The 84665-nt window shown below is 70.9% G+C and carries 63 protein-coding genes, 9 tRNA genes and 1 riboswitch; of the genes, 33 read left to right on the top strand and 39 right to left on the bottom strand.

What is annotated here, in order from left to right; genetic code table 11:
* Nucleotides 1–452 precede the first annotated feature (452 nt).
* Nucleotides 453–1001 (bottom strand): MarR family transcriptional regulator, encoded by a 549-nt coding sequence (locus tag ACGF3H_RS10575; protein ID WP_362485879.1) that lies wholly within the window; start codon nt 999–1001, stop codon nt 453–455.
* Nucleotides 1002–1138: 137 nt separating this feature from the next.
* On the opposite strand from ACGF3H_RS10575, the gene ACGF3H_RS10580 reads away from it, so the two are divergent.
* On the top strand, nt 1139–2416 hold the full coding sequence (locus ACGF3H_RS10580; protein WP_362486631.1) for an MFS transporter: 1278 nt from the start codon (nt 1139–1141) through the stop codon (nt 2414–2416).
* A 66-nt stretch (nt 2417–2482) separates the two neighbouring features.
* Here ACGF3H_RS10580 and ACGF3H_RS10585 read toward each other — a convergent pair whose 3' ends face one another.
* Both ACGF3H_RS10585 and ACGF3H_RS10590 read right to left on the bottom strand, forming a co-directional pair.
* On the bottom strand, nt 2483–4129 hold the full coding sequence (locus tag ACGF3H_RS10585; protein WP_362485881.1) for a SpoIIE family protein phosphatase: 1647 nt from the start codon (nt 4127–4129) through the stop codon (nt 2483–2485).
* A gap of 174 nt (nt 4130–4303) precedes the next feature.
* Nucleotides 4304–5677, bottom strand: a complete 1374-nt coding sequence (locus tag ACGF3H_RS10590; protein WP_362485883.1) for an NAD(P)/FAD-dependent oxidoreductase — start codon at nt 5675–5677, stop codon at nt 4304–4306.
* A 373-nt stretch (nt 5678–6050) separates the two neighbouring features.
* Between ACGF3H_RS10590 and ACGF3H_RS10595 the strand changes: the two genes are divergently transcribed.
* Nucleotides 6051–6872, top strand: coding sequence for a TetR family transcriptional regulator (locus tag ACGF3H_RS10595; RefSeq protein ID WP_362485885.1), 822 nt, complete (start codon nt 6051–6053; stop codon nt 6870–6872).
* Nucleotides 6873–7519: 647 nt separating this feature from the next.
* Nucleotides 7520–9439, top strand: coding sequence for a sigma-70 family RNA polymerase sigma factor (locus ACGF3H_RS10600; RefSeq protein ID WP_362485887.1), 1920 nt, complete (start codon nt 7520–7522; stop codon nt 9437–9439).
* Nucleotides 9440–9528: 89 nt separating this feature from the next.
* Here ACGF3H_RS10600 and ACGF3H_RS10605 read toward each other — a convergent pair whose 3' ends face one another.
* Nucleotides 9529–11655: an asparagine synthase-related protein gene (locus ACGF3H_RS10605; RefSeq protein ID WP_362485889.1), complete on the bottom strand. Its 2127-nt coding sequence runs from the start codon at nt 11653–11655 to the stop codon at nt 9529–9531.
* Nucleotides 11656–12366: 711 nt separating this feature from the next.
* Between ACGF3H_RS10605 and ACGF3H_RS10610 the strand changes: the two genes are divergently transcribed.
* The 4 genes from ACGF3H_RS10610 (at nt 12367) to ACGF3H_RS10625 (ending at nt 17448) form a co-directional block, all read left to right on the top strand.
* Nucleotides 12367–13788 (top strand): MFS transporter, encoded by a 1422-nt coding sequence (locus ACGF3H_RS10610; RefSeq protein ID WP_362485891.1) that lies wholly within the window; start codon nt 12367–12369, stop codon nt 13786–13788.
* A 95-nt stretch (nt 13789–13883) separates the two neighbouring features.
* Entirely contained in the window at nt 13884–15095 is a 1212-nt protein-coding gene (gene lhgO, locus ACGF3H_RS10615) for an L-2-hydroxyglutarate oxidase (protein WP_362485893.1), read from the top strand.
* 174 nt (nt 15096–15269) lie between these two features.
* Nucleotides 15270–16067 (top strand): tRNA (guanosine(46)-N7)-methyltransferase TrmB, encoded by a 798-nt coding sequence (gene trmB, locus ACGF3H_RS10620; protein ID WP_393584814.1) that lies wholly within the window; start codon nt 15270–15272, stop codon nt 16065–16067.
* A 10-nt stretch (nt 16068–16077) separates the two neighbouring features.
* Entirely contained in the window at nt 16078–17448 is a 1371-nt protein-coding gene (locus tag ACGF3H_RS10625; RefSeq protein WP_362485898.1) for a PrsW family intramembrane metalloprotease, read from the top strand.
* A gap of 19 nt (nt 17449–17467) precedes the next feature.
* Here ACGF3H_RS10625 and ACGF3H_RS10630 read toward each other — a convergent pair whose 3' ends face one another.
* The 5 genes from ACGF3H_RS10630 to ACGF3H_RS10650 form a co-directional block, all read right to left on the bottom strand.
* On the bottom strand, nt 17468–18412 hold the full coding sequence (locus ACGF3H_RS10630; RefSeq protein ID WP_362485900.1) for an aldo/keto reductase: 945 nt from the start codon (nt 18410–18412) through the stop codon (nt 17468–17470).
* 152 nt (nt 18413–18564) lie between these two features.
* Nucleotides 18565–19596, bottom strand: a complete 1032-nt coding sequence (locus tag ACGF3H_RS10635; RefSeq protein WP_362485902.1) for a M23 family metallopeptidase — start codon at nt 19594–19596, stop codon at nt 18565–18567.
* A gap of 11 nt (nt 19597–19607) precedes the next feature.
* A riboswitch (cyclic di-AMP (ydaO/yuaA leader) is annotated at nt 19608–19763 on the bottom strand.
* A 265-nt stretch (nt 19764–20028) separates the two neighbouring features.
* Complete coding sequence (locus tag ACGF3H_RS10640; protein WP_362485904.1) at nt 20029–21231, bottom strand: PP2C family protein-serine/threonine phosphatase; 1203 nt, start codon at nt 21229–21231, stop codon at nt 20029–20031.
* A 163-nt stretch (nt 21232–21394) separates the two neighbouring features.
* Nucleotides 21395–21468 (bottom strand) — tRNA-Met (locus ACGF3H_RS10645).
* Nucleotides 21469–21520: 52 nt separating this feature from the next.
* Nucleotides 21521–22654, bottom strand: a complete 1134-nt coding sequence (locus ACGF3H_RS10650; RefSeq protein ID WP_362485906.1) for a dihydrofolate reductase family protein — start codon at nt 22652–22654, stop codon at nt 21521–21523.
* Between the two features lie 261 nt (nt 22655–22915).
* Here ACGF3H_RS10650 and ACGF3H_RS10655 point away from each other — a divergent pair, with 261 nt between their 5' ends.
* Nucleotides 22916–25237: an N-acetylmuramoyl-L-alanine amidase gene (locus tag ACGF3H_RS10655; RefSeq protein WP_362485909.1), complete on the top strand. Its 2322-nt coding sequence runs from the start codon at nt 22916–22918 to the stop codon at nt 25235–25237.
* 302 nt (nt 25238–25539) lie between these two features.
* Here the strand turns inward: ACGF3H_RS10655 and ACGF3H_RS10660 are convergent, their stop codons facing one another.
* From ACGF3H_RS10660 to ACGF3H_RS10670, 3 genes are all read right to left on the bottom strand, one after another.
* Complete coding sequence (locus ACGF3H_RS10660) at nt 25540–27114, bottom strand: class I SAM-dependent DNA methyltransferase (protein WP_365979626.1); 1575 nt, start codon at nt 27112–27114, stop codon at nt 25540–25542.
* An 86-nt stretch (nt 27115–27200) separates the two neighbouring features.
* On the bottom strand, nt 27201–28607 hold the full coding sequence (locus tag ACGF3H_RS10665) for a restriction endonuclease subunit S (RefSeq protein WP_365979625.1): 1407 nt from the start codon (nt 28605–28607) through the stop codon (nt 27201–27203).
* A 53-nt stretch (nt 28608–28660) separates the two neighbouring features.
* A complete protein-coding gene (locus ACGF3H_RS10670) occupies nt 28661–32215 on the bottom strand; it encodes a DEAD/DEAH box helicase family protein (RefSeq protein WP_365979624.1) in 3555 nt (1184 codons plus the stop codon).
* A gap of 248 nt (nt 32216–32463) precedes the next feature.
* On the opposite strand from ACGF3H_RS10670, the gene ACGF3H_RS10675 reads away from it, so the two are divergent.
* Complete coding sequence (locus ACGF3H_RS10675; RefSeq protein ID WP_365979623.1) at nt 32464–33027, top strand: HD domain-containing protein; 564 nt, start codon at nt 32464–32466, stop codon at nt 33025–33027.
* Here ACGF3H_RS10675 and ACGF3H_RS10680 read toward each other — a convergent pair.
* Both ACGF3H_RS10680 and ACGF3H_RS10685 read right to left on the bottom strand, forming a co-directional pair.
* Nucleotides 33015–33482 carry an NUDIX domain-containing protein gene (locus ACGF3H_RS10680; RefSeq protein WP_365979622.1) on the bottom strand — a complete coding sequence of 156 codons (468 nt, stop codon included), beginning with the start codon at nt 33480–33482 and terminating at the stop codon, nt 33015–33017. The genes ACGF3H_RS10675 and ACGF3H_RS10680 overlap by 13 nt on opposite strands.
* Nucleotides 33475–34239 (bottom strand): helix-turn-helix transcriptional regulator, encoded by a 765-nt coding sequence (locus tag ACGF3H_RS10685; protein WP_365979621.1) that lies wholly within the window; start codon nt 34237–34239, stop codon nt 33475–33477. Before ACGF3H_RS10685 ends, ACGF3H_RS10680 begins: the two co-directional genes overlap by 8 nt.
* A gap of 97 nt (nt 34240–34336) precedes the next feature.
* Between ACGF3H_RS10685 and ACGF3H_RS10690 the strand changes: the two genes are divergently transcribed.
* The 5 genes from ACGF3H_RS10690 to ACGF3H_RS10710 all read left to right on the top strand — a co-directional run bounded on the left by ACGF3H_RS10690 (nt 34337) and on the right by ACGF3H_RS10710 (nt 37850).
* Complete coding sequence (locus ACGF3H_RS10690; RefSeq protein WP_365979620.1) at nt 34337–35029, top strand: haloacid dehalogenase-like hydrolase; 693 nt, start codon at nt 34337–34339, stop codon at nt 35027–35029.
* A 105-nt stretch (nt 35030–35134) separates the two neighbouring features.
* Nucleotides 35135–36037, top strand: coding sequence for a radical SAM protein (locus tag ACGF3H_RS10695; protein WP_365979619.1), 903 nt, complete (start codon nt 35135–35137; stop codon nt 36035–36037).
* A 61-nt stretch (nt 36038–36098) separates the two neighbouring features.
* Entirely contained in the window at nt 36099–36671 is a 573-nt protein-coding gene (locus tag ACGF3H_RS10700; RefSeq protein WP_365979618.1) for a hypothetical protein, read from the top strand.
* Nucleotides 36589–37251 carry an SAM-dependent methyltransferase gene (locus ACGF3H_RS10705; RefSeq protein WP_365979617.1) on the top strand — a complete coding sequence of 221 codons (663 nt, stop codon included), beginning with the start codon at nt 36589–36591 and terminating at the stop codon, nt 37249–37251. Before ACGF3H_RS10700 ends, ACGF3H_RS10705 begins: the two co-directional genes overlap by 83 nt.
* A gap of 11 nt (nt 37252–37262) precedes the next feature.
* The gene (locus ACGF3H_RS10710; RefSeq protein WP_365979616.1) at nt 37263–37850 is read left to right on the top strand and encodes a class IV adenylate cyclase; all 588 of its coding nucleotides are present in this window, start codon (nt 37263–37265) and stop codon (nt 37848–37850) included.
* Nucleotides 37851–38342: 492 nt separating this feature from the next.
* Here the strand turns inward: ACGF3H_RS10710 and ACGF3H_RS10715 are convergent, their stop codons facing one another.
* The 6 genes from ACGF3H_RS10715 to ACGF3H_RS10740 form a co-directional block, all read right to left on the bottom strand.
* Nucleotides 38343–38864 carry a hypothetical protein gene (locus tag ACGF3H_RS10715; RefSeq protein WP_365979615.1) on the bottom strand — a complete coding sequence of 174 codons (522 nt, stop codon included), beginning with the start codon at nt 38862–38864 and terminating at the stop codon, nt 38343–38345.
* Nucleotides 38865–38994: 130 nt separating this feature from the next.
* Nucleotides 38995–40707 (bottom strand): relaxase/mobilization nuclease domain-containing protein, encoded by a 1713-nt coding sequence (locus tag ACGF3H_RS10720; protein ID WP_365979614.1) that lies wholly within the window; start codon nt 40705–40707, stop codon nt 38995–38997.
* On the bottom strand, nt 40704–41264 hold the full coding sequence (locus ACGF3H_RS10725; RefSeq protein ID WP_365979613.1) for a MobC family plasmid mobilization relaxosome protein: 561 nt from the start codon (nt 41262–41264) through the stop codon (nt 40704–40706). Before ACGF3H_RS10725 ends, ACGF3H_RS10720 begins: the two co-directional genes overlap by 4 nt.
* Before the next feature lie 336 nt (nt 41265–41600).
* Entirely contained in the window at nt 41601–42389 is a 789-nt protein-coding gene (locus ACGF3H_RS10730; RefSeq protein ID WP_365979612.1) for a DUF2637 domain-containing protein, read from the bottom strand.
* A 478-nt stretch (nt 42390–42867) separates the two neighbouring features.
* Nucleotides 42868–44142, bottom strand: coding sequence for a DUF3631 domain-containing protein (locus ACGF3H_RS10735; protein ID WP_365979611.1), 1275 nt, complete (start codon nt 44140–44142; stop codon nt 42868–42870).
* A gap of 287 nt (nt 44143–44429) precedes the next feature.
* Nucleotides 44430–44669: a hypothetical protein gene (locus tag ACGF3H_RS10740; protein WP_360063471.1), complete on the bottom strand. Its 240-nt coding sequence runs from the start codon at nt 44667–44669 to the stop codon at nt 44430–44432.
* A gap of 96 nt (nt 44670–44765) precedes the next feature.
* Between ACGF3H_RS10740 and ACGF3H_RS10745 the strand changes: the two genes are divergently transcribed.
* Both ACGF3H_RS10745 and xerC read left to right on the top strand, forming a co-directional pair.
* Nucleotides 44766–45452 (top strand): helix-turn-helix transcriptional regulator, encoded by a 687-nt coding sequence (locus tag ACGF3H_RS10745; RefSeq protein ID WP_365979610.1) that lies wholly within the window; start codon nt 44766–44768, stop codon nt 45450–45452.
* The gene (gene xerC / locus ACGF3H_RS10750) at nt 45449–47086 is read left to right on the top strand and encodes a site-specific integrase (protein ID WP_365979609.1); all 1638 of its coding nucleotides are present in this window, start codon (nt 45449–45451) and stop codon (nt 47084–47086) included. Before ACGF3H_RS10745 ends, xerC begins: the two co-directional genes overlap by 4 nt.
* Nucleotides 47087–47120: 34 nt before the next feature.
* Here xerC and ACGF3H_RS10755 read toward each other — a convergent pair.
* The 6 genes from ACGF3H_RS10755 to ACGF3H_RS10780 form a co-directional block, all read right to left on the bottom strand.
* A tRNA-Lys gene (locus ACGF3H_RS10755) sits at nt 47121–47193 on the bottom strand.
* 106 nt (nt 47194–47299) lie between these two features.
* Nucleotides 47300–48835, bottom strand: a complete 1536-nt coding sequence (locus ACGF3H_RS10760; RefSeq protein ID WP_362485911.1) for an amino acid permease — start codon at nt 48833–48835, stop codon at nt 47300–47302.
* Between the two features lie 57 nt (nt 48836–48892).
* Nucleotides 48893–51013 (bottom strand): VCBS repeat-containing protein, encoded by a 2121-nt coding sequence (locus tag ACGF3H_RS10765; protein ID WP_362485913.1) that lies wholly within the window; start codon nt 51011–51013, stop codon nt 48893–48895.
* Between the two features lie 200 nt (nt 51014–51213).
* Nucleotides 51214–53400, bottom strand: a complete 2187-nt coding sequence (locus tag ACGF3H_RS10770) for a DEAD/DEAH box helicase (protein WP_362485915.1) — start codon at nt 53398–53400, stop codon at nt 51214–51216.
* 291 nt (nt 53401–53691) lie between these two features.
* Nucleotides 53692–54243, bottom strand: a complete 552-nt coding sequence (locus tag ACGF3H_RS10775; RefSeq protein ID WP_362485917.1) for a hypothetical protein — start codon at nt 54241–54243, stop codon at nt 53692–53694.
* A gap of 109 nt (nt 54244–54352) precedes the next feature.
* A complete protein-coding gene (locus tag ACGF3H_RS10780; RefSeq protein WP_362485919.1) occupies nt 54353–54703 on the bottom strand; it encodes a metallopeptidase family protein in 351 nt (116 codons plus the stop codon).
* A 97-nt stretch (nt 54704–54800) separates the two neighbouring features.
* Between ACGF3H_RS10780 and ACGF3H_RS10785 the strand changes: the two genes are divergently transcribed.
* The 7 genes from ACGF3H_RS10785 (at nt 54801) to ACGF3H_RS10815 (ending at nt 61649) form a co-directional block, all read left to right on the top strand.
* On the top strand, nt 54801–56417 hold the full coding sequence (locus tag ACGF3H_RS10785) for a metallophosphoesterase (protein WP_362485921.1): 1617 nt from the start codon (nt 54801–54803) through the stop codon (nt 56415–56417).
* Nucleotides 56418–56497: 80 nt separating this feature from the next.
* Nucleotides 56498–56570, top strand: a tRNA-Glu gene (locus ACGF3H_RS10790).
* Between the two features lie 34 nt (nt 56571–56604).
* Nucleotides 56605–56679, top strand: a tRNA-Asp gene (locus tag ACGF3H_RS10795).
* A 24-nt stretch (nt 56680–56703) separates the two neighbouring features.
* Nucleotides 56704–56777 (top strand) — tRNA-Phe (locus ACGF3H_RS10800).
* Between the two features lie 131 nt (nt 56778–56908).
* Entirely contained in the window at nt 56909–60877 is a 3969-nt protein-coding gene (gene hrpA / locus ACGF3H_RS10805; RefSeq protein ID WP_362485923.1) for an ATP-dependent RNA helicase HrpA, read from the top strand.
* Nucleotides 60878–60984: 107 nt separating this feature from the next.
* Nucleotides 60985–61059: transfer RNA gene (locus ACGF3H_RS10810), tRNA-Asp, on the top strand.
* A 368-nt stretch (nt 61060–61427) separates the two neighbouring features.
* Nucleotides 61428–61649 carry a DUF6274 family protein gene (locus tag ACGF3H_RS10815; RefSeq protein WP_362485924.1) on the top strand — a complete coding sequence of 74 codons (222 nt, stop codon included), beginning with the start codon at nt 61428–61430 and terminating at the stop codon, nt 61647–61649.
* A gap of 471 nt (nt 61650–62120) precedes the next feature.
* Here ACGF3H_RS10815 and bldC read toward each other — a convergent pair whose 3' ends face one another.
* On the bottom strand, nt 62121–62327 hold the full coding sequence (bldC, locus tag ACGF3H_RS10820) for a developmental transcriptional regulator BldC (protein WP_003949541.1): 207 nt from the start codon (nt 62325–62327) through the stop codon (nt 62121–62123).
* A gap of 532 nt (nt 62328–62859) precedes the next feature.
* Nucleotides 62860–63711: a hypothetical protein gene (locus tag ACGF3H_RS10825; protein ID WP_362485926.1), complete on the bottom strand. Its 852-nt coding sequence runs from the start codon at nt 63709–63711 to the stop codon at nt 62860–62862.
* 219 nt (nt 63712–63930) lie between these two features.
* Here ACGF3H_RS10825 and ACGF3H_RS10830 point away from each other — a divergent pair, with 219 nt between their 5' ends.
* The gene (locus ACGF3H_RS10830) at nt 63931–65025 is read left to right on the top strand and encodes a Glu/Leu/Phe/Val dehydrogenase dimerization domain-containing protein (RefSeq protein WP_362485928.1); all 1095 of its coding nucleotides are present in this window, start codon (nt 63931–63933) and stop codon (nt 65023–65025) included.
* Nucleotides 65026–65349: 324 nt separating this feature from the next.
* Nucleotides 65350–65598 carry a DUF3073 domain-containing protein gene (locus ACGF3H_RS10835; RefSeq protein WP_161165701.1) on the top strand — a complete coding sequence of 83 codons (249 nt, stop codon included), beginning with the start codon at nt 65350–65352 and terminating at the stop codon, nt 65596–65598.
* An 84-nt stretch (nt 65599–65682) separates the two neighbouring features.
* Here ACGF3H_RS10835 and purM read toward each other — a convergent pair whose 3' ends face one another.
* The 7 genes from purM to purS all read right to left on the bottom strand — a co-directional run bounded on the left by purM (nt 65683) and on the right by purS (nt 73348).
* Nucleotides 65683–66750 carry a phosphoribosylformylglycinamidine cyclo-ligase gene (gene purM, locus ACGF3H_RS10840; protein WP_362485930.1) on the bottom strand — a complete coding sequence of 356 codons (1068 nt, stop codon included), beginning with the start codon at nt 66748–66750 and terminating at the stop codon, nt 65683–65685.
* A 47-nt stretch (nt 66751–66797) separates the two neighbouring features.
* Nucleotides 66798–68324, bottom strand: a complete 1527-nt coding sequence (gene purF / locus ACGF3H_RS10845; RefSeq protein WP_362485932.1) for an amidophosphoribosyltransferase — start codon at nt 68322–68324, stop codon at nt 66798–66800.
* A 62-nt stretch (nt 68325–68386) separates the two neighbouring features.
* Nucleotides 68387–69175, bottom strand: coding sequence for an META domain-containing protein (locus tag ACGF3H_RS10850; RefSeq protein WP_362485934.1), 789 nt, complete (start codon nt 69173–69175; stop codon nt 68387–68389).
* Nucleotides 69176–69211: 36 nt separating this feature from the next.
* Nucleotides 69212–70009, bottom strand: a complete 798-nt coding sequence (locus ACGF3H_RS10855; RefSeq protein ID WP_362485936.1) for a sterol carrier family protein — start codon at nt 70007–70009, stop codon at nt 69212–69214.
* Nucleotides 70010–70143: 134 nt separating this feature from the next.
* Nucleotides 70144–72402 (bottom strand): phosphoribosylformylglycinamidine synthase subunit PurL, encoded by a 2259-nt coding sequence (gene purL / locus ACGF3H_RS10860; RefSeq protein ID WP_362485938.1) that lies wholly within the window; start codon nt 72400–72402, stop codon nt 70144–70146.
* Entirely contained in the window at nt 72399–73079 is a 681-nt protein-coding gene (gene purQ, locus ACGF3H_RS10865) for a phosphoribosylformylglycinamidine synthase subunit PurQ (protein ID WP_362485940.1), read from the bottom strand. The genes purL and purQ overlap by 4 nt, the downstream gene beginning before the upstream one ends.
* The gene (gene purS, locus ACGF3H_RS10870; protein WP_362485941.1) at nt 73076–73348 is read right to left on the bottom strand and encodes a phosphoribosylformylglycinamidine synthase subunit PurS; all 273 of its coding nucleotides are present in this window, start codon (nt 73346–73348) and stop codon (nt 73076–73078) included. Before purS ends, purQ begins: the two co-directional genes overlap by 4 nt.
* Nucleotides 73349–73688: 340 nt before the next feature.
* On the opposite strand from purS, the gene ACGF3H_RS10875 reads away from it, so the two are divergent.
* The 8 genes from ACGF3H_RS10875 (at nt 73689) to ACGF3H_RS10910 (ending at nt 78348) form a co-directional block, all read left to right on the top strand.
* Nucleotides 73689–74006, top strand: a complete 318-nt coding sequence (locus ACGF3H_RS10875; protein WP_282087664.1) for an Lsr2 family protein — start codon at nt 73689–73691, stop codon at nt 74004–74006.
* 173 nt (nt 74007–74179) lie between these two features.
* A tRNA-Gly gene (locus tag ACGF3H_RS10880) sits at nt 74180–74251 on the top strand.
* An 80-nt stretch (nt 74252–74331) separates the two neighbouring features.
* A tRNA-Gly gene (locus ACGF3H_RS10885) sits at nt 74332–74404 on the top strand.
* 148 nt (nt 74405–74552) lie between these two features.
* Complete coding sequence (locus ACGF3H_RS10890) at nt 74553–75515, top strand: ABC transporter ATP-binding protein (protein ID WP_362485944.1); 963 nt, start codon at nt 74553–74555, stop codon at nt 75513–75515.
* Nucleotides 75512–76327: an ABC transporter permease gene (locus ACGF3H_RS10895; RefSeq protein WP_362485946.1), complete on the top strand. Its 816-nt coding sequence runs from the start codon at nt 75512–75514 to the stop codon at nt 76325–76327. The genes ACGF3H_RS10890 and ACGF3H_RS10895 overlap by 4 nt, the downstream gene beginning before the upstream one ends.
* A gap of 40 nt (nt 76328–76367) precedes the next feature.
* Nucleotides 76368–77627: a histidine kinase gene (locus ACGF3H_RS10900; protein WP_362486633.1), complete on the top strand. Its 1260-nt coding sequence runs from the start codon at nt 76368–76370 to the stop codon at nt 77625–77627.
* The gene (locus ACGF3H_RS10905) at nt 77624–78238 is read left to right on the top strand and encodes a response regulator transcription factor (RefSeq protein ID WP_362485948.1); all 615 of its coding nucleotides are present in this window, start codon (nt 77624–77626) and stop codon (nt 78236–78238) included. The genes ACGF3H_RS10900 and ACGF3H_RS10905 overlap by 4 nt, the downstream gene beginning before the upstream one ends.
* A 34-nt stretch (nt 78239–78272) precedes the next feature.
* A tRNA-Gly gene (locus ACGF3H_RS10910) sits at nt 78273–78348 on the top strand.
* A gap of 50 nt (nt 78349–78398) precedes the next feature.
* Here the strand turns inward: ACGF3H_RS10910 and ACGF3H_RS10915 are convergent.
* The 4 genes from ACGF3H_RS10915 to purD form a co-directional block, all read right to left on the bottom strand.
* Nucleotides 78399–79295 (bottom strand): phosphoribosylaminoimidazolesuccinocarboxamide synthase, encoded by an 897-nt coding sequence (locus ACGF3H_RS10915; protein ID WP_362485950.1) that lies wholly within the window; start codon nt 79293–79295, stop codon nt 78399–78401.
* A gap of 84 nt (nt 79296–79379) precedes the next feature.
* Entirely contained in the window at nt 79380–80891 is a 1512-nt protein-coding gene (locus ACGF3H_RS10920) for a N,N-dimethylformamidase beta subunit family domain-containing protein (protein ID WP_362485953.1), read from the bottom strand.
* A 165-nt stretch (nt 80892–81056) separates the two neighbouring features.
* Nucleotides 81057–82850 (bottom strand): hypothetical protein, encoded by a 1794-nt coding sequence (locus tag ACGF3H_RS10925; protein WP_362485955.1) that lies wholly within the window; start codon nt 82848–82850, stop codon nt 81057–81059.
* Nucleotides 82851–83140: 290 nt separating this feature from the next.
* Nucleotides 83141–84418, bottom strand: coding sequence for a phosphoribosylamine--glycine ligase (gene purD, locus ACGF3H_RS10930; protein ID WP_362485957.1), 1278 nt, complete (start codon nt 84416–84418; stop codon nt 83141–83143).
* Nucleotides 84419–84665 lie beyond the last annotated feature (247 nt).

The following is an 84665-nucleotide window of genomic DNA, read 5'->3' on the forward strand; positions in this document are numbered from 1 at the left end:
CTTTGTACTCACCCTCTCGGGCTTTCCTCCGGGCGCTTCCCTTCGGTCTTGCGTTTCCGACTCTATCAGATCCTTTTCCGATCCGATTTCCTCGGCGCTTTCCAGGTTCCCGCTTTCGCGTTTCCCTTTCCGGCGGTTCCGACTCTATCAGATCCTTTCGGGCTCTGATTCCCCGTCAGAGGGGGGTGTCTTCCCGGCTGTTGGGCCGTTCCGACGTCTCAAACCTTAGCGGACTTTCCCGGCGTTTCCCAATCGGTGTCGACCGGGGCGTCGAGTCCCATTCGGAATTGAATTCGGGCATGCCGAATCGGTTCCCAGTGGGAGTCGTGCTGGTGGTTTAGTTGCCGCTGTTGCGGCGGGAGGTGCTACCGCAGAACCGTTACGGCCCGGTGGCAACCCGAAGAACCTTACGGATCCCGCAGGGGGCTGTCAACCGCCCCTGTCAAGATCTTTTAGTCGAGATCGCTGAGCCGGCCGCCGGCGTCGGGCTGTGCGTGCTCGACTCTGCGCAGGAGGCGGGTGAGGACCTCCCCGAGGGCCGACCGTTCGTCCGGTGAGAGGTCCTGGAGGAGGTCCTCCTCGAAGACCGTGGCGAGGCGCATGGCCTCCAGCCACTTCTCGCGCCCGTCACCCGTCAGCTCGACGATCACGCGCACCCGGTTCGACTCGTCCCGCTCCCGGGTGACCAGTCCCTCCGCCACCATGCGGTCGATGCGGTGGGTCATGGCGGCCGGCGTCAGACCGAGGCGCTTGGCGAGGTCGCCGGGACCCAGCTGGTACGGAGCGCCGGACAGGACGAGCGCCTTGAGCACTTCCCAGTCTGTGTTGCTGATGCCCAGCTCGGCCGTCTGGCGGCCGTACGCGACGTTCATGCGGCGGTTGAGCCGGGACAGTGCCGAAACGATCTTCTCGACCTGCGGGTCGAGGTCCTGGAACTCGCGCTGGTAGGCGGCGATCTGTTCTTCGAGTGGCGGCTCGCCGGCGCCGGAGGTGTCGCCCATGGCCGCAGTATGGCACGCCACTCCTTTGCCTTGAAGTCCTTCTCTATGTACTCTTTACCTTCGAACTTTAGCTTCTAAGTCTTCAGCTCTAACGGCTGGAGCGGACTACCCAAGAGAGGGTGAACGTGACCAGGGCAATGGGCGCCGCGATGCGCCGGATCCACGTGGGCAACGCACTCAGCGCGTTCGGGCTGGGCTTCACCGTTCCCTACCTGTACGTCTATGTGGCGCAGGTGCGGGGGCTGGGGTCCATGACGGCGGGTCTCGTACTCGCCGTCTTCGCCGTGGCCGCGCTGATCGTGCTGCCGTTCGCCGGGCGGGCCATCGTCCGGCGGGGCCCGCTGCCGGTGCTGCTGGTCGCCCTGGTCACCGCCGCGGTCGGCGCGCTGAGCCTGGGGCTCTCGGCCACCGCGGCCACCGTGCTGCTGTCCGCGGCCGCGCTCGGGGCGGGGCAGGCCGTGATGCAGCCGGCGCTCGCGACGATGATCGTGGACTGCTCCCCCTCGGAGACCCGGTCGCGGGCGTTCGCCATGCAGTTCTTCCTGCAGAACCTCGGTCTGGGCGTCGGCGGTCTCATCGGTGGCCACTTGGTCGACACCACGAGCGCGTCGTCGTTCACGCTGCTGTTCGCGATCGAGGCGGCGATGTTCCTGCTGCTGGTCGCGGTGATGGCGACGGTGCGGATGCCGCGTGCGCCGCGGGTGGAGGAAGCGCCGGGGCAGCCCACCGGCAGCGGCTGGAAGCAGCTGCTGGGCAACCGGGCCATGGTCCAGCTCTGCGTGCTGGGTTTCGTGCTGTTCTTCGCCTGCTACGGCCAGTTCGAATCGGGGCTGAGCGCCTACGGCGTCGAGGCCGCCGGAATCTCGACGTCCGCGCTCGGGACGGCGCTCGCGGCGAACACGCTGATGATCGTGGTCGCGCAGTTCGCGGTGCTGAAGTTCGTGGAGCGGCGGAAGCGGTCGCACGTGATCGCCGCCGTGGGTCTGATCTGGGCCGTGGCGTGGGCGGTGGCCGGGTACGCCGGGCTCGGGCACGGCAGCCGGACGATGGCGACGGCCGCGTTCATCTCGACGTACGCGCTGTTCGGGCTGGGCGAGGCGATGCTGTCGCCGACGCTGGCGCCGCTGGTGGCCGACCTGGCACCGACCGGGATGGCGGGGCAGTACAACTCCGCCTTCGCCCTGGTGAAGCAACTCGCGCTGGCGATCGGGCCGGCCGTGGGCGGGCCGCTCGGGGCTTCGCTGCACGGGCCGTACATCGTGGCCTTCCTGCTGTTCTCGCTGGGCATCTCGGTGCTGGCGGTGCGGCTGGGGCGGCAGCTCACGGACCTGCAGAACCAGCCGTCGCTCGCGCGGAGCCGGGTGGTCACGCAGGGCGGGGCGCCGGCGGGCGCCGTGGCGGCCGCGGAGGCGTGAGCGAGGCCGTGACGGGTGCCGAGCCCGTCACGGCTCGACCGCCGGCGCCGACGGCCCGCCCCGGGGTCACGGCTTCGGCAGGACGAACTCGCACCAGACGGACTTGCCGCCGCCGGGCGTACGCCGGGAACCCCAGTGGGAGGCGATCGTCGCGACGATGGCGATGCCCCGGCCGGACTCGTCCCCCGGCTCCGCGCGGCGGCGCCGGGGGAGATGGTCGTCCCCGTCGGTGACCTCGATGATCAGGCGTCGGTCCGTGCGGCGCAGGCGCAGGCGCATGGGGGGCGTGCCGTGCTGGAGGGAGTTGGCGACCAGCTCGCTGGTGGCCAGGACACCCGAGTCGTGCAGGTCGGCGGGGAAGCGCCAGCTGGCGAGGACACCGGAGGCGAAGGCACGCGCGCGGGGGGCCGCTTCGACGCCGCCGAGCAGTTCGAGCGTGGCGTTGCGGAAGAGCTCGGCCTCGGGGCCCTTGCGGGCGGGGTGCTGCAGGACCAGGACGGCCACGTCGTCGTCGTGGTCCGGGGTGACGCCGGCCGAGCGGACCAGGCGGTCGCACACCACCTGGGGGCTGCCGGTGGCTCCGGACAGGGCGCGTTCCAGGGCGGCGATCCCCTCGTCCAGGTCCTCGTTGCGGCGCTCCACCAGGCCGTCGGTGTAGAGGACGGCGGTGGAGCCGGGCGTGAGGGCGATGGAGCCGGAGGCGTGCATCCAGCCGCCCGTGCCGAGCGGGGGGCCGGTGGGCTCGTCGGCGCGCTGGACGGTGCCCGTCTCGTCGCGGACCAGGATGGGCAGGTGCCCGGCGGAGGCGTACACCAGCCGGCCCTCGTTCGGGTCGTGGATGGCGTAGACGCAGGTGGCGATCTGGTTGGCGTCGATCTCGGTGGCGAGGCCGTCCAGGAGCTGAAGGACCTCGTGCGGGGGCAGGTCGAGGCGGGCGTAGGCCCGCACCGCCGTGCGGAGCTGGCCCATGACCGCGGCCGCGCGGACGCCTCTGCCCATGACGTCGCCGATGACCAGGGCGGTGCGGCCGCCGCCGAGCGTGATCACGTCGTACCAGTCGCCGCCGACCGCGGCCTCGGTGCCGCCGGGGTGGTACGTGGCGGCGACGCGCAGGTCGTCGGGCTCCTCGAGTTCCTGCGGGAGCAGGGAGCGCTGGAGGGTGACGGCGGTCTCGCGCTGGCGGCGTTCGCTCGCGCGCAGGCGTGCGGCGGCTTCGGCGTGGTCGGTGACGTCCGTGGCGAAGACGAGGACGCCGCGGTCGCCGCCGTCGCCCTCGGTGACCGGCGTGCAGGTGAAGGTGTAGGAGCGGCCGTCGGGGGCCTTGCGGGACTTGAGGGTGCGGGGTCTGCCGCTGCGCTGGACCTGGTCGAGGAGCGGGAAGAGTCCCAGTGCGTCGAGCTCGGGGAGGGCCTCGCGGGCCCCTCTGCCGAGGGGGCGTGCGCCGAAGGCCGTGGCGTAGGCGTCGTTGACGTAGGCGATGCGGTGGTCGGGGCCGTGGACGAGGGCGACGAGGGCCGGGACGCGGTCGAGGACGTCGCGCGTCGGCAGGTCGTCGACGGACGGTACGGGCGGGGCCTCGTCGGTCAGCTGTTCGGCGCGGGCGGTGGGCACGGAGCCGTCTGCCCGGCGGTCCGGCGGAAGCGTCGTGTCGGTCCGCGCTGCGGCGCGGCGCTGCGTTCCGGGGAGTCGGGCGCTCCAGCGCGTGAAGTTCACGAATCCTTGCCTCGGGTAGTCGTCGGCGGCCGGCACCGGAACCGGCAGGGCCCGGGAGCCGCGCGGGGTGAGCGGCGGCCCGCCCCCGGTGGTGGACCAGTCTGGCAGGGTGCCGACCGGCCGACATCCGTCAGACGCCGGGCCGGCCCGGGGAGTTCCTGAGTCCGGACAGGACTACCCCTTCGGGTTGCGCGGAGGTTCCTGAGAAGGCTTTCCACCGGCCGCGAGTTCGAACTCCGCGCGGGGATGTTCGAGTGATCCCAGGGAGACGATCTCCCGTTTGAAGAGTCCGGCGAGGGCCCATTCGGCCAGGACGCGCGCCTTGCGGTTGACGGTGGGGACGCGGCTGAGGTGGTAGGCGCGGTGCATGAACCACGCCGGGTAGCCCTTCAGCCTGCGGCCGTAGACGTGCGCGACGCCCTGGTGGAAGCCGAGGGAGGCGACGGAGCCGACGTACTTGTGCGCGTACGTGTCGAGTGGCTCGCCGCGCAGGGCGTGCGCGATGTTGTCGCCGAGGACCCTGGCCTGGCGGACGGCGTGCTGGGCGTTGGGGGCGCACGTCCCGCCGGGTCCGGGGGCCGTGACGTCGGGGACTGCGGCGGCGTCGCCCGCGGCCCACGCGTGCGGGGCGCCGTCGACGGTCAGTTGGGGCGTGCACACGAGCCGTCCGCGGTCGTCGAGAGGCAGGTCGGTGGCGGCGAGGACGGGGTGGGGTTTGACGCCGGCGGTCCAGACGACCGTGCGGGTGGGGAAGCGGGCACCGTCGCTGAGGACGGCGACGCGGTCCGCGCAGGACTCCAGGCGGGTGTCGAGGCGTACGTCGATGTTGCGGCGGCGCAGCTCGGTGACCGTGTAGCGGCCCATGTCCTCGCCGACCTCGGGCAGGATGCGGTCCGACGCCTCGACGAGGATCCACTTCATGTCCTCGGGCGTGACGTTGTGGTAGTAGCGGGCGGCGTAGCGGGCCATGTCCTCCAGCTCGCCGAGCGCCTCGACCCCGGCGAAGCCCCCGCCGACGAAGACGAAGGTGAGGGCGGCGTCCCGGATCGCGGGGTCACGGGTGGATGAGGCGATGTCGAGCTGCTCCAGGACGTGGTTGCGCAGGCCGATGGCCTCCTCGACGGTCTTGAAGCCGATGCCGTGGTCGGCGAGGCCGGGGACGGGGAGGGTGCGCGAGACGGATCCGGGGGCGAGGACGAGTTCGTCGTACGTCAGACGGCGGGCTCCCGTGCCCTCGTCCTCGGTGGCGAGGGTGGTCACGGTGGCGGTGCGGCCGGTGTGGTCGATGCTGTGCGCCTCGCCGACGACCACGTGGCACTGGTCGAGGACACGGCGCAGCGGCACGACGACGTGGCGCGGGGAGATGGAGCCGGCCGCCGCCTCGGGCAGGAACGGCTGGTACGTCATGTAGGGGTCGGGGGTGACGACGGTGATCTCCGCCTCGCCCCGCCGGAGTTCGCCCTTGAGGTTCCGCTGGAGACGCAGGGCCGTGTACATCCCGACGTAGCCGCCGCCGACAACGAGAATGCGCGCACGTTCCTTCACCATCCCATGACGCACCCGTCGCTTGCGTTTGTCCACAGGCCCGGCGATTTGTGTGACCGGACACCACTCGGGCCCCGGGTCGGCCGGATCGCCGTGGTGCGCGGCGCCGACGCAGGTCAGCACGGGTGGAGCGGCGGGCGGGAGGGGCCGTGTTGCGGGCGTATGCGGTCCGTACTCCGATCGGGGGGCGCTCCGTGCGGAACCTGCCCCTTCTGAATTGACTCCCGCTCAACTATGTTCGTCTCCACGGAGTGTGGGGGGACGCGCTCGCGGGTCCGCGACGGGCGGGCCGCCGAGCCGGGTCGCTCACGTGCACTCCGGCTTTCGATGACGGGGAGAGTCTCCGGGGGGAGACGTCATTACCGGGGGATTGTCTATGCATGTACAGGACTCTCATCGGTCGTCCGCGTCCGCTGTCGCGCCCGGTGGCGTGATGGGTGCGGCGACGGGCGGCGGACGCGGCGACGGTGGGCGTACGGCGCCCCTGCGCGTGGACGCCCAGCGCAATCTGGAGCACGTGCTGCGCGCGGCGCGCGAGGTGTTCGGCGAGCTGGGGTACGGCGCGCCGATGGAGGACGTGGCGCGGCGCGCTCGGGTCGGTGTCGGCACGGTGTACCGGCGCTTCCCGAGCAAGGACGTCCTGGTGCGGCGGATAGCCGAGGAGGAGACGGCCCGGCTGACCGATCAGGCCAGGGCGGCGCTCGGGCAGGAGGACGAGCCGTGGTCGGCGCTGTCGCGGTTCCTGCGCACGTCGGTGGCCTCGGGGGCGGGCCGGCTGCTGCCGCCGCAGGTGCTGCGGGTCGGCGTGTCGGACGACGGTGACGGCGCTGCCGGCGGTGGTGTGGCCGGTGAGCCGCGGGTGCCGCAGCAGCGGGTGCAGCCGGGCTCCGGTGAGCTGCGCCTGGTGCCCGAGGACACGGTGCCGCTGGGGCTGGTCCCGGGTTCGCCCGCCGGCTCCGTAGGGGCGCCCCTCGTCCCGGGCGACGATCACGGGGCGGCGGCGCTGCTGGAGGTCGTGGGCCGCCTCGTGGAGCGTGCCCGTGCGGCGGGCGCGCTGCGGCCGGACGTGTCGGTGTCGGACGTGCTGCTGGTGATAGCCACGGCAGCGCCCTCGTTGCCCGACGCGGCACAGCAGGCGGCCGCCTCGGCCCGGCTGCTGGACATCCTGCTGGAAGGGCTGCGTTCGCGTCCCGCGTGAGGCCGGTGGCGGCGTCGAGCGGGGCGGAGGGGCCTGTTTCTCACGTCTCGCCCGGGCCGGCCGGGGACGGGGCGCGTGTCCTGACGGGTGCGGGTTGCCGACGGCGTGTGTGCCCCGACGGGTGCGGGTTGCCGACCGTGTGCCGTGCCCCCCGATAGGTGTCTGCCGCCCTCAAGGTCCGCGTGCCCCGACAGCGTGTGTGCCCCGACGGGCGCGTGCTGCCGACGGTGTGCCGTGCCCCCCGATAGGTGTCTGCCGCCCTCAAGGTCCGCGTGCCCCGACAGCGTGTGTGCCCCGACGGGCGCGTGCTGCCGACGGTTCGCGTACCCCTGACGGCCCGCGTGCTGCCGACGGTGTGCGGGCCCACGACAGGCGCTTGCCCCCGACAGCGCGCGTGCCCACGACAGGTGCGTGCCCAGGACAGGTGCGTGCCCACGACAGGTGCGTGCCCTTCCGCGTGGTGCCGACCGGCGGGGTCGGAGGCGAAGGGCGTATCCCTTTCCCGAACGGCCGGTCGTCAGTACCGCGTTGCCGTAAAAGACCACGGACGAGTGACCGTCCACGGTGCGGGCTCCTGACGAGAAGCCGCTGTGGCACCCTGACCCGGTGTTCGGGTCCGGTTGGGCAGGTGGCGGGGGCTTTCCGCGATGAGCGTTGACGGGCGGGACGGTGCACTCGGTGACGGCGACGCCGTACCCGGTGACCCGCCGCAGGTACCGGGTCAGGGCGGCCCCGCGGAGGTCCCGCGGAGCGGCACCTTCGCCGGAGGGGGTGGCGTCCCGGCGCAGCGGGAGCTGCACGAGGACAGCGTGCTGCCGCCCCCGCGCGACGTGCCGCCGTCCGACGCCGAGCTGATCGCGCTGATGCGCTCGGGCGACGACACGGCCTACGAGGAGCTGTACCGGCGCCACGCGGACGCCGTGCGCCGGTACGCGCGCACGTGCTGCCGCGACGCGCACACCGCCGACGACCTCACCGCCGAGGTGTTCGCCCGCGTGCTCCAGGCGGTGCGCGGCGGTTCCGGACCCGAGCACGCCGTGCGCGCGTACCTGCTGACGGCCGTCAGGCGCGTCGCCGCGGGCTGGACGCGGTCGGCCAAGCGGGAGCAGCTGGTCGACGACTTCGCCGTGTTCGCCACGCAGTCCGCGCACACCGCGAAGACGGCGGACGACGACACCCTGGAACTGGGCGCCGACGTGCGCGCCATGCACGAGGCCGAGCAGTCGATGGCCATGCAGGCGTTCCGGTCGCTGCCGGAGCGGTGGCAGGCCGTGCTGTGGCACACGGAGGTCGAGGACGAGTCGCCGAGCGAGGTGGCCGTGCTCTTCGGACTGGACGCCAACGGCACGCGCGTACTCGCCAGCCGCGCCCGTGAGGGACTGAAGCAGGCCTACCTCCAGGCACACGTCAGCGACGCCCTCGCCGCCGACGAGGAGTGCGCCCGCTACGCCGACCGGCTCGGCACCTACGCCCGCGGCAGGCTGCGCACCCGGGCCGAGCGGGGTCTGCGCAGGCATCTCGCGGAGTGCGCCCGGTGCCGGCTGGCCGCCAGTCAGATCGAGGAGGTCGCGAGCGGCATCCCCGCCGTGGTGCCGGTCGCGGTCATCGGATGGTTCGGCGCCGCCGGTTACGCCAAGGCCGCCGGGCTCGTCGCCGGGGGCGCGGGCGCGGCCGGTGCGGCGGGCGCGGCTGCCGCGACGGGCGGCGGCACGTCCGGCGGAGCGGGCGCCGGGGGCGGAGCGGCCGCCTCCGAAGGGCTGGGCGCACCGGTGAAGGCCGGTGTGGCGGCCGGGGTGACGGCGGTGGCCGCCGCCGCGGCGATGGTCTTCGCGCTGACCGGCAACGACGCCCCGGACAAGGAGCCGCCGAAGGCGGCCCCGCCCGCCTCTTCGCCGGTGGCGCAGCCCGCGCCGGACACCCCCACGCCGCCGGAGCGGGCCCCGCGCCCGCACCCGCCGGTGTCCGCGCCCGAGCCGGCCTCCGTGCCCGCCCCCACTCCGACCCCCACGCCGACGCCACCCCCGCCCCCGCACCCGCCCACGCCGACACCCACTCCGAAGCCGGTGCCGGAGTCCCCCGAGCCCGCTCCGCCCCCGCCCTCGCCTCCGGCGCCGTCGACCCCGCCGCCCGCCCCGGCCGTCTACCGGTGGAGCGAGCTGGCGTACGACCTGACCGGCGACGGCAGCGGGCCCGAGATGCGGCTCGCCGGGAGCAGTTGGGTGTGGCAGCGCTCCGGCCTGTCGATCGGCGACGTGCGGTACGCCCACGGCGTCACCGTGAACGCACGCTCCTCCGTCACCGTCGACCTCAACCGCTCGTGCTCGTCCTACGACGCTCTGGTCGGCGTCGACGACCTGCCGGCGAAGCTCGGCAAGGTCCGCTTCGCGGTGTACGCGGACGGCGTCCGGCTGTGGAACTCCGGGACGGTCGGCGGCGGGGACCCCGCGGTACCGGTCCACGTGGACCTCTCCGGACGCGAGTCCGTACGGCTGGTGGCCGAGCCGCACGGTCCCCTCGACTCGGTGGCGCTCGCAGACTGGGCGCAGTCGCGCTTCACCTGCGCGTAGGGGCCCGGCGTGCCGCTACGGCCGGTGTGTCTTCGGGACGGCGGCGCCACGCGCACCTCACCGGCCCCGCTACGGGCCGACGCGGGCCGTCACCCCCGTCGTGCCACCGTGCCCGCGCCCCCCAGGGCCCCTCGTTGCGGCGCGATCCCCGCGGGGACGGCGCGCTGCCGTGCCGGGGTGCCGGTCCAGCAGGTGCCCCGGCGGGCGAGGAGGCGGCGGAGCCAGAGCTCCAGGGAGATCAGACCGGCCAGCCCGTCCAGCGGCAGCGGCTCCCCCGCCGCCGCCCCGCGCACCGCCTTGCGCACGACCCGCGCCTCGACCAGCCCGGCCTCGGCGAGCAGCGGTGTGTCGAACAGCCCCAGCAGTGAGTCGGCGGCGACCCGCAGCCCCGTCCGCGCGGCGGAGGCGGCCAGCGCCTGCGTCGGCGCCCCCCACCCGTTCGGCAGCTCGCTCACCCCGGCGCCCTCCAGCACCGTGCGCAGGATCGCGGCCCGTGCCCCGGGCTGGACGCGCAGCGCCTCCGGCAGCGCACGGCAGGCGCGGACGACCTGGTTGTCGAGGAACGGCGCGTGCAGCCGCTGGAAGCGGATCTCCGCGGCCTGCTCCAGCACCCGCACCTCGGCCGCCTGCCGGGCCAGTGCCGTGCGCGCGCGGAAGTCGCCGGGCCGCTGTCCCGGCCCGATCGCGGACCGGTGGGTGGACGCCTGAAGGCGAACCGATACTTCAGCCAGGGCCTCCCCCGTCAGCCAGCGCGCCGCCGGCCCGGGACCGGCCCAGGTGAGCACGGCGAGCGACGCCTCCATCGCTCCGCCGCCCCCGCCGGCCGGCTCGTCGAAGCGCCGGCGCAGCAGCCGTTCGGCGAGTGACTCGACGCCCGTGCGGTAGGGCGTGCGCGACAGCCGCCGGGCCGCGGCGTACACCCGCGCGGGGACCAGCACCGAGCCGTCGGCCTTGGCGAGCGCGGCGACCGGACGGACGAGATGGCGCCGTTTGCGGTCCATCAGCAGGTCGGCCAGGCGGGCGGGGTGGGCGTCGAGCACCTGCCGCGCCCCGTAGCCGGTGAAGTGGTCCGCGCTGCCGGCGGCCAGCCGTGCCCGGTGCCGTGCCGCCGACACCAGGCAGGAGCCCGGTTCGTCGGTCAGGGGCCCGTCGAGCGCGGCGTACGGCAGGACGTCCTCCCCGCCGGCGACGACCACGTGGTGCAGCCGCGGGTTGGCGGCCAGCGCGCCCGCCCGCTCCAGCTCGGACTCGCGTCCGCCGACGGCCAGGTCGTTGAAGGTGACGGCGAGCAGCCGCTCGCCCGCGCCCGTGCCGTGCCCGAGCACGGTGCCCGGCATCCCCGGCAGCCCGGCGGCCAACAGCGCCAGCGTCCCCGAGGCCGGTCCGCCTGACAGGTCGGCGCCGATCCCGGGCACCGGCATCCCGCGCGCGGCACGCCGTTCGGCGGGCCCCATGCCCGGCACCGGGCCCGGGTCGATGCCGTCCCCGGGGACGTGCCGGGGCGCGGCGAGGCGGGTCCGTACGGCTTCCACCAGCGCGTCCCGCACGCCGTCCACGGCTCTGTCCGGGTCGGCGGCGGGTGCCGCCACGGCGAGCGAGGCCACCTGCTCGTACCCGGCGATCTCGCGTGCTCCGGCGCGCAGAATCAGCGCATGCCCCGGCGGAATGCGCTTCACGCCGTCGTACGGGGTGGAGTCGTCCAGCGCGGCCGGCACGTCCGGGGCGGCGAGCAGGGCGGCGAGGTGCCCGAAGTCGAGGTTGGCCTCCACGAGGTCGGCCAGGGGCAGCGCGGCGGTCGCGTACGCCGTGCCGCCCGCCCAGGGGGTGTGGAACACCGGGCGCGCGCCCGCGAGGTCGCCGCAGACGGTGATCCGCCGGCCGACCTGGACGACCGCCGTGTAGCTGCCGGGCCACGCGGTCAGGTGCCGCAGTGCCCCGCCGCGCGCGGCGAACAGCCCGACGCGCAGCTGCTCGTCGGACGCGCCGCAGATGCCGAGGACCGCGATCCGGGTCTGCGGGTCGGCCGTGACGACGCGTACCTCGTCGGGGCGCCAGTCGCCGACCGCCCACAGGGGGTCGGGGTCGCCCCACAGAAGCTGGGAGCCCACGGGCTGCACCGTCTCACCGTCGTACCCGGTGGCCCCGGCGGAGCCGCCGGCCCCCGCGCTTCCCGCGGCTCCCACGGCGGTGCTGCTCCACCCCACCAACCACCGCATCGACGCCTCCACAGGCCGGGGAACCAGTGCACCGTACGAACTGGTTCCCCATGCTGCCATGAAGGGCACGCCGCAGAGCGTCGGCGGAGCCGCATGCGCTCCCGTGAATGCGCCCCCGCGGACACCCGCGTGAGGGCGTCACATGCCGGTGGCCGTATGCCGGTCCCGACGCGTCGGTCTTCCGGGGGCTCGCCCCGACGACGCGAATGCGCCCCCGTAACGCGCCCCTTGGCTACCCGTCGCGCCCTCAAGTGCCATGGTGAGGGCGCCGGAGCCCCGTGGACACCGGGGGCTCTTTCTGGCCAAATGGGCGTCGTACAGAGCGTGATGAACACGCTCCGTACAGGCTCTGCGCACCACCCGGCGGTGCGCAGTCCGGGAGACGGGCCACGCCTCCCGGACCGGTCCGCCGCCCGCGGGGATGTAGGCGGCGGCGTCCCCCAGCCCGCTGGATCCAGTACAGCGGGCCGACCCACGCACCGCCATGGAACCGCTCCCCCGATGGCCGGAGAAGAGCGCACGCACGGGCGCACGGCCACACACCGGTAGCACGCGGCAACGGTCCGTGCAGGCGCCGCACTTCAGTACGGGCCACAATCCCGCCATCCGGAACAATGCCTCTTAACGCATGGGATGCGGCGAACTACGCTGGGTTTACGAATGCCGCATGGTTATGCCAGTGCGGCAGCCGTCTGTGTCGAGGGGTGGCGCATGTCCAGGGAGCAACGCGGGCCGAACGAAAAGCTCGGCGCCGTTCTCGCCCTCGCGGGAATCAGCAACGCAGGACTCGCCCGGCGTGTCAACGACCTCGGCGCCCAGCGCGGGTTGACGCTTCGCTACGACAAGACGTCGGTGGCGCGCTGGGTGTCGAAGGGCATGGTGCCGCAGGGTGCGGCACCGCACCTGATCGCCGCCGCCATCGGCCAGAAGCTCGGCCGCCCGGTGCCGCTCCACGAGATCGGCCTGGCGGACGCGGACCCCGCCCCCGAAGTGGGCCTCGCCTTCCCGCGCGACGTCGGGCAGGCGGTCACGTCCGCCACCGAGCTGTACCGCCTCGACCTCGCCGGACGCCGGGCCGGCGGCGGCATCTGGCAGTCGCTCGCCGGCTCGTTCGCGGTGAGCGCGTACGCGACGCCCGCCTCACGGTGGCTGATAACCCCGGCCGACAGCTCGGTGGCGCGCGACGCGAGCCCGGCCGAGGGCTCCGGCGCACCGCTCAAAGTCGGCCACAGCGATGTGCGGAAGCTGCGGGAGGCCGCCGAGGACGCCCGCCGCTGGGACTCCAAGTACGGCGGCGGCGACTGGCGTTCGTCGATGGTCCCCGAGTGCTTACGCGTCGAGGCGGCCCCGCTGCTCCTCGGCTCCTACTCCGACGAGGTCGGCCGCGCCCTGTTCGGCGCGTCGGCCGAGCTGACCCGCCTGGCCGGCTGGATGGCCTTCGACACCGGCCAGCAGGAAGCCGCCCAGCGCTACTACATCCAGGCCCTGCGCCTGGCCCGCGCGGCGGCCGACGTCCCCCTGGGCGGCTACGTCCTCGCCTCCATGTCCCTCCAGGCCACCTACCGCGGCTTCGGTGACGAGGGCGTGGATCTCGCCCAGGCCGCCCTGGAACGCAATCGCGGCCTGGCCACGGCCCGCACGATGAGCTTCTTCCGTCTGGTCGAGGCCCGGGCCCACGCGCGCGCGGGTGACGCGCCGGCGGCGGGTGCCGCGCTGAAGGCCGCCGAGAGCTGGCTGGAACGCGCCCGGCCGGGCGACAACGATCCGACCTGGCTGGGTTTCTACTCCTACGACCGGTTCGCCGCCGACGCGGCCGAGTGCTACCGCGACCTGAAGGCACCACGCCAGGTCCGCCGCTTCACCGAGCAGGCCCTGTCGCAGCCGACGGAGGAGTTCGTCCGCTCGCACGGACTGCGGCTCGTCGTCTCGGCGGTGGCCGAGCTGGAGTCGGGCAATCTGGACGCGGCCTGCGAGCAGGGCGTGCGGGCGGTCGAGGTCGCCGGGCGCATCTCCTCGGCCCGTACCACCGAGTACGTCAAGGACCTCCTGCACCGTCTGGAGCCGTACAGCGACGAGCCGCGCGTGGTCGAGCTCCGTGAGCGCGCCCGGCCGCTGCTGGTCACCCCGGCCTGAGCCCGGGTGCCGCACGGGTTTGAGCGCACTGTCAGTGGCGCAGTGCACTATCGAAGCCGGGAGACGGAGCGCGAAGGGACCGGGAGGTGGGACACGTGCGGACCGGGATCGCCTACGACTGCGACGTGCTGGTGATCGGCGGCGGAATCGTCGGCCTGTCCACGGCGTACGCGATCACGCGCTCCGCGCCGGGCACCCGCGTGACGGTGCTGGAGAAGGAGCCGGGACCGGCCCGGCACCAGACGGGCCGCAACAGCGGTGTGATCCACAGCGGCATCTACTACCGCCCGGGCTCGCTGAAGGCCCGCTACGCGGTGCGGGGCGCCGCCGAGATGGTCAAGTTCTGCGCGGAGTACGGCATCGAGCACGCGGTCACCGGCAAGCTGATCGTCGCCACCGACCGCACCGAGCTGCCCCGGCTGCACGCGCTCGTGCAGCGCGGCCGGGAGAACGGCATTCCCGTGCGGGAGCTGGGCGCGGCGCAGATCCACGAGTACGAGCCGGAGGTCCGGGGCCTGGCGGCCATACACGTGGGGACGACCGGCGTCTGCGACTACGTCGGAGTGGCACGGCAGCTGGCCCGGGCCTCCGGGGCGGAGATCCGCTACGGCGCGGAGGTGCTGCGCATCGACCGGCGCCCCGACCTCGGAGTCGCCGTCCGCACCCGTACCGGTGACGTGGTCCGCGCCCGGACCCTGGTCAACTGCGCCGGCCTGTACTGCGACGAGGTCGCGCGGATGACGGGCGACGACCCCGGGATGCGGATCGTGCCCTTCCGCGGCGAGTACTACGAGCTGGCGCGGCCGGAGCTGGTGCGGGGCCTGGTGTACCCGGTGCCGGACCCGGCGTTCCCGTTCCTCGGCGTGCACCTGACCCGCGGCATCGACGGCAGCGTGCACGTGGGGCCGAACGCGGTGCCCGCGCTGGCCCGGGAGGGCTACGGCTGGAGCGTGGTCCGGCCCCGCGAGCTGGGCGCCACGCTCGCCTGGCCGGGCTCGTGGCACATCGCCCGGCGTCACTGGAGATACGGCGCCGGGGAGCTGCGGCGGTCGCTGTCCAAGGGGGCCTTCACGTCGGCGGTCCGCAGGCTGCTGCCGGCGGTGACGGAGGGCGACCTGGTGGAGGCGCCGGCGGGGGTGCGGGCGCAGGCGGTCCTGGCGGACGGGACCCTGGTGGACGACTTCCTGATCAAGGAGGGGGCGCGGGCGGTGCACGTCCTGAACGCGCCGTCCCCGGCGGCGACGGCGGCGCTGCCGATCGGGCGGGAGGTGGGGCGCCGGGCGCTGGCGCTGCTGGGGGCGGTGTGAGCGAGCCGGCGTCCACGGGGGCCGAAGGGGTGCGGGGTCCGGCGCCGGCCTGGTGCCGTGCGTGGGCGTGCAGCCAGGGCGGCACGGCGGCGTCGGTGGGGGAGCGCAGCTGAGATGGCGCGGCGGTGGAGTGCGGAGGGGGGTCAGGACGGAGGCCGTAAAATCGTTCTCACTGTGTCTGATTCACGCCATGCCCCCGAGACCCCTCAGCCGGTGCGTGCCAAGGGTGAGCCCCGGTTTCCCGACGGGCCGAAGGCCGATCCCGCCGGGTCCCACTTCGAGCGGCGCATCCGCAGCTTCCAGCCGCGCCGGAGCCGGGTCACCACCGGGCAGGCGGACGCGCTGCAGCGGTTGTGGCCGAAGTGGGGACTGGACATCGACGGACAGCGGGTGATCGACCTCGCCGAGCTGTTCGGGAACACCGGTCCCGTCGTCCTGGAGATCGGCTTCGGCATGGGCGAGGCGACCGCCCAGATGGCCGCCGCCGACCCGGACACCAACATCCTCGCCGTGGACGTCCACACCCCCGGCCAGGGAAACCTGCTCGGTCTCGCCGACCGGAACGGGCTCTCCAACATCCGCGTGGGCAACGGCGACGCGATCATCCTCCTGCGCGAGATGCTCGCCCCCGGCTCCCTCGCCGGGCTGCGCGTCTACTTCCCCGACCCCTGGCCGAAGAAGCGGCACCACAAGCGCCGCCTGATCCAGCCGGAGTTCCTGACCCTGGCCGCGTCCCGCCTCGCACCGGGCGGCATCGTGCACTGCGCCACCGACTGGGAGCCGTACGCGGAGCAGATGCTCGAGGTCCTCACCGCGCACCCCGGCTTCGAGAACACCGTGCCCGACGGTGGTTTCGCGCCACGTCCCGGCCACCGGCCGCTGACCCGTTTCGAGGGCCAGGGACTGGACAAGGGTCATGTGGTGAACGACCTGCTCTTCCGCCGCGTACAGGAGCAGCCCCCCACCGGTTAGGGTCCATGCCGTGGCCACCTGTCCCCCGTACCCGACGCGTCCGCCCGCGCCTCAGCACAGGCATCCACACTGGTGGCAGCGCGCCTGGGTGCGTTACGGAGCGCTGGTCACGCTGCTCGCGCTGTCCGGCCTGGTGATCCTGGCCCTGGTGCGCGAGCAGACCGGCACCCAGGGGTTCCTGGTGGGACTGGGGCTGGCGGTCTTGCCCGTGCCGCTGCTCATAGCCGCGTTCCGCTGGCTGGACCGGGTCGATCCCGGCCCCTGGCGGAACCTGCTGTTCTCCTTCCCCTGGGGCGCCTGCGCGGCGGCGCTGATAGCGATCGTCGCCAACAGCTTCGCGACAAGATGGATAGCGACCGCCACCGCCGATCCCACGGGCGCGGACACCCTGGGCGCCACGGTGATAGCGCCGGTCGTGGAGGAGTCCGCCAAGGCCGCGGCCGTCCTCCTGGTCTTCCTCTTCCGCAGGCGGAACTTCACCGGCATCGTCGACGGCGTGGTCATAGCCGGTGTCACCGCCACGGGCTTCGCCTTCACCGAGAACATCCTCTACCTGGGCACCGCCTTCGGCACCGACCAGCTCACCGGCGACCGCGGCATCGCCTCGGTGACCGCGGCGACCTTCTTCGTCCGGGTCGTGCTGTCACCGTTCGCGCACCCGCTGTTCACCGTGCTCACCGGTATCGGCTTCGGCGTCGCCGCGCTCTCCGCCGACCGCCGGCGCCTGCGGCGCGTGCTGCTCCCCCTGGCCGGCCTGCTGCTCGCGATGGGCATGCACGCCCTGTGGAACGGCTCGGCCTCGCTCGGTGAGTACGGCTTCTTCGCCGTGTACGGGGCGTTCATGGTGCCGGTGTTCGGCCTGCTGACCTGGCTCGCGGTCTGGACCCGGCAGCGCGAACTCGGCGTCATCCGGGCCGAGCTGCCCGTCTACGCGGTGGCCGGCTGGCTGGCACCGGCCGAACCGTTCGTGCTCGGCTCGATGCGGGCCCGCCGCATCGCCCGGCAGCACGCCCGTCGGCACGCCGGGAAGCGGGCGGCGCGGACGGTGGCGGAGTACGAGGCGTACGCGACCTCGCTGGCGTTCCTGCGGCAGCGCGGGCGCCGGGGCAGGGCGGGCGCCGACTACGTCGTACGGGAGCGCGAGTTGCTGACCGAGCTGTGGCGCCGGCGGGAGACGGCGCGCCCGGCTCTGGACCACGCGGCCCGGGTCACGGCGCCGCCCGTCCCGGTGGCCGCACCGCACTGGCCGGCGTACGGGGCGCACGCGGCACCCGCGCCCGTCCCGTACGCCGCGCAGGCCCCGCACGTCACCGCGTACGCCGCCCACGCCCCCCACTCCGCGTACGCCGCGTACCCGCCGTACAACCCGTACCGGTCGTAGCGGGCGCCGGGAGAGGCCCTCAGGCGGACGCCTCGGTCAGCCTGAGCACCTCCGCCTCCGTCAGCTCCAGCTCCGCCAGCCCCAGCAGCGCCGGCAGCTGCTCGACCGTCCGCGCGGACGCGATCGGCGCGGCCACCGTCGGCTGGGCCGCCAGCCAGGCCAGGGCCACCGTGGCGACGGGCACGCCGTGGGCCTCGGAGATCTCGTCCAGGGCGGTGAGCACCCGCCGGCCGCGCTCGCTCTCCAGGTGCTTGGCGGCGCCGCCCGCCCGGGGGCTGTCGACGGCCGTGCCGGGCCGGTACTTGCCCGTGAGGAAGCCGGCCGCGAGGGCGTAGTACGGAACGGCGGCCAGACCGGCCCGCTCGGCGAGGTCGCGCAGCCCGCCCTCGTACGTGTCCCGCGAGACCAGGTTGTAGTGGGGCTGCAGGGCCACGTACCGGGCGAGGCCCTCGCGGTCCGAGAACTCCAGGGACGCCGCGAGCCGCTCGGGGGTGATGTTGGAGGCGGCGATGTACCGGACCTTGCCCGCGCGCACCAGTTCGTCGAGCGCGCCGATGATCTCCTCGACCGGCACCTCGGGCTTGTCGAAGTGGGTGTAGTAGAGGTCGATGTGGTCGGTGCCCAGGCGGCGCAGCGAGGCGTCGGCGGCGGCCTTGATGTTGGCGGCGGACAGACCGGGGTACTCCGGGTGCTGGCTGACCTTCGTGGCGATCACGATGTCGGCGCGGTTGCCGCGGGTCGCGAGCCACTTGCCGATGAGGGTCTCGGACTCGCCGCCGCTGTTGCCCTCGACCCACGCGGAGTAGGCGTCGGCGGTGTCGACGAAGTTGCCGCCGGCGGCGGTGTAGGCGTCGAGGACGGCGAAGGAGGTGTCCTGGTCGGCGGTCCAGCCGAAGACGTTGCCGCCGAGGGAGAGCGGGAAGACCTCGAGGTCGGAGGAGCCGAGCTTGCGCAGAGAAGTCATGTCCTACGACAACAAGCGCACCGGAACCGGTCATTCCGAGGGTGCGGGGGCCGGACGCAAAGATCGCGCAAACCGGCAGCCCTGACGTCGGGGGGTCGCCGTCAGGACCGCCGGGATCCGAAGGTGGGCGCCTCTTCCGGGCGCCCGTGTCCTCAGGGGGTGAGGCCCTTGCCCTGCAGCCACGCGGCCGGGTCGACGCCGCCCTCGGCACCGCCGACGTGGACCTCGAAGTGCAGGTGCGGTCCGGTGACGTTGCCCGTGGCGCCCACGCGGCCGATGACGTCCCCGGTGCTGACCTTCTGGCCGACGCCGACGCTGATCGACGACTGGTGGCAGAACCACAGCTCGGTGCCGTCGTCCAGGGTCAGGATGGTGCGGTAGCCGTAGGCGCCCGCCCAGCCCGCCTCGGTGATCGTGCCGGTGTGGACGGCCTTGATGAGGGTGCCCGTGGGCGCGGCGAAGTCGAGGCCGGTGTGGTGGCCGGAGGACCACATGGACCCGGCCTGGCCGAAGGTCGAGGTGATCGTGTACGAGGAGGTCGGCAGCGTGAACTGCTTGGCCAGCTCGGCGAGCCGCTCGGCCTCGGCCTTCTTCGCGGCCTCCTCCTCCGCCTTCTTCTTGGCGGCGGCGGCCTTGGCCTCGGCCTCCTTCTCCGCCTTGGCGGCGGCCTCGGCGGCCTCCTTCTCGGCCTTGGCGGCGGCCTCGGCGGCGGCCTTGGTCTCGACCTGGACCTGCTGCTGCTCGGCCTGCTGCATGATGCGCGCCCGCAGGACCTCACCGGCGTCGGTGGTGCCCTCGGCGGTGTCGTCGGCGGTCATACCGATGCCGCTGAGCGGGGTGGCGGAACCCTCGGGCTCCGGCTCGTCGTCGGAGATGAGCGAGCCGACGTTCGGCAGATCGGGCATCGAGATGGACACCGGCGGCTTGCCGGTCTGCGCGCTGGCCATGCCGCCCGCTCCGACGGCCGCGATGACGCCGACGCCGAGGACGGTGGAGCTGCGGGCGAGCCCGCCGCGCTGCTTGGCGACACGGTGCCGGCCGCGTACCGGACGGATGGACTCCGCGGTGGGATTCCACTCCTCCCAGGGGCCCTCTTCGGCACGGTAGCCGTCGTAGCCGAAGGTTTCGGTGTCGTGCGTGCCGGGCACGAACGGGGCCTCGGGGGCAGGCCGGTTGGACGCCACGTGGGCGTACTCCTTTCCTTCCTTCCGCCTACCGGGTTAGCTGACGGGTTCGGAGCAGGAAGGTCTCCTACGCGCGTATACGCGCCGTGTAGCCACGGCGGCATACGCCCGATTCACCCCAAGTGGTGGTTCCCCGGTTCCCTCACGGGATTCGGCGCGTGCGCACGGAGCCGCCTTCTGTGACGGCTGGGACGACCGCGCTGCGTTATCGAACGTTAATAGACGCGAGGTGCTGATTCCAAGCCGTTCCGCTTGATCATTAGGGATACCGGCCGGGACGTACGCCTCATTGAGACACATATGGGGGCGAGTTGACCGCCTCTCAGGTCACGACTTCACATCACGCGTTTATGACGGTGTGTCAGTTGTTATGCGGAGGGCGGTCGTGCCGTCACCACCCGTGACGGCGATCGAGGGGGGTCGCCGCACCGCTCAGGCCCGGCGGCGGACGGCGAGCAGCGCCATGTCGTCCGTCGTGCCGCCCCCGGAGTGCTCGCGCACCTCGTCGGCGAGGGTTTCGAGCAGGTGGGCCGGGTGGCGGAAGACGCGGCCGGCCAGCCGCGCGTGGGGGTCGTAGAACCGGCCCTGGGCGTCACGGGCCTCGGACAGCCCGTCGGTGTACAGCAGCAGGGTGGCTCCGCCGGGAAGCCCGCTCTGCTGCGCCCGGTCGGGCCACACCCCGAGCTCGCCCATGCCGAGCGGCAGCGCGAACTCCCCGTCCTGCACCGGGTGCACGGTGCCGTCGGCGTGCAGCAGCAGCGGCGGCGGGTGGCCGCGGTTGACGACGCGGACGATGCCCTCGCCGTGCGGCAGTTCGGCGAGGACGGCGGTGGTGAACCCCTCGAAGGCGTCCAGCCCGTCCCGGCGGGTGCCCTCGCGCGCCAGCGCCCGCTCCAGCCGCTGCGCGACCGCCTCCAGCGTCGCCTCCTGCTCGGCGGCCTCCCGGAAGGCACCGATCACCACGGCGACGGCGGCCACCGCGCCCATGCCCTTGCCGCGCACGTCTCCGACGATGAGCCGCACGCCGCGGGCACTGTCCTGCACCGCGTACAGGTCGCCGCCGATGAAGGCGTCCGCCTGCGCCGCCTCGTAGCAGGCGGCGATCTCGAAGCCGCCGATCCGTTCGGCGGGCTCGGGCAGCACGGCGCGCTGGGCGGCCTCGGCGATCTCACGGGCGGAGGCGAGGCGCTCGTCGGTGCGGCGGACGAAGGCGTTCACGAAGACGGCGAGGGCGGCGACCGTCGCGATGGTGATCAGCTCGGTGAGCGAGTCCACGTAGTGGATGACGCCCTTGCCGAGCTGGAGCCCGATGACGGCGGCGACCACGGCGAGGCCGGTGAGCAGGGTGTCGCGCCGCGAGTAGAGGGGCGCCGCGACCAGGGGCGCGGCCGTCCAGAGGGGCCCCGCGGTGAAGTACCGGGGGGTGAGGAGGTCGTACACGACGGCGACGACGATCAGCAGGACGGGGAGCAGGCGCACGAAGGTCCGGCCGTACGGGGTCCGCCGCCGCACCGGCCGGACGGGCGGTACGGGCATCGGGGCGGCGCCGAGGCCCGGGCCGGGCACGGGGACGCCGGACAGCCGGCCGCCGGACCTGGCATACGGTCCTTCGCCGTCCACGTCACCTGGCCGCACCACTCGTCTCCCGCCGCCCCTGCACGTCCACGCCGTTTGCCGTCCCGCCTCCCAGGTTTCCCGGAGGAGGGACGGGGGGCGAGCCGTGGCGGCCGGTCGGGTGACGGACACGCGGAGACACCGAAGGCCGGAATCCCTGAGGATTCCGGCCTTCGGCCTTGAGTAGCGGGGACAGGATTTGAACCTGCGACCTCTGGGTTATGAGCCCAGCGAGCTACCGAGCTGCTCCACCCCGCGTCGTTGTGTCTCCAGTGTACGTCATGTCGGGAGCGGAACGCACACGCGTATCTCAGTGGCCCAGCAGGTGACGGTTCGGACCCTTCGCCGCCGCCTCGTGTTCCGGCACGACGACGACCACGGCGCCCCCGGCGGCGAGCACCCCGCTGCCGTCGGCCCCCGGCACGAACGTGTCCGGTTCCCGCCAGGCGGTGACCACCCGGCGCACCCCGGCGTCGAGGATCAGCCGGGCGCACGGGGCGGGCCGGGAGGCGCGGCGGGCGCACGGCTCCAGGCTGCTGTAGACGGTGGCGGTCGCGAGCCGCGGATCGGCTGCGTCGATCTTGGCGAGCGCGGCCTCCTCGGCGTGCACGACCGGGTCGCCTTCCTCCCGCGAATGGCCCCGCGCGAGCTCCGTCCCGTCGGCGGCGACGACCACCGCCCCCACGCTGAACGCCGTGCCGGACGGCGGGCACAGCTCGGCCAGCTCGCAGGCGAGCGCCAGCCAGTGCCGGTCGGCGGCGGACACGTGACCGGCGGCGCCCGGGGCGGTCGGCCGGTAGCGCATGAGCACGACGTCCTCGATCCGCCGGGTCTCCACCAGCCGGAGCCGCCCGCGCCGGTAGTCGCCGGGCCCGAACAGCCGGGGAGCGGCCGGGTCGCCGACGAACAGGGGGGCGAGGACGAGCTGCAGCTCGTCGGCGAGCTCCTGCTGCAACAGCCGGCTGTGCACGGTCCCCCCGCCCTCCACCATCAGCCGCCGCACACCCCGCCGGTCGTGCAGGTACTCCAGCGCCGGCCGCCATTCGAACACGCGCCCGAGCGGGACGACGTCGGCGGCGAGCCCGAGCGCGTGGGCCCGCCGGGCGCCCTCGTCGGTGGTCAGGAGGACCTTGTCGCCGCCGGTGTGCCAGAAGGCCGCCGTCGGGTCCAGCTCGCCCGACGCGCTGACCGTGACCTTCACCGGGTACTCCGGCTTCCCCGCGGCGGCCCGCGCGGCCCGTCGCCCGGCCGAGTTCACGAGCAGCCGCGGGTTGTCGGCCCGGATCGTTCCGGCGCCGACCAGGATCGCGTCGACGGACGCCCGCACCTCGTCGACCCGGTCGAAGTCGGCCGGGGAGGACAGCAGGAGCCGCTCGGGGCCGGTGTCGTCCAGGTAGCCGTCGAGGGACACGGCGGCGGAGAGGAGGACGTACGGGAGGGGCATGGGCGTACTCCGGTGAGGCGGTGGGACGACGGGTGCGGCGGGGCCACCCTAGGCGCCCGTTCCGCCGGCGCCCGGTACGGTGTCGCTCGGCTCACCGCTCGGCGTGCCGGACAGGCGTCGCGAGCGGGGGCACCTCGTCACCGCCGTGATGTTCGTCGTGTGCGGCGCGCTGTAGGGGAGGGGCCACCCGTGTGACGGGTGTGCCTCACGTTGATGTCTGAGGCCTTGGCCGGCCGGCTTGCTCTGGGGTGGGGATTTGTCATGAGTCGTCGTTCGTCGCACGCGTACAGACCGCTGAGCCTGAGACGGCGGGCGTGGCTGACGCTCGGTGCCGTGGTCCTGGGGGGCGGGGGCGTGGTGACGTACGCGGTCGCCAGCCCGTCCGACGACCCCGGTCCGGCAGGCCGGGCCAAGCGGCCCGTGAAGGTCTACGACCTCGCGCTGAAGGGCACCGCGCGCGGCAAGCGGGAGCTGCCCCGCACGGGGACCGCGCAGTTCTCGCTGGTCGGTGTGTCCTGGTCGGGGCCCGTCGAAGGGCTCGACGGGCGGGCGCAGGTGCGCACCCGCGACCTGGAGAGCGGTGAGTGGGGCGCCTGGCACGACCTCGACGTGAACATCGACCCGCCGGAGGACCCGGAGGCCGGGATGCGCGGCGCGTCCGAGCCGCTGTGGGTCGGGCCCTCCGACGGCGTCCAGGCCCAGGTGCTCCACGAGGACGGCACCACCGGCACGCTGCCCAAGGGCCTGGAGGTCAACCTGGTCGACCCGGGGGTGGTGACCAAGGCGGAGACCCAGGCGACCGGCCCGGCGGCCTTCGTCGCCGAGGAGGGCACCCCGGCGGCCACGCCCACCGATTCCACGACACCCACCGACGGCACGGCCGTGACGCCGACGGACGACCCGACCGGCACGTCCGGCGACCCGGCCGGTCCCGCGTCCCCGGCAGCCACGGACACCACGGCCCCGTCCACGCCGACCGGCTCTCCGGCCGGGCCGCCTTCCGGCTCCGCGTCCCCGGGCCCGTCGGCCACCACGCCCACGGCGCCGCCGCCCGCGCGGCCGTCCACGGTGCCCAAGCCGCCGGTGACCTCGCGCGCCGGCTGGGGCGCCGACGAGTCGCTCAGCCCCGACCCGTCCGAGTACAACGACGACGTGAAGGCCGTCTTCGTCCACCACACCGACGGGGCCAACGACTACTCCTGCGCCGACTCCGCGTCGATCGTGCGGGGCATCTACGCGTACCACACGCAGGTCAACCACTGGAACGACATCGGCTACAACTTCCTGGTCGACAAGTGCGGCACCGTCTTCGAGGGCCGCAAGGGCGGCACCGACCTGCCGGTGCTCGGTGCGCACACCTACGGCTGGAACCGGGAGTCCGCCGGCATCGCGGTGCTCGGTGAGTACACCTCCACCGGTGCCTCCGGTGCCGCGCTGGCCTCCGTCGCCCGCGTCGCCGCCTGGAAGCTCGGCCAGTACGGCGCCGACCCGGCCGGCACGGTGCGGCTCAGCGCCGGGGCGAGCCAGAAGAACTACTTCGGCACCGGCTTCACCGCGGGCACCGCGTACACCTTCAACCGGATCTCCGGCCACCGCGACGGCTACAACACCCAGTGCCCCGGCAACTCCCTCTACGCCCAGCTGCCGGCCGTGCGTGCCTGGGCGGCCGGCCCGGTGCAGGGGCTGAAGGTGGCCTCGGTCGGCGGCGCGAACCTGTCCGGTACGACGTACTACACCAGGGGCGCCGTGAGCGTGAAGTGGCAGGCCACCACGCCCGCGTCGCTCATCAAGAGCTTCGAACTGCTGGTCGACGGCAAGCCCGTCGTCACCGCTTCCGGTACGGCCACCTCCGCGAACACGACCCTGCCCCTGGGCAGCCACACCGTCGCGGTGCGGGCGGTGCACCAGTCCGGCAGGACCGTGACCACCACCGCGCTGAAGGCCGTCGCGGAGACGACCGCGCCGGTGTTCACCACCACACCGAAGCTCTCCCTGCGCACCGGCACGGTCGCCACCACCGCCGTCCCGGTCACCCTCGGCTGGAAGGCGACCGACGACAAGGCGCTGCGCGGGGTGAAGCTGCTGTCCCCGACGCCCACCACCTTCCCGCCGACCTGGACCGCCAACAACCGGACCGCCAAGCCGGGCACGGCCACCACCTGGTCGATGCAGGCCTACGACTACGCCGGCAACTGGCGCAACGCGTCCGCCTCCTACACCCCGGTCATCCTCCAGGAGACCTCGGCGGTGAGGTCCGGCAGCTGGACGAGCCGTTCCTCCACCAGCTACCTGGGCGGCAAGTCGTACTCCAGCGCGAGCAAGGGCGCCGCCCTCACCTGGACCTTCACCGGCCGTTCCGCCTCCTGGGTGGTATCGCGGGCCTCCAGCTCGGGCCAGGCGTACGTCTACGTCGACGGCGTCAAGGTCAGCACGGTCGACCTGAAGTCCTCCACCACCCTCTACCGGCAGGCGATCTGGACGAAGACCTGGTCCGGCAGCGCCAGGCACACCGTCAGGATCGTCGTGGCCGGCACGAGCGGCCGGCCCACCGTCACCACCGACGGGCTCGTCCACATCAAGTAGCGGCCGGGAGAACGACACAGCGCCCGGACCGGCGGAAACCGGTCCGGGCGCTGTGACGCAGGGGGGAGGCGCTCCCTCCCCGCCCTCGGTAGGCCCTGTGGGACTCGAACCCACAACCAATGGATTAAAAGTCCTGGCCAAAGCTTGCCGGGTGGTTCCGGACACTGCTCCGGTGTCCGGAACTGCCTGGTCAGAGCATGTGCGTCGTGATGCGCGGTGCGGCTCGTGACGGCTCGTGCCGCACCGTCCGCTCACGCATCGCTCACGCAACCTGGGCCCTCAACTTCCCAAGGTCCGAGGCATCATGCCTCTGCTACGTCCTCTTCAGCGGCAAGGTCAGGCTTAACCTCACCGCCCAGTGCCTCGGCAATCGCCTCGAACTCTGTGAGAGCAGCCTGGAGATCTTCCACGATCTCCTGGGCGATGACCTCAGGAGGGAGCAGGCTGTCCGCATCGTCGAGCGCCGGGTCTTTCAGCCATGTGATGTCAAGGTTGACCTTGTCACGGGCGATGAGCTCCTCATACGTGAACCGCTTGAAGCGCCCATCTTCGGTCTCCTTGCGCGCCGAGCGGTCGTCCGCCTTATACGCCTCAATGAAGTCGGCGAGATCGGCGAGGCGGAGCGGTCGCTGCTTCAGCGTGAAGTGCATGCCGGTCCGAAAGTCGTACACCCAGACATCGGAGGTATTGGGCATGTCGTCGGCCCGTGGCGGCTTTTTCTCGAAGAACAGTACGTTCGCCTTGACGCCGCCCGCGTAGAAGATGCCAGTAGGCAAGCGCAGAATCGTGTGGAGGTTGAACTCCTGAAGAAGGCGACGCCGGATCTTCTCGCCGGCCCCGCCTTCGAACAGCACGTTGTCGGGCAGGACCACCGCCGCGCGGCCATCCATCTCCATCAGCGACATAATGTGCTGCAGGAAATTCAGTTGCTTGTTGGTTGTCGTCGCCCGGAAGTCGGACCTGTCGTAACTAATGTCTTCTCGGTCGGTCTTGCCGTCCGTCCCTACAACGGTGATCGCCGACTTTTTACCAAAGGGCGGATTAGCAAGGACGAGTGAGGCACGCCGAGACGGCGCATCGGCGAGCGCGTCCCCCGTGGTGATGAGAGACTCACCGCCAGCCTCACCGATGCCGTGGAGCAGCATGTTCATCGCGGCGAGACGTGCGGTGCCAGGAACGAGTTCATTTCCCCAGATGGTGCCCTGCCCGAGCGCGAGACGCTGCTCTCTAGAGAGGCCCTTGAGATAATGCTTCCGGATATAACTATGCGCAGCAATCAAGAAGCCTGCGGTCCCGCAGGCCGGATCTGTGATCGTATCCCGCGGACCAGGCCGCATCACCTGCACCATGGCGTCGATTAGGGGGCGCGGGGTGAAGTACTGTCCAGCCCCTGTCTTGGTGTCCTCGGCTCCCTTGGCAAGAAGACCCTCGTAGGCGTCACCCTTGAGGTCAGTGCCTTCCATGACCCAGTCCGTCTTGCCGATCAACTCGACAACCAGCTTTTCGAGGAGGGCGGGCTCGGTGATGCGATTCTGAGCCTTGGCGAAGACAGTGCCCAGTGTGGTGCCCGGGTGCTTACCAAGCTCTGCAAGCACCCTACGGTAGTGAGCCTCCAATTCCTCACCACGCTTGGAGGCCAGCGACTGCCAGTCCAAGCCGGGCGGCACGATCGGCTCTGCCGTCTCCTCAGCAAATGGATCAGCTGCCAATTCATCAGCCATCTTCAAGAAGAGCAAATACGAAAGTTGCTCAACATACTCAATGGTTGATAGACCGTTATCCCGCAGGACATTGCAGTAGTTCCAGAGCTTCGCAACGAGCGCATTGGTTTGCGCGCTTACCCTGGATGCATCCCGGATGGATTCAACAGTGCTCATTAGAGCTGGAACTCCTGCTGGACAGTGGATTAAGATTCCATGATTACAGCCCTGCGTGGACTGACGATAGCGGCATTCTAGCAACGTCAAGCATTCAACGCCGTCGACACCTTTGCACGTCCCGAGCGACCACCCTTGCCCGACGCGCCCCTCTCAGCACGAATGCGTTCTAGCACCAGGGATGCAGGCTTGTCATCCGGGTCTTGCGCGACAAGTTTGCCATTCAACGCCCGCGAAAGAATAGCTCGACGCAAGGCAGAACTTCTACGGATTGCTCGCTCCACCGCATCATCTACTGCACCAATCACCGTCTGCTTTTGTTGGACGTATTCGATGATCTCACGTTGAGATCCGGACGGGGGTACAACTACCGGCATTGCGCGGATCGAAGCAATATTTACGCCCTTTACCGCTACACCGCGAGCATGGTTCTTCAGGTAGGCTTGAGCAAACCTACTCTGAAAATAGAGCTGCAAGTACTCAACATCAAGTCCAGGAAGTGGAGCGATGCGCGCTACATCACGACTCACATTCGCCGACGTGATAGACGGCGGGACGATGGCAGAACGGTCGTAAGAACCTCGCACTGCCAACACGAGATCTCCCGGTTGGATTCTCGCACCGGCGAATTGTTCGTCAAGTTCGCTGCTAGTGAGGTGCAGTCCCTCTCCCCGTAGCACGCATCCCGCTAGGTCCTTTACCTCAACATAGGGGACGGTGCCTCCCTCCTTCACCTTAGGCATCAGAATGCCATAGCGAATGATTCGAATAGGATCCGTAATCTCCTCAAGGCTAAAGACACTCCAACCATCAGGCACTACAGGAGCGACCGAGAGGTCCGGAGATGCAGGAACTTTATATTTCTTCTTCCCCTTGAACTTCTTCCAGATCTCCTGACGAATCGCACGAAAATCCGGAACCGATTCAGAGACGCGGTGCGCAACCCGTCCCTCTGATGCCGCAGTGAAGAGCGAGCGCGTCTGCAGAGGCCCGAGCAACTTAGCGTGCGCCAGAGCATCATCAGCTGCATCCAGGCGAGAAAGGTGATCCTCGATGGCCTCCACAATGCGCCGCTGTTCATCAGGTGGAGGAATCGGGATGGTGACATCGAGTACATCCGCCTCTCGAACTGCAGGATAGCTGACGCCACGTTGCTTGGGCAGGATTTGTGAGGCGAACTCGTCAGTGAGTGTCACATAAAACAGATAGCGTGAATCAATCTCCTCGTGGGCACGAAGAACGGCGAAGCCAGTTGAGGCCACGTGACCGTCGAGTTCTTCCGGAATGATTGCGATCTTACGGAGGTACGGCCTTACGGTCGAATAGACGGTATCGCCATTACGGATGACTTGACGTGCACGCGAGGGAGCCCTATCGGAGTCGACCCATTCAGCATTCCGCACCCGATTGGTTCCGCTGTCGATGGACCCAATGTCGACATACTTAAATCGATCTCGTCCGTAGCCGTCACGTCCGACCTTGGCGATGGGCACACACACTTCTTCGAGGCGGGCGGAAGCCCAACCTTGAGGAAGTTCCGTCTCACTCAAGCCAGTTCTCGATTCAGCTCATTCAGAAATTCGTGCGGATTGCGCCCAGGAAAGGCCAAAGCAAGACCCTTGCCCCCTCCGCGGCTGACAAAGGGTTCCGCTCGGAAGTCCGGCGGGGCGATGCCGACGTCGCTGGCGACGACGTCGCGGATGGCCTCCAGCCACCACATCTGGTCCTCCGTGAACTCCACACCGGCCTGTCGCTGCCGGAGCAGCCAACCCTCGAAGCGCTCTTCTACCGTCTCACGGTACGGCTTCAGCTCCGAATCTACGCCGAGCTCGTACCGGATGAGCGAGATGAGGTCGGGCACGCCGGCTTCCTTGCCGGGCTGCTCGTTGGCACGGCCAAGGTCTTCGTAGTAGGTCCACAAGACCTGCGGTGTCCAGGCGAAGTCGGGACGTCGGATCTTGTCAGCAAGCTCCTTGAGTGCGCCATACGCCTCGGTGGGGCCGACCGAGCGAGGGCTGGAGAGTGCAATGGAGATCGCGGCGATCTTGTCGCGCTGCTCCCTGAGCAGACGGCTCCAGCGGTCAACCTCCTCGCGAGCCCGTTCCTCTCGTGGAATTGCGTGAACGTCGGTGACGGAGACCGCAGTGGTCTCATCCATCACATAGTCCTTGTCCCGGCGGATTTCGATGATCAGCTTGCGCAGGTCGGGACTGGCGGCGAGTGGAGCCACAGCGGATACAACCAGTGCGCGGGCCGCTTTCTCGCCCCCCTCCGCCTTTGCCTGATCTTGCCGGTCGGGGTCGACGGCCTTGACGATGGCGCTCGCGATCTCTGAGAGGGTGCGGCCACCGGCAGCCTTGGTGAGCTGGTCACGCTCGCTGTCATTGAGCTGCTGGTTGAGTCGGGCGAGGCGACCAGCAAGAATCTCAGCCTCGGAGGCGCTGATCGATTGGGTGCCCGCCTTGTCGAGGAGCTTGGCAAGGGAGATCTGGCGTTCTCCGGCGGGGACGAGCGGGCGTGCGTCGACGAGCGGGGAATCGGTGACACCCACGGCGTCCACGAGGACGAAGCGATCTTTACGTACCCTCTCGTCTCCGCCAGGGGTCACCTCGCGCAGCTCTGTGGCGTCGATGGTGCGGGCACCGCGCCCCTTCATCTGCTCGAAGAGGACCGCGCTGCGGACTTCCCGCAGGAAGATCACGCACTCCAGCGCCTTAACGTCCGTGCCGGTGGCGATCATGTCAACAGTGACGGCAATCCTCAGACGCGGGGATGTCCGTAGGGCGCGGATCAGCTCATCGGGGTCGTCGCCGGCTTGACGGCTCTTGTAGGTGATCTTCTTGGCGAACTCGTCTCCGCGTCCGAAGACTTCCTTGGCCTGGGCAAGAACATCCTCCGCGTGGTCCTCGCCAACCGCGAAGATCAGTGTCTTGGGGACTTCCTTGCGCCCCGGGAACCAGCTCTGCCAGTTGTCCCGATAGGCAGTGAGAACGGCGCGGATCTCGTCGACAGCCACCACCGAGCGTCCGATCTGACGGGTGGTGTAGGTGAAGTCGTCTGCCAGCTGCTCGTAGCGCTGGTAGCGAGTCTTCCGGTCGCGGATCTTGACCGTAGTCCCCTCTTCTATCGTCGCGCCGCCGTTCTCCCGCAAATCTGTATGCAGGCGGACGACATCGAAGTCGACGTTGACGCCGTCCGCGACGGCCTGAGGATAGGTGTACTCGGAGACCAGGTTGCGGCCGAAGAAGCCGAGGGTCTGCAGGGTCGGGGTAGCGGTGAGCCCGACGAGGTGAGCGTCGAAATACTCCAGGACACCGCGCCACAGGCCATAGATGGAACGATGGCACTCATCCACGATGATCAGGTCGAAGGATTCGAGCGGCACTGCCGGGTTGTAGCCCACCTCAACGGGGCGTTCGGCAGCGTAGGACTCCTCGTACGCCGTGTCGTCATTCGCCTCATCGGCCGGATCATCATCTACGAGTTGCTCGCCGGTGAGGAGGCGGTACATCTTCTGGATGGTGCAGATCACCACCGAGGTGCTGTCCTGCAGACCCGCAGCGCCCAGGCGCTCGACGTTGTAGATGTCCGAGAACTTGCGGCCGTCGTCCGGGGTGGTGAACTTGCGGAACTCATCCAGAGCCTGCTTGCCCAGGTTGTTGCGGTCGACCAGGAAAAGCACGCGGCGAGCACGGGCATGCTTGAGCAGCCGATAGGTCTGGGAGACGGCGGTGTAGGTCTTCCCCGCGCCGGTCGCCATCTGGATCAGAGCCCGCGGCTTGTCCAGAGCGAGGGAACTCTCCAGCCCCTTGATCGCCTCGATCTGCGCTGGCCGCAGACCGTTGCGCTGCAGCTCTGGAATGCAGCGCAGAGCGGCGCGGAAGGTGGGTGCCTCTGGGTGCTCCTCGGCACGCCGCATCCAGGCGGCGATGGTCTCTGGCTGATGAAACGCGAACACCTCGCGCGAGCGCGCGTCAGGGTCGAGGCGATTGATGAAGTACGTCTCGGTACCCGTCGTCGCGTATCGGAAGGCGAAGGGCTCGTCCTCGCGCCACACTGCGAGCCGGTGCTCCTTCAGAACACCGCCCGCATAGCGGTCGTTCTGGGCGACTGCGCTGGCCAGATGGGTTCCCTCGCGCTTGGCCTCGATGACACCTACGATCCGCCCGTCCACGTAGAGGACGTAATCGGCACGGCCGGTGGCGAGCGTGAACTCGCGCACGGCTACGCCAGGACCGGCCAGCGGGTTGACCTCGCTCCGGTTTTGGACTACCCAACCAGCAGCTCGAAGCAGCTTGTCGATCTCGTCACGGGCCTGAATCTCGTTGAGCGGCGCCTTCCGCTGTGCACGGTGAATGATCGCGTCACGAGCCGCAGGATCGACCGGACGCGGGGCCTGTCGGGCCTGCTCATAGGCCGCCGTCTGGGCTGCGCGCATTTCGGCGACCTGTGCAGTCAGCTGCTCAAGCTGGGCCAGCAGCTCGGCGTTGTTCGCGCCGGCGCTGGCTATGAGGCGCTCCGCCTCGGCCCTTGCCTTCCGCTCTGCCTCCAGCTCGCTCGCTGACTCAGTGAGGCGTGTGCGGGCCTCGGTGAGCGCCTTGCGATGGCCATCCAACGCCTCAGTGAGCTCAGCGAGCTCCTCCGGGTCCGAGACAACGGCCTGCGGATCGGTTGGCGGCACGAACTCTGCCACCGTGCGGCGCCCGGAGATCGCGTCGTGGAACCACAACCCGAGCTTGTAACAGACGCGTACTGCCTCAAGCGCCCTGGCCGTGTCGAACAGATGGGCGTGGGCGGCCTTGTTACGGTCCACCCGCAGCTGATCGAAGTCCCGACGGATCTCGGGCACCAAAACGCCGGCTCGGGTCAGAGCGGTCAACCGATCGATCTGGCGGTCGCCTTCCACCCGCATGCCGATCCGGGTGATCAGCTCCTCTGCGAGGACTTCGCCGAACTGACCCGCCTGAACAAGCGAAGAGTTCGGGTTCGTGAAGACCGTAGCCTCCGCTTGCGCACCGTAGAGCGACAACAGCGGCTTCAGGGGGTAGAGGATGCCGAAGTTCGGGGATGACTTGGCTAGGTTCTGCAGTCGCTCGTCCATGTCCCCCACCCGCTACCCCGTCCTCAGGACACCTGACCGAGATGCCCACTCTGCTGTGTCGATTTGGCACACAGTCTAGAAGGAGTCCGATAGTTGGGAAGGGGCTTTGGATCACCCGACTTGAGCGGAAGACACCAAGGGTGAGAGCGCCTTCCCCACCTCTGAAGGCGCCCGCTTGTACCCGGTGCATACCGCAGTGGGACAACCACGTGGTGTGTTTGGCACGCCACCAGGGCAGGAAGCTCGGCATGGCCGATGTGAGCACGATGTGGGCGGCGCAGGTAGCGGAAGCTGAACTCAGCACCCTGCTTCCACGGAGGTGGGCGCACACTCAAGGAGTGGCCAAGCGTGCGACCGAGGTCCGGCGACTTCTTGGCAAGAACGGCGACCTTCTCGTCGCTGCCGCCACGCTCCACGATGTCGGGTACGTACCTCGGCTGGCCGTGACGGGGTTCCACCCGCTGGACGGGGCAAGGTTCCTCCGTGACGAGCATGGGGCCGACGAGCGGCTGGTGCGGCTCGTCGCGAACCACTCTTTTGCCCTGCTGGAGGCCGAGGAGCGAGGGCTGCGGGACGAGTTGACGTCGGAGTTTCCGTTGCTGGGGGAGCCGTTGCTGGTGGACGCTCTCGTGTACTGCGACATGACGACCACGCCCGACGGTGGCCGGACCAGTGCGCAGGAGCGGATCGCGGAGATCATCAGTCGCTATGGCGCGGACAGTGTGGTCGGCCGGTTCATCCGCCGCGCGGCGCCGGAGATCGTCTCCTCTGTGCAGCGCATCGAGGCGGCGCTGGCGGCTCAGCCGAGGTAGGGATAGGTGCCGGCCAGGTAGTCCCCGATCTGCTGGCGCATGCTCGGGTGGATGTCGTACTGGTCGAGGTCGGCCGGCTGGACGAAGCGCACCCCGTCGGCCTCGTCGTTGATCGTGGGAGTTCCGCCGATGGGGCGGCCGATGTACGTGTTCTCGTACTGCTGGCGGATCTCTCCGTCGCTGTAGGCGACGATGTGGTTCGGGTTGGTGTAGACGCCAAGGAAGCCGGTGATCTCGGCGACGATGCCGGTCTCTTCCAGGCACTCGCGTACCGCGCACTCTGCCGCGGTCTCGCCGATGTCCTGCGCGCCTCCGGGAAGCGCCCACTGGCCGGTGTCGCGGCGGCGCTGGAGGAGGATGGCTCCGGTGTCGTCGACTACGAGCAGGTTGCTGGCCGGGATGAGGGTGTTTGCCTTCGGGGCGGCCGGGTCGTTGTAGTACTCAGTCCTACCCATGGGCGCTGGTCCTCTCGTGGTCGGGTGTCCACGGCCGCGCGGCGGCCCAGACGGCGTCAAAGCTCTGAGCGTAGCTGTCGAACCACCCAGTCCCCTCTGTCCTCTTGAGGTGGAACAGGGGGTTGGCGCTGGCCGGCTGCCCCCAGATGTGGGGGTTGACCAGAAGGTTGTCGTCGTAGCGGAACATGGACGTGTAGAGCGTGGTGTCGTGGAGGCGTACGGCGCACCCAGCTTCGCCCAGCAGGGGCCGGTAGTACGTCAGTGATGCTCGGATCTTGGCGGCAAGGGTGTCGCCGATTCCCTCTTCGCGGCCTCGGATCGCGACTGCCTGACCGTCCGGGTCGCCGAAGCACAGGCGCACACGGACCCCCTCCGCCGCGCGCTCGGAGAGCATCTTGGCTACGTGCGGATTGGACTGCGCAAAGAACGTGCCGGAGAAGACGAGGACGCCGATCTCGTGCTGGGCCTCTCGCAGCAGCGAGAGCCAGACGTCCCGCGGCACGCTGGCACGGTTCTGATAGGCGCCGACCAGTTCGCCTAACCCGTCACGCGGTCGGCCGGACCGTCGAGGCGGCGCCGGCCACAGGAAGGTCTCTTCCACGCGCAGGTGGCGGGCGGCGCGGAAGCGATGCCGTGCGTGTGGAACGCGCCCTCCCAGCCACCGGCTCACCGTCTTGGGGTCCACCTCGCAGACTTCCGCGAGCGATTCGGGCGAGACGCCGCGCTGCGCAAGCACAGAGTGCAGTCGGTCGTTCACAGGAGCCATAGAAGCGGCCCGGTGCATGATCGCGCAAGGACGTTTTGGGACGCCGTCACGGAAGCAGAGCATCGAACCGACTGCCTACCCTGGCGCCATGGAGCTCATCGTCCTGTGGGACATCGACCACACCCTCATCGAGAACGCGGGGGTCAGCAAGGAGATCTACGCTGCCGCCTTCTCGTCACTCGCGGGACGCGAACCGTCGGCGCCGGCGCGTACCGAGGGGCGCACGGATCGACTCATCATGCGCGACATGTTCCTTCGCGACGGGCTACGTGTACCCAAGTGGTCCGTCATCGAGGCCGCCCTCGCGCAAGCTGGGCATGACCGCCTTGATGATCTGCGCCTGCGCGGGACGGCTTTGCCAGGGGTTCACGAGGTACTGAAGGCCGCTGCCGCACGAAGTGGTTGGGTCTCCTCTGTCCTGACCGGCAACATTGCCGCCAACGCTCAGGTGAAGCTTTCCGCCTTCGGCCTCGACTCGCTGTTGGATTTGCCTGCCGGCGCCTACGGAGCGGACGCCGAGCTCCGTCCAGAACTTGTTGCGGTCGCACGTGAACGCATACAGCAGCTCCGTGGCGTTCCGGCCGATGTGCCCGTCGTCCTGGTGGGAGACACCCCCCGCGACGTGGAAGCCGCCTTGGCCACTGGTTCTGCGATCCTTGCGGTCGCCTCCGGTGTCCACAGTGCCGAGGAGCTGGCCGCTTCCGGCGCCCACGAGATCCTGCCGGACCTGTCGGACACCAGGCGGGTTCTCGGCATCCTGGAGTCCTTCGCGGGCACGTAAAACGTCCCAGGACGTCCTCGGACCGTCCCCGAACGCGGTGACGAGGTCCCCTGGCAGACCGCCACCATCAGGGTTCCCACCAGGCAGTCAGCCGAAGGAGCCCATGTGATCGGGGAAGTTACCGGGATCAGGAAGATCCGGATGCTGTACCTGCAGCTGCTGTACCGCTGCAACTTCACGTGCCTGCACTGCTTCCACGGCAAGCGGCTTCAGTACGCCGACGCCTTCACCGCCGAGGAAGCCGTCAGTCTTCTCTCCCTGATGCGAGACGAGTACGGCACGGAGGCCGTCACCCTCCTCGGCGGGGAACCGTTCGTCTACCGGGAGCTGCCGCAGGTCGTCCGGCACGCCAAGCAGGAACTGGGCCAGCGCGTCGAGATCTGCACCAACGGATACCGGATCGAGCGCCGCCTGACCGAGATCGCTCCGCACCTGGACTTGCTCCGGGTCTCCCTGGAGGGTGTCGGCTCGACCAACGACGGCATCCGCAAGCGCGGCAGCTACCAGAGCGCCCTCAGCTCACTCAGCCTGGCAAGGGACCTCGGTGTCCCGACGGGTGCGACCATGACCGTGACCTCTCAGAACATCGGCGAGGTCCTCCCTCTCACCAGCATCCTCGGGCAGCTCGGCGTCCGGCAGCTGAAGCTCCACCACCTACGGCCGGTAGGCAATGCCGCTGACCACCCCGAGCTGCTGGTCACGGACACGACCGCCTACGGCCGGCTCCGCGAAGAGCTCGCGAAGACCAGGCTGCCGCTTGAAGTGATCGTCGATGAGGACCTCTCCGAGTCCGGCGCGCCAGAGGTCTGCGCTCCGTCCGGCGGGCCCCGCGAGATCGAGCGGATCGAGGCCGACCCGCGCGGTGCGCTCACCATGTCGTGCAAGGCAGTGGGCAAGGACTCCCACGCGTTCTGGTACGAGAAGGCCGCGAACCGCATCGTCCACAGGCCCTCCGCCACCGATGAGCTCACGCTCTCCGTACCGGACGTGGTGTACGCCCGTGCCTGACCAGCCGAGATTCGAGAGCCTGGAAGGCTTACGGGGCACTGGGAAGTCGACGATCGCTCCGATGCTCGCCGTTGCCCGTCAAGCCGTCCTTGTGCCCACCGTGCCAGCCTTCTACCAGCCCCTCAGGCGCGAGGTGGACAGGCGGACGAACGTCGAGGCTCGGATGTGCCTCTACCTCTCCGCACTGTTCACAGCAGCCGAAGAGATCCAGCGGCACCTCAGAAACGGCGTTCCGGTTGTCGTGGAGAGCTATTTCGCCCGGTGCCTCACCAACCACCGAGCCTTGGGCGCCCGGCTCGGCGTCACTCTGCCGGCCTGGCTGCCGACTCCCGTCACGTACTACCTCGTCTGCGCTGACGACGAACGCCGGCGCCGCCTCGCAGCCCGGGACAAGCCGATATCGCGATGGGACGCGCTGACGGAGACCGTCACGGACCAAGTGGCGGATGCCTACGCCTCGTTCCCGATGCGACGCATCGACACCACGGGGCTCACCCCCGAACAAGTCCTCCGCGTGATCACCGCCACCGATACGCAAGGAGCGCCCTCCCATGCAGACACAGAGCTTGTGGGAGCACACCCTCACCTTCTTCCCTCAGTTCCTCGCGACCCTGCGGGAACGTGTTGCTCCTGACTCCACCATCGCGGTCGTCGGTGCGAGCGACGGCAAGTTCGTCCTGCCCCTGGCCGCCGCCGGGTACCGCGTAGTGGCCATCGAACGCGACGCGCTCGCCGTGCACGGAGGTGAGGTACGCCTCCCGGGTGACAGCCAGGTGCACGCCATGGGGTTGATCGACCGGCTCAAGCTGGAGGAACTCCACGACCGTGTGCGGGTGATCGAAGAGGACTTCCTCGCGGGGAAACCTCTGGACGTGCCGTGCGAGGCGGTCTGGACGAGCTGCTCGTGGCACTACAGTGCCAACCACCACCGCCCTCTCGCCGAGTTCGTCGACCGCATGCAGCGCCTGGTCCGCCCGGGCGGTGTGTTCGGTGCGGAGTTCATGATGCCCGTGGATAAGCGCCATCACTTGGTGGAGCACTACACCTCTCCGGAGCGCCTGCACCGTCACTTCCTCGGGGACTGGGACGTGCTGCTCACCTTGCGCACGAACGAGTTCACCGAGCGGCCTCACATCGGCCAGCCACACGACCACATCCATCGCATGGGCCTGCTCCTGGCGGCCCGTTCGTCCACCCTCACCGACCGTCTCTGAGAGAAGGATCCATGAAGCACGAGTACGAGGCGAAGTTCCTGGCCGTCGACGTCGCCGATCTGCAGGCAAAGCTGGCTGCCCTCGGCGCCGTCCAGGCGCTCCCCCGCACCCTCCTCACCCGCAAGATCTTCGAGAACGACTCGCTCGACGGCGGGGCGTGGCTCCGCCTGCGGGACGAGGGCACCCGCTCGACGCTCACGCTCAAGCAGGTCACCGACGCCACGACGATCGACGGCACCAAGGAGATCGAGACCGAGGTTGCCGACCTGCACGCCATGGCCGACATCCTCCGCCGGGTCGGCCTCACCGAGGTCCGCTACCAGGAGAACTACCGCGAGGAGTGGCGCCTGGGAGAGGTCGCCTTCGACTTCGACACCTGGCCCGACCTCCCCACGTTCCTGGAGATCGAGGGGCCCGACGAGGCGTCCGTCCGCCAGGCCGCCGATCTTCTGGGGCTCGACTACTCCCAGGCCCGGTTCGGCAGCGTCGACGAGATCTACAAGAGCGAGGCCGGCCGCGACATCCTCGCCGAGCCCACCCTGCTGTTCTCCGACGACGAGAAGCAGGAGAGCGCATCCGCGGTGGCCCAGGGCTCCTGATCGAGGAAACCGACGAACCATGCTGACGGAAATCGCCTTACAGCACAGGGTGATACCCGGGATCGCGGAATTCGCCCGGGGCGGGCTACCCGCCCCAGCAGCCACGGACGACGGCAACGAATGGGTCGACGGGTTCTGCTGGCTCTACTGCGGCCGACGCTGGACACGCGTGCTGTGGATCGGCCCCGCGAGCGTCGCCGGCGCTCAGGCTCCCATGTACGCGTGCGGGCCCTGCATCCGCGAACTCCAAGCGCGCGTCTGGGAGTCGCTGCTCAGCAGGGATGAACCGGCTTCCTCTGATCCCTCTCCCGCAGCCACGGTCGCGGGACCGCCCTCGGCCCGACGTACCGGCAGGCACCGCGGCCAGAGCAGGTTCCTGCGACGCAGTTGAGCCCCCGCCCTGGTCTCGGGAGAGCCTGCCGTTCCCCCACGGCACGAGCCCCGTGGCCAGGGCGGGTCTTCTGCAGTACGCCCCCCGGACGCCACGTGACCTCAGCTCGTCAAGTTTCCGTGATCACCGGGCAGGCCGGCTGCAGCCGCCCAGAAAAAGACGTGCCCGCACCGGGGCAACGGCATGCGCGAGCGTTCGGCGAGGACACTCAGTGCACTGCGCAATTCCGTGCTCAGCTGGAAGAGCCAACGGCTGTACTGCCCGCCCCTGTAGGCGTACAACCGAAAGACCTTGACGGCCAGTTCATCTCGGCCGTCGGCGAAGGTGCCCGGGAGACCGGCGAGCAACTCGGAGTCGCATTTACCGGTCGCCGCGTCAGCCACCGTACTCAGAGGCAGGAGGTCAAGCTCTGCGGCAGACACGGCGGTGTCGATCGCGACGGCATGGGCGGCAAGGGCCGCGAAGATTTCAATCAGCCGCTCGCCTGCCGCGATGTTGATGCCCCAGGCCCCCAGACGCTCGTGACGTCGGGCCTGGCGCCACGCCTCCTCATCCACCACAGGCAACAGGACACGACCCAGGTGCGCGCAGCGACGCCACAGCATGTCGTGATCAGAAGCCACGGTCGACCCTTCCTAGGGCGAGTGGAACACCTGAGGCCGACGACAACCCGACCGGCGCCGGCCCTCCAACATCCCACTACGCGTAATGCACGTACAGGGAGGAAGCCAAGATCCCCGAGAGCATCAGCCACTAACGCCGGGGACGGGTGTCCCGTCCTGGACTGGCGACACGGGCGGCCTGCTGCGGTGCCGGGATCGCGCCTCCCGCAGGCCATGCCCCGCTGGTTGAGCGGCGGCGGGCGGCTTCGGCTCGGCGGTTGGGTGCCGGGTTGCGGCCGGTGTGCTGGATACGGGTGATCAGCACGCGGGCGGGCTGCCGGGCGGTGGTCAGCTCGCGCTGAGCAGCGGCCTCCATAAGGAGCTGGTGGGGCTGGTGGCCACGGGCTTCGGCGTCGGCAAGGACGGTGGCGAGCGCCGGCCAGGCTGGGTCGGCGAGGATCCGTTCCGCGTGGTCGGGGACAGCAGCTCGCACGTCGTTCGCGACAACGCGACGGGCTTCCTTCCTGGGCGGTCGGGCTGTGAGTTCGGCGAGCGTCGGAGCGAGGGCACGGTCTACGGCTGCCTGAAGGTGTTGGACGGCCTGGCGGGCGGCATCGGCCTGGTGAGCATGGTCCTTCGCCTCGTGCCAGCGCCCAGCGACGACGGCGGCCCAGACGAGGGCTGCGAGCAGGGCAGCCAGCGCGCTGCCGTCAGGGCCGGTGGCCGTGTGGACGATGTCGCGCGCCGCGCTTCGCACGGCGCGGGCGGCGCGGTCTTCGGCGCGGATCTGGGAGCGCTGGGCTCGGGCGAACGCCGCTGAGGCGGCTTGGAGTTCGGCGCGCAGGTTGCCGGGTGCTTTCTGGGCGGTGGCTTCGATCAGTTCGCCGAGGGCTGCGATGTGGGCCTGGGCGTTGGTGTCGTCGACCAGGTCGGTGTGGAGGGTGTCGAGTGCGTCGGTGGCCTGGTGCCACGGGGTGCTGGGGCGGTTGCGGCGGGCGGTGGGGTGTTCTTCGGGCAGGCTGGATTCGAGGCGTGCCTTGATCTTGGGCAGGGAGAGGTCGGGGGCGATCTTGCCTCCGGAGTGGAAGATCTGCTGGCCGTTCTCGTTGAGGTCGCCGGGACGGCCGACGGCGTAACCGAGGAGGTCACCTGACGGGCCGCGCCGGGCCTTGACCTCGATGCCGTCGGCTGCGAGGTAGGCGATGAATTCCTCGGCGTTGGTCACGTGGGGAATGGCGGCGCGGATACCGTCCTGGAGCCATTCGGGGCTGGTCTTGTCCCAGCCGAGGCGTTCGGCCTTGTGCATCTCGGCCTGGGTGGGGCGACGGGCGCCGGTGCGGTCGCCCTTCTTCAACTGCCTGAGCCCGTAGTTTTTCTCGATCTCGCGGCAAGCGTCGCCGACGCGCAGGCCGCTGTCGTGGAGTTTGGGGCGGCGGCCGTCTTCGCGGACGGTGGTGGCGAGGATGTGGATGTGGTCGTCAGCGTGGCGTACGGCGATCCACCGGCAGGCCAGGTCGTCACCCGCCGGGGCGATGCCGGCCGCCTCAACGATGCGCTGGGCTATCTCGCCCCATTCGGCATCGGAGAGGTAGCGGTCCTCGGGTGCGGCGCGGACTGGGCAGTGCCAGACGCGGTCGGTGACCTTCCGTCCGAACTCGCTGTTGCGCAGTCGCACGGGCTCGTCGAGGTACCGGGCTAGTTCGGTGAGGGTGGCGTTCTCGTTGCGGCCGGGATCGGGCATCCCGAGCATGGCGAACCCGGCCACGATGTGCGGGTCGAGGTGTTCGTCGTGGCGGCCGGGGCCGTAGAGATAGGCGAGCAGGCCGCGGGTGTTGGATCCGACCGGTTTGATGGCGGCGATCACGCGACTGCCTCCGGCTCCTCGTCGACTGGCTGACGCAGAGCTTCGGCGATCAGCTCCAGCAACTGCTGCAGTTCGGTCAGGCGCTGACGGATGTCGGGTGGGGTGTGGTCGCTGTTGAGGGCGCGGGCGATCTGGTTGACGTTGATGCCGATCCGGTTGAGCTGGCGCAGCACCTGGGCGCGGAAGTGGTGGGTGCGGCGGCGGTCCTCGGACAGGGGCAGGTTGGCGGTGAACCGTCCGGCGATGAAGGCGAGGACGATGTCGGCGGCAAAGCCGGAGTCGCCCTTGTAGCCGTGCTCGGCGGCTGCTCGTTGAAGCCGAATGTGTTCGTCGCCGGTGAAGCGCAGAGGGCCGACTCGGACCACGCGCTTGGTGCCGGTGAAGCGGCGGATGGCAGGCTGCACGCTGTGCACGGCGGGCTCGCCGGCGAGGGTCTGGTTGGCGCGGGCTGGGCGGAGGACATCGCGCTGCACAGCGTGGAGTGCGTCGGTGTCGGAGCCGCCCTCGGTCACGACCTCCTGGTCCGGCGCCCCCTGGCGCTGGGCCGTCTCCGCCACCCCCGGGGCGGAGACCCCCGAAGTGCGGCCTTGAGTCGGACTCGGGGTACTACTGGCTCCGCCAGGGGCACCCCGTCCGAACGCGCTCCTCAGACGGCCCATCAGCGTAGGAGACTTCGTCTGGGTCAGTGGCTCGTCGGCAGGGTGGCCGGTGCGGGGCAGGGGTGACGTCACGGGCGGTTCTCCGAAAGGGGGCGCAATGCGCATGCGGGTCGTAGGAGAGGGCTGGCCGGCACTGGTGGCCAGCGCGCGGTCCACAGGTTGTGGATGAGCGGGCGACGTGGCTGGCTGGCCGGTGTGACCGGAAGGGTTCCGGTCACCCCGTAGGTGTTCCGGTCAGTTGCCGTCCGGACCGGTTTCGGCGGTGGCTTCGATTTCGGGCCGCAGGACGCTCATCACGTCGGTCTGCCGCTCGCTGCTGATCGTCAGCCCCTTGTCCTTGACGGCTTTCCGGAGGAGGGACCGGGTGAGCGTGCCGTGCTCGGCGAGGGCGATCCGGCCGATCTCCACGAGTTCCTCAAGCGTGGCGCTGGGCGGACGGCCGCCGCGTGGCCTGCTCTCCGTAAGCTCGGAAGGTGGTTCCGGCGGCTGGGCAGGTACGGCGGGCGCCTGCGCGGTGGGCTGTACGGGCTCGGTGGCCTTGACGAGGGTGGTGTCCGGTGGTTCCGGCGCCTGAACCGGGGAGGGATCCGGATGGCCTGCGGGCTGGTCGACGAGCTGGTGGATCTGGCGCATCAGGACGCCGAAGGCCAGCAGCGCGGCGGTCGGCGGAACGGCGGCGACCACGTAGTCGAGCAGCGGCACGGTGCTCGCACCGCCCGTGCCGTTGACCCCGGCCACGTTGAGCGCGATGGAGCCGACCGATCCAGTGGCCGTGAGGGCGATGGCCCACTTGTCGGTCACCCTGCGCAGGCCCGCACGGAGCATGAGCAGTTCGCCCGCGATGATGAAGGCGTCCAAAGTGGCCGGCCAGGCCCAGCGGCGGGTGGGAGAGCTGCGCAGCCCGTGTTGGCCGGCAACCTCGGCGAGGTGCGCGTACGACAGCCAGAATCCGCTGATGGTGAGGGCGACGATGACGACTCCGGCCGCACCGAGCGTGTATCGCTCGATGTCCTGCTTGGTCATCGACAGCCGTCCTTCGTCGGGGCGGTGCCCCCGACTCATGGGGGTGGGGAGGGTCAAGCGGGGTGCTCCTGGGGTGGGTGGTGTGATCCGTCTTGCCGTCTTGGCCGTTGCAAGCGCAGGTCAGGGCCGGTACGGCAGGGCCTTGATCTGCCGTACCCGCGGCGTTCGCGTGCCGTCCGGCGTGTGCGGGGCGCGGCCTCGCGGCGCGCGATCGGCCGGTTGCGTCTCGATGTATCCCCTGCGGGCCGGGACGGCACCGTTACGTCGTGCCGTCCCGGCGGACTGGGCTTTGACCTGCGGTGATACGGCGGGGACGCGCGGGACGGCACAAGACGGATCCGGGCGGCGTCCTGACGGCAGCCAGCGATCACCATGATCGAGTTGCCGTATTGGCCCCGGTTGCCGTCTTGCCTGTATGCCGTATGACCTGCGAGATCACGGCAGGGACGGCAGGTACGGGGACCCGGGGGTGTGGGGTTCAGTCTGCGGCGGGGGCGGCCGGTGCGGCGTTCACTGAGTGAACGGTGGGGCAGTAGCGCCGCCAGGCGTCGAGGAACTTGTTGCGCATGTAGCCCTTGCGCTGGGTTCCGTCGGCGAGGCGGACGTTGCCGGGCCTGATGCCGAACTCCCGGAGCATCGCTGCCAGGTCCTTGGCGTTCAGCCCGTTGCGTCCCCACTCCGCCCAGGGGCTCTCGGCATCCTGGCGAAGCTGGTGGAGTAGTTCGTCCGTGGTGAGGCTGTCGGGCTCGCGCTGGGCCGCGAACACCCTGCGGATGTCGGCGAGGATGCGGGCTCCGCCGGGCCGGTCCTCCTCTGCCTCGACTTCGGCGGCGACCATCCGTGCACACGCCTGGCGGGCGCGCCGGGGCCAGGATCCGGCGGCCAGGTCGGCGATGATGACCAACGGCTCCCAGGTGTCCGCGGCCCGGTCCTCCACCGGCATGTCCGGTTCCAGGTCCGCCGCCTCGTCCAGCAGCGGCCTCGCCCATGCAGCGATCCGGTCGCGCAGGTCGTGCAGGGCGGGGATGTCGCGCCGGGAGCGGAAGGGCTTGACGCGCTCACCCTCCGCCCGGCGGCGCATACGGATCACCACAGCCCGATCCATGATCGTGTCGGGCAGGTCACCGATCCCCGCGAGCGCCGCCATGGCGAAGGTGGCGAACCGGTGCGGGGTGTGGTCGTTGCCGACCACCCGCGTGACGAAGCGGTTGCGCTGGTGGCCGGCGTTCAGCAGACCGCGCATCTCCTCGTTCTTCTCCGCCATCTTCGGCGTACCGAAGATGGTGTCCGCCTCGTCCACCAGGCGCGTGGGCGGCTCCTCGGTGATCGACCGGAACACCGCAGCCGGGGTGGTGTTGATGGTGAGCATCGGCTCGTGGACCGTCTCGGTCAGCACGTCCAGCAGCCGCGACTTGCCGCACCGCTTCGCCGGCCCCACCACCGCCAGACGCGGCGCGTGCTGCCAAGCGGGCTGCAGATGCGTCGCCGCCACCCACAGCGTCACCGCGTCCAGCGCCTCCGGCGAGGGCAGGATCACGAATTTCGCTATCTGCGCACGCAGTTCGTCCAGCAGCGCCGACCCGGCGGTCGGCTCCGGATCCGGAGCCGGAGCCGGAGCCGGCACCAGAGTCCCGGCCGCCTCGACCGGCGCGGTGGGCTGGGTGTCGCCCTGGTCAGGCTTGCCCGGCACCGCGACCGGCGGCCAAGCGGCAGGTACAGGGGCGGAATAGGGCGCGGGGTTGTCAGGTTGCACTGGGCGGCTCCTCTTCTGCGGCGCCGGGCATGCAGGCCCGACGGCGCGGATCGTTCGTTGGATGCGGGCGACGGGGATTCCCGAGCCTCTGGCGTTGCCGCGCCGGAGGCTCGCCGTGTCCCGAGTCGGAACACGCGCTCTGTCCCGACTCGGGACACGTGCTCTGTCCCTTCTCGGGACACGCGGTCTGCTCCCCGAGGGAACACGGACAGTAGGTCCACCCCCGGCAACAGTCCAGCGTTTCTGTGTCAGCTCAGCGCAGAACCGCCTGCTACACTCCCCCGCCTTCACGCCGCCAGCCCGAGCAGCTCCCACAGATCTGCGGTCACCACCCGGTAGGCGTTGCCCAGCCGCAACACCTTGCACGGGTAGGCGCCCCGCTTCGCCAACTCATACCCCTTGCTCCGGCCGAGCCCCAGCGCCCGATTGCTCGTGTCCAGGTCAACCGCCACGGGAAGGGCGAGTACCTCTTCCCGGCTCATCCCCTTCACACCCTTCGAGTCTGCGGCCGTCGCGTCGTCGCGCATACAGCGCACTCCTTTCCATGCGGCCCTCGGCGAACGCGGTCATCACATCCGTCTCCAGGCGTCTACAAACCAGGATGACGAAGCTACTGTGTCTTCATGACACAACATGGCTCCCATGATGGAAGCGACGAGGACGACGTCCCCGAGTGGGCGGACCGGATCAAGGCCAACGTGGCCGGCGAAGTCCGGCGCAGAAGGAAGGAGATGGGATGGAGCGCACAGGACCTGGCGGACCGGTGCGAGGAACTCGGGCACCCCATCCCGCGCAACGTGATCGCCAACATGGAGTCCGGCCGCCGGGCCAACCTCCCCCTCGTGGACGTCATGGCCCTGGCCGCCGCCCTGGAGACGTACCCGGTCTGCCTGATCTTCCCTGTCGGCTACGTCGAACAGACCCAGGAACTCCCCTTCCAGCACCTCGTGCCCACCTGGGACGCCCTGCGCCGCTTCACCGGCGAGGAGGACGTGCCCGGCCACGACGCGGGCCTGGTCCCCGACTTCGAGCTTCACGCCAGCCTCGTCCGCACCGCTCTCGCCGCGATCGAAGAGGAAGAACGGGCGCGGTTCGCGGCCAAGACAGCCACCAGCCGCGCCGAGAAGGAAGAGGCCGAGCGCCAGCGGGGCAAGTACGCCGACCAGGCCATCTCCGCCAAGTACAGACTCCGTCACCTCCGCCGCGACCTCCGCGAGGAGGGAGCCACCCCACCCGACCTGCCACCCGCGCTGGGTGACGTCGACCCGCCCGAGCCCGATACCGAAACCACCCCGGAGGAACGCCTTTGAAGGGCTCCACCTACCGCCGCTGCTCCTGCCGTAACCCGAAGACCGGCAAGGAACTCGGCTCCGCCTGCCCCAAGCGCAAGAGCCGCAAGCACGGTTACTACTCCATACGCCAGGAGCTGCCACCCCGCGAGGACGGCACCCGCCGCTCCTTCAGCCGCGCCGGCTATGAGTCCCTGAAGGACGCTCAGGCAGACCTGGACCACGTCCGCTCCCTGCTCGCCCTGGCGGACAAGGACGACCCCGACAGCCTCCAGCGCCTCGTCACCATGCTGGAGGAGGTCGCAGCCGAGAAGGCCCCACTGCCGGCCATCGAGGAGACCCGACGCCGCCTCAGGGCGGGCCTTGCCCTCCGTGGCAGCCTCACCGTCGGCGAGTGGCTGGACCAGTGGTTCGCTGCGAAGAAGCGCCGCAAGACCACGCTCAACGGCTACGCCTCCCACATCCGCGTCCACCTGAAGCCGCGCATCGGCCATGTACGCCTCGACCGACTCAACGTCGGCCATCTCGTCGAGATGTTCGACGCGATCGCCGACGAGAACGAGGTGATCGCGGCCGAGAACGAGGCCCGCCGCGAGCAGATCGCCCGCTGTAAGCCGAGCAAGCCCGGCCGCCCCGTGGGTGCCGAGCGGAGGCTCCTCGCGGTCGAGCGGGCCAAGCTGGCGGAGATGAAGCCTTTCCGGAAGGTCACTGGCCCAGCCACCCGGCAGGCGATCCGCCGCACCCTGCGCGCGGCCCTGAACTCCGCGATCGCCCAGCAGCTCATCACCTTCAACCCGGCCTCCCACGTCGAACTTGAGTCCGGCCGGCGCCCTAAGCCGCTCCTCTGGACCGATGAACGGGTACGGCGCTGGCGGGAGACGGGTGAAATCCCTGGCCCGGTCATGGTGTGGACCCCGCAGCAGTTCGGCGTCTTCCTCGATGCCGCCGAGAGCGACCGTCTGTACGCGGCTTTCCACCTGATGGGCACCCGCGGCCTCCGCCGCGGCGAGGCGGTCGGCCAGGACTGGCACGAGGTCGATCTCGGCGCCGGCCTCATCACCCCCGCCAAGGAAATCGTGGTCGACGGCTGGGACCCCTACGAGTCCGAGCCGAAAACTGACGGCAGCGCCAACACCATCGCGCTCGACAGCATGAACATCGCCGTGCTGCGCGAACACAAGGCCCGTCAGGACAAAGAACGCGCGGCCTGGGGCAGCGCCTGGCAGGACACGGGCAAGGTCTTCACCAAGGAGGACGGCTCCTGGCTCCACCCGGAGACGGTCTCGGAGACCTTCCGCCGCATCCTCGCCACGACCGACCTGCCGCCCATCACCCTGCGGGACCTGCGTCACGTGGCCGCGACGCTCACGCACGGAGGAGGCGGCGACATCCACACGGTGAAGGAGACGCTCCGGCACTCCACCATCACGCTGACCTCGGACACCTACACGAGCCTGCTCCCCGAGCTGGACCGTGAGATCGCCGAGAAGGCGGCGAAGCTGATCCCCCGGTCTCGTCCGGCAGCTGCCGAACCGTCCGCCTCGGTCCCGGCCGATCCGCAGGACACAGGCGCATCCGCTCACGCATCGCTCACGCAAGAGCCGGAAAACGAAGCAGCGCCCGAGTCGACCGAGGCCGATCCGAGCGCTGCGTAGCAGGTCAGAGGGGGTATCCCCTCCCCCGCACCCGTAGGCCCTGTGGGACTCGAACCCACAACCAATGGATTAAAAGTCCACTGCTCTGCCAATTGAGCTAAGGGCCCGTGGCGTGTTGCGTGATGTTGCCACACCGAGCATAGCCCGACGCGACCGGGACGCCGATCGGGTATCGGCGACTCGGCCGCGTCGGCGGGCGCCGGGAGGAGGCCGCTACGGGTCCACCGGCTCGGGCGTGTTCGCGCGGGCCGCCGCCCGTGCGCGGGTGCGTTCGTGGTCGGGGTCGAGGAACCAGTGCCGGGCCGAGGCCAGCCACCAGGTCGCCGCGAAACCGAGGACGGCCAGGACGGCGATCGGCGCGTAGTTGAAGGTCTCCCAGGTGACCGGGGACACCTGCGGCAGCATGAACAGCACCGTGATGACGCCGACCCACGTCACCGCGACCACCCCCACCGCCCGCGACCAGCGGCCCAGGTGCCACGGGCCGCGCTCGAAGGCGTCGCCCTTGCGCAGGCGCAGGAAGGTCGGCACCACGTACGCGATGTAGAGGCCGATGACGGCGATCGACGTCACCGCCGCGTACGCCGTCACGTTGATGAGGTACGGCAGTCCGAGGGCCAGGGCGCCCAGCGCGGCCAGCCACACCGCGGCGACCGGAGTACGGGTGCGCGGGCTGACGGTGTGCCAGACGTGGGACCAGGGAAGCGCGCCGTCGCGGGAGAAGGCGTAGATCATGCGGCTGTTGGCCGTCACCGACGCCATTCCGCAGAACAACTGCGCCCCGATGACGACGAGCAGCAGCAGCTTGCCCGCGGTCGCGCCGAGCGCGTCGAGCAGGATCTGGGCGGGCGGGGCGCCGGTCGGGGAGGCGAGGGCGCCCTCGTAGGACTGGATGGCGAAGGTGAAGCCGAGCAGGAGGACGAAGCCGGCGATCCAGGACGTCCAGATGGAGCGGACGATGCCCTTCGGGCCGGCGGTGGAGGCGTCGCGGGTCTCCTCCGTCATGTGGGCGGAGGCGTCGTACCCGGTGAAGGTGTACTGGGCCATCAGCAGGCCGATCAGGACGACGTAGACGCCACTGCCCCAGCCCGTGTTGTTGACGAACTCGCCGAAGACGAAGGACGCCGGCCGGTGGTGGTCGGGGGCGAAGGCCAGGGCGCCGACGATGACCGCCACGCCGAGGACGTGCCACCAGACGCTGACGCTGTTCAGCAGGCCGACGATGCGGACGCCGAAGGTGTTCAGCAGGCCGTGGAGGACCAGGATCGCGGCGAAGAGGAGGATCGTGCGGCCCGGCGTGACCTCGAAGTCGAACTGGAGGTTCAGATAGGCGCCGAGGAAGGACGCCGCGCCGAAGTCGATGCCGGCGGTCACCGCGACCTGGCCCAGCACGTTGAACCAGCCCGTGAACCAGGCCCAGGCCGCCGCCGTCCGGGGCGGCGCGAGGCGGTGCGCCCAGAAGTACAGGCCCGCCGACGTCGGGTACGCCGAGCAGATCTCGGCCATCGCCAGGCCGACGAAGAGCGTCATCAGGCCGACGGCGACCCAGCCCCAGGTGATCACGGCGGGGCCGCCCGTGTTCATGCCGAACAGATAGAGGGTCAGGCAGCCCGAGAGGACCGAGATGATGGTGAAGGAGACCGCGTAGTTGGAGAACGCCGACATGCGGCGGGCCAGGACCTGGGTGTAGCCGAGCTGGGCCAGCCGTTCCTCGTCCGACAGCCCACTCGCCTTGGCGTCATCTGTCATGCCCCCAGCAATTCCCATACCGGGGGCGTGACATGCGTCACACAGGGGTCGGGGTGGCTAGAACAAACCTTTGTAGCCCTGCCAGCCGGTCCCGATCCGCACGCGGGCGCCGAAGGATCCCCTGCCGTCGCCGTCGTTGCGGAACAGATTGCCCGCGGTGTCCCGCTCGACCAGGTCGGGCCTGCCGTCCCCGGTGATGTCCCCGACGCCCACGACGGCGTCGTAACCGACGGCCCACTTGGTGAAGACCTGCACGCGGGAGGTGAACGTGCCGTCTCCCCGGCCGTCGTACCGCCACAGCGTCCCGGCGCCGTCGCGGGCCAGCAGGTCGCCGAAGCCGTCCCCCGTCAGGTCGCCGGCGCCGACGACGTGCGTGTAGCCGGTCCAGCCGGAGGCGATCCTCACCCCCGGCGCGAGCCCGCCCTTGCCGTCGGCGGCGAACAGGTACACGTCTTTGGTCGACGACTTGCGGGCGATCAGCTCGCTGCGTCCGTCACCGGTGACGTCGCCGACGGCGGTGAGGACGTCGTACGCGTCCCAGCCCGTGCCGAGCGAGGTGTGGCTGCCCGACGGTGTGTACGAGCCGCCGCAGCTGCCCCGGTAGCGGCGCAGCTCACCGCCGGGCATGCGGGCCAGCAGCTCGGCACACCGGTCCGTGTCCATGTCGCCGAAGGGCACCACAAGGGTGCCGGCGGGCCAGCCCGAGCCGGACGTCCGGCCGGTGAAGGTGCCCTTGCCGTCGGTTCGGTGCAGCGTGAGGGCGCCCGAGGAGTCGAGCGTGACCAGCTCGCCGTAGCTGTACCCGGTCAGGTCGTGGTGTCCCTGCCGGCCGCCGGTGTACCCGAGCCGCCCGCTCGTGGACCAGGTGCCGCCGCCCTCGTCGGCGGTGGCGGTCAGCGTCCAGGTCTTGAGGCCGTTGTACGGGTAGTCGCCCGAGTCCGTCCTCAGGTCCCAGTCGACGTCGACGGCGACTCCGCTGCCCCTGAGGGTGCGTTCGGTGCGGCCCGACGCGTCCTTGACGGTGAAGGTCCAGGACGCGGGCCTGTTCAGCTGCCAGTAGCTGCCCCAGGAACCGACCCCGACGCGTTCCGTGGGGTCCACGACGTCGCCGGCCACGTCGGACTCGATGCTCGTCAGGGGCTGAGCCGGCACACCGCTCTGCACGATCCGCACCGACCCGTCCGGCCCGACGTACGCGATGTCCCCGCCGAACTTGTCGACGGACCAGGTCAGCCGCCGCTGGTCGGCGGTCGTGCCGGCCGGGAGGTCGGCGACGGGGCGCGGGGCCGCGGCCGTGCCGGTGTGGAAGTCCGTCAGCATCAGCCTGCCCGCGGTCCGGTCGTGCCGGACCAGGAAGCCGTCGCCGACGAGCACCGGCCCGGAGGGGACCGCCGTCGTCCTGCCCGAGGTGCGGTCGTACACACCGGCCGCGCCCGCGGGCCCGCAGTTCCAGTAGACCCAACGGCCCACGACCTGGAGCTCCTTGACGGTGCACGGCGCACCGGTGGAGACCGTCGCGACGAACTTCTTCCCCTCCAGGTCGTACGCCCGTACCGTGCCGTTGCCCGTGCCGGGCACCCACAGGTGCGGTCCCCACACCGAGGCGGCGCTGCTCGGGCGGGTCAGGCGCACGTCGTCCCACCGGTAGGGGTGCACGGCGTCGATGTACTGCTTGCCGGTGGACGCCGCGTCGTAGAGGTAGTAGCGGCCGGTGGCGTCCACGAAGCGCCCGCCGGTGACCGACGGTTCCTCGTTGCCGCTGAGCGAGTTCTCGGTCAGGTGGATCTCCGCGGTCTGCCCGCCCGATCCCCCGTTCATGAAGTAGCCCGTCCACGTGTTGCCGAACGAGCGCATCGGTACGCAGCTCCCGGCGTCGCACGGCACCCGTTCGGCGTGGCTGCCCCCGGCGTACACGTCGGCGTACCCCCGGCTGGTCTTGTCCAGCACGGTCGAACCGTCCGCCGATATCCGGCGTCCGATCACCCACTGGTAGCCGCTCGGGGTGTTCTCCACGGTGGTCAGGAAGCCACCCGCGTAGTCGATGCCCCGTACGCCGTCCGTCTGGATCGGCGTGGGCGACGGGTCGGCCGCGCCGGCCGGGACGGCGGTGGTCAGGGAGCCGGTGCCGAGGGCGGCCAGGCAGGTCAGAGTGAGCAGGATCCGGGCACGCCGGGTCAAGGGTCCCTCCCCAGGGATGCGGGAAACGGCACGCGGTGGCGGCGATTCCGAGTCCCCCTCGGCCGCCCTGCACATGCCAAGCCTGGGGATGCTAGCAACACGGCACACGGTGGGGGTAGCGGAAAAGGCGGGGGCAGGACGCGGAAGGGCCCGCACGACAGGAGTCGTGCGGGCCCTTCCGGTGCGTCGGTCAGCCGGCGTCAGCCGTTGCGCTTCCAGCGCGGCTTGTCGTCGCGACGGCCGAAGGAGGAACCACGGTGGTCGTCACGGCGGCCGTACGGACGGTCGTGACCGCCGCTGCGGAAGCCGGGGCGGTCGCCCTGGCGGTCGCGGTTGTACGGTCGGTCGCTGCCGGAGCGGTCGCCCTGACGGTCGCGGTTGAACGGACGGTCGCTGCCACGGTGGCCGGGGCGGTCGTCGCGGCGGAAGCCACCGCGGTCGTCACGGCGCTCGAACGAACGGCCGCCGCGGTCGTCGCGACGGTCGTCGCGGCGGAACCCGCCTCGGTCGTCGCGACGCTCGAACGAACGGCCACCGCGGTCGTCGCGCCGGTCGTCACGCCGGAAGCCACCACGGTCACCGCGGTCGCCCCGGTCGTCACGGCGGTCGTCGCGGCGGAAGCCGCCACGGTCACCGCGGTCGTCGCGACGCTCGAACGAACGGCCACCGCGGTCGTCGCGACGGTCGTCACGCCGGAAGCCACCGCGGTCGCCGCGGTCGCCCCGGTCGTCACGGCGGTCGTCGCGGCGGAAGCCGCCACGGTCACCGCGGTCGTCGCGACGCTCGAAGGAACGGCCGCCGCGGTCGTCCCGGCGGTCGAAGGAACGGTCCCGGCCGCTCCCGGGCCGCTCGGTCTTCTCCACCTCGCGCGGGCCCGACTGCGCCGGCAGCGAGACCTCGGCCTCGGCGGCTGCAGTGGCGGTGGCCACCTCGGCCAGCACCGTCTCCGGGTCCTCGCCCCGCTCCCGCGCGACCCTGGCGACCAGGCGGTCCGCCTCCTCGCGCAGCTCCGTGGCCCGCCGCTGAGCCCGCTCCAGCTCCTTGGTGAGCTGGGCGACCTCACGCTCGGCCTGCTGCGCGGCGTTGCCCGCGGACTCGGCCTGGACCTCCGTCATCGACCGGGCACCGGTGATCTCGGCGACCTCCGGCTCGAAGGCCGCGCCGCCCTGGATGATGTGGCGCGTGGCGTCGACGCCCGCGTCCTCCATCAGGCGGAAGATCTGGCGGCGCTGGTGCGGCAGGGACAGGGAGACGACCGTGCCGGTGCGGCCGGCGCGGGCCGTGCGGCCGGCGCGGTGCAGGTAGTCCTTGTGGTCGCCGGCCGGGTCCACGTTCAGCACCAGGTCGATGCCGTCGACGTGGATGCCGCGCGCGGCAACGTCGGTGGCGACCAGGACGTTGACGTAACCGTCCTTGAAGTCCGCCAGCGTGCGGGTGCGCGCGCCCTGGGTCATGCCGCCGTGTAGCGCGTCCGCTTTGGCACCGGCGTCGCGCAGCTGCTCGGCGACGCGGTCGGCACCCAGCTGGGTGCGCACGAAGATGATGGTGCGGCCCTTGCGGGAGGCGATGGCCGCGGTGACCGGGGCCTTGTCCTTGGGCTTCACAACCAGGATGTGGTGCGACATGGTCGTCACCGCGCCCTGCGCCGCGTCGACCTCGTGGCTGACCGGGTCCTTCAGGTACCGGTCGACGAGGGTCTTGATCTCGTTCTCCATGGTCGCGGAGAACAGCATCCGCTGGCCGCCCGGCGGAACCTGGTCGAGCAGCTCGGTGACCTCGGGCATGAAGCCCAGGTCGGACATCTGGTCGGCCTCGTCGAGAACGGCGATCTGCACGTTCTCCAGGGAGCAGGCGCCGCGGTTGATGATGTCGCGCAGGCGGCCGGGCGTGGCGACCAGGATGTCGACGCCCTTCTCCAGGGCGTAGATCTGGTTGCCCATCGAGGTGCCGCCGCAGACGACCTTCATGCGCAGGCCCACGACGTCGCCGTAGGGCTGGAGCGCGTCGGCGACCTGCATGGCCAGCTCGCGGGTCGGCGTCAGGATGACGGCGCGCGGCTTGTGCTTCTCGGTGCGGCCGCCGGCCAGCGTGGCCAGGGTCGGCAGACCGAAGGAGAGGGTCTTGCCGGAACCGGTGCGGCCCCGGCCGAGGATGTCCTTGCCCTCCAGCGCGTCCGGGATGGTCGCGGCCTGGATGGGGAAGGGGGTGGTCACGCCGTTCTGGGCGAGCTTGCGCACGATGCCCTCGGGGAGACCGAGGTCGGCGAAGGTGATCTCGGGGGCGCCGGCGGACTCGGAGGCCTCGACGGCCTCGGGAGTCTCCTGGCCCTCGGACACGCCCTCGGCGTTCTCGGGCACGACGACGTGATCAGTACTGATGATGGACATGCGAATGCGAAACCTTCCGGAGTCTCTCAGTCGGCACGCGCCCGTCAACTCCGTGAATCGCGATTCGCAATACGACCGCCTCGATGCGGTCCACCACGGCAAGGGAGAGTACGCGCCACACGGCGCGCTCTGCGGTGGCGCCGGGCAAATGGGATCAAACGATCTACCACCATACGCACTCACCACCCCTGAAGGCAAACCGGGTAGCACATGCCCAGCTCAGCCGGTCCTCCGCCCCGCCCCGGGACGGCGCTCGGACACCGTCACCCGGCCTGCGCCCCGTCGTCCCGGCTACACGGGCACCCCGGCCTCCGGTGCCGGTTCCCGCTGCGCCAGCTGCGTCCCCGGCGGCTCGTGCGCCGACGAGGACGGCTCCGGGGTCGGCTCCGGGGTCGGGGAGGCGGGCGGCTCCGGGGGCGGCGTCGGCTCCGGGTCCACCGTCCGCGGCGGCTCCGGGTCGGCCGTCCGCGGGGGCGTCGGCTCGGCCGGTCCGCCCTTCGGCGGGACGGAACCGGTCGGCTGCGCGGAGGGCGAGCCCGAGGGGGCCGTGTCCCCGCCCTCGCCGTCCTCGCCCCGGCCCTTGTCCTTCCCCTCGCCCCGGCCGTCCTCGCCCTTCTTCCCCTTGCCGTGTCCACGCCCCTCGCCGGCCGCCGCCGGACCGTACCCGGCCGCGCCGCCGGACACCGCGGGCCCGCCGTCCGGCCCCTCGCCACCTCGCTCCCCGGCCGAGTGCGACGGCCTGGCGTCCCCGCCGGACTCGTCGCCGACGCTCATGCAGCCGGCGGCAGCGGCGACGGCCACCACCGTGGCGGCCAGACGGACGGGTACGTACAAGGGGCGCACGGGCGGCCACCTCCGGGAGTCAGGAGTCGACGTGCCCAACTCCCGTCACCCGTAAGAGGACACGCGCGACACGCGCCCCGCGCCGAGGGACCGGCTCCGCCCGGCCCCCTCAGCCGTACCCGAGGGCGTGCAGGCGGGCGTCGTCGATCCCGAAGTGATGCGCGATCTCGTGCACCACCGTCACCTCGGTCTCCGCGACCACGTCCTCACGGGTCGCGCAGAACCGCAGCGTCGGCCCCCGGTAGACGGTGATCCGGTCCGGCAGCACACCGGCGTACCACTCCCCGCGCTCGGTCAGCGGCGTCCCCTCGTACAGTCCGAGCAGCTCGGGATCGTCCGCCGGCGGTTCGTCCTCCACGAACACCGCGACGTTGTCCATCAGCCGCGTCAGCTCGGGCGGGATCCGGTCCAGCGCCTCGGCGACCAGTTCCTCGAACTCCTCGCGCGTCATCTCCAGCACAGACCCATTGTCGGGTACGACACATCGAGTGCGGCAGTGCCACCACCCACCGTCCACCACTCGCATATCCGCCCCGGGCCACGGGCATACGGCACCAATGGCCCGCCTCCCCGCCGCAGTCCTGCACGTCCTGGCCGAGGTGATGAACCGCATCCGCAGCGCCCCGCGCGCCCTCACCCGCCGCCGCCGCGCCCGCCCGGCGCCCGCGACGGCGGAGCTCACCCCCCGCTCCCGCCCCTGGACCCGCGCCCTCGGCCTGGTCGCCGTCGTCCTGCTCGGGGCCTGGCTCGGCCTGCTGATCGTGGGCAACGTGCGCGTCCCGGTCGGCCCCATGAACACGACGATGACCCTGCGGCCCTCCCTGACCGGCGGCACGAAGATCAACGTCTCGCCGCTGGGCGCCCTCCAGCTCGACAGCCACATCGCCCCCGTCCGCCTCGACGTCAACGTCGACCAGCTCGACCCGGACCGCGCCCAGGCACTCGTCGACCACCCCGAACGCCTCTCCGGCCTCCAGGACGAGGTCGCGCAGGACGTCGAGCACGGCACGCTCGACCTGGCCGCCCGCTCGTGTGTCGCGGTGGTCACCGGCGCCACCGCCCTCGGCCTCGCCGTCTACCGCCGCCCGCGCCGTGCCCTGGCGGCCGGCGGACTCGCCCTCACCCTCCTGGTCGCCTCCGGCGGCACCGCGTACGCGACGTGGAACCCCGATTCGGTCCTGGAACCGAAGTTCTCCGGCCTGCTCTCCTCCGCGCCGTCCCTGGTCGGCAACGCGCGCAGCATCGTCACCGAGTTCGACGTCTACCAGAAGGAACTGGCCCGCCTGGTGACGAACGTGACCAAGCTCTACGACGTCACGTCCACGCTCCCCGCCTACCAGCCGGACCCGACGACGATCCGCGTCCTGCACGTGTCGGACATCCACCTGAACCCGGCGAGCTGGAAGATCATCGCCTCGCTGGTGCAGCAGTACAGGGTGAACGTGATCGTCGACTCGGGCGACACGATGGACCACGGCACGGCGGCGGAGAACGGCTTCCTGGACCCCATCGAGGACCTCGGTGCCCCCTACGTCTGGGTCCGCGGCAACCACGACTCCCGCGTCACCCAGGACTACCTGAAGGGCCTCGAGAACGTGCACGTCCTGGACGACGGCCGGGCCCGCACGATCGCCGGCCTGCGCTTCGCCGGCATCGGCGACCCGCAGTACACCCCGGACCGCTCCGCGAAGCCCGGCGCCGAGGCCTCCCAGGAACTGGCCGGCGCCCGCCTGGCCTCCGCCCTGCGCGACCAGACCCGGGCCGGCACCCCCGTGGACGTCGCCGTCGCCCACGAGCCGTCGGCGGCCCGCGAAGTCGACGGCACCGTCCCGCTCGTGCTGGCGGGCCACGTCCACCACGAGGACATGGAGGTCATGAAGTACGGCACCCGGCTCCGCGTCGAGGGATCCACCGGCGGCAGCGGGCTACGCGCCGTCGAGGGCAAGCACCCCGACCCGGTCCAGGCGTCGATCCTCTACTTCGACCGGGACAGCCGGCGTCTCCAGGCCTGGGACGAGATCGAGCTGGGCGGCCTGGGCCTGACGACGGCCGAGGTCAGCCGCCATCTGCCGAAGGAGAACCAGCCCGGCGCGACGCCGTCCCCGGCCGGCACGGGTCCGTCACCGACCGGCGCCACCGGCACCCCGAGCAGCCCGGCCGCCCGCACTCCGTAAACCGTTTTGGCGATACCTCCCGCCATCCCATATGCTTCTCACGTCCCCGACGCGCTGAGAAGCGCGCAGGCGGGCCGATAGCCCTCATCGTCTAGCGGCCTAGGACGCCGCCCTTTCAAGGCGGTAGCACGGGTTCGAATCCCGTTGGGGGCACGCAGTACATGTGCGACACTGTCGTACGAAGCTTGGTCCTGTGGAGCAGTTTGGAGTGCTCGCCACCCTGTCAAGGTGGAGGCCGCGGGTTCAAATCCCGTCAGGACCGCTGAGGTTTCACGTGAAACCTCTCGGCTGGGTAGCTCAGTTGGTACGAGCGATCGCCTGAAAAGCGATAGGTCGCCGGTTCGACCCCGGCCCCAGCCACAGTAAGGCCCCGATCTTCGGATCGGGGCCTTGTTGTGTGCCGTCCACCGGTCTCGCCGCTCCGCGCCTCGCCGACCCCGGGGCAAAAGCGCTCGCCAGGAATTTCGCGGGGATGCGATCCTGGAACCCGTATGTCTACGCACCCCGCCCCCGCCCTCGGCGCCCTCGCTCCCCGTCTGACCGAGCTGTCCCTGCGTGACGCGCATCGGCTCGGCCGGAGGCTCGAGGGCGCGCGGAAGATCCGTAAACCGGAGGCCCGTGCCGCCGTTCTCGCCGAGATCGAGGCGGAGGTGGCCAAGGCCGAACAGCGCATCGGCGAGCGCCGGGCCCGTGTGCCCGCCGTGAGCTACCCGGAGCAGCTTCCGGTCAGCCAGAAGAAGGACGTGATCGCGGAGGCCATCCGTGATCACCAGGTCGTCATCGTCGCCGGTGAGACCGGCTCCGGAAAGACCACGCAGATCCCGAAGATCTGTGTCGAGCTCGGCCGGGGCGTCCGCGGCATGATCGGGCACACGCAGCCCCGCCGGATCGCCGCGCGCACCGTCGCCGAGCGGGTGGCGGACGAGCTGGACACGCCCCTCGGCGAGGCCGTCGGCTGGAAGGTCAGGTTCACCGACCAGGTGAATCCGGACGCCACGTTCATCAAGCTGATGACGGACGGCATCCTGCTCGCCGAGATCCAGACCGACCGCGAGCTGCGCGCCTACGACACGATCATCATCGACGAGGCCCACGAGCGGTCCCTCAACATCGACTTCCTGCTGGGGTACCTCGCCCAGCTGCTGCCGAAGCGGCCGGACCTGAAGGTCGTCATCACCTCGGCGACGATCGACCCCGAGCGCTTCTCCCGGCACTTCGGTGACGCGCCGATCATCGAGGTCAGCGGCCGTACGTACCCGGTGGAGGTGCGGTACCGCCCGCTCCTCGAGGAGGACGGCGACGACGCCGACCGGGACCAGATCACCGCGATCACCGACGCCGTCGAGGAGCTGATGGGCGAGGGGAAGGGCGACATCCTCGTCTTCCTCTCCGGCGAGCGGGAGATCCGGGACACGGCCGACGCGCTGGAGAAGAAGAAGTACCGGTTCACGGAAGTGCTGCCGCTCTACGCCCGGCTGTCGCACGCCGAGCAGCACCGGGTGTTCCAGCAGCACACCGGGCGCAGGATCGTCCTGGCCACGAACGTCGCCGAGACCTCGCTGACGGTGCCGGGCATCAAGTACGTCATCGACCCCGGCTTCGCCCGCATCTCCCGCTACAGCCACCGCACCAAGGTGCAGCGGCTGCCCATCGAGCCGATCTCGCAGGCCAGCGCCAACCAGCGCAAGGGCCGCTGCGGCCGTACCTCCGACGGCATCTGCATCCGGTTGTACTCCGAGGACGACTTCGACGCGCGCCCGGAGTTCACGGACGCGGAGATCCTCCGGACGAACCTCGCCTCCGTCATCCTGCAGATGACCGCGGCCGGCCTCGGCGACATCGAGAAGTTCCCGTTCATCGACCCGCCGGACCACCGCAACATCCGCGACGGCGTGCAGCTCCTCCAGGAACTGGGCGCGCTCGACCCGGCGCAGAAGGACGTACGCAAGCGGCTGACCGACACCGGCCGCAAGCTGGCGCAGCTGCCCGTCGACCCGCGCCTGGCCCGGATGGTGCTGGAGGCCGACAAGAACGGCTGTGTCCGCGAGGTCATGGTCATAGCGGCGGCCCTGTCCATCCAGGACCCGAGGGAGCGGCCCTCCGAGAAGCAGGCGCAGGCCGACCAGCAGCACGCCCGCTTCAAGGACGAGACCAGCGACTTCCTCGCGTTCCTCAATCTCTGGCGGTACGTGCGCGAGCAGCAGAAGGAGCGCGGCTCGTCGTCCTTCCGCCGGATGTGCAAGCAGGAGTACCTCAACTTCCTGCGGATCCGCGAGTGGCAGGACATCTACACCCAGCTGCGCACGGTCGCCAAGCAGATGGGCATCCACCTCAACGACCAGGACGCCCCCGAGGACCGCGTCCACGTCTCGCTGCTGGCGGGACTGCTCTCCCACGTCGGCATGAAGGACGTGAAGGAGACCGGAGGGGAGGGCGGCAGGAGCACGGCGAAGAACGAGTACCTGGGCGCCCGCAACGCCAAGTTCGCGATCTTCCCCGGCTCGGCACTGTTCAAGAAGCCGCCGCGGTTCGTGATGTCCGCGGAGCTGGTGGAGACCTCCCGGCTGTGGGCCCGCGTCAACGCGAAGATCGAGCCCGAGTGGGTGGAGCCGCTCGCCGGGCACCTCCTCAAGCGCACCTACAGCGAGCCGCACTGGGAGAAGGACCAGGCGGCGGTCATGGCGTACGAGAAGGTGACGCTGTACGGCGTGCCGATCGTGGCGCAGCGCAAGGTGAACTACGGCCGGATCGACCCGGAGGTCAGCCGTGAGCTGTTCATCCGCAACGCCCTGGTGGAGGGCGACTGGCGCACGCACCACAAGTTCTTCGCGGACAACCGCAAGCTGCTGACCGAGGTCGAGGAGCTGGAGCACCGTGCGCGGCGCCGGGACATCCTGGTCGACGACGAGACGCTGTTCGACTTCTACGACCAGCGGGTGCCCGAACACGTCGTCTCCGGTGCGCACTTCGACTCGTGGTGGAAGCACAAGCGGCACGAGCAGCCCGACTTCCTCGACTTCGAGCGCGAGATGCTCATCAACGAGAAGGCGGGGGCGGTCACCAAGGACGACTATCCGGACTCCTGGCGTCAGGGGCCGCTGAAGTTCCGTGTGACCTACCAGTTCGAGCCGGGGGCGGACGCGGACGGCGTGACCGTGCACATTCCGCTCCAGGTGCTCAACCAGGTCACGGACGAGGGCTTCGACTGGCAGATCCCGGGTCTGAGGGAACAGGTCGTCACGGAGCTGATCCGGTCCCTGCCCAAGCCGATCCGCCGCAACTACGTGCCGGCGCCGAACTACGCGCAGGCCTTCCTGGAGCGGGCCGTGCCCCTGCAGGAGCCGCTGACGGTGACCATGGCGCGGGAGCTGAAGCGCATGGTGGGAGTGCCGTTCGACGCGGAGGACTTCGACTGGGGCAAGGTCCCCGACCATTTGAAGATCACGTTCCGGATCGTCGACGAGCGGCGCCGCAAGCTGGCCGAGGACAAGGACCTGGAGTCCCTGCAGCTCCGGCTGAAGCCTAAGGCCCGCAAGGCGCTGTCGCAGGCCGCTGCGGCGACGGCCGAGCGCAGCGGCGGCGAGTCGCTGGAGCGCGCGGGCCTGACGGACTGGACGATCGGCACGCTGTCCCGGGTCTTCGAGACGCGCCGGGCCGGTCAGCCGGTGAAGGCCTACCCGGCGCTGGTCGACGACGGGGACACGGTGTCCGTGCGCCTCTTCGACACCGAGGCCGAGCAGGCACAGGCGATGTGGAAGGGCACGCGCCGGCTGATCCTGCGCAACATCCCGGTCAACCCGGCGAAGTTCGCGTCCGAGAAGCTGACCAACCAGCAGAAGCTGGGCCTGTCCGCGAACCCGCACGGTTCGATCCAGGCCCTGTTCGACGACTGCGCGACGGCGGCGGCGGACCGGCTGATCGCGGACTTCGGCGGGCCGGCGTGGGACGAGGAGTCGTACCGGAAGCTCTACGACAAGGTCCGCGCGGAGATCGTCGACACGACCGTCCGCACGGTGGGGCAGGTGCAGCAGGTGCTGGCCGCCTGGCAGGCCTGTGAGCGCCGGCTGAAGGGCGTGCGGAGCCCCGCGCTGCTGCCGAACCTCCAGGACGTGCGGACGCAGCTGGACGGTCTGGTGAAGCCCGGCTTCGTGACGGAGGCCGGCATCGGGCGGCTGCCCGACCTGATGCGCTATCTGGTCGCCGCGGACCGGCGCCTGCAGCAGATGCCGACCAACGTCCAGCGGGACACGACCCGCATGGAGAAGGTCCACGAGATGCGGGACGAGTACGCGTGGCTGCTGGAGCAGATGCCCCGGGGGCGGCCGGTCCCGCGGCAGGTCCTGGACGTCCGCTGGATGATCGAGGAACTCCGGGTCAGCTACTTCGCCCACGCGCTGGGGACGGCGTACCCGATCTCCGACAAGCGGATCGTGAAGGCGATCGACGCGCTGGCGCCGTGACGACGATGTGGTGACGAGGTCTGCACGGAGGGTGAGTTCGACCCTGGGCCCACCCTCCTGTAGAGTCTCTTCTCGCAGCGCAACGCAGCAAAAGCGCCGCAAAACCTGGTCCTGTGGAGCAGTTTGGAGTGCTCGCCACCCTGTCAAGGTGGAGGCCGCGGGTTCAAATCCCGTCAGGACCGCAACAAGAGAAGGCCCGCGCCCACCGGTGCGGGCCTTCCGCGTACCGGCCCACACCCTCAACCCACCGACACCCGGTCGACGCGGAGGCCGCGCCCGCGGCGCAGCCGCAGTCGGCACAGCAAAGCCCGTCAGGACCGCAGCAGAGAAGGCCCGCACCGATCGGTGCGGGCCTTCCGCGTGTCGTCCCACGCCGTCGAGGCGGCGGTCGCCCCCGCGGCGCAGCCGCCCTTCCGCGTGCCGTCCGCAGGTCTGGGGCTCCCGGGCGCCCGGAAGCGCTCAGCGCCTCTCTCGCGGCCTTGACGGCGTCGCATTCGCTCGGTACTCCAAAGGCAGGGCGCGTTCTCCGTGCGGTCCCTGGAGGTGGCGTATGGCGGCATCGGTCAGGCACGAGACGCGGGCGCTGCTCCGCGCGCACCTGTCGGCCGCGTCGTCGTACCGCCACCTGACGAGCCACTGCCCGATCTGCCACCGGCTGCTGCGCCTGGCGTGGGACTCCGCCGCCCCGCCGGCCCAGGCACCGCCCCCGCCGCCATCGTCACCGACAGGCCGTCAAGACGCCGTCGAGGAGGACGGCGCCACCACCACGTGACGCACCTCCGGCCCCAACGCCCGTGCCACGCCGGGCCGATGGAACCGACGGCTCCTCTAGCGCACATATGCCAGAGCCAACAAGCGCCAGCATGTGTGACGGGTGTCACCGCATGAGTTTTTGAAACGGTGGCACTTACGCCCCTCCTACAACTCCTCGATTTGATATGTGCCATTGCACTCTCCCGCAGGGCGCTTCCACACCTTCCCCCAGGCCCGCTCACAGTCGACCCGACAGCCTCCCCCAGACTCCGACAAGGCCGCTCCCGGCGGACCGCCGGCGGGCACAAAAAAATCGCGCTGGACCCGGCGGAGTCCAGCGCGATCCACGACGTACCCGGCCGGTCGTCCGACATGGTCGAACGGTCTGGGCGTGGGGCCTGTTGGGGCAGGACCCGCGTCGGTTGGAGCTGTGGTTGCAGGCGCTTCGGCAGGTTGGGGGACCTGCCGTTCTGCCCGGTTATGCGGTTGTTCAGGCCTCGCTGCGCTGCTGCGGAATGCCCGCGAGCAGAGCGCGGACCTCGGCCTCGCGGTAGCGGCGATGCCCGCCGAGCGTGCGGATCGACGTGAGCTTGCCGGCCTTCGCCCAGCGCGTGACCGTCTTCGGGTCGACGCGGAACATGGTGGCGACCTCAGCCGGGGTCAGCAGCGGCTCGGCATCAGGGGTGCGAGCGGTCATGAGCGGCCTCCTCGGGAGAACCGAACCTTCTCGGTTCTTTCCTCTAAATTCTGCACCTTGACCCGCGTTGCCCGAAATGGCGGACGCGAGTCGAGTCGGTTATAGGACGAACGGCTTGTCCTCGGCACTACAACTACACCATCTGTCCAGCCGCGTCGGCCAAACCGATGGAATTGCCCTCCCAGGTGTTCATCAGCGACGGATGCCGATGGACCATGCCATAGCGGACAGTCACGCCACTGTGACGATCAGTCACAGGGCGATCAGGAGTCACCAGACCCCCCAAAGCGTGCAATGCTGAGATTCCGCCCACAGTGCACCACAGCAGGACGGATGGAGCCCTCCCCGGACTCCTTGTCCTATTTTGGCATGAGGAGGGGGAAGCGGCGCAAGAGTGGCGTACGTGCGGTCCGTCACGCTTGACGCATACGCCCGGATCGGGACTTCCGTCCCCTGGTGACGCCGCATCAGGTCACACCGAACATACGTCGGAGCGAGAGACGAAACCCCAAATCGGGCGGTACGTCAAACGTCAGTTCGCCGACCGCCGGTCCCGCACCGAACGCCACCGCTCCACGAGCCGCCCGTACGCGGCGCCCGCCGCCGTGCCGTCCCCCCGGCGCAGCGCCTCGATGCCCTCGGCCACGTCCGCCGCCGAGTGGTCGTCCTCCAGCTCCCCGGCCGGCAGGGCGTGCACCAGACCGCCGTAGTCCAGCTCCACCAGGGACCGCGGGTGGAACTCCTCGAGCCAGCGCCCCACGTCCACCAGGCCGTCGATCAGCGGCCCCTCGTCCACGGCCTCCCTCAGCGCCCGCAGCCCGCGGGCCACCCTCCGCCGCGCCTGCACCATCGGCGTCCGGTAGCGCAGCACCGGCGCCACCGCCCCGGCGTCGTCGCCGCCCTTGTCGTACTCCCGCTCCTCGTCGGCGACCAGCACGAACCAGTTGATCGGCACCTGCCAGGTGGCCGTGCGGATCCAGGGGCGGGCGTCGGGGTTGTCCTCCAGCCAGCGTTCGTAGTCCTGGGCGGTCTGGCGGCGTACGACCGGAGGGAGCAGGGCGTCCAGGACGGGCTCGGGAAAGTCCTCGGCCAGCTCTCCGAGGGCCTGCCAGCCACGCAGCCGGGTCCGCCAGGGGCACACGCAGACGACGCCGTCGACCTCGGTCACGAAGGCGTCGCCGCTCTCGTGCACCGGTACCGGCACCGGCGGGGTGGGCAGCAGGTCGGCCAGGGAGCGGCGCAGCTCGTCCTGGTAGGAGGGCAGGTCGGTGCGGCGGGCGTAGCGGGTCCAGTGGCCGCGCTCCGGCTCGGGGAAGGCGGCCAGCGGCTCGTACACGCGCAGGTAGGCCGCGTAGGGGACGATCACCGAGGACACCTTGGGCACGCCTGCTCCCTCCCCCGCGCACCGCCTCGAAAACCTGGCGGAACCGATCACAAACGCGCGGGAATCTCTGCAAATCGTCGCACGCCTGTACTCCTTGCGGAGGTGATCCTCGGCACTGTGCGGCGGGTGGGCACCGCCAGGCTCTAATCTCGTGCCACAGTCCCCGCCACCCGCACGGGGACCGTCTCCACCCGCCGCACCTACACAGGAGTCACCACAGTGACCGACGTAACCGGCGCACCTGCTGATGTACTGCACACCCTGTTCCACTCGGAGCAGGGGGGTCATGAGCAAGTCGTGCTCTGCCAGGACCGTGCCAGCGGCCTCAAGGCCGTCATCGCCCTCCACTCCACCGCCCTGGGCCCCGCGCTCGGCGGTACGCGCTTCTACCCGTACGCGAGCGAGGCGGAGGCCGTCGCCGACGCGCTGAACCTCGCGCGCGGAATGTCGTACAAGAATGCCATGGCCGGTCTCGACCACGGCGGCGGCAAGGCCGTGATCATCGGCGACCCGGAGCAGATCAAGAGCGACGAGCTGCTGCTCGCCTACGGCCGGTTCGTCGCCTCGCTCGGCGGCCGCTACGTCACCGCCTGCGACGTCGGCACCTACGTGGCCGACATGGACGTCGTGGCGCGCGAGTGCCAGTGGACGACCGGGCGCTCCCCCGAGAACGGCGGCGCGGGCGACTCGTCCGTGCTCACCTCCTTCGGCGTCTACCAGGGCATGCGGGCCGCCGCCCAGCACCTGTGGGGCGACCCGACGCTGCGCGACCGCACGGTCGGCATCGCCGGCGTCGGCAAGGTCGGTCACCACCTGGTCGAGCACCTGCTCGCCGAGGGCGCGCACGTGGTCGTCACGGACGTGCGCAAGGACGTCGTGCGGGACCTCACCGAGCGGCACCCGTCGGTGATCGCCGTCGCCGACACGGACGCGCTGATCCGGATCGAGAACCTGGACATCTACGCCCCCTGCGCGCTCGGCGGCGCCCTGAACGACGACACGGTGCCGGTGCTGACCGCGAAGGTGGTGTGCGGCGCGGCCAACAACCAGCTCGCCCACCCGGGCGTCGAGAAGGACCTGGCCGACCGAGGGATCCTCTACGCGCCCGACTACGTGGTGAACGCCGGCGGTGTCATCCAGGTCGCCGACGAGCTGCACGGCTTCGACTTCGAGCGGTGCAAGGGCAAGGCCGCGAAGATCTACGACACGACGCTGGCCATCTTCGCACGTGCGAAGGAGGACGGTATTCCGCCGGCCGCGGCGGCCGACCGGATCGCCGAGCAGCGGATGTCGGAGGCACGCGCGCGACGCTGACCGGAGCGGCGCTCCGGAGGGTGATCCGGGGGCGGTCTTCGAAGGTTTGAGCGGTACCCGCCGGCGGGCAGTTGGAGAGAACTCTCACTTCTCCCGGCGGGTCGACCGTCGAAAGGTGGTTAAAATCGCCTTTGACCAGCGAGGACAGGGCGCCTCGAAGGTCCTGGGCGTAGCCACGTCCTGCGGGCGACGTACCGTATGGGCGTGGGCTCAGGTACCGTGGAAGCCCTACGGACCGGTCTCTCCACGGAGAGCCCGTTCCGGACCATGAACGCGTGTCAAGACTCTGGGGCCGTCGAGCCCCGTCGTTGAGGGGGTCGAGCCATGGGGCGCGGCCGGGCCAAGGCCAAGCAGACGAAGGTCGCCCGCCAGCTGAAGTACAACAGCGGTGGGACTGATCTCTCCCGCCTGGCCGAGGAGCTGGGCGCATCGACGTCGAGTCCGCAACCGCCTAACGGCGAGCGGTTCGAGGACGATGAGCAGGACGACGAGCTGTACGCAAAGTACGCCGACCTCTACGAGGACGACGAGGACGAGGACGGCCAGTCCCCGCAGCATCGTCGCGGCGCTTGACCCTGCACTGAACACTCACCCGGTCGGTGGCTTCCGTCACCGACCGGGTTCTGTGCTACCCCGCGCCGCCGCGCCGGGCTCGGCTCAGCGGGCGTAGTCGCCGGTCATGGTGGCGCCCGTCGCGTGGTCGCCGCGGTCGGTGATCTCGCCGGCCACCCAGGCGTCGACGCCGCGGTCGGCGAGGGTCGCCAGGGCCACGTCGGCGGATTCCTGGGGCACCACGGCGATCATGCCGACGCCCATGTTCAGGGTCTTCTCCAGCTCCAGGCGCTCGACCTGACCCGTCCGCCCCACGAGGTCGAAGACGGGGGCCGGCGTCCAGGTGGAGCGGTCGACGGTCGCGTGCAGGCCGTCGGGGATCACGCGGGCCAGGTTGGCCGCGAGGCCGCCGCCGGTGACGTGGCTGAAGGCGTGCACCTCGGTGGTGCGCATCAGGGCCAGGCAGTCCAGCGAGTAGATCTTCGTCGGCTCGAGCAGCTCCTCGCCGAGGGTGCGGCCGAGGTCGTCCACGGGTGCGTCCAGGGCCAGACCGGCCTCGTTCAGCAGCACGTGGCGGACGAGTGAGTACCCGTTCGAGTGAAGGCCGGAGGCGGCCATGGCGACGACCGCGTCACCCTTGCGGATGCGGTCCGGGCCGAGCAGCCGGTCGGCCTCCACGACGCCCGTACCGGCGCCGGCGACGTCGAAGTCGTCCGCACCGAGCAGACCGGGGTGTTCGGCCGTCTCACCGCCCACCAGGGCGCAGCCGGCCAGCACACAGCCCTCGGCGATGCCCTTGACGATGGCGGCGACGCGCTCGGGGTGGACCTTGCCGACGCAGATGTAGTCGGTCATGAACAGCGGCTCGGCACCGCACACCACGATGTCGTCCATGACCATGGCGACCAGGTCGTGGCCGATGGTGTCGTAGACGCCCAGCTGCCGGGCGATGTCGACCTTGGTGCCGACACCGTCCGTGGCCGAGGCCAGCAGGGGACGGTCGTAGTTCTTGAGGGCGGAGGCGTCGAAGAGACCGGCGAAGCCGCCGAGGCCGCCGAGGACCTCGGGGCGCTGCGTCTTCTTGACCCATTCCTTCATGAGCTCGACGGCGCGGTCGCCCGCCTCGATGTCGACGCCCGCGGCTGCGTAGCTGGCACCAGTTGTGTCAGGCATGACGATGAGAACCTTTGTGTCGTACGGCAGGTATTGCGGACGGACGGCTACGGGCGACGGATGGCGTCGGCGGCGGCCGTTCCGGCGGGCCCGGCGGCCAGCTCGGTCTCCAGGAGCTGCTTGCCGAGCAGCTCGGGGTCGGGGAGCTCCATCGGGTACTCGCCGTCGAAGCAGGCGCGGCAGAGGTTCGGCTTGGCGATGGTGGTCGCATCGATCATGCCGTCGATGGAGATGTACGCCAGGGAGTCGGCGCCGAGCGAGGTGCCGATCTCGTCGATGCTCATGCCGTTGGCGATGAGCTCGGCGCGGGTCGCGAAGTCGATGCCGAAGAAGCAGGGCCACTTCACGGGCGGGGAGGAGATCCGGATGTGGACCTCGGCGGCGCCGGCCTCGCGGAGCATGCGGACCAGGGCCCGCTGCGTGTTGCCGCGGACGATGGAGTCGTCCACGACGACCAGCCGCTTGCCCTTGATGACTTCCTTCAAGGGGTTCAGCTTCAGCCGGATGCCGAGCTGGCGGATGGTCTGCGAGGGCTGGATGAAGGTGCGGCCCACATAGGCGTTCTTCACCAGGCCGTTGCCGAAGGGGATGCCGGAGGCCTCGGCGTACCCGATCGCGGCGGGGGTGCCGGACTCCGGGGTCGCTATGACGAGGTCGGCCTCGGCGGGCGCCTCCTTGGCCAGCTTGCGGCCCATCTCGACGCGCGAGAGGTAGACGTTGCGGCCGGCGATGTCGGTGTCCGGGCGGGCCAGGTACACGTACTCGAAGACACAGCCCTTGGGCTTCGCTTCTGCGAATCGCGACGTGCGCAGACCGTTCTCGTCGATGGCGACGAACTCGCCCGGCTCGATCTCGCGGACGTACGAGGCACCGCAGATGTCGAGGGCGGCGGACTCCGAGGCGACGACCCAGCCGCGCTCCAGGCGGCCGAGGACCAGCGGGCGGATGCCCTGCGGGTCACGGGCGGCGTACAGGGTGTGCTCGTCCATGAAGACGAGGCTGAAGGCGCCCATGACCTGCGGAAGGACCGTGTGAGCGGCCTCCTCGACGGTCAGCGGCTTGCCGTCCTCGTCGACCTGGGCCGCGAGGAGCGCGGTCAGCAGGTCGGTGTCGTTGGTCGCCGCGACGCGAGTGGAGCGGCCCTCCTGCTTGGGCAGGTCGGCGACCATCTCGGCAAGCTTGGCGGTGTTGACGAGGTTGCCGTTGTGGCCGAGCGCGATGGAGCCCTGCGCGGTGGCCCGGAAGGTTGGCTGGGCGTTCTCCCACACGGACGCGCCGGTGGTCGAGTAGCGGGCGTGACCGACCGCGATGTGACCCTGGAGCGAACCGAGCGAGGTCTCGTCGAAGACCTGGGACACCAGGCCCATGTCCTTGAAAACGAGGATCTGGGAGCCGTTGCTGACCGCGATTCCCGCGGATTCCTGGCCCCGATGCTGGAGGGCGTAGAGCCCGAAGTACGTGAGCTTTGCGACCTCTTCGCCCGGGGCCCAGACACCGAAGACGCCACAAGCGTCCTGGGGGCCCTTCTCGCCGGGAAGTAGATCGTGATTGAGTCGACCGTCACCACGTGGCACGTTCTCGAGTGTAGGCGAGATCGACCACTGGTCCGAATTGGGGATCCCGGCTCACCTGCGGATCACTCGTCGGCCACCGCTCGGACGACGGTGCCGTCTTCGCTGGTCAGCGTCAGGGTTTCGTGATCGATCCGGTAGTCGACCCGGCCTTCGAAGAAGCGGAGCATCCGCTTCTCGGCGTTCATGAGTGAGCCTTCGCACATCATTCGGGTGGTGGCCGGAGCGCCCAGGGTGATATGTCCGTCGCGGACGGTGGCCCTGGCGTCGACGTGGTTGCAGGGCAGGCGGCCGGAGACGGCGCCCGCCTCCTTGTCGAAGGTGAGGTGGGCGCGGCCCTGCCCGCCGGGAGCCGTGACGGTCCACTCCGTCCCGTACAGGGACGCGTTCGCGGGCCTGCTCAGCCGTACGGTGTCGCCGGCCGAGGTGGTGAGGGTCAGGCGGTCGCTCGCCGGGTCGGCGGTGAGGGTGCCGTCGGTGAGGACGCGGCCGAGGGATTTCTCGAACTCCAAGGGCGTCTTCTCGCAGGCCTTCTCGGTGAACGCGGCGTCGCTCAGCCGGACGCGCTCGCCGTCGACGTCGGCGCGGGCGCTGAAGGTGTTGCAGCCGGTGCTGCCCGCCGCCTCACCGCTGTCGTCGATCCGGACGCGTGCCGTGTCCGGTGCCCGGTGGGTGGTGCCGTCGACGGTGACGCTGTCGATGCTCCACCGGACGCCGGTGAAGGGGCGGTCCGCGCCCACGGAGCCGCTGCCGCCGTCGGCCTTCTCGCTGCCGCAGGCCGCCGCGAGCGGGACGAGCGCGGCGACGGCCGCCACGGCCAGGGTCATGCTGCGCTGCTTCCTCTGCCTGTACATGCCGATTCGACGGACGTACGGAGGGTCCGGTTCCCCTCAGCTCAGCAGCGGCAGCAGGCCGGAGAGGTCGGCCCGCTCGCCGCTCGCGCTGACCTCGCCCTCCGCCACGGCGTCCGCCCAGGCCAGCCGCCCGGTCGCGAGCCGGACCCAGGTCAGCGGGTCGGTCTCGACGACGTTGGGCGGGGTGCCGCGGGTGTGCCGGGGGCCCTCGACGCACTGCACGACGGCGAACGGCGGCACCCGCACCTCCGTCGACCCGCCGGGCGCCTTCACGGCGAGCGCGTCGGCGAGCAGCCGCGTCGCGGCGGCCAGGGCCTGCCGGTCGTACGGGATGCCGAGGCCGGACACGGCGGCGTTGAGGTCGTCGGTGTGGACGACGAGTTCGACGAGGCGGGTGACGAGGTAGTCGTCCAGCGGCAGCGCGCCCGCGTTGGTCTCCAGGAGCCGGCTGCCGGGGTGCTCGGCGAGCAGCGCGCGCAGGCTCTCCTCGATGCGGGCGAGGTGGGCATCGGGGTCGGGATGGTCCGCGGCGAGCCTGCGGGTGAAGTCGGCGATCGCCGCGGAGTTGCCTGCGGTGGCGAAGGGCCACTCGACGACCTGGACGTCCTGCCGGGGCGGGGCCGGCCGGTCCACGGCGCGGTGCAGGGCGGTCAGGGCCATCCCGATGTGCGCCACCAGTTCCCGTACGGTCCAGTCCCCCAGCCGCGTCGGCAGCGCCAGTTGCTCGGGCGTGAGGGTGCGCACGGCCGCCCGTACGTGCCCGAACTGGGCGAACACGGCGGCACGGGTGCGGGCGGGGTCGTAGGTGCGGGCGCGTTTCGTGGCGGGCGGCATGACGGTGAGCCTAGTGGCCGGGGCGGCGGCGCTCCCGGGAAATACCGGGTCCGTGCCCGGACCTCCGCCTCCGCGCGCGGGAGGCCCCGCCCGGACTGATCCGGGCGGGGCCTCGCGTCGCGTGGTGCCGGCGGTTACGCCAGCAGCGCCGGGATGGTGCCCTCGTGGGCCTCGCGGAGCTCGGTCAGGGGCACGGCGAACTCGCCCTGGACCTCCACCGCGTCCCCGTCCACGACACCGATGCGGGTGACGGGCAGGCCGCGCGCGCCGCACATGTCGGTGAAGCGGAGCTCCTCCGAACGCGGGACGGCGACGACCGCACGGCCCGCCGACTCCGAGAACAGGAAGGTGAAGGCGTCCAGGCCGTCGGGGACGACCAGGCGCGCGCCCTTGCCGCCGAGCAGCGCCGACTCCACGACCGCCTGGACCAGACCGCCGTCGGACAGGTCGTGGGCCGAGTCGATCATGCCGTCGCGGGAGGCGGAGATCAGGATCTCGGCGAGCAGCCGCTCACGCTCCAGGTCGACCTTCGGGGGCAGGCCGCCGAGGTGGTCGTGGATCACCTGGGACCAGGCCGAACCGCCGAACTCCTCACGCGTGTCGCCGAGGAGGTAGAGCAGCTGGCCGTCCTCCTGGAAAGCGACCGGCGTGCGGCGGGCCACGTCGTCGATGACGCCGAGGACCGCGACGACCGGCGTCGGGTGGATGGCGGCCTCGCCGGTCTGGTTGTAGAGCGAGACGTTGCCGCCCGTGACCGGGGTGCCGAGCTGCTGGCAGCCGTCGGCCAGACCGCGCACGGCCTCCGCGAACTGCCACATGACCGCCGGGTCCTCCGGCGAGCCGAAGTTCAGGCAGTCGGAGACCGCGAGGGGCTTCGCACCGGTGGTGGCGACGTTGCGGTACGCCTCCGCGAGGGCCAGCTGGGCGCCCGTGTAGGGGTCGAGCTTGGCGTACCGGCCGTTGCCGTCGGTGGCGATGGCGACGCCGAGGCCGCTCTCCTCGTCCACCCGGATCATCCCGGAGTCCTCGGGCTGGGCGAGGACGGTGTTGCCCTGCACGAAGTGGTCGTACTGCTGGGTGATCCACTGCTTGGACGCCTGGTTCGGCGAGGACACCAGCTTCAGGACCTGGTCCTTCAGCTCCTCGCCGGACTGCGGCCGGGGCAGCTTGCCCGCGTCGTCGGCCTGGAGGGCGTCCTGCCACTCCGGGCGGGCGTAGGGGCGCTCGTACGTCGGGCCCTCGTGGGCGACCGTGCGCGGGTCGACGTCGACGATCTTGCCGCCGTGCCAGTAGATCTCCAGCCGGTCGCCGTCGGTCACCTCACCGATGACGGTGGCGATGACGTCCCACTTGTCGCAGATTTCGAGGAAGCGGTCGACCTTGTCGGGCTCGACGACGGCGCACATGCGCTCCTGCGACTCGCTCATGAGGATCTCCTCGGGCGAGAGCGTGGAGTCGCGCAGCGGGACGTCGTCCAGGGTGACGCGCATGCCGCCCGAGCCGTTCGACGCCAGCTCGCTGGTCGCGCAGGACAGGCCCGCGGCGCCCAGGTCCTGGATGCCGACGACGAGCTTCTCCCGGAAGGCCTCCAGGGTGCACTCGATGAGGAGCTTCTCCTGGAACGGGTCGCCGACCTGGACGGCCGGACGCTTGGACGGCTTGGCGTCGTCGAAGGTCTCCGAGGCCAGGATCGAGGCGCCGCCGATGCCGTCGCCGCCGGTCCGGGCCCCGTACAGGATGACCTTGTTGCCCGCGCCGGACGCCTTGGCCAGGTGGATGTCCTCGTGCCGCATGACGCCGATGGCACCGGCGTTGACCAGCGGGTTGCCCTGGTAGCAGGCGTCGAAGACGACCTCGCCGCCGATGTTGGGCAGGCCCAGGCAGTTGCCGTAGCCGCCGATGCCGGCGACGACGCCGGGCAGGACGCGCTTGGTGTCCGGGTGGTCCGCGGCACCGAAGCGCAGGGGGTCCACCACGGCGACCGGGCGGGCGCCCATGGCGATGATGTCGCGGACGATGCCGCCGACACCCGTGGCCGCGCCCTGGTAGGGCTCGACATAGGACGGGTGGTTGTGCGACTCGACCTTGAAGGTGACCGCGTAGCCCTGGCCGACGTCGACGACACCGGCGTTCTCGCCGATGCCGACGAGCATCGCGTCGTTCTGGGGGGCCTTCTCCCCGAACTGGCGCAGGTGCACCTTGGAGGACTTGTACGAGCAGTGCTCGGACCACATCACCGAGTACATGGCGAGCTCGGCACCGGTGGGCCGGCGGCCGAGGATCTCCACGACCCTCTCGTACTCGTCCTTCTTCAGGCCCAGTTCGGCCCAGGGCAGCTCGACGTCGGGGGTCGCGGCCGCGTGCTCGACCGTGTCCAGAGGCGTCCGGCTCATGCGTTGACCAGCTTCTTGAGGATCGAGGTGAAGAACGGGAGGCCGTCGGTGCGGCCGGTGCCGATCAGCGGCTCGACGGCGTGCTCGGGGTGCGGCATGAGGCCGACGACGTTGCCCGCCGCGTTGGTGATGCCGGCGATGTCGTTGAGCGAGCCGTTCGGGTTGACGTCCATGTAGCGGAACGCGACGCGGCCCTCGGCCTCCAGCTCGTCCAGCGTCCGCCGGTCGGCGACGTAGCGGCCGTCCATGTTCTTCAGCGGGATGTGGATCTCCTGGCCGGCGCTGTAGTCGCTGGTCCAGGAGGTGTCCGCGTTCTCCACCCGCAGCTTCTGGTCGCGGCAGATGAAGTGCAGGTGGTCGTTGCCGAGCATCCCGCCGGGCAGCAGGTGGGCCTCCGTGAGGATCTGGAAGCCGTTGCAGATGCCGAGCACCGGGAGGCCGGCCCTGGCCTGGTCGATGACGGTGTCCATCACCGGCGAGAAGCGCGCGATGGCGCCGGCGCGCAGATAGTCGCCGTAGGAGAAACCGCCGCACAGCACCACGGCGTCGACCTGCTTGAGGTCCTTGTCCTTGTGCCAGAGCGCCACCGGTTCGGCGCCGGCGACGCGGATCGCGCGCTGCGTGTCCCGGTCGTCGAGGCTGCCGGGGAAAGTGACGACGCCAATACGAGCGGTCACTTCACGGCCTCCGCGACGACATCCTCGGACTCGACCTTGACGGTGAAGTCCTCGATCACGGTGTTGGCGAGGAAGGATTCCGCAAGATCATGGATGCGGGCGAGGACGGCCTCGTCGACCGGCCCGTCAACTTCCAGTTCGAAACGCTTTCCCTGGCGGACGTCCGAGATCCCTTCGAAACCCAGTCGCGGCAGTGCGCGCTGCACCGCCTGGCCCTGGGGGTCGAGGATCTCCGGCTTGAGCATGACGTCGACTACGACGCGTGCCACTGGCACTCCCGGTGTGTGGTGCTGAGCAGGTTCCTTCAGACTACCCGTACAAAATTTCTACGCGCGTAGCCTTGGAGGAACATACGTGAGCCCAGTCACGATCCGGTATCGGGGACAGGCTCGCACGAAAAGCTTCGGGAAAGATCCCGGATGCGTCATGGACGCCTATTGCGCGGCAGACACGCGGGGAGATTTAGTCGGTCTTCCCATTGCAATGCCGGGCACTGTACAAATGAAATGTCATTAGCCGATACTTTGCCCAATTACAGGCGAACAGTCGGCATCATCGCGGCGTCCTGGCACGTCATCGCGGAGGTGCCGCACGAAGGGACCGATATTCGTGGCGCAGCGTGTCGTGGTCACTCTCTTTGACGACATCGACGGCTCGGAAGCGGCGGAGACGATCGCCTTCGGAGTCGACGGCCGGATGTACGAGATCGACCTGAACGAAGCCAATGCCCGGAAACTGCGCAAGGCTCTCGAGCCCTACGTGTCGGCGGGCCGGAAGCGGTCGCGGTCCGGCCGGGCGTACCGGCAGACGGAGGTCGCCCCCGACCCCGCGGCCGTCCGGGCCTGGGCCCAGGCCAACAAGATGGACGTGCCCGCGCGGGGCCGGATCCCCAAGAAGGTCTACGAGGCGTTCGCCGAGGCTCAGTGAGCGGTCGCACCCGGCTGCCGCGCCGGCGGTCCGGCGGCCGGCCGCCCCGTGCCGGACGCCGACGGCCGCTCAGCCGCCCCTCGCGGCAACCGACTTGCGCAGCACCCCGGGTGATCAGCTAAAGTCTGGAGCACGCCGAGGGGCGAGGCCGAAAGGCCCAGCTCACGGAACATGCGGGTGTAGTTCAGTAGTAGAACATCCCCCTTCCAGGGGGAAGGCGCAGTGTGCAATTCCTGTCACCCGCTCTGCATCGCCGTACCGGCCACTCGATTGGATCAGGTAGGCTGGTGCTCGCACCGATCGGTGAAGGCCGGTCGGGGGCAATGCGGACGTAGCTCAGTTGGTAGAGCGCAACCTTGCCAAGGTTGAGGTCGCGAGTTCGAGCCTCGTCGTCCGCTCGGGAATCAGACCCCGGTCCTCCGAGGACCGGGGTCTTTTCGTGCGCCCCGGACGGCGCGAGGAACCGGACCGCCGTCTGACATTTGTCATGCCGAGCGATGACGGCGCGCACTGCCGCCCGGCCCGCGGTACCGGGATGCTTGGAGCATGCAAGCAAACGGACACGAACACGTGATTGAGGTCACCGACCTGCGGCGTGTGTACGGGGGCGGGTTCGAGGCGGTGCGCGGGATCGACTTCACCGTGCGCCGCGGCGAGATCTTCGCGCTTCTGGGCACCAACGGAGCCGGCAAGACCTCGACGGTCGAGCTCCTCGAGGGCCTCGCCGCGCCGGCCGGCGGCCGGGTGCGCGTCCTCGGGCACGACCCGTACACCGAGCGGGCCGCCGTACGCCCCCGCACCGGGGTCATGCTCCAGGAGGGCGGCTTCCCGTCCGAGCTGACCGTCGCCGAGACCGCGCGGATGTGGGCGGGCTGCGTGAGCGGGGCCCGGCCCGAGGCGGAGGTGCTGGCGCTGGTCGGGCTGTCGGACAAGCGGGGCATCCGCGTGAAGCAGCTCTCCGGCGGTGAGCGGCGCCGCCTGGACCTGGCGCTCGCGCTGCTCGGCGAGCCCGAGGTGCTCTTCCTCGACGAGCCCACGACCGGGCTGGACGCCGAAGGCCGCCGCGACACCTGGGAGTTGGTGCGCGCCCTGCGCGACGCGGGGACGACGGTGCTGCTGACCACGCACTACCTGGAGGAGGCCGAGGACCTCGCCGACCGGCTCGCGATCCTGCACGAGGGCCGCATCGCCGCCACCGGCACACCGGCCGAGGTGACCGCGTCCCAGCCCTCCCGGATCTCCTTCGAACTGCCAGACGGCTGGTTCGTGGGCGACCTGCCACCGCTCGGCGAACTGGGTGTGAGCGAGCACCGGGTCGACGGCCGGACCGTCCGGCTGCGTACCCGGGAGCTCCAGCGGGCGGCCACCGCGCTGCTGGTGTGGGCCGAGGGGGCCGGTGTCGAACTGCGCGGACTGGACGTCCGGTCCGCGTCCCTGGAGGAGGCGTTCCTGTCGATCGCGAAGGAAGCCGCCGAGGGAACCACGGCGACGAAGGAGTACGCGGCATGAGCGGCACCGGGACCGAGGAACGCGCCGCCCGGACCGGCACGACGTCCGGCACCACACCGCTGGGCCGGATGACCGCGCTCGCCCGCGCCGAGCTGACCCTGCTCGGACGGAGCAGGGGCACGCTCGTCGCCGCCCTGTTCGTGCCGCTGGTGCTGCCGCTCAGCGTGCGGTCGGCGGCCAAGGAGATGGACCTCGCCGGGGCCGGGCTGACGGTCGGGACCGTCGTCCTGCCCGCCGCGATCGGCTTCTCCCTGCTGTTCGCCGTCTACTCGGCGCTCGTCGGCATCTTCGTCGTCCGGCGCGAGGAACTCGTCCTCAAGCGGCTGCGCACCGGCGAGCTGCGGGACGCCGAGATCCTCGGCGGCGCCGCGCTGCCGGCCACCGTCATCGGACTGGCGCAGTGCCTGCTGCTGACGGTGGGCTGCGCGGTCCTGCTCGACCTGCCCGTGCCGCCCGCCCCGCATCTGGCCGTCGCCGGTGTGCTGTTGGGCCTCGTCATGTGCGCCGGCCTCGCGGCGGTCACCGCCGGCTTCACCCGGACCGGCGAGAGCGCGCAGGTCACGCCGATGCCGCTGATGCTCGTCTCGATGCTCGCCTCCGGCATGGTCGTCCCGCTGGAGCTGATGCCCGACCGGCTGGCCTCCGTCTGCGAGCTGCTGCCGTTGACGCCCGTCGTCACGCTGGTGCGCGGCGGCTGGACGGGCGACCTGTCGGCGTTCGAGGCGCTGGGCGCGCTCGCCACGGCGCTGGCCTGGACCGTGGCCGCGGTGTTTGCTGTACGCCGGTGGTTCCGCTGGGAACCGCGACGCTGACGGACGGACCGGGGCCGAGGAGAGCGGGGTGAGCGGGGAGATGCGCAGGCCGCAGCGCTGGTGGCGGAGGAAGAGCACGCCGGCGAAGGTGGAGACGTACACCCGGTGGTCGTTCCACTTCTTCGGGCTCGTCGAGGTCGTCGCGCTCGGGGTGCCGAACTTCCACCAGATCGGGGCCCGGCTCGCCACCGTGCTGTGCCTGCTGGTCGTCGCGCACGCCGCGCTCTGCATGCTGGTCGCCTCCCGGGCGCTGGACTGGACGCGCGGCCGGCGCCCGCAGCCCGTCCGGCTGCTGTGGGCGCTCGCCGCGCTCACGGCGGCGATCGCCGTCGGCGCGATCGGTCTCGCCGAGCGCGGGCCGGGCGGACCGGGCGTGGACTCCGCGGCCTGGGGGATCTTCGGGGGCGTGCTGTGCTTCGGCGCCGGCATGATCACGCTCGGCGTGCACAACCGGCGCCGGGTGGTCGCCGTCGTCGGCGGCTTCGCGTTCGGTGCCGGGGCCGCGTCCTTCCCGCTGGGCATGCCGAGCCTCGCGTCGCTCGTGGTGGCGTGCTTCGTGCTGGTGGGCGGCGGGTTCCTCGCCTTCACCTCGATCTTCTCCGTCTGGCTGCTCAACGCGGTCTACACGCTCGACGAGGCCAAGGAGACCCGGGCCCGGCTCGCCGTCGCCGAGGAGAGGCTGCGGTTCGGCCGTGACCTGCACGACGTGATGGGGAGGAACCTGGCCGTGATCGCGCTCAAGAGCGAGCTGGCCGTACAGCTGTCCCGGCGCGGACGGCCGGAGGCGGTGGAGCAGATGATCGAGGTGCAGCGCATCGCGCAGGAGTCGCAGCGGGAGGTCCGCGACGTCGTCCGCGGCTACCGGGAGGCCGACCTGGAGGTCGAACTCGCCGGTGCGCGGGGCGTGCTGGGGGCGGCCGGGATCGACTGCGAGGTGCGCGGCGACACGGCCGGGCTGCCCGCCGGGGTGCAGTCGGCGCTCGGCTGGGTGGTGCGGGAGGCGACCACGAACGTGCTGCGGCACGGGGACGCGGGGACATGTGCCGTGGTGGTGCGGCTGTCGGAGGGGCGTGTGGTGCTGACGGTGGAGAACGACGGGGCGACGGAGACGCCGGGTGGCCCCGGTGCGCCGGGAGGCGCCGGTGCCTCCGACGGCTCCGGGCTCGCCGGATTGCGGGAGCGGCTGTCCGCCGTGGACGGCACGCTGGAGGCCGGTCCCGTCGGCAGGGGCGTGTTCCGGCTCACGGCCGAGGTGCCCCTGCCCCTGGCCGCCGGCACCGTGCTGGAGGCCGCGTCGTGACGTCCCACGTACGCGTTCTGCTCGCCGACGACGAACACCTCATCCGTGGCGCGCTCGCCGCCCTGCTCTCCCTGGAGGACGACCTCGTGGTGGTCGCCGAGGCGGCCACCGGCCCGGAGGCCCTGGCGATGGCGCGGGCCCACGCACCGGACGTGGCCGTGCTGGACCTCCAGATGCCCGGCGCGGACGGTGTGAAGGTCGCCACATCGCTGCGCACCGAGCTGCCCGGTTGCAAGGTGCTGATCGTGACCAGTCACGGGCGGCCCGGGCACCTGAAGCGGGCGCTCGCGGCAGGGGTGCGCGGATTCGTCCCCAAGACGGTCAGCGCCCAGCGGCTCGCCGAGCTGATCCGCACGGTCCACGCCGGAAACCGTTACGTCGACCCGGAGTTGGCCGCGGACGCGATCTCCGCCGGGGACTCGCCGCTGACCGCGCGGGAGGCCGAGGTGCTGGAGCACGCGGCCGACGGGGCGCCCGTCGCGGAGATCGCCGAGCGGGCCGCGCTCGCCGAGGGGACCGTGCGGAACTACCTGTCGTCGGCCGCCACGAAGCTCGGCGCGGAGAACCGGCACGCGGCGGTGCGGCTCGCACGGGAGCGAGGTTGGGTATAGTGGCTCACGCACCACGGCGAAGCCCGCGGAGCAGGCGAACGTAGCTCAGTTGGTAGAGCGCAACCTTGCCAAGGTTGAGGTCGCGAGTTCGAACCTCGTCGTTCGCTCCACAGGAGGAAGCCCCCGGTCCAGGCCGGGGGCTTCTTCGTGTCCGCGCGTCCTACCAGCGCACGCCCGTCAGCCGTTCGTAGGCCTCGACGTACTTGGCGCGGGTCGCGTCCACGACCTGCTGCGGCAGCGCCGGCGGGGGCTGCTCGCTCTTGCGGTCCCAGCCGGACTCCGCCGAGGTCAGCCAGTCCCGCACGAACTGCTTGTCGTACGACGCCTGCGCGCGGCCCGGCTGCCACTGGTCGGCGGGCCAGAAGCGGGAGGAGTCCGGGGTGAGGACCTCGTCGGCGAGGATGAGCTCGTCGCCCTCGAAGCCGAACTCGAACTTGGTGTCGGCCAGGACGATCCCGCGCTCGCGGGCGATGTCCCGGGCGCGGGAGTACACGGCGAGGGTGGCCTGGCGCAGGGCGGCCGCGGTGTCGGCGCCGACCTGGCGGGCGACCTCCTCGTAGGAGACGTTCTCGTCGTGCTCGCCGACCTCGGCCTTGGTGGCCGGGGTGAAGATCGGGGCGGGCAGCTCGGAGCCGTCGACGAGGCCCTCGGGGAGGGCGAGGCCGCAGACGGTCCGCGTCTCGTTGTACTCGGCCAGGCCCGAGCCCGTGAGGTAGCCGCGGGCCACGCACTCCACGGGGACCATCCGCAGCGACTTGCAGACCAGGGTGCGGCCCTGCCAGTCGGCGGGGGCGCCCTCGGGCAGCGCGGTGCTCAGGACGTGGCTCGGGACCAGGTCGGCGAGCTGGTCGAACCACCACAGGGAGAGCTGGGTGAGCACCCGGCCCTTGTCGGGGATCTCGGTGGGCAGCACCCAGTCGTAGGCGGACATGCGGTCGCTGGCGACCATCACGAGGTCGCCCGCCTCGTTCTGGTACAGGTCGCGCACCTTGCCGGTGTGCAGATGCACCAGGCCCGGAACCTCGAGCGGCTCGGGCTTTTCGACGAATCCGGACACGGTTCCTCCCCGTGGTTCTGTCCAAGTACGTCGATTCTCCCGTATGCGGTGACCGGTCTCCGTGCGGGGTGGCCGCGGAGGGGTTCAGTCGCGTTTGCAGATGCGGTCCAGGAGGTTCGCGGTGGCCCGCTGCACACGCGGGTCGACGTGGCCGGGACGGTCCAGGGCCGGGGACCAGGCGAACGTCCCGGACGCGAAGACCCAGGCGCCGGACGGCGCCCGGTACAGGGACGTCTCCTGGTGGCGCCGGGCGCCGTGGGCGTCGGTGTACGGGGAGTGGGCGAGCAGCACGCGCTCGTCGTGTTCGGGGAGCGGGGTGCGCGGGAAGTAGCGGTCGGCCTCGCCCGCGACCAGGTCCTCGATCTCGTCGCCCTCCTGGGCGCCGGTGGCCTCCCAGAGCCAGTGGCCGGCATTGCGGACGATCATCGGGTGCGGTTCAGGGACGCGGCCGGCGTACTGGATGCCGAGGAGCTGCTGCTCGGCACGGTCGACCTCCCGCCACAGCGCCGGCCGGCCGGGGCCCTGGCGCTTGCGGCAGGTCAGCAGGCGGTCGGGGACGCCGGAGGGGGACGGGGCCAGCTCCACCTGCCAGTACATGGTGTTGGCGGAGAGGAAGACCAGGGACGTGCCGTGCTCGCGGGCCAGCTCGGTGGTGCGGCGCATGGCCGCGGACCAGTACTCGTCGTGGCCCGGGAAGACCAGGCCCCGGTAGCGGGCCGGGTCGACGCGGCCGGAGTGCAGGTCGCGGGCGTCGGCGTAGGCGATGTCGTAGCCGTAGCGCTCGGCGAAGCGGATGAAGTCGTAGGCGTGGCCGACGTGCAGGGGCAGGCCGGCGCCCGCGTAGGGGCGGTCGAAGGAGACGGTCGTCGCGGCGTCCGCCTCGCCGAGGAGCCGGCCCTCCTCGTCCCAGGCGTGGTAGAGGCTCGCGCCCGTGCGGCCGTCCTCCGGGTAGAGGTTGTACGCCTGCCAGGTGATGTCCGGCAGGATCAGCAGGAGGTCGGCCGGGTGGTCGTGGCGGACCGTGAACGGGACGTGGGACCGGTAGCCGTCGGCCGTGGTGAGGACGGCCACGTACGCGCCGATGTTCCAGTACGACGGGATCTGCAGCCGCCAGGACAGCCACCAGTGGTGGCAGGAGACCGTGCGGTCGGCGGTGAGCGGCGGGGGCTGGACGATGCCGGACAGGCGAGGGCTCGTGGTGACCTTGGCGGCGCCGTCTCCGCCGTAGTGGCCGATCCGGTAGACGTCGACGCTGAACTCCTGCGGCGGGTCGACGGTGATGTGGAAGTCGATGGCCTCGCCGGGTGCGACGGCTCCGGTGGCGGTGAAGCCCTTGATCTGGCGGCGGACGTCGTCGGCGGCGCGGGGACCGCCGGTGGTGGAGCGGCGCGCGGGCCCACGGCGGCCTGTCCCGGTCCGCGGTCCGGCCGGGTCCAGGTCGGGGTCCGGGTCCACGTACCAGGGGACGACCTGGCCGGTGTCGCTGTAGTAGGTCTCGCCGCCGCGGAGCCAGGGGACGGGTCCCTGGCCGAAGGGATCCGTCACGGCGTGCGCGCGTGCACCCGACTCCCAACGGCGGACGTGCTCGGACCCCATGGGACTGCCCCCTCCCTCGTGCCCCCGTGGTCGTGCGTATGACGAACGCTCTTGCCATGTGCGCGATCGGTCCCAGCACATCACATCCAGCACGCGGACTGTCACTGTTCGTCGCGAAGTGACCGAAAGTGGAATGGAATCGTCCGCTTCCACGGGGCCACGGCCTCAGACCAGGCGTACCGGCTTCTCCGCGCGTATGCCGAGCTCGGTCAGCCAGGCCCGCAGGGGGGCCGGGTCACCGGTCTCGACGAGACTGCGGACGCGGGGGGCCAGGTCCGCGGCGCGGACGCCGTTGACCAGCAGCGACGGGCCGTCGAGCCAGTCGAGGCCGGGCGCGGCTCCGGCGGTGTCCATCGCCGCGCAGCACACCATCGCCGTGATGTGGTCGGTGAGGACCTCGCGGCCGGTGCGCGGGGGCTGGAGGGGGAGGAGGGGCAGCGCGCGGTCGTCCCAGAGTGGGCTGTCGGGGCCGCTCCGCTGCGTGTCCGCCCCGGACGCGGGCGACGGGGTCCCGGCCTCCTCACGGGCCAGCTGCGCGCTGAGCCCGGCGGCCAGGGCTGCGCCCCGGGGCGTGGTGTCGGCGAGGTCGTCGTCCTCGTCGGGGCGGTCGGGGCCGTCGGTGCCGTCGTGGTCCGGCGGTGGGCCGGAGGTGGGCGGGGTGGGGCGGTCCGTGGGGCGGTCCGTGAGGTGGTCCAGGACGCGGGCCAGGGTGGGGCCGGCGCCCGGACCGGTGACCTCGGCGGTACGGCGGACGCCCAGCGTGTCGAGGACGCGGTGGAGGCGAGCCGCGTCCGTGCGCCAGGTCCGGTCGACGACCTCCTCCGGATACTCGTCCCAGCCCACGGGCGCCCAGTCCTGGCCGGTCTCCGCCGGTCCCCCGTGGAAGAGGCGCGCGGCGAGCAGGGAGACCGACTCGTCGATCAGCCCGGGCTCCTCCAGCAGGTCACAGGCGGGACGCTCGCCCAGGCGCGAGGCGAAACCCTCGGCCAGCCGGTCGCGGCGGGACAGCTCCGTGAGCGCCGCGACGACGCCCACGTCCAGCCGGGCGGGCCAGCGGCCCATCCGCCAGGCGGGCAGCGCCACCCGGGTCAGCAGCCGGTCCCAGCCCGCGTACGCCAGTCCCACCTGCTCCTGCGCGACGATCCGCAGCCCGTAGTCCACGGCCTGTGCACGCTCGGCGGCCGCCGCCGCGACCCCCCGCTCCATCTCCGCGGCGTGGACGCGGCAGCCGCGCAGCAGCAGCCGGGACACCTGTCCGAGCCCGGCGCAGACCGCACGGGACAACAGGCAGCGGTCCCGCGTCGAGGCCACCGCCACCGCGGCGTCCAGGCCCCGTATGAAGCGCCGGGCGGCGGCTATGTCGGGGTGCGCCGACGGTCCCGTACCCGCGACGACCGGGGCGAGGACCGCGCGCAGCTCGCCGACGCGCATCCACCACAAGAAGGGCGAGCCGATGACGAGGACGGGCGCGGCGGGGCCGCGGCGGTGCCCGGGGCCGTCCGGACCGGTCGCGCCGTCGGGCCGCTCCGCGGACGGCGGGCCGTGGGCGGGGTGGGTGCGGTCCTCCAGCCAGCTGTCGCAGTCCGGCGTGAGCGCTATCGCGGAGGGGACGGGCACCTCGAGCCGCTCGGCCAGGTCGCGCACCATCCGGTAGAGGTCGGGCGCCGACTCCTCGGCGACGGGGACCGTCGGGGTCATGGCGGGCCGGGCGCGGGCGACGACCAGGGCGACCCCCGCGGCGGCCGCCAGGACGAGGAGCGCGCACGCGGACACGGTCCAGCGGGCGGCGTCCCAGCCCGCGCCCGTGAGGTGGCCGGTGGAGACGCCCGCGAGCAGGATCACGGCGACGGCAGCGGGCAGCAGGGCGACGGCCAGCGCCCGGCTGCGGACGCGCAGCACGGCCAGCGCCCTGGAGCGCGCGGCCCGCGCGCCCATCTCCACTCCACCGATACCGGTCACGACCGGACCTCACCCCCTCCTTCGCTGCCCTGGGACGGCGCTCCCGCTCTTGCTCACTCCCCCACTGTGGCACCCGCCACTGACATCGCAATGCCGGTGGGCCAAGTGCCGGAACGCTTGCGCGGCACCCTAGTTGGGGCCTCCGCGCCCGTCAGCCGTATGGCGCATCGGTCACTCGATGGAATGGCTTTGGGGAAAGGTGGATGACGGACAGCAAGGATCAGGCCCCGGCTCCTGAGACGGAGCCGGGGCCTGTCGGACCGGGTACGGAGGGCGCGCCTCCGGGGCGCTCAGGCCCCCGTCGGGCCTCCGGCCGCCGCGTCCGCCGCCGCCTTGGCCGCGATGTCCGTACGGTGCTGGGAGCCGTCGAGGCCGATGCGGGCGACGGCCCGGTAGGCACGGTCGCGGGCCTCGGTGAGGTGCGCGCCGGTGGCCGTGACGGACAGGACGCGGCCGCCGGCGCTGACGACGGCGTCGCCCTCGCGCCGGGTGCCGGCGTGCAGGACGTAGGCGTGCGGGGCGTCCTCGGCGGCCACCTCGTCGAGGCCGGTGATCGGGTCGCCGGTGCGCGGGGTGCCGGGGTAGTTGTGGGAGGCGACGACCACGGTGACGGCCGCGTCCTCGCTCCAGCGCAGGGGCTCGAGGTCGGCGAGGTTGCCGGTGGCGGCGGCCATCAGCAGACCGGCGAGCGGGGTCCGCAGGCGGGCCAGCACGACCTGGGTCTCGGGGTCGCCGAAGCGGGCGTTGAACTCGATCACGCGGACGCCGCGCGAGGTGATCGCGAGACCGGCGTACAGCAGGCCGGAGAAGGGTGTGCCGCGGCGGCGCATCTCGTCGACGGTCGGCTGGAGCACGCTCTCCACGACCTCGTCGACGAGCTTGGGGTCGGCCCACGGCAGCGGCGAGTACGCGCCCATACCGCCGGTGTTCGGTCCCTCGTCGCCGTCGAGGGCGCGCTTGAAGTCCTGGGCGGGCTGGAGCGGGCGCACGTTCTCGCCGTCGGTGACGGCGAAGAGGGACACCTCGGGGCCGTCGAGGTACTCCTCGATGACCACGCGCTCGCAGGCGTTCGCGTGCGCCCGGGCCGCCTCGACGTCGTCGGTGACGACGACGCCCTTGCCCGCGGCCAGCCCGTCGTCCTTGACGACGTAGGGGGCGCCGAAGGCGTCGAGGGCCGCGTCGACCTCGGCCGGGGTCGTGCAGACGTACGAACGGGCCGTGGGCACTCCGGCGCCGGCCATCACGTCCTTCGCGAAGGCCTTGGAGCCCTCGAGCTGCGCGGCCTGCCCGGAGGGACCGAAGACGGGGATGCCCGCCTCGCGGACGGCGTCGGCGACCCCGGCGACGAGGGGCGCCTCGGGCCCGACCACGACCAGGTCGGCGCCTAGCCCGGTGGCCAGTGCCGTCACGGCCGCGCCGTCGAGGGCGTCGACCTGGTGCAGTTCGGCGACCTCGGCGATACCGGCGTTGCCGGGTGCGCAGTGCAGCGCGGTGACGTCGGGGTCGAGGGACAGGGAACGGCACAGGGCGTGTTCGCGGGCGCCGCCGCCGATGACAAGGACCTTCACGGGGGCCAGCCTAATGGGAACGGACCCGGCCGGTTTGTGCGGGCTTCCTAAGGGGCGGGCGGGGCGGGCTTGTGCGTTTCTCCAATGCCGCGCCTCCGTGCGGCCCCGTGCGCGGGCGGCGCCCGGTGCAGGGGTGGCGGGCAGCGGGCAGCGGGCAGCGGGCAGCGGGCAGCGGGCAGCGGGCAGCGGGCAGCGGGCAGCGGGCAGCGGGCAGCGGGCAGCGGGCAGCGCAACGGCGGCGCGGTGA

It is taken from the genome of Streptomyces sp. NPDC048185 (genome assembly GCF_043202495.1).
In the GTDB taxonomy this organism is placed as follows: Bacteria; Actinomycetota; Actinomycetes; order Streptomycetales; family Streptomycetaceae; genus Streptomyces.

What these genes read in the sequence shown, in the direction of transcription:
- ACGF3H_RS10575 (WP_362485879.1), bottom strand. Translation starts at nt 1,001, where the DNA reads ATGGGCGACACCTCCGGCGCCGGCGAGCCGCCACTCGAAGAACAGATC.
- ACGF3H_RS10580 (WP_362486631.1), top strand. Translation starts at nt 1,139, where the DNA reads ATGGGCGCCGCGATGCGCCGGATCCACGTGGGCAACGCACTCAGCGCG.
- ACGF3H_RS10590 (WP_362485883.1), bottom strand. Translation starts at nt 5,677, where the DNA reads ATGGTGAAGGAACGTGCGCGCATTCTCGTTGTCGGCGGCGGCTACGTC.
- ACGF3H_RS10595 (WP_362485885.1), top strand. Translation starts at nt 6,051, where the DNA reads ATGCATGTACAGGACTCTCATCGGTCGTCCGCGTCCGCTGTCGCGCCC.
- ACGF3H_RS10600 (WP_362485887.1), top strand. Translation starts at nt 7,520, where the DNA reads ATGAGCGTTGACGGGCGGGACGGTGCACTCGGTGACGGCGACGCCGTA.
- ACGF3H_RS10605 (WP_362485889.1), bottom strand. Translation starts at nt 11,655, where the DNA reads ATGCGGTGGTTGGTGGGGTGGAGCAGCACCGCCGTGGGAGCCGCGGGA.
- ACGF3H_RS10610 (WP_362485891.1), top strand. Translation starts at nt 12,367, where the DNA reads ATGTCCAGGGAGCAACGCGGGCCGAACGAAAAGCTCGGCGCCGTTCTC.
- ACGF3H_RS10630 (WP_362485900.1), bottom strand. Translation starts at nt 18,412, where the DNA reads ATGACTTCTCTGCGCAAGCTCGGCTCCTCCGACCTCGAGGTCTTCCCG.
- ACGF3H_RS10650 (WP_362485906.1), bottom strand. Translation starts at nt 22,654, where the DNA reads ATGCCCCTCCCGTACGTCCTCCTCTCCGCCGCCGTGTCCCTCGACGGC.
- ACGF3H_RS10655 (WP_362485909.1), top strand. Translation starts at nt 22,916, where the DNA reads ATGAGTCGTCGTTCGTCGCACGCGTACAGACCGCTGAGCCTGAGACGG.
- ACGF3H_RS10660 (WP_365979626.1), bottom strand. Translation starts at nt 27,114, where the DNA reads ATGAGCACTGTTGAATCCATCCGGGATGCATCCAGGGTAAGCGCGCAA.
- ACGF3H_RS10670 (WP_365979624.1), bottom strand. Translation starts at nt 32,215, where the DNA reads ATGGACGAGCGACTGCAGAACCTAGCCAAGTCATCCCCGAACTTCGGC.
- ACGF3H_RS10675 (WP_365979623.1), top strand. Translation starts at nt 32,464, where the DNA reads ATGGCCGATGTGAGCACGATGTGGGCGGCGCAGGTAGCGGAAGCTGAA.
- ACGF3H_RS10680 (WP_365979622.1), bottom strand. Translation starts at nt 33,482, where the DNA reads ATGGGTAGGACTGAGTACTACAACGACCCGGCCGCCCCGAAGGCAAAC.
- ACGF3H_RS10690 (WP_365979620.1), top strand. Translation starts at nt 34,337, where the DNA reads ATGGAGCTCATCGTCCTGTGGGACATCGACCACACCCTCATCGAGAAC.
- ACGF3H_RS10700 (WP_365979618.1), top strand. Translation starts at nt 36,099, where the DNA reads ATGCTCGCCGTTGCCCGTCAAGCCGTCCTTGTGCCCACCGTGCCAGCC.
- ACGF3H_RS10705 (WP_365979617.1), top strand. Translation starts at nt 36,589, where the DNA reads ATGCAGACACAGAGCTTGTGGGAGCACACCCTCACCTTCTTCCCTCAG.
- ACGF3H_RS10710 (WP_365979616.1), top strand. Translation starts at nt 37,263, where the DNA reads ATGAAGCACGAGTACGAGGCGAAGTTCCTGGCCGTCGACGTCGCCGAT.
- ACGF3H_RS10730 (WP_365979612.1), bottom strand. Translation starts at nt 42,389, where the DNA reads ATGACCAAGCAGGACATCGAGCGATACACGCTCGGTGCGGCCGGAGTC.
- ACGF3H_RS10740 (WP_360063471.1), bottom strand. Translation starts at nt 44,669, where the DNA reads ATGCGCGACGACGCGACGGCCGCAGACTCGAAGGGTGTGAAGGGGATG.
- ACGF3H_RS10745 (WP_365979610.1), top strand. Translation starts at nt 44,766, where the DNA reads ATGACACAACATGGCTCCCATGATGGAAGCGACGAGGACGACGTCCCC.
- ACGF3H_RS10760 (WP_362485911.1), bottom strand. Translation starts at nt 48,835, where the DNA reads ATGACAGATGACGCCAAGGCGAGTGGGCTGTCGGACGAGGAACGGCTG.
- ACGF3H_RS10770 (WP_362485915.1), bottom strand. Translation starts at nt 53,400, where the DNA reads ATGTCCATCATCAGTACTGATCACGTCGTCGTGCCCGAGAACGCCGAG.
- ACGF3H_RS10785 (WP_362485921.1), top strand. Translation starts at nt 54,801, where the DNA reads ATGGCCCGCCTCCCCGCCGCAGTCCTGCACGTCCTGGCCGAGGTGATG.
- hrpA (WP_362485923.1), top strand. Translation starts at nt 56,909, where the DNA reads ATGTCTACGCACCCCGCCCCCGCCCTCGGCGCCCTCGCTCCCCGTCTG.
- ACGF3H_RS10815 (WP_362485924.1), top strand. Translation starts at nt 61,428, where the DNA reads ATGGCGGCATCGGTCAGGCACGAGACGCGGGCGCTGCTCCGCGCGCAC.
- bldC (WP_003949541.1), bottom strand. Translation starts at nt 62,327, where the DNA reads ATGACCGCTCGCACCCCTGATGCCGAGCCGCTGCTGACCCCGGCTGAG.
- ACGF3H_RS10835 (WP_161165701.1), top strand. Translation starts at nt 65,350, where the DNA reads ATGGGGCGCGGCCGGGCCAAGGCCAAGCAGACGAAGGTCGCCCGCCAG.
- purM (WP_362485930.1), bottom strand. Translation starts at nt 66,750, where the DNA reads ATGCCTGACACAACTGGTGCCAGCTACGCAGCCGCGGGCGTCGACATC.
- ACGF3H_RS10850 (WP_362485934.1), bottom strand. Translation starts at nt 69,175, where the DNA reads ATGTACAGGCAGAGGAAGCAGCGCAGCATGACCCTGGCCGTGGCGGCC.
- ACGF3H_RS10855 (WP_362485936.1), bottom strand. Translation starts at nt 70,009, where the DNA reads ATGCCGCCCGCCACGAAACGCGCCCGCACCTACGACCCCGCCCGCACC.
- purL (WP_362485938.1), bottom strand. Translation starts at nt 72,402, where the DNA reads ATGAGCCGGACGCCTCTGGACACGGTCGAGCACGCGGCCGCGACCCCC.
- ACGF3H_RS10890 (WP_362485944.1), top strand. Translation starts at nt 74,553, where the DNA reads ATGCAAGCAAACGGACACGAACACGTGATTGAGGTCACCGACCTGCGG.
- ACGF3H_RS10895 (WP_362485946.1), top strand. Translation starts at nt 75,512, where the DNA reads ATGAGCGGCACCGGGACCGAGGAACGCGCCGCCCGGACCGGCACGACG.
- ACGF3H_RS10900 (WP_362486633.1), top strand. Translation starts at nt 76,368, where the DNA reads ATGCGCAGGCCGCAGCGCTGGTGGCGGAGGAAGAGCACGCCGGCGAAG.
- ACGF3H_RS10920 (WP_362485953.1), bottom strand. Translation starts at nt 80,891, where the DNA reads ATGGGGTCCGAGCACGTCCGCCGTTGGGAGTCGGGTGCACGCGCGCAC.